Source organism: Deltaproteobacteria bacterium (assembly GCA_020848905.1).
Taxonomy (GTDB): domain Bacteria; phylum Myxococcota_A; class Polyangia.
This window is the reverse complement of the sequence record JADLHG010000051.1, coordinates 1-106592: the sequence shown is the minus strand read 5'-3', so window position 1 is coordinate 106592 and position 106592 is coordinate 1. Positions and strand designations below refer to the sequence as shown.

67 protein-coding genes and 1 tRNA gene are annotated in these 106592 nt (G+C 71.4%); 29 read left to right on the top strand and 39 right to left on the bottom strand.

The window, feature by feature from the left end:
• From IT371_22970 to IT371_22960, 3 genes are all read right to left on the bottom strand, one after another.
• Nucleotides 1-7977: SDR family NAD(P)-dependent oxidoreductase (locus tag IT371_22970; protein ID MCC6750545.1), on the bottom strand; the 7977-nt coding region annotated here is incomplete at its 3' end.
• Nucleotides 7974-14714, bottom strand: coding sequence for a type I polyketide synthase (locus tag IT371_22965; GenBank protein ID MCC6750544.1), 6741 nt, complete (start codon nucleotides 14712-14714; stop codon nucleotides 7974-7976). The genes IT371_22965 and IT371_22970, both read right to left, overlap by 4 nt.
• Nucleotides 14715-14757: 43 nt before the next feature.
• On the bottom strand, nucleotides 14758-20925 hold the full coding sequence (locus IT371_22960; GenBank protein ID MCC6750543.1) for an AMP-binding protein: 6168 nt from the start codon (nucleotides 20923-20925) through the stop codon (nucleotides 14758-14760).
• Between the two features lie 89 nt (nucleotides 20926-21014).
• Here IT371_22960 and IT371_22955 point away from each other — a divergent pair, with 89 nt between their 5' ends.
• The gene (locus IT371_22955) at nucleotides 21015-21890 is read left to right on the top strand and encodes an alpha/beta hydrolase (protein ID MCC6750542.1); all 876 of its coding nucleotides are present in this window, start codon (nucleotides 21015-21017) and stop codon (nucleotides 21888-21890) included.
• Between the two features lie 14 nt (nucleotides 21891-21904).
• Here the strand turns inward: IT371_22955 and IT371_22950 are convergent, their stop codons facing one another.
• The 4 genes from IT371_22950 to IT371_22935 all read right to left on the bottom strand — a co-directional run bounded on the left by IT371_22950 (nucleotide 21905) and on the right by IT371_22935 (nucleotide 26982).
• Nucleotides 21905-22816, bottom strand: coding sequence for a hypothetical protein (locus tag IT371_22950; protein MCC6750541.1), 912 nt, complete (start codon nucleotides 22814-22816; stop codon nucleotides 21905-21907).
• Nucleotides 22809-24569, bottom strand: a complete 1761-nt coding sequence (locus IT371_22945; protein MCC6750540.1) for a hypothetical protein — start codon at nucleotides 24567-24569, stop codon at nucleotides 22809-22811. The genes IT371_22950 and IT371_22945 overlap by 8 nt, the downstream gene beginning before the upstream one ends.
• Nucleotides 24570-24576: 7 nt before the next feature.
• Nucleotides 24577-26319, bottom strand: a complete 1743-nt coding sequence (locus IT371_22940; GenBank protein MCC6750539.1) for a hypothetical protein — start codon at nucleotides 26317-26319, stop codon at nucleotides 24577-24579.
• 177 nt (nucleotides 26320-26496) lie between these two features.
• A complete protein-coding gene (locus IT371_22935) occupies nucleotides 26497-26982 on the bottom strand; it encodes a hypothetical protein (protein ID MCC6750538.1) in 486 nt (161 codons plus the stop codon).
• 264 nt (nucleotides 26983-27246) lie between these two features.
• On the opposite strand from IT371_22935, the gene IT371_22930 reads away from it, so the two are divergent.
• Entirely contained in the window at nucleotides 27247-28512 is a 1266-nt protein-coding gene (locus IT371_22930) for a glycosyltransferase family 1 protein (GenBank protein MCC6750537.1), read from the top strand.
• A gap of 19 nt (nucleotides 28513-28531) precedes the next feature.
• Here IT371_22930 and IT371_22925 read toward each other — a convergent pair whose 3' ends face one another.
• On the bottom strand, nucleotides 28532-29827 hold the full coding sequence (locus tag IT371_22925; protein ID MCC6750536.1) for a B12-binding domain-containing radical SAM protein: 1296 nt from the start codon (nucleotides 29825-29827) through the stop codon (nucleotides 28532-28534).
• Nucleotides 29828-30428: 601 nt separating this feature from the next.
• On the opposite strand from IT371_22925, the gene IT371_22920 reads away from it, so the two are divergent.
• Nucleotides 30429-30647 (top strand): hypothetical protein, encoded by a 219-nt coding sequence (locus tag IT371_22920; protein MCC6750535.1) that lies wholly within the window; start codon nucleotides 30429-30431, stop codon nucleotides 30645-30647.
• A 216-nt stretch (nucleotides 30648-30863) separates the two neighbouring features.
• A complete protein-coding gene (locus IT371_22915) occupies nucleotides 30864-41591 on the top strand; it encodes an SDR family NAD(P)-dependent oxidoreductase (GenBank protein ID MCC6750534.1) in 10728 nt (3575 codons plus the stop codon).
• A 21-nt stretch (nucleotides 41592-41612) separates the two neighbouring features.
• Here IT371_22915 and IT371_22910 read toward each other — a convergent pair whose 3' ends face one another.
• Together IT371_22910 and IT371_22905 are read right to left on the bottom strand one after the other, a co-directional pair.
• A complete protein-coding gene (locus tag IT371_22910) occupies nucleotides 41613-42638 on the bottom strand; it encodes an NAD(P)-dependent alcohol dehydrogenase (protein ID MCC6750533.1) in 1026 nt (341 codons plus the stop codon).
• Nucleotides 42639-42674: 36 nt separating this feature from the next.
• Nucleotides 42675-44504 (bottom strand): B12-binding domain-containing radical SAM protein, encoded by a 1830-nt coding sequence (locus tag IT371_22905; GenBank protein ID MCC6750532.1) that lies wholly within the window; start codon nucleotides 44502-44504, stop codon nucleotides 42675-42677.
• A 332-nt stretch (nucleotides 44505-44836) separates the two neighbouring features.
• Here IT371_22905 and IT371_22900 point away from each other — a divergent pair, with 332 nt between their 5' ends.
• On the top strand, nucleotides 44837-46405 hold the full coding sequence (locus IT371_22900; protein ID MCC6750531.1) for a GMC family oxidoreductase: 1569 nt from the start codon (nucleotides 44837-44839) through the stop codon (nucleotides 46403-46405).
• On the opposite strand, the gene IT371_22895 is transcribed toward IT371_22900, so the two are convergent.
• The 3 genes from IT371_22895 to IT371_22885 are packed head-to-tail and all read right to left on the bottom strand — an operon-like array spanning nucleotide 46402 to nucleotide 52291.
• A complete protein-coding gene (locus tag IT371_22895) occupies nucleotides 46402-48477 on the bottom strand; it encodes a radical SAM protein (protein MCC6750530.1) in 2076 nt (691 codons plus the stop codon). The two genes, IT371_22900 and IT371_22895, sit on opposite strands and share 4 nt — an antisense overlap.
• A gap of 41 nt (nucleotides 48478-48518) precedes the next feature.
• Complete coding sequence (locus IT371_22890; protein ID MCC6750529.1) at nucleotides 48519-50708, bottom strand: sigma 54-interacting transcriptional regulator; 2190 nt, start codon at nucleotides 50706-50708, stop codon at nucleotides 48519-48521.
• Nucleotides 50709-50764: 56 nt separating this feature from the next.
• Nucleotides 50765-52291: an amino acid adenylation domain-containing protein gene (locus IT371_22885; GenBank protein MCC6750528.1), complete on the bottom strand. Its 1527-nt coding sequence runs from the start codon at nucleotides 52289-52291 to the stop codon at nucleotides 50765-50767.
• Between the two features lie 135 nt (nucleotides 52292-52426).
• Here IT371_22885 and IT371_22880 point away from each other — a divergent pair, with 135 nt between their 5' ends.
• A complete protein-coding gene (locus tag IT371_22880; protein ID MCC6750527.1) occupies nucleotides 52427-53581 on the top strand; it encodes a zinc-binding dehydrogenase in 1155 nt (384 codons plus the stop codon).
• A gap of 28 nt (nucleotides 53582-53609) precedes the next feature.
• Nucleotides 53610-54038: a hypothetical protein gene (locus IT371_22875; GenBank protein ID MCC6750526.1), complete on the top strand. Its 429-nt coding sequence runs from the start codon at nucleotides 53610-53612 to the stop codon at nucleotides 54036-54038.
• A 13-nt stretch (nucleotides 54039-54051) separates the two neighbouring features.
• On the opposite strand, the gene IT371_22870 is transcribed toward IT371_22875, so the two are convergent.
• On the bottom strand, nucleotides 54052-54312 hold the full coding sequence (locus tag IT371_22870; protein ID MCC6750525.1) for an acyl carrier protein: 261 nt from the start codon (nucleotides 54310-54312) through the stop codon (nucleotides 54052-54054).
• A gap of 2 nt (nucleotides 54313-54314) precedes the next feature.
• Nucleotides 54315-55460 carry an acyl-CoA dehydrogenase family protein gene (locus IT371_22865; GenBank protein MCC6750524.1) on the bottom strand — a complete coding sequence of 382 codons (1146 nt, stop codon included), beginning with the start codon at nucleotides 55458-55460 and terminating at the stop codon, nucleotides 54315-54317.
• Nucleotides 55461-55628: 168 nt separating this feature from the next.
• Here IT371_22865 and IT371_22860 point away from each other — a divergent pair, with 168 nt between their 5' ends.
• The 4 genes from IT371_22860 (at nucleotide 55629) to IT371_22845 (ending at nucleotide 58379) form a co-directional block, all read left to right on the top strand.
• Complete coding sequence (locus tag IT371_22860) at nucleotides 55629-56477, top strand: metallophosphoesterase (GenBank protein ID MCC6750523.1); 849 nt, start codon at nucleotides 55629-55631, stop codon at nucleotides 56475-56477.
• A 9-nt stretch (nucleotides 56478-56486) separates the two neighbouring features.
• Nucleotides 56487-57236, top strand: a complete 750-nt coding sequence (locus tag IT371_22855) for a 4'-phosphopantetheinyl transferase superfamily protein (protein MCC6750522.1) — start codon at nucleotides 56487-56489, stop codon at nucleotides 57234-57236.
• Between the two features lie 157 nt (nucleotides 57237-57393).
• Nucleotides 57394-57478: transfer RNA gene (locus tag IT371_22850), tRNA-Ser, on the top strand.
• Between the two features lie 244 nt (nucleotides 57479-57722).
• Nucleotides 57723-58379: a hypothetical protein gene (locus IT371_22845; protein ID MCC6750521.1), complete on the top strand. Its 657-nt coding sequence runs from the start codon at nucleotides 57723-57725 to the stop codon at nucleotides 58377-58379.
• 21 nt (nucleotides 58380-58400) lie between these two features.
• On the opposite strand, the gene IT371_22840 is transcribed toward IT371_22845, so the two are convergent.
• The 3 genes from IT371_22840 to fsa form a co-directional block, all read right to left on the bottom strand.
• Complete coding sequence (locus IT371_22840; protein MCC6750520.1) at nucleotides 58401-59456, bottom strand: hypothetical protein; 1056 nt, start codon at nucleotides 59454-59456, stop codon at nucleotides 58401-58403.
• Between the two features lie 284 nt (nucleotides 59457-59740).
• Nucleotides 59741-60409, bottom strand: a complete 669-nt coding sequence (locus IT371_22835; protein MCC6750519.1) for a TetR/AcrR family transcriptional regulator — start codon at nucleotides 60407-60409, stop codon at nucleotides 59741-59743.
• Nucleotides 60410-60436: 27 nt separating this feature from the next.
• A complete protein-coding gene (gene fsa / locus IT371_22830) occupies nucleotides 60437-61081 on the bottom strand; it encodes a fructose-6-phosphate aldolase (protein MCC6750518.1) in 645 nt (214 codons plus the stop codon).
• 174 nt (nucleotides 61082-61255) lie between these two features.
• On the opposite strand from fsa, the gene IT371_22825 reads away from it, so the two are divergent.
• Nucleotides 61256-61996: a DUF72 domain-containing protein gene (locus IT371_22825; protein MCC6750517.1), complete on the top strand. Its 741-nt coding sequence runs from the start codon at nucleotides 61256-61258 to the stop codon at nucleotides 61994-61996.
• Nucleotides 61997-62082: 86 nt separating this feature from the next.
• On the opposite strand, the gene IT371_22820 is transcribed toward IT371_22825, so the two are convergent.
• Nucleotides 62083-62358 carry a hypothetical protein gene (locus tag IT371_22820; protein ID MCC6750516.1) on the bottom strand — a complete coding sequence of 92 codons (276 nt, stop codon included), beginning with the start codon at nucleotides 62356-62358 and terminating at the stop codon, nucleotides 62083-62085.
• Between the two features lie 696 nt (nucleotides 62359-63054).
• Between IT371_22820 and IT371_22815 the strand changes: the two genes are divergently transcribed.
• The gene (locus tag IT371_22815; GenBank protein MCC6750515.1) at nucleotides 63055-64569 is read left to right on the top strand and encodes a leucyl aminopeptidase; all 1515 of its coding nucleotides are present in this window, start codon (nucleotides 63055-63057) and stop codon (nucleotides 64567-64569) included.
• A gap of 74 nt (nucleotides 64570-64643) precedes the next feature.
• Nucleotides 64644-64862, top strand: a complete 219-nt coding sequence (gene infA / locus IT371_22810) for a translation initiation factor IF-1 (protein MCC6750514.1) — start codon at nucleotides 64644-64646, stop codon at nucleotides 64860-64862.
• Nucleotides 64863-65296: 434 nt separating this feature from the next.
• On the opposite strand, the gene gyrB is transcribed toward infA, so the two are convergent.
• The 4 genes from gyrB to dnaA all read right to left on the bottom strand — a co-directional run bounded on the left by gyrB (nucleotide 65297) and on the right by dnaA (nucleotide 71946).
• On the bottom strand, nucleotides 65297-67774 hold the full coding sequence (gene gyrB / locus IT371_22805) for a DNA topoisomerase (ATP-hydrolyzing) subunit B (GenBank protein ID MCC6750513.1): 2478 nt from the start codon (nucleotides 67772-67774) through the stop codon (nucleotides 65297-65299).
• 79 nt (nucleotides 67775-67853) lie between these two features.
• Complete coding sequence (recF, locus tag IT371_22800) at nucleotides 67854-68966, bottom strand: DNA replication and repair protein RecF (protein ID MCC6750512.1); 1113 nt, start codon at nucleotides 68964-68966, stop codon at nucleotides 67854-67856.
• Between the two features lie 22 nt (nucleotides 68967-68988).
• Nucleotides 68989-70092 (bottom strand): DNA polymerase III subunit beta, encoded by a 1104-nt coding sequence (dnaN, locus tag IT371_22795; GenBank protein ID MCC6750511.1) that lies wholly within the window; start codon nucleotides 70090-70092, stop codon nucleotides 68989-68991.
• Between the two features lie 450 nt (nucleotides 70093-70542).
• Nucleotides 70543-71946 (bottom strand): chromosomal replication initiator protein DnaA, encoded by a 1404-nt coding sequence (gene dnaA, locus IT371_22790; GenBank protein MCC6750510.1) that lies wholly within the window; start codon nucleotides 71944-71946, stop codon nucleotides 70543-70545.
• Between the two features lie 493 nt (nucleotides 71947-72439).
• On the opposite strand from dnaA, the gene rpmH reads away from it, so the two are divergent.
• The 6 genes from rpmH (at nucleotide 72440) to mnmE (ending at nucleotide 77485) form a co-directional block, all read left to right on the top strand.
• Nucleotides 72440-72589 (top strand): 50S ribosomal protein L34, encoded by a 150-nt coding sequence (gene rpmH / locus IT371_22785; GenBank protein MCC6750509.1) that lies wholly within the window; start codon nucleotides 72440-72442, stop codon nucleotides 72587-72589.
• A 67-nt stretch (nucleotides 72590-72656) separates the two neighbouring features.
• A complete protein-coding gene (rnpA, locus tag IT371_22780; protein ID MCC6750508.1) occupies nucleotides 72657-73025 on the top strand; it encodes a ribonuclease P protein component in 369 nt (122 codons plus the stop codon).
• Nucleotides 73022-73333, top strand: a complete 312-nt coding sequence (gene yidD, locus IT371_22775) for a membrane protein insertion efficiency factor YidD (protein MCC6750507.1) — start codon at nucleotides 73022-73024, stop codon at nucleotides 73331-73333. The genes rnpA and yidD overlap by 4 nt, the downstream gene beginning before the upstream one ends.
• 34 nt (nucleotides 73334-73367) lie before the next feature.
• The gene (gene yidC / locus IT371_22770; GenBank protein MCC6750506.1) at nucleotides 73368-75251 is read left to right on the top strand and encodes a membrane protein insertase YidC; all 1884 of its coding nucleotides are present in this window, start codon (nucleotides 73368-73370) and stop codon (nucleotides 75249-75251) included.
• A 98-nt stretch (nucleotides 75252-75349) separates the two neighbouring features.
• Complete coding sequence (locus IT371_22765; GenBank protein MCC6750505.1) at nucleotides 75350-75859, top strand: KH domain-containing protein; 510 nt, start codon at nucleotides 75350-75352, stop codon at nucleotides 75857-75859.
• 240 nt (nucleotides 75860-76099) lie between these two features.
• Nucleotides 76100-77485: a tRNA uridine-5-carboxymethylaminomethyl(34) synthesis GTPase MnmE gene (mnmE, locus tag IT371_22760; protein MCC6750504.1), complete on the top strand. Its 1386-nt coding sequence runs from the start codon at nucleotides 76100-76102 to the stop codon at nucleotides 77483-77485.
• 48 nt (nucleotides 77486-77533) lie between these two features.
• Here the strand turns inward: mnmE and bioD are convergent, their stop codons facing one another.
• From bioD to IT371_22745, 3 genes are read right to left on the bottom strand one after another with little or no spacing between them, the layout of a single operon-like run.
• A complete protein-coding gene (gene bioD, locus IT371_22755) occupies nucleotides 77534-78421 on the bottom strand; it encodes a dethiobiotin synthase (GenBank protein MCC6750503.1) in 888 nt (295 codons plus the stop codon).
• Between the two features lie 3 nt (nucleotides 78422-78424).
• Nucleotides 78425-79723, bottom strand: a complete 1299-nt coding sequence (bioA, locus tag IT371_22750) for an adenosylmethionine--8-amino-7-oxononanoate transaminase (GenBank protein ID MCC6750502.1) — start codon at nucleotides 79721-79723, stop codon at nucleotides 78425-78427.
• 47 nt (nucleotides 79724-79770) lie between these two features.
• Complete coding sequence (locus IT371_22745; protein MCC6750501.1) at nucleotides 79771-80946, bottom strand: 8-amino-7-oxononanoate synthase; 1176 nt, start codon at nucleotides 80944-80946, stop codon at nucleotides 79771-79773.
• Between the two features lie 191 nt (nucleotides 80947-81137).
• Between IT371_22745 and IT371_22740 the strand changes: the two genes are divergently transcribed.
• Nucleotides 81138-81725, top strand: coding sequence for a TetR/AcrR family transcriptional regulator (locus IT371_22740; protein ID MCC6750500.1), 588 nt, complete (start codon nucleotides 81138-81140; stop codon nucleotides 81723-81725).
• Nucleotides 81726-81808: 83 nt separating this feature from the next.
• On the opposite strand, the gene IT371_22735 is transcribed toward IT371_22740, so the two are convergent.
• Nucleotides 81809-82885, bottom strand: a complete 1077-nt coding sequence (locus tag IT371_22735) for a phosphotransferase (GenBank protein MCC6750499.1) — start codon at nucleotides 82883-82885, stop codon at nucleotides 81809-81811.
• 134 nt (nucleotides 82886-83019) lie between these two features.
• Here IT371_22735 and IT371_22730 point away from each other — a divergent pair, with 134 nt between their 5' ends.
• Nucleotides 83020-83655 (top strand): class I SAM-dependent methyltransferase, encoded by a 636-nt coding sequence (locus IT371_22730; GenBank protein ID MCC6750498.1) that lies wholly within the window; start codon nucleotides 83020-83022, stop codon nucleotides 83653-83655.
• Between the two features lie 37 nt (nucleotides 83656-83692).
• On the opposite strand, the gene tsaD is transcribed toward IT371_22730, so the two are convergent.
• Complete coding sequence (tsaD, locus tag IT371_22725) at nucleotides 83693-84736, bottom strand: tRNA (adenosine(37)-N6)-threonylcarbamoyltransferase complex transferase subunit TsaD (GenBank protein MCC6750497.1); 1044 nt, start codon at nucleotides 84734-84736, stop codon at nucleotides 83693-83695.
• Between the two features lie 24 nt (nucleotides 84737-84760).
• Nucleotides 84761-87583 (bottom strand): DUF4388 domain-containing protein, encoded by a 2823-nt coding sequence (locus IT371_22720; GenBank protein ID MCC6750496.1) that lies wholly within the window; start codon nucleotides 87581-87583, stop codon nucleotides 84761-84763.
• 701 nt (nucleotides 87584-88284) lie between these two features.
• Between IT371_22720 and IT371_22715 the strand changes: the two genes are divergently transcribed.
• A complete protein-coding gene (locus tag IT371_22715) occupies nucleotides 88285-88965 on the top strand; it encodes a CAP domain-containing protein (GenBank protein MCC6750495.1) in 681 nt (226 codons plus the stop codon).
• A gap of 49 nt (nucleotides 88966-89014) precedes the next feature.
• Here the strand turns inward: IT371_22715 and IT371_22710 are convergent, their stop codons facing one another.
• The 3 genes from IT371_22710 to IT371_22700 all read right to left on the bottom strand — a co-directional run bounded on the left by IT371_22710 (nucleotide 89015) and on the right by IT371_22700 (nucleotide 93912).
• The gene (locus tag IT371_22710; protein MCC6750494.1) at nucleotides 89015-91111 is read right to left on the bottom strand and encodes a hypothetical protein; all 2097 of its coding nucleotides are present in this window, start codon (nucleotides 91109-91111) and stop codon (nucleotides 89015-89017) included.
• 207 nt (nucleotides 91112-91318) lie between these two features.
• Entirely contained in the window at nucleotides 91319-92365 is a 1047-nt protein-coding gene (locus tag IT371_22705) for a ketopantoate reductase family protein (GenBank protein ID MCC6750493.1), read from the bottom strand.
• Nucleotides 92366-92520: 155 nt separating this feature from the next.
• A complete protein-coding gene (locus IT371_22700; GenBank protein MCC6750492.1) occupies nucleotides 92521-93912 on the bottom strand; it encodes a DNA photolyase in 1392 nt (463 codons plus the stop codon).
• 94 nt (nucleotides 93913-94006) lie between these two features.
• Between IT371_22700 and IT371_22695 the strand changes: the two genes are divergently transcribed.
• The gene (locus IT371_22695; protein ID MCC6750491.1) at nucleotides 94007-94786 is read left to right on the top strand and encodes a hypothetical protein; all 780 of its coding nucleotides are present in this window, start codon (nucleotides 94007-94009) and stop codon (nucleotides 94784-94786) included.
• 124 nt (nucleotides 94787-94910) lie between these two features.
• Here IT371_22695 and IT371_22690 read toward each other — a convergent pair whose 3' ends face one another.
• The 4 genes from IT371_22690 to IT371_22675 all read right to left on the bottom strand — a co-directional run bounded on the left by IT371_22690 (nucleotide 94911) and on the right by IT371_22675 (nucleotide 98977).
• Nucleotides 94911-95474, bottom strand: a complete 564-nt coding sequence (locus IT371_22690; GenBank protein MCC6750490.1) for a hypothetical protein — start codon at nucleotides 95472-95474, stop codon at nucleotides 94911-94913.
• 78 nt (nucleotides 95475-95552) lie between these two features.
• Nucleotides 95553-95924 carry a hypothetical protein gene (locus IT371_22685; protein ID MCC6750489.1) on the bottom strand — a complete coding sequence of 124 codons (372 nt, stop codon included), beginning with the start codon at nucleotides 95922-95924 and terminating at the stop codon, nucleotides 95553-95555.
• Nucleotides 95925-96225: 301 nt separating this feature from the next.
• The gene (locus IT371_22680; protein ID MCC6750488.1) at nucleotides 96226-96834 is read right to left on the bottom strand and encodes a hypothetical protein; all 609 of its coding nucleotides are present in this window, start codon (nucleotides 96832-96834) and stop codon (nucleotides 96226-96228) included.
• Nucleotides 96835-96997: 163 nt separating this feature from the next.
• Nucleotides 96998-98977, bottom strand: coding sequence for an oligopeptide transporter, OPT family (locus tag IT371_22675; protein MCC6750487.1), 1980 nt, complete (start codon nucleotides 98975-98977; stop codon nucleotides 96998-97000).
• Nucleotides 98978-99091: 114 nt separating this feature from the next.
• Between IT371_22675 and IT371_22670 the strand changes: the two genes are divergently transcribed.
• The 3 genes from IT371_22670 (at nucleotide 99092) to IT371_22660 (ending at nucleotide 100870) form a co-directional block, all read left to right on the top strand.
• Nucleotides 99092-99340: a hypothetical protein gene (locus IT371_22670; GenBank protein MCC6750486.1), complete on the top strand. Its 249-nt coding sequence runs from the start codon at nucleotides 99092-99094 to the stop codon at nucleotides 99338-99340.
• Nucleotides 99341-99361: 21 nt separating this feature from the next.
• Nucleotides 99362-99664, top strand: coding sequence for a redoxin domain-containing protein (locus IT371_22665; GenBank protein ID MCC6750485.1), 303 nt, complete (start codon nucleotides 99362-99364; stop codon nucleotides 99662-99664).
• A gap of 234 nt (nucleotides 99665-99898) precedes the next feature.
• Entirely contained in the window at nucleotides 99899-100870 is a 972-nt protein-coding gene (locus IT371_22660; GenBank protein MCC6750484.1) for a hypothetical protein, read from the top strand.
• 143 nt (nucleotides 100871-101013) lie between these two features.
• Here the strand turns inward: IT371_22660 and IT371_22655 are convergent, their stop codons facing one another.
• The gene (locus tag IT371_22655) at nucleotides 101014-101283 is read right to left on the bottom strand and encodes a hypothetical protein (GenBank protein MCC6750483.1); all 270 of its coding nucleotides are present in this window, start codon (nucleotides 101281-101283) and stop codon (nucleotides 101014-101016) included.
• 245 nt (nucleotides 101284-101528) lie between these two features.
• On the opposite strand from IT371_22655, the gene IT371_22650 reads away from it, so the two are divergent.
• Nucleotides 101529-102923 carry a hypothetical protein gene (locus tag IT371_22650; protein ID MCC6750482.1) on the top strand — a complete coding sequence of 465 codons (1395 nt, stop codon included), beginning with the start codon at nucleotides 101529-101531 and terminating at the stop codon, nucleotides 102921-102923.
• A 4-nt stretch (nucleotides 102924-102927) separates the two neighbouring features.
• Nucleotides 102928-103662 (top strand): hypothetical protein, encoded by a 735-nt coding sequence (locus tag IT371_22645; GenBank protein ID MCC6750481.1) that lies wholly within the window; start codon nucleotides 102928-102930, stop codon nucleotides 103660-103662.
• A gap of 28 nt (nucleotides 103663-103690) precedes the next feature.
• On the opposite strand, the gene IT371_22640 is transcribed toward IT371_22645, so the two are convergent.
• A complete protein-coding gene (locus IT371_22640; protein ID MCC6750480.1) occupies nucleotides 103691-105352 on the bottom strand; it encodes an acetyl-CoA hydrolase/transferase family protein in 1662 nt (553 codons plus the stop codon).
• Nucleotides 105353-105478: 126 nt separating this feature from the next.
• Complete coding sequence (locus IT371_22635; GenBank protein MCC6750479.1) at nucleotides 105479-106270, bottom strand: DUF4097 family beta strand repeat protein; 792 nt, start codon at nucleotides 106268-106270, stop codon at nucleotides 105479-105481.
• Between the last annotated feature and the right edge of the window lie 322 nt (nucleotides 106271-106592).

Below are 106592 nucleotides of genomic sequence, written 5' to 3'. Positions count from 1 at the left end.
CCGCCGCACCGTCTCGGCGAAACGCACCGGCCGGCGCAGGTTCTCGAACCAGTACTCGGCCTCGAGCGCCGTCCCGGAAAGCGGCCCCGCCCGCACCGTGGAGTAAAACGGTACGGCCGAGGCGCGCGGCTGGACCTCTCCGAGCAGCGCGAGCAGCTCGGAGCGCAGCGGCTCGACCTGCGGCGAATGCGAAGCGACGTTCACTTTGACCGACCAGGCGAAGAGCCCGCGGCGCTCGAGCTCGGCGAGCAGCTCCGCCACGCGCTCGGCGCGCAGGGCCAGCACCAGGTTGCGCGGACCGTTCTCCGCGGCAACGCATAGCTCCTCCTCGGGGGCCGCGAGCAGCTCCCCGAGCTCGGCGCGGCTCGCCTCCACCACCACCATCCCGCCTTCGCCCTGCACCCGGCCGAGGAGCGCGCTCCGCCGCACGATGACCCGCGCCGCGTCCTCGAGGGAGAGCGCCCCCGCGAGGCAGGCCGCCGCCACCTCCCCCATGCTGTGCCCCGCCACGGCGTCGGGAAGCACCCCGAGCTCCGCGAGCTCCGCCGCGAGCCCGAGCTGCATGGCGAAGACCATCGGCTGCACCACCGCCACCCCCTCGAGCGGCCCCGCCGACGGCCCCGCCGCGAGCCGCTCGACCACCGACCAGCCGAGGAGCGGCAGAAGCACCCGGTCGCAGCGTTCGAGCGCCGCGCGGAAGGCCGGCCGCTCGCGCAGCCCGTGCGCCCCCATCCCTGGCCACTGCCCCCCCTGCCCCGAGCAGACGAAGACCAGGCCCGGGGCGAGGGGCTGGCTCGGCGCGCGCGCGGCGTCGAAGCGCTCGCGTTCCTCCGCCACCGCCCGCGCCAGCTCGGCTGGGCTCCGACCCACCGCCGCGAGCCGCCACGGCTGGTGTTCGCGCCGGAGCGCCGCCGTACGGCAGAGCTCGGAGAGCTGCGCCTCGGGGAGCGCCGAGAGCTGCGCCTCCACCTTGCGGCAGAGCGCGAGGAGCGCCCCCGGACTCTTGGCCGAGAGCACGAGGAGCTCGGGGGCCGGGCCGCTTTCAGAACCCACGTTCGCTTTGGCGCTCGGGGCCGCCTCGGAGGTCCGGAGCGCGGGCGCCTCCTCGAGCACCACGTGCGCGTTCGTGCCGCTCAGGCCGAAGGCCGAGACCCCCACCGCGCGCGGACGCTCTCCCCGGGGAAAGGGGGTGGGGGCGGTGGGGACCACCAGCGGGAGCGCCGTCCAGTCGACGTGCGGGGTGAGGCGCTCGAGGTGCAGGTGCCGCGGGAGCTCCTCCCGCTCGAGGCAATAGATGGCCTTGAAGATCCCCGCCAGCCCCGCGGCGGCCTCGAGGTGTCCGACGTTGGTCTTCACCGTGCCGACGGCGAGCGGCGCTCGCCCGGCCCCCTCCTCGACCAGCACCGCCCCGAGCGCCCCGAGCTCGATCGGATCTCCGAGCGCCGTCCCGCTGCCGTGCGTCTCCACGTACCCGAGCGCCGAGGGGGAAAGCTCCGCCTGCGCGAGCGCGCGTCGCACCACCTCGCGCTGCGCGGCGCTCGACGGCGCGGTGAAGCTCGAGCTCCGCCCGTCGTGGTTCACGGCCGAGCCGGCGAGGAGCGCGAGGACGCGGTCCCCGTCGGCCTCGGCGTCGGCGAGGCGCTTGAGGACCAGCACCGCGCACCCCTCGCCGCGCGTGTAGCCGTCGGCCCGCGCGTCGAAGGTCTTGCACCGGCCGTCCTTGGCCAGGACCTCGACCTGCGAGAAGAGGATGTGCGCGTGGGGGGCGAGCATCAGGTTCACCCCGGCCACGAGCGCGAGCTGGCACTCGCCGGTGCGGAGCGCCTGACAGGCGAGGTGCGTGGCCACGAGCCCGCTCGAGCACGCGGTGTCCACGGGGAAGTTCGGCCCGCGCAGCCCGAGCGAGAAGGAGAGGCGACCCGCCGCCGCGCTGAACGAGCTGCCGCTCGCGCCGATGGGATTGGCGAGCCGCGGGTCGGAGAGGACGCCGGAGAGCAGGCTGTAGTCGTAGCTCGCGATGCCGAGGTAGACCCCGGTCGCGCTGTCCGCGAGCGCGCGCACCGGGATCGCCGCGTCCTCGAGCGCCTCCCACGCCACCTCGAGCAGGAGCCGCTGCTGCGGGTCGAGCCACGCGGCCTCCCCGGGGGCGATGCCGAAGAAGGGGGCGTCGAAGCCCGCCACGTCCACGCCCTCGAGGAAGCCCCCCCAGCGGGCGTAGCTCTTGCCGGGAACGCCGGGGCTCGGGTCGTAGTAGGCCTCGACGTCCCACCGCTCGCGCGGCACCTCCACCACCGCATCCGTTCCGCGGCGCAGCAGCTCGAAGAAGGCCTCGGGGTCGTTCGCGCCGCCGGGGAAGCGGCACCCGAGCCCCACGATCGCGATCGGTTCGTGCCGACGCGCCCGCGACGCACGCCGGGAAGGGGTGGCGCGGACGGCGCTCGTCGCGGCGACCCCCGAGAACGGAGGCTCCGCAGCCGACGCAGCCGACGCGGACTCCTCGCGCACGCTCGCCGCGGGCTGCTCACCGAGCGTCTGCGCGAGGTGGGCCGCCATCCGACCGAGGGTCGGATGATCGAAGAGCAAGGTCACGGGAAGCGACCTGCCGACGAGGGCGGCCACGGCGTTCCGGAGCTCGATCGCCAGGAGCGAGTCGAAGCCGAGCTCGGCGAGCGGACGTTCCATTTCGATGGGCTGCGCCGCGTCGAGCCCGAGCACGCGCACGATCTCCTGCCGGAGCGCCTCGGCCACCTGCGCCACGCGGCGGGCCCCGGAGAGCCCCGCCACGCGCGCGGCGAGCGGAGAACCTCCCGCGCCCCCCGGGCCAGCGGACGGCGCACCCCCGAGCTGCTCGGCGAAGAGCGGCGCGGCCCCGGGCGAGAGGCGGCTTCGCGCCACCTCCCAGTTCACCGGACAGACGAGGAGCTGCGCCTCGGGAGCCTCGGAGGCCGCGGGGGCCGCGAAAGCAGCGAGGAGCTCGCCGAGCGCGCCGAGGGCCTCCGCGGTCGAGAGGGCCGAGAGCCCGTGGCTCTCCCAGAAGCGTCGGTGCACCGCCTCGAGCCGGGCGGCCATCCCCACCTCGGCCCAGGCGCCCCAGTCGAGGGAGAGGATCCTGCGGCCCGCCGCCCGCTCCCGCAGCGCGAGCGCGTCGAGACAGGCGTTCGCCGCCGCGTAGCTCCCCTGCCCGGGAGAGCCGGTCAGCCCCACCCCGGAGGAGAAGAGGGCGAAGAAGTCGAGCGCGTGGCCGGTCGTGGCCTCGAGCAGGTGCTCGGCCCCGTCGAGCTTCGGCGCGAGGACGGAGAGAAAGCGCGCGCCGGTCTGGTTGACGAGGAGCCCGTCGTCGAGCACCCCCGCCGCGTGCAGGATCCCTCGCAGGGCGGTCCCCGCGGCGGCCACGACCTCGATTGCGAACGCGCACTCGGAAACGTCGCCGTGGAGGAGCTCGACCTCGGCTCCGAGCGACCGGAGCTCGGCCAGCTTGCGCGCGGCCTCCTCTCCCGGCGCCGAGCGTCCGACGAGGAGCAACCGGCGCGCCCCCTGCTCGACGAGGTAGCGCGCGCAGGCCAGGCCCAGGCCGCCGAGGCCCCCGGTGACGAGGTAGACCCCGTCGGCCGCGAGCGCGAGAGCGCCGCCGCCGCCTCGCCGATGGCGCGCCAGGCGCGGCGCGTAGCTCCGTCCGCCGCGCAAGGCGAGCTCTCGTTCGCTTTGCCTGCCGAGGAGGGCCCCGGCGAGCGCGGTGGCCTCGTCCGGCGCCGCCTCGGGCGCCAGGTCCACGAGAGCCCCGATGCGGTCGGGGAGCTCGAGTGCCGCGCTCCGCCCGAGGCCCCAGAGGGCGGCCCCTTCCACCGCCCCCGTGGGAGCTACCCCGTCCACCTGCCACACGCCGCGGGTCAGCCAGACCAGGCGAGCCGGGGGCTCCCGCTCGGCGAGCGCACGCACGAGCCCCAGGCTCTCGTCGAGGAGCTCGCGCAGCGCCGCGCGCCTCGCCCCGAGCGGAGCGGCGCTGGCCATCGGCAAGGCCAGGCCCCCGAGCAAAACCGCCGTGAGGGGCGCCTCGCCCGTTTGCGTGGCGAGCGCGGGGAGCGCCTCGCCGAGCGTGCTGAACCGAAGCGCCTCTTGCCCCTCTGCCTCGAGGGCCGCGGCGAGCTCGGCGCCGAGCGGGTGCTGGCCGAGGAGGAGCCAGCGCCCCACTGGAGTCGCCCCTTGCGGCTCCTCCTGCGGAAGCGGCCTCCAGGCCACGCGATAGGTGAGCTCGCGCGGCGCCGCGGCCTCCTGGCCCAGCCTCGCGAGCGGCGTCTTGCGGAGCGCCGCCCCGACGAGCGACAGGATCCGCTCGCCCCCTTCGCCCCGGACCTCGAGGGTCCCCGTCACGGCCTCGGGGGCCGCCGTCCCGTCGCCCGCAGGGGGCTCCACCCGCGCGTGCCCCACGACCGGGCCGGTGGGTCTCTCATAGAAGGTGAGGCGCTCGATTCCGATCGGCAGGTACGGCGCCTCGAGCCCGAGCTCCCCGGACCCGAGCTCTCCCGTCGCGCTCGCCTGGGCCAGCGCCACGAGCTGGAGCATGGCGTCGAGCAGCCCCGGGTGCATCCGATAGGCCCCGGCCTCCTCGGCGTACTCCGGCGGCAGGAGCGCCGCGCCGAGCACCTCGCGACGACCGAGGGCGAGCCGCGTGTGGCCCGAGTAGCTCGGCCCGAGCGCCAGCCCGAGGCGCGCGAGCCCCTCGCGGTAGACCTCCCGCGAGAGCTCCCGCGGGCAGCGCTCGACCAGCCCCGAGAGCTCCTCGGGCTCCCCGGCCTCGGTGGGAGCGCGCTCGAGGCGCCCCTCGACGTGCAGGCGCTCGGCCGCCGCCGGCGCGTCGCGGCTCGTGACGGTGAAATAGAATGCGGCGTCTGTTTCCGGCCGGAGCGTCAGCTCGAGCCAGCGCTCGCCCTCGTCGTCCTTCTCGAAGACGAGCGGCGCCCGCAGGCTGACGTCCACCAGGCTCAGCGCCCCCGGCCCGAGGACCCGCTCTCCGGCGGAGAGCGCGAGCTCGAAGAAGCCCGCGGCGGGGAAGATCGTCCGGCCGCCGAGCGCGTGCTCGCCCACGAAGGCCGGCGCGTCCCGGCCCACCCGCCCCCGAAAGACGTGGTGCGCGGGGCTCCCGTGGCTCTCGCGCTCGACGAGCAGCGGGTGCGCCGCCGGCGGACGCGCGCCCGTCGCGGCCCAGGCCGGCGGCCCTTCGACCCAGTACGGCCGGTGCTGCCACGGATAACTCGGCAACGGCCGCACCCGCCCCGTCGGATAGACCGCGCCGAAGTCCACCGGCTGCCCCGCGCAGTAGAGCGCGCCGAGCGCGGGGCGCAGGGTCCCCGTCACCTCGGCCCCGCTCCGGCGGAGCGTGGGGACGACCAGCGCCCGCCGCGCGGACGCGCCGCTCGCGGCCTCGAGACACTCGGTGAGCGGCCGCCCGAGGACCGCCTGCGGCCCGACCTCGAGGAAGGTCTCCACCCCCTCGGCCACGAGCTGCTCCACCGCCTCGCGAAAGCGCACGGTGCCGCGCACGTTCTGCCCCCAGTACGCGCCGTCGAGGGCCTCGCCGGGGAGGCGCCCCCCGGTGACCGTGGAGACGAGCGGGCGCTCGGTCGGCCGGCCCCGCGAGTTTGCGAGCTCACGTTCTATTTTCAGCCGGGCCGCCTCGACCTGCGGCGAGTGGAAGGCGTAGTCCACGCCGAGGTCCTTGGTCTGCACTCCCTCGGCCGTGAGCTCCGCCGCCAGCTCCGCGAGCGCCCCGGCCTCCCCCGCCACCACCAGCGAGCGGGGCCCGTTGTCCGCGGCCAGCGCCAGCCGCTCGGCGTGGCGCCCGAGGCGGGGCTCGAGCTCCGCGCGCCCGAGGGCCACGGCCAGCATGCGTCCCTTCCCCGTGGCCTCCTGCATCAGGCGCCCGCGCACCACGGCGAGGGTCAGCGCCTCCTCGACGGTCAGGGCCCCCGAGGCCGCAGCGGCGGCGAGCTCTCCCACGCTGTGCCCGAGGACGAAGTCGGGGCGAATTCCCTGGCTGCGGAGGAGCTCCACCAACCCGAGCTCGAGCGCCACGAGGCAGGGCTGCGCCACGGCCGTCTCCGAGAGGCGCGAGCCCTCCTCGGGGGCCAAGAGCGCCTCGCGCAGCGACCAGCCCGCGAGGCCCTGCACGTGCGCGTCGGCCCGCGAGATCGCCTCGGCGAAGACCGGCTCCGTCGCGAGGAGCTCGCGCCCCATGCCGGCGAACTGCGCCCCCTGCCCGCTGAAGACGAAGGCCAGCTTGCCCGGCGTCTCGCCCCGCTGCCCGACGGAGAGACCCGCCCGGCCCTCCCCCGCGCCGTAGCGCGCCAGCAGCTCGGCCAGACGCGCGGGGCTGCGACCCGCGACGGCCAGCCGGTGGCGAAGGTGCGAACGCCTGCGCGCCGCCCCGTAGCAGAGGTCGGCGAGAGACTCCACTGCCGGGTCGAGCCGCCTTAGCCGCTCGGCCCACGCGAGGGCCAGCGCAGAGAGCGCCTCTTCGGTGCGCGCCGAAAGCACGAGCAGCTCCACGGGCGCCTCGCCCCCCTCGGCGGACGCGACCGTCGCAGCCCGCGTTTCCGACGGAGGCGCCTCCTCGAGGATCACATGCGCGTTCGTGCCCCCCATGCCGAAGCTGGAGACCGCCCCGCGCCGCGGTCCCTCGCCCGCGGGCCAGGGGCGCGTGCGGCCCGGAATCGCGAAGGGCGTGCGCTCCAGCTCGAGCCGCGGGTTCGGCCGCCGGAAGTGCAGGTGCGCCGGGATCTCGGCCCGCTCGAGCGCGAGCACCACCTTGAGCAGGCCGGTGACCCCCGCCGCCCCCTCGAGGTGACCGAGGTTGGTCTTGGCCGACCCGAGGACGAGCTCGCGCGTGAGCCCCGCGCCGCGGCCGTACACGGCGTTCAGGGCCTCCACCTCGATCGGGTCACCGAGAGGCGTGCCCGTCCCGTGCGCCTCGACGCAGCGCACGCTCTCCGCGCTGACGCCGGCGTTCTCGAGCGCCGCACGCAGGACCGCCTGCTGCGAGAGCACGTTCGGGGCGGTCAGGCCGTTCGTGCGCCCGTCCTGGTTCACGGCCGACCCGCGGATCACGGCCCACACGCGGTCGCCGTCGGCGCGCGCGGCCGAGAGGCGCTTGAGCACCAGCGCCGCGCACCCCTCCCCGCGCACGATCCCATCGGCCCGCGCGTCGAAGGTCTTGCAGCGCCCGTCCGCGGCCAGCACGAAGGCCCGCGACGCGCTGATCATCACGAGCGGCGTGAAGATCGAGTTCACCCCGCCGACGAGCGCGAGGTCGCACTCCCCCGACCGCAGGCTCTGACAGGCCAGGTGCACCGCCACCAGGCTGCTCGAGCAGGCGGTGTCCATGGTGATGGACGGCCCGCGCAGGTCGAACTGGTACGAGACGCGGTTGGAGATGATGCTGTCCGACAGTCCGGTCATCGTATAGGCGTTGAGCTCGCTCGACCGGCCGGCGAAGAGCTGGCCGTAGTCGGCGGAGCAGCACCCCACGAAGACTCCCGTGCGGCTGCCGGCCAGCCGCTCGAGCGAGAGCCCGGCGTCCTCGAAGGCCTCGTAGCCCACCTCGAGGAGCCAGCGCTGCTGGGGGTCCATCTGGCGCGCCTCGCGGGGCGAGATGCCGAAGAAGTCGGCGTCGAACCCCGCCGGCTCGTCGAGAAAGCCCCCCCAGCGCGAGGCGATCTTCCCCGGCACGGCCGGGTCGGGGTCGTAGAAGGCTCGGGCGTCCCAGCGCTCGGCCGGCACCTCGCCGATCCCGTCGCACCCCTCGCGGAGGAGCCGCCAGAAGGCCTCGGGGCTCGTGACCTGGCCGGGGAGCCGGCAGGCGAGCCCCACCACGGCCACGGGCTCTCGCGCGCGCGCCTTCAGCGCCGAGAGCTCGCCCTGCAGCTCCTCGAGGGCGAGGAGCGCACGCTTGACGGGGGAGAGCTCGCCCGGGCGCCCGCTCACGCCGACCCTCGCGGGCCGAGCGCGTCCAGCTTCGCGGCGAGCAGGGCCTCCGCTTCCTCGTCGGAGAGCGCGTCCACCTCCGCGCGACCGAGGCTCGCCGCCGGAGCCGGAGGCGCCTCGGCCTTCTCGGCGCGCGCTGCGGTCGGGACCTCCGCCGCCTCGTCGGCACCCGGCGTCGCGAGGCTCTCGGTGAGCCGTTCGAGCAGGTGTTCGGTGAGCGCCGAGAGCGTCGGGTATTTCCAGACCAGGGTCGCGGGCAGCACGAGCCCGAGACTGGCCTCTATCCGATTGCGCAGGTCCACGGTCATGAGCGAGTCCATGCCGAGCTGCCGCAGCGGGGTCTCGGCCTCCACGCGTTCGAGCGGCACCTGGAGCACGTGCGCGAGCTGTCCGCGGAGGTGCCCGAGGAGCAGCGCGCCCCGCTCGTTCGGCGCGGCCGCGGCGAGGGCGCGCTGCACGTCGCTCTCGCCGCGCGGGCGGGCCTCGGCCGCCGTCTCCTCGGCGAGCGCCTCGAGCGCCGGGAGCTCCGCCGCGGGAAAAGCCTCGAGCAGGTGCCGCGGGCTCATCCAGAGCATGCCCACCTGGGCGAGCGGCGCGCCGGCCTCGAGCAGCCGCCCGAAGGCCGCGACCCCTTCCGCACCGCGGATGAGCTGCAGCCCCATCTGCGCCAGGCGTCGCCCCCGGCTCCCCGATTCGGCGCCGAGGTTCTCGAAGGGGCCCCAGTCGATGCTCAGCGCCGGTCGACCCGCTGCCACGCGATAGCTGGCGAAGGCGTCCAGAAAGGCGTTCGCCGCGGCGTAGCTCGCCTGCCCCGGGGAGCCGAGCAGCCCGCTCGCCGAGGCGTAGAGGACGAAGAAGTCGAGCGGCTCGTCGCGCGTGGCCCGATCGAGGGCGAGCGCGCCGTCCACCTTCGGGCGTAGGACCCGCGCGAGCTGACCCGGGTTCACGTTGGGGAGCACGGCGTCCTCGAGCACCCCCGCGAGGTGCACCACCCCCCGTACCGGCGGAGCGCCGCCCCGCCGCGCCGCGAGGGCGTCCAAGAGCGCCTCCCCGTCGGCCACGTCGAGAGCCAGGACCTCGAGCGTCGCGCCGCGGGCCTCGAGCTTCTGGAGCGTTCCTTCTAGTTCGGGCGTTCGCCCACGCCGGCTCAGCAGGATCAGGTGCCGCGCCCCCTGCTCCACGAGCCACGCGGCGAGCTCGAGCCCGAGATCCCCCGTCCCTCCGCTCAGCAGGTAGGTCGCGTCGGCGCGCACGGCGATGCGCCGCGCCGCGGGCCGCACGGGGAGCCTCGCCTCCGGGTCCTCGGGGAGGACCAGCACGAGCTTGCCCACGTGGCGGGCCTTGGCCATCTTCTGAAAGGCCGCCGCCGCCTCGGTCATGGGAAAGACCTCGCACGGCAGCGGCTCGAGCGTCCCCGCCGCGAGCTCGGCGAGCAGCTCCTCGAGCGCCCGCCGCGCCGCCACCGGGCGCTCGGTCGAGAAGCGCAGCAGGTCGAAGCCGTGATAGGCCAGGTTGCGCTCGAAGGGGCGCAGGCCGAGGCGCGTGTTCTGATAGATGTCCTTGCGGCCGATCTCGAGGAAGCGTCCGTAGGGCGCCACGAGGCCCAGGCTGGCCTCCATGGCCTCTCCGGCCAGGCAGTTCAGCACCAGGTCCACGCCACGCCCGTCCGTCAGCCGGCGCACCTCGTCGGCGAAGGCCAGGCTCCGCGAGTCGAAGACCTGCGCCACGCCGAGGCCGCGCAGGAACGTCCGCTTCTCCTCGGAGCCCGCGGTGCCCCAGACCTCGGCCCCGGCGCGACGCGCGAGCTGCACGGCCGCGAGACCAACCCCCCCGGCCGCCGCGTGGATCAGCACCCGCTCCCCGGCCTGAAGCCGCCCGATCTCGAAGAGCGCGAGCCGCGCGGTGAGCCAGGCCACCGGCACCCCCGCCGCCTCGGTGAAAGAGAGACCGGCGGGCTTATGCACCACGAGGTGCGCCGGCGTGGTGACGTAGCTCCCCATGGCGTGCGGCGCGAGCGCCACCACCCTGTCCCCCGGCGCGAGGCCCGAAACCCCGGGGCCCACGGCGGTCACCACCCCGGCGCATTCGCTCCCCAGCCAGAGGCCGTAGTCCCCGGGGTAGATCCCCATGGCCTTCATCACGTCGTTGAAGTTCAGTCCGGCCGCGCGCACGGCCAGCTCCACCTCGCCAGGGCCGGGAGGCGTGCGCACCTGCTCGACGAGCGCCAGCTCCTCGAGGAGCCCGCTCTTCGGGATGGCCAGGCAGAAGGGGTCAGAGGCCCGCCGCTCGGCCGGGCCCCGAGCTCCCGCGGCCGGCAAGCCCCTCTCGAAGCGCAGCACGTAGGACGCTCCCCCCCGCAGGGCCAGCTGCCCCTCGCGGTCGTCGGTGAGGAGCGCCGAGACCAGGCCCGAGAGCTGCTCCGCGAGAGGCGCCCCGGCGTCCAGGTCCAGACAGGTCGGTCGCAGCTCCGCGGCCTCGAGACCCGCGGTGCGTCCGAGACCCCAGAGGGGAGCCTGGTGGGGCGCGAGCGCTCCCTCGCCCTGCCGCACGGCCTGCGCCCCGCGCGTCACGAGCCAGAGCCGCGGCGCATCCCGGCGCCCCGCCCCGAGCAGGGCCTGCGCGAGCCAAAGCGCCTCGACCGTCGCCCGCCGTCCCGCCTCGCTCCCCTCCGGCGGAAGCCCTGCCGGAACCTCGAGCCCTCCGAGGTAGACCACCGGGGTGGAGCCGCTCGTGGGCAGCGCCTCGGCCACGAGCCGCGCGAGCCCCGCCGCATCGTCGAGCGCGAGCTCGTAGCGGCCGGACGCGGCTCTCGCGAAGCCGGGACTGCGCGCTGCGACGACCACCTCGAGCCCCCGCTCCGACAGCGCGCCGCCGAGCGCCTCCGCCGCCTCCCCGCCCCCCACGAGGAGCACCCGCGGGGGCATATAGAGCGTCGGCTCGCTTTCCGCCTCGCGCCCCCGCCAGACCGGCCGCAAGAAGGCTCGCTCGAGCTTTTCCCCCGCGTCCGCTCCCTCGTCCGCCCGCCGCGCGCGAAACCCTTCGAGCCGCACGAAGGGGCCGCTCTCGTCGAAGAGCGTCAGCTCGCCCCGCGCCTCGCGAGCCCCGGGAGCGACGGGGCCTTCGAGCCGCGCGTGCGCCTTCACCGACCCGGAGGGCGCGCGGAGATAGGTCAGGCGCCCGAAGCCGACCGGCAGAAAGGCCCCCTCGTGCCCCTCGGTGCCGCGCGCCGCCGCCGCCACGACCTGCAGCGCGCCGTCCAGGATCACAGGGTGCAGGCCGTACCGCTCGTTCCCCCGGGCGAGCGCCCGAGGGAGCGCGAGCTCCGCCAGCGCCTCGCCCTCCCCGAGCCAGAGCCGCGAGAGCGGCTGGAAGAGCGGGCCGTACTCGATCCCCGCCTCGCGCAGAGCCCGATAGAACTCTGCCACCGGGACCTGCCGCGCGCAGCGGGCCAAAAGCTCCTCGAGACTGTCCCTCCCGCTCGCGGCCTCCGCCTTCGCGCCGCCCTCGGCCAGGCGCACGCGCCCCGAGGCCACGGCGCGCGCCTCCGCATCGCCCTTGCCCCCCTTCGTCCCCGCGTGGAGGTGGAAGCGCCAGCGACCTGCACCCTCCTCGGCCAGCACCAGCGTGAGGGGGACGAGCTGCTGCTCGAGCAGCACCACCGCTTCGCCGAGCGTGACCTCCTCGAGGGCGAGCGCGCTCCCCTCGCCGAGGCGCAGCGCCGCCGCCGCGCGCACGAGCTCGAGCGTGGCCGCGGCCGGCAAGAGCGCGGTGCCGTGCAGGCGGTGGTCGCGCAGGTACGGCTGGCGCGGAATCCCGACCCGCTGCTCGAAGAGCTCGAGCGCCTCGCCCGGCACGGCGAGCCGCGTCTCCAGGAGAGGGTGGAAGATCGTGCGGGCCTCGCGCCCTCCGCCCCCCGTGCGCGGCAGGTCCTCGGGGAGCCAGTACCGCTCGCGTTGCCACGGATAGGCCGGCAGCGAGACCACGCGCCCCCCCTGCGGGTGCAGGGCGGCCCAACTCGGGGTGCGCCCCTCCACGTAGAGCTGACCGAGCCCCTCGAGCAGCGTGCGGCGCTCGGGCCGACCGCGGCGCAGGCTGGGCACGGTGGCCCCCTTGCGCCCCTTCTGGTGCAGGAGATCCAGGATCGAGGGCAGGAGGATCGGCTCCGGGCTGAGCTCGACGAACAGCTCGAAGCCCTCGTCGATCATGCGCTCGACGGTGGGGGCGAAGAGCACCGGCTCGCGCAGGTTGCGTTCGAGGTACTCGGCCGTCACGTGGGACCCCGCCTCGCGCCCGCCGCTCACGGTGGAATAGATCGGAACGTTCGCCTCGCGCGGCACGAGCGTCCCGAGCGCCGCGCCGAGCCGCCCCTTGAGCGCGTCGAGCTGCGGCGAGTGGCCCGCTCCGTCGGCGTTGATCATGCGGAAGTGCACGCCACGCCCCTCGAGCTGCTCGAGGAAGGTCCCGAGGCTCTCGGGGTCCCCGGCCACCACCGTCGCGCGCCGGCTGTTCACCGCCGCCACCGAGAGCGCGCCGGCGAAGGGGGCGAGCGCCACGCGGGCCTCGGCGAAGGGGAGCTCCACCTGCGCCATCAGCCCCTGACCGCGCACCTCGGCCAGCAGTGCGCTCCGCGCCACGACCGCCGCCATCCCCTCCTCGGGCGAGAGCGCCCCCGCGACCACCGCCGCGGCGAGCTCGCCCAGGCTGTGCCCGACGACGCCGTCCGGGTGGAGGCCGTGCGCACGCCACTCGGCCGCCAGCGCGAGCTGCAGCGCGAAGAGCACGGGCTGCGCCACGTCCACGCGCCGCAGCCGCGAGCGCTCCTCGGGCAGCGCGAGCTCCTCGAGGAGCGACCAGCCGGCGCGGGCCCGCAAGAGGGCGTCGCAAAAAGCGAGCGTCTCGCGAAAGGGACCCTCGCGCCCGAGCAGCTCGCGCCCCATGCCGAAGTACTGCGAGCCCTGCCCCGAGAAGACGAAGGCCAGCCGGCTCTCGCGCCCGACGGCGAGCTCCTGGCGCACGAGACCCGACCGCGCCTCGCCCGACCGCGCGGCGAGCAGCCCGGCGCGCAGCTCCTCGAGATCGGCGGCTACCACCGCGAGGCGGTGCGGCAGGTGGTCCCGACGCGCGCCGGCCGTGTAGCAGAGGTCGGAAAAGGCGCCCGGCTCCTCGTCCGGTGTGGCCTCGGGGTCCTGCCCCGTCGGCTCCGCGAGAAAAGCGACCCATCGTTCTATTTGCGCGGCGAGGGCCGGGGCGCTCGCCGCCGAGAGCGGCAGGAGGCGCGGCTCGCTCGCGGCCGACGCCTCGGGTGCGCGCGGCGTCTCGATCGGTCGCGGCGCCTCTTCCAGCACCACGTGGGCGTTCACCCCGCTCCAGCCGAAGGCGGAGATGGCCGCGCGGCGCGGCTCGTCGCGCGCCGGGAAGGGCTCGGGAGCGGTGGGGAGCACGATCGGCGCTCCTCGCCAGTCGATGTTCGGGTTGAGACGCTCGAAGTGCAGGTTCGGCGGGATGACGCCCCGCTCGAGGCAGCCCACGGCCTTGATCACCGAGGCCACCCCGGCCGCCGCCGCGAGGTGCGCGATCTGCGTCTTGAGCGCCCCCACCACCAGCGCCTCTCCCGGCGGGCGTCCGTCGCCGTAGACGCGCGCCAGCGCCTCGGCCTCGATCGGGTCGCCGAGCACGGTCCCGGTGCCGTGCGCCTCGACGTACCCCACCTGCCGGGGCGAGAGGCGCGCCGCGGCCAGCGCCCGCCGGATCACCTCCATCTGCGCCAGCCCGTTCGGCGCGGTGAGGCTCGAGCTCGCCCCGTCGTGGTTCACCGCCGTTCCCCGCACCAGCGCCCGGATGCGGTCGCCGTCCCGGCGCGCGTCGGCGAGGCGCTTGAGCACCAGCACCCCGCACCCCTCGCCGAGCGCCGTGCCGTCGGCTCCCGCGTCGAAGGTCTTGCAGCGTCCGTCGGCGTTGGCCGCGCCGAACTGGCTCGCCACGACGAGCCCCTCGGGCGCCAGGATCAGGTTGACGCCCCCCACGAGCGCCACCTCGCACTCCCCGGCGCGGAGCGCGCCCACCGCGAGGTGCAGCGCCGCGAGCGAGCTCGAGCAGGCGGTGTTCACGGCGAGGCAGGGGCCCTGCAAGCCGAGCGTGAAGGAGAGGCGCCCCGCGGCCATGCTCACGCAGGTGCCGGAGAGGATGTGCGCCCCGGCCAGCGCGGGGTCGCCGAGCCCTCCGTGAGCGAGGAGCAGATAGTCGCTGTGCATGATGCCGACGTAGGTGCCGACCGGGCGGCCCACCAGGCTCTGCCTCGGCAGCCCCGCGTCGTCGAGCGCCTCGCAGCTCACCTCGAGCAGCAGGCGGTGCATCGGGTCGAGCCCCACCGCCTCGCGCGGCGCCATGTGGAAGAACGCCGCGTCGAAGGCCCGCACGTCCACGCCGTCGAGGAAGCCCCCCCAGCGGCTGGCCATCTTCCCCACCACCTCGGGGTTCGGGTCGTAGTAGGCCTCCACGTCCCAGCGGTCGGCGGGGACCTCGGCCACCGCGTCCTTGCCGGCGCAGAGCTGCCGGAAGAAGCGCTCGGGGTCGTTCGCACCGCCGGGGAACCGGCACCCCCGCCCCACGATCGCCACCGGCTCCTCGAGCCGCTGCTTGAGCCCCGCGAGCTGCCCCTCCGTGCGCTCGAGCGCGTAGAGCGCCTGCTTGAGGGGCGAGAGGTGCGCCAGGCGCTGGTCGTGCGGCGTATCGCTCATCGGGCTCTCTCCGGTACCAGGCGCCGGGCCGCCGCCGAGCTCGTCATCCCTCACCCAGCCGCGCGAGCTTCTCGGCCAAAAGGGCCGCCGTCTCGGCCTCGGAGAGCTCCTCGAGCTCCGCGGCGAGCGACCGCAGCCGCTCCTCTTCCGCCGACGCGACCGCGCTCGCCGTGACCGTCTCGGCCGAGGGCTCGACCTCGGTGGGGAAGAGCCCGTCGAGAACCCGCCGGGCGAGGGCCGCCGCCGTCGGATAGTTGTAGAGCTCGGTCACCGCGAGCCGCTCGCCGAGGAGCGCGGAAAGCCGCCGCGTCAGGTCCACGGCCATCACCGAATCGAGCCCCGCCTGCATGAGCTGCAGACCGGGGTCGAAGGGGGCCTCGGGCCCGAGCAGCATGACCTGCCGCACGAGCCGCACGATCTCGCTCCGCAGCCGCTCCTCGCGCTGCGCGCGTGGCAACGGCTCGAGCTGCCGCCGGAGCTCCGCCCGCTTCGTCTCACCTTGCGCGGCCTCGCCGCGTCCCGCATTACCGAGGAGGCTGGCGCGCGCTACCCCCTGCACCACCAGTCCCTCGAGCGTGGCCACGAGCGCCCCATCCTCGCCGAAGAGGCGCGCCTGGGCCTCGAGCCGCGGCCCCGCCGCGGGCCCGGCCGCGACCTGCAGCCAGGCCTCGAGCACCCGCCCTGCGGGACGCAAGAGCCGCAGCCGCGCGAGCTGCGTCGGCACGTAAATGCGCTCCACGTCGCGAGCCCCGTCGCCGGGGCGGGCCTCCGCCGCGAGCCCGAGGAGCTGGATGCACCCGTCGAGGAGCGCGGGGTGGAGCCCGTAGAGCGCCGCCGACCCCGCGGCCTCGGGGAGCACGAGGCGCGCGAAGGCCTGGCCCGGGCCGCGGAAGAGCTGGTTCACCGACCGGAAGGCGGGTCCGTAGGGCAGCCCCTGCGTCGCGAGCGCCTCGTAATAGACGGACGGCTCTATTTGCTCGGGACAGGCCTGCCGGGCCTCGGCCGCGCTCGGGCCGCTCGACGGTGGCTCCGCCGCGCTCGGCCCCGCCGCGCGCCGGGCCACCGCGTGGAGCGTCCAGCCGGCACCCGTCGCGCCCTCGTCGGCCGCCCGCGCGTGGAGCTCGAGCCGCCCCTCTGCGTCGAGGGCCACCTGCAGGCGCTGCGGCTCCGCGAGCGAGAGCGGCACGCGGAACTCCACCCCTTCGAGCGCCACGGGGCCCGAGCCCCGCTCGCCGCGCGCGATGACGGCAAGCCCCACCTCGAGGTACGCCGCCGCGGCAAAGACCGGGAGCTCCCCGAGCCGGTGGTCCGCGAGATACGGCAGCTCGGCGCAATCGAGGCGCGCCTCGTAGGTCGGGCGCGGCTGCTCGAGGTCGGTGCCGAGGAGCGGATGTCCCGTGGCGTGGCCGCGGGGGCCGCTCGGGCTACGCGCGCTGGAGGCTTCGAGCGGGTACCGCGTCCGCTCGAAGGGGTAGCTCGCGAACGGCACCCGGCGCCGCGCACGCGCGGGATCGAGCCCCGCGAACTCTACCGGGGCTCCCGAGACGAAGAGCTCGGCGAGGCTCGAGAGCACCACGCTCCAGTCCTCGCGCCCCTCCGCCAGCGAGGGGAGAAACGAACCCGCGGAGGTGGTGAGCGCGCCCAGGGTGCTCAGCACCGGGTGCGGCCCGAGCTCGAGCACGTGGGTGCACCCCTGGCGCAGGAGCGTCTCCATCCCGTCGGCGAACCGCACCCGCTCGCGCGCCTGCGTCCGCCAGTAGGCCGCGCCGCCGAAGCCGGGGCCGGCGAGCTGCCCGCTCACGTTCTCCACCAGCGGGACCCTGGCCGGCCGTGGCCGGAGCCTCTCGGCCGCGCGCGCCAGGGGCTCCAGCACCGGCTCCATGAGCGGGGAGTGGAAAGCGTGCGAGACCTCTAAATAGCGGGCGTCCACCCCGTCCTGCGCGAGCTCGCGCACCACCTCCTCGAGCGCCGCGCGCCGCCCCGAGACCACGACCCCGTGGGGTGCGTTGTGCGCCGCGATGGAGAGCGCCGCTGCGCGTCCGCGGAGCGCCGCCTCCACCACTTCGATCGGGGCGCGAAAGGCCGCCATCGCTCCGTCGCCCCCGCCGAGCTCTTGCATCAGCCGCGCGCGTTCGCAGGTGAAGGCCATCGCCTCCTCGAGCGAGAGGACCTCCGCGGCGCAGGCGGCCACGAGCTCCCCCACGCTGTGCCCGAGCACCAGCGCCGGCCGGATGCCGAGGCTCGCCCAGAGGGCGAAGAGCGCGTGCTCGAGCGCGAAGAGGCCTGGCTGCGTGAAGCGCGTCTCGTGCAGGGCCCTCTCCGTGGGGTCGGCCGGAAAGAGCACCTCGAGGAGCGGGCGCGGGAGCCACGGGTCGGCGAGGCCCGCCGCCCGCTCGAGCGCCGCGCGAAAGACCGGCGCGCTCTCGTAGAGGCTCCTCCCCATCCCCACCCGCTGCGACCCCTGCCCCGTGAAGAGAAAGGCTACCCGCGGCGCACCGTCGGCCCGCCCCGCGCTCCCCGCCTCGAGCTCCGCCGTGGCGAGCCACTTCTCGAGCGCCTCGGCCGCCTCGCCGCTGTCGCGCGCGAGCAGGGCCAGCCGTTCGGGGAAGGCCGCCCGCCCCACGCCGGCGGTGTGGGCCAGGTCGGCGAGGGCCCGCTCGGGGTGCGCGCGCAGCTCGGCCGCCACCCGCCCCGCGAGCACCCGCAGCGCCTCCGGGCTCCGCGCGGTGAGCGGCAGGAGCTGCGGGCCGCGTTCGGACGCCGTCACCTCGGGAGCCGCACCGCGCTCGGGCGCCACCCCCTCGAGCACCACGTGTGCGTTCGTGCCGCTGAAGCCGAAGGAGCTCACCCCCGCCACGCGGGGCGCCCCCGGCCTCTCGGGGAAGGCGCGCGCCTCGCGCACCACCGCCACGGGAAGCTCGCCCCACGGAAGGTGCGGGCTCGGCTCCTCGACGTGCAGGGTGCGGGGGAGCGTCCCGTGCCGGAGCGCGAGCACGGTCTTGAGCAGCCCCGCGAGCCCCGCGGCGGCCTCGGTGTGCCCGAGGTTGCTCTTCACCGAACCGATATAGAGCGGTTCATCTAATTTGCGGCCAGCCCCCAGGGCCCGCGCCAGGGCCTGGACCTCGATCGGGTCGCCGAGCTCCGTCCCCGTGCCGTGCGCCTCGACGTAGGCCACCTCGGCCGGCGCGAGCTGGGCCTGGGAGAGCGCGTCCGCCATGACCCGCTCCTGCGCCGCACCGCTCGGGGCGGTGAGCCCGTTGCTCGCGCCGTCCTGATTCACGGCGCTGCCGCGCACCAGCGCGAGGATCGGATCGCCGTCCCGCCGCGCCGCCGAGAGGCGCTTGAGCACCACCACCGCGCACCCCTCGGCGCGCCCGTACCCGTCGGCGCGCGCCGAGAAGGCCTTGCAGCGCCCGTCGGGCGAGAGCGCCCCGAGCTGACACATGGCCACGCTCGCCTCGGGGCCGAGGATGAGGTTCACGCCACCCACGAGCGCCAGGTCGCTCTCTCCCGCCCGCAGCGACTGACAGGCCAGGTGCAGCGCGACGAGCGAGCTCGAGCAGGCGGTGTCCACCACCAGCGCCGGTCCCTCCAGCCCGAACTGATAGGCCAGGCGCCCGGCGGCCACGCTCCCGCTCGTGCCGGTGGCGAAGTGCGCGTCGAGCAGCCCCGGGTTTCCCTGCGCGAGCAGCCGGCCGGCGTAGTCGTGCGTCGAGAGCCCGACGAAGACCCCCGTGCGACTCCCTCTGAGGCGCGGCACGGCGATCCCCGCCTGCTCGAGCGCCTCCCAGGCCACCTCGAGCAGCAGCCGCTGCTGCGGGTCCATGGCCTGCACCTCGCGCGGGGCGAGGTGGAAGAAGGGCGCGTCGAAGCCCTCCACGTCATCGAGAAAGCCCCCCTCGCGCGTGTAGAGCTTGCCGGGCACCCCGCGCTCGGCGCGGTAGTAGCGCTCCACCGGGAAGCGACTCGCCGGCACGTGCGAGATGGCGTCCACCCCTCCCTCGAGGAGGCGCCAGAAGCTCTCGGCGTCGGAGACGCCCCCGGGGAAGCGGCAGCCGAAGCCGAGAAGGGCCACGGGTTCCACCGCGCGGCGCTCCACCGCCTCGGCGACGACGGCCTCGCGCGGCGACTCGCCGAGCTCGACGAGCAGGTGGCGTCCGAGCTCCTCGAGCGTCGGATGGTCGTAGGCCAGGGTGGCCGGCAGCGCGCGGCCCAGGGTGCGCGAGAGGCGGTCCTGCAGCTCCTTGGCCTTGAGCGAGGTGAGCCCGAGCTCCTTGAGCGGCCGGTCGGCGGGGAGCGAGCCCTCCTCGGCCAGACCGAGCAGCTCGGCCACCGTCTGCCGGAGGAAGGCCGCGACCAGCTCTCCCCGCGCCTCGCGTCCCACCGCCGAAAGGAGCTCGCCGAGCTCCGAGGTGGCCGACGCCGCCGCGTCCTTCGCGCCCTTCCGCTCCGCGGCCTCGGTGAAGCGATGGAGCTCCTCGAGCGTGCCCTTCTCGAAGCGGGCCTTGCTCTCGCGCCGCTGGATCTTGCCGCTCGAGGTCTTCGGGATCGTCCCCGGGGCCAGGATCGCGAGCGCGTGCACCGTCACGTCGTGCTCCGCGGCCACCGCCGTGCGCAGCGCGGAGACCACGGCCGCGTGCTCCTCGGGGGGACAGCTCCTTTGCACCTCGCAGACGATGGCCAGCCGCTCGGTGACGGCGCCCTCGAGGCCGAAGGCCGCCACGCACGAGGGCCGCACCGCCGGGTGCGCACGCTCGCAGGTCGCCTCCACGTCGTGAGGGTAGAGGTTGCGGCCGTTGACGATCACCAGGTCCTTCAGCCGCCCGGTGATGTAGAGCTCTCCCTCGCGCAAAAAGGCCAGGTCGCCGGTGCGCAGGTACGGCCCCCGGCCGTCGGCGAGGTAGTTATGGAATATCTGTTCTGTTTCAGCCTCGCGCTGCCAGTAGCCGCGCGTGACCTGCGGGCCCGCGACCCAGAGCTCGCCGATGCGGTCGGCCGGCACCTCGGTGCACGTCTCGGGGTCCACGAGGTGCACGTCCTGCGCGTCCCCCACCGGCAGCCCGCAGCCCACGATCGGTCGCGCCTCCTCCCCGTCGGCGCAGAGCTCCACCCTCCCCTGCTCGAGCGCAGCGGCTCGCAGGCTCACGATGCGCGGCGGCCCGGGGTAGGTCTTCCCCGAGACCATCACCACCGCCTCGGCGAGCCCCCAGCCCGGCACGTAGGCCGACCGATCGAAGCCCACCGGGCCGAAGGTCTCGACGAAGGCGTCGAGCGTGCTCGTGCGAATCGGCTCGGCGGCGCAGGGACAGCCGCGCCAGCTCGAGAGGTCCAGGCCCGCCCGCTCCTCGGGGGTCACCTTGCGCACGCACAGGTCGAAGGCGAAGTTGGGCCCGCCGCTGACCGCCGCCCTGTAGCGCGTGATCGCCTCGAGCCAGCGCGCCGGCCGCTGCACGAAGTGGAGCGGTGACATCACGATGCACGGGCAGTTCGAGTAGAGCGCTCCGAGGGTCTTCAGGATCAGCCCGAAGTCGTGGAAGAGCGGCAGCCAGCTGACGAAGGGCTTTTCCAGGTGGTCCTTAAAGAGCAGCCCGAGCATCTCCAGGTTGGCCATCAGGTTGCGGTGGCTGACCGCCACGCCGCGGGGCTTGCCCGTCGAGCCCGACGTGTACTGGAGGAACGCCAGGTCCTCGGCCGAAAACGAGGGCGCCGCCTCGAGCGCGTGCCCGGCGGACCCCAGGTCGTCGCTCGCCACCCAGGCCAGCGGCGGCAGGTCCACACCCCCCACCTGCCCGGCCTGCACCATGGAGAGGATCCCCGAGGTGGTGAGGCCCACCGTGGGCCGCGCGTTGTCCACGATGGCCAGCAGCCGGCGGAGCGCCTGCTGGATCTTGCGGTACTCGGGGGGCACGGTCGGTACCGGCACGCAGCCGGCGTAGAGCGTGCCGAAGAAGGCCGTGACGAAGTCCAGCCCCGACGGAAAGGCGAGGAGCACGCGATCCCCGGGCTCGGCGTGGTGCCGGACGGCCTGGGCCACGGCGCGCGCCTGCGCCGCGAGCTCGGCGTAGGTCAGCCGCACCTCGTCGCGCTCTCCGTCGCGGAGGAAGACGTACGCCGTGCGGTCGGGCTCGCGCTGCGCGCGCCACTCGAGCACGTCGACGATCGTCGTCTCGGGGCGCTGGAGCGCGCGAGGCAGGTGGGGATGAGCCGTCACGATCGCTCCTCGTGCGCGGTCGCACGACCTACGCCGCCGCGCCGCGCTGGATCATTTCGGCGGCGCATATTACAAAGGAGGGGCCCCGCATGCACCCCGACGACTTCGAACATCGCGCCCTCCGCAGCTTCGACGGCACCACGATCGCGTACCAGGTAGCCGGTCGCGGCCCCACGATCGTCCTCACCAACGGCCTCGGCGGCTCGTACGAGGCCTGGGCGCGGCAGGTCCGGGCCCTCGGTCCCGGCTACCGCTATGTGACCTGGGACTACCGCGGCATGTTCGGCTCGGAGCGACCACGCGACCTGGCGACGCTGGCCTTCGACCACCAGGCGCGGGACCTCGAGCTCGTGCTCGAGGCCGAGGGGATCGAGCGCGCCATCTTCGTCGGGCTCTCGCTCGGCGTGCAGCTCAACTTCGAGTACTACCGGCGCCGCCCCGAGCACTTCGCCGGGCTCGTGGTGCTGAGCGGTCTTCCCGGGCGCATCTTCACCAGCGCGCTCGGCGGCCCGTTCCTCGACCCGCTCCTGCCGTACCTCGCGCGGGGCATCCAGCGGAGCGCCCCGCTCCTGCACGGCATGAACCGCCGCGCGCTGCGGTGGAAGGGCCTCATCCCGTTCGCCAAGCGGGCGCGCATGGTCGCCCCCACCCTCGACGAGCACGTCTTCGCGGGGATCCTCGAGCGCTTCACCTCGCTCGACCTCGAGATCTGGGCCGAGATGGTGCGCCACGTGGGCGCGCACGACGCCTCGGAGGTCCTGCCGCGCATCGACGTGCCGACGCTGGTCATCTCGGGCTCGAAGGACACCATCACGCCCCCCGCGCCGGTCTCGGCGATGGCGAGACGCATCTCGCGCGCAGAGCTCGTGATCATCGAAGGCGGCACGCACTTCGCGCTCTACGAATTCACCGAGCAGGTGAACGGTCACCTCAAACGCTTCGTGGAGCGCGTGACCCGCCCGTAGCCCGTCGTTGCCTCTCACGTCGCCACCGGCCGCCCCGCACGCGCTTTGCCGAACACCCATTCCTCGCCGTGCGGGCTGAAGGTCAGCCCCTCTTCCTCGAACCAGGATCGCAAGGTCGCGGTCCCCCAGCGCGGCCCGACGGGCGGCAGGAGCACCTCTCGCAACCGGCTGCGCGTGGGCTCGGAGAGCAGTCCTTCGAGGACTCCCGAGGCGACGAGACGGCTTGCGGCACCCCAGAGCGACGCCCGACCGACCGACGACCCGGAGCCCTCTTCCCGGCAGCGCCGCACGAAGTCCGCGGCCTCGATCTGCAGGGCGACGGCCCCCTCGGCCGCCACGTGTCGCGCGAGGCCGGAGAACGCCTGCCGCGGCGCGGTCCCGGCGTCGAAACCCTGGTGCGCGACGAGCCACGAGAACCGGCCTGGCGCAAGACCCGCCCCGTGCAGCGACCCGGCGACGAGGTGCAGGTTCTCGAGGGCCCCCGCGGCCCGCGTGACCTCGCCCGAGAAGCTCGACGCGTCGTCCAGCGCCACGACCTCGAGCTCGGGGTGCCGCGTTGCCAGCTCGACAGCGAACTCGCCGGCCGCCTCTCCGGCCTGCATTACCCAAGCGCCGGCGCCGGGGCGGTGTAGCTCGAGGAGCCGCTCTCCCAGCCAATCGACGACCGCCTCGAGCCGCCGCCCGACGCGCCTGGGAACCGCCGCGACCGGGGCAGGGCGGCCCCCGGCGCCTGCCTGCGCTCGAGCTTCACGGCGTCGATCCGTGGCCAACATCGGCACCCCCTCGCCGATGGGAAAGCGCGCCCCGGTGGCGCGCGAGACGAGCCAACCCCCGGCGATCTGCCCACCGACGCGCTGGGCCTCGTGCAGCTCGAAGGGCGAGCCGGTCCGGGGGCAACAGAGCACCTCCAGCAGGCGCTCACGCATCGCGCATCCCTCGCCCCGACCTGGGGTCCTTGACCATCAGATGTCCCTCGATGCAGAGCGCGTCGAGGGCGGTCGTGTAGTACAGACCGAGCGCCTGATCGACCGACGCGATGGCTGGTCGCCCCGACGCGTTCAGGCTCGTCATCAGCAGCAGCCCGACCCCCGTCCGGGAGCGAAAGGCCTGCAAGAGCTCCCAGAGGCGCGGAGCTCCGTCCGGAAAGACCGAGTGCACCGCGCACCGACCGTCCGGGTGCGCGAGCGTCGGCAGCGTCGTCGCCGCTGCCGGCCGGAGACTCAGCGCACTCTCCATGTAGCGCGACGGAAGGTAGGGATCGAAGTACTCCGCGCCGCACGCGTCGAGCACGGCACACGCGAAGGGACGAAAGCTCGGGCGCCCCTTCACCTCCTCGGCGAGCCGCGTCCTGAGCTCCCCGCGCCGTGGGTCGGCCAGGATCACGCGGTGGCCGAGGGGGCGGGCCCCGAGCTCGGCCGCCCCGTGCAGCCAGCCGACGAGCTTACCGTCGGCGAGCAGGTCGGCCAGGCGACGAATCTCCTCGTCGGCGTCGAGGGTGGTGAGGCCGGGCGGCCGCCCGTGGCGCGTCAGGTTGTCGAGCGCTTCTTGCGACACGCACGAGCCGAGTCCCGAAGGCAGCAGTCCGCCGAGTGGTCCCGCGGGGTGATCGTCGCGATAGGCCAGCCAGGCAGCCCCCAGCGCGTTGCCCTCATCGGTGGGGGCGCACCCGACGTGAAGGGCCGAGAACCCTGTCTTCTCGACGATGCGGCCACACAGCACGGCATCCGCCGCGCAGGAACCGGTGAAGACGAGCTGCGAGAGGCCGGTCTCGCGTCGCAGGTTGCCGAGCACGCTGAGGATCAGCTCCTGCGCCACCGTCAGCGCGGTGAACGCCACCGACGCGCCGGCCGTGGGCTCGGCCCCGTCGCCGGGACGAAAGGCTCTCAGTTCGTCCCAGAAGGCGTCGAGCCGACGCAGCGGGAGACGAAGCTGAACGCCGAGTCCGCGCACGACGATCGCCTCGGAGAGGAGCGCGTAGAGCCGCGGCTCGAGCGTGCCGTGCGCGGCGAGGTCGCGCAGCAGCGCCTGCTCGCCTCTCAAAGGATCGAAACCGGCGAGGTGCGTGGCCACGTCGTAGAGCAGGCTGAGGCTCCCCAGCGCCAGGCGCGGAGCGGCGAGTTCGTCGAGCCCTCCGTCGACGTAGCGGTAGTACGCGTTGAAGGTCCCCTCACCGAGCCCGTCGAGGACCGCGCAGGCGGCCTCGCGAAAGGGCGAGCTGTAACAGGCGGCCGCCGCGTGGCAGCGCAGGTGGGAATACGCGCGCCGACGCAGACGGCTGACCTGGCCGCCCCACCCCTCGGACTCGAGGTAGCGGGCCTCGACGTTCCGTCCGGCGGCCTCCATGGAGAGGCGCTGCCAGCGGTAGAACAGCCCGGTCCACGCCGCCGCACGACCCAGCGCCCCCCCGCCGCGGGCCACGAGATCTCCCACCGGCCGGAGCCAGCCGGGCGCCATCGGCTTCTTCCACGAGGTGGCCACCACGAGCTCGATCCCCGCGTCCGCGTACTTGCGAATGAGCGGCGTGATGCGGTGGAGCTGGTCGGGGACGCAGCCGTAAGCCCAAGGCGTCTGGAGGTAACGGTCGGTGGCCTCGGCGAAGCGCACCGCGCCCTGGTGGTCCACGAGGGCCCAGGACGGCTTGTGGTACGAGCAGGATAGCCCGAGGTAGTTGCGTCGCATCCGCGCCTCAGGCACCGGCCTGCTTCTGCACCAGCAGGTCCTCGACGAGGAGCGCGTCGATCCCGGTGGTGAAGAAGGCCCCTAGGGCGTCCTCCACCGTGTGCACGATCGGGCGGCCCATCACGTTGAAGCTGGTGTTGAGCACGATCGGTACGCCGGTCCTCCGATAGAACGCCTCGATCAGCGCGTGATAGCGGGGATTCCATTCGCGCCGTACGGTCTGCAGCCTCCCCGTGCCGTTGACGTGCACCACCCCGGGCACCTGCGCCATGACCTCGGGGCGGAATTTGAGCGTTCGCTCCATATAGGGCGTGGGCTGGTAGTGCTCGAAGTAGGTCGGCCCGTGCTCGTCGAGGATCGACGGCGCGAAGGGACGAAACGCCTCGCGGAACTTCACCCTCGCGTTGATCTCGTCCTTGATGTCGTCGCGCCGCGGGTCGGCCAGGATGGAGCGGTTTCCGAGAGCTCGCGGGCCCCACTCCGCGCGCCCTTGCATCCAGCCGAGGATCTTCCCCTCGGCGAGCAGCTGGGCCGCGCGCTCGGGGACCTCGGCCGGCGAGAGGCGCGTGATCGAGGAGAGCCCGCCGTGGCGCTCGAGTCTCGCGAGCGCCTCGGGAACCGCGGTCGAGCCGAGGTACGGGCTCGCCAGCGTGACCGCGGTGTCGCGACCCGGGTGGTCGGCGCAGAAGGCCCAGAGCGCCGCGCCCACCGCGTTGCCGTCGTCGGCGGGGGCCGAGCCGACGTAGAGCTCGCGGAAGGGCGTGCGGTCGAGGATCTCCCCGTTGAAGGAAGAGTTGAGCGCGCAGCCTCCGCCGAGCACGAGGCGGTCCGAGTGCCCGAGCGCGTGCAGGTTCACGAGCAGCTCGGTCATCCAGTCGGCGAAGGCCTGCTGCAGCGCCGCGGCGAGATCCTTGGCCAGGAGAGGGTCGGCCCCGAGGGGGAGCCGCAGGGCCCACAGCCGGTTCCAGGTCTCGAGGAGCGCGAGGGGCGACGCGCCCGGCTTGAGCGCGAGGCCCTCGACGCGGATCAGCCGGCGGGCGAGCGCGTAGGCCTCGGGGTCGGGGGTCCCGTAGGCCGCGAGCCCCATCACCTTCCAGTGTTCGCCCTTCCAGGGGTCGAAGCCGCAGAGCGTGCAGGCCAGGTCGAAGAACAGGCCGAGGCTCATCGAGCTCGGCGCGCGCTCCGCCAGCTGCGTCACGCGCCCGCCCTCGTAGCGGTAGAAGGCCGTAGAGCTCCCCTCGCCGAGCCCGTCCACCACCGCGCAGACGGCCTGCGCGAAGGGGGCGCCGAGGCAGCCCGCGTAGGCGTGCGCGAGGTGGTGCGGGCACGCGCGCTGCTCGAGGCGTCGCACGCGGCCGCCGAAGCCGCCGCTCGCGAGGTGTCGCACCGCGAGGGAGAGGCCCGCCTGCGCCACGGCGTGGCTCTGGGCTTCGTCGAACAGCCCGGCGATGCGCACGGTGCGGCCGAACGAGCTCTTCACGTCGCCGAGGAGCCGCGCCAGGGGGGCGACGGGCCGAGGGAGCATGGGGCCCGCCCAGCTCGTAGCCACCACCAGTTCCACGTCGGGGTCGCAGTACTCCTGCACCAGCTCGGCTATGCGATGCATCTGGTCGGGGGCGCAGTTCACGCCCTGCTTGAGCTGCAGGTGCCGCTCGGTGGCCTCGGCGAAGACCACGCGCCCGGCAGAGTCCACCACGGCCACGGCGGGATCGTGATAGGTGCACGCGAGTCCGAGGTAGTTGCGCTTCACGCCGAGGCTCCCGTCCACCGCGCCGCCCGTCCCCGGTACCGTCGAGGCGCCGGCGGGCCCGAGTCCGTGACAGCAGGACGACGCTGGAAAGTGGGGACTCTAGCCCCAGTCGCGGTCGGAGTCGATGCCCTCCGTGGTCCGGCAAGGGAGCCACGGGCGAAAGGGGTGAGGGGGGAATCAGGCCGCCGCGCGGAACTCGGACTCGTCCTCCAGGCCGGCGCGGATGCCCTCGCAGAAGTCACGGACCAGGCTGTCGCCGAGCTTCTCGAAGGCCTTGCGCACCTGGCCCACGAGCAGGCGCGGCACCGAGGCGTCGGCCATGGCGTTGAAGGAGACGGCGATGCGGCAGCGTCCACCATCGAGGGGCTGCACGGCGATCTCGCCGGTCAGGTCGCCGCCCTGGATCCCCGCGCCGGAGAAGACCTTGGTGGTCCACTGCACGCGCGTCCCGGGCTCGAAGGCGAAGTGCGCGCACCAGCGGCCGCTCAGCGGGCCAACGCCGGTCTTGCAGTCGAACTCGCCCGCGCCGCGGTCGGTCACGTTCCGGATGAAGCTGCTGCGCGAGAGGACCCCCTGCACGTTCGCGATCGCCTGGTAGGCCTGCTCGCGCGTGGTCGGGGCGTCGAAACTCACCTGGCGCTGCACTTCGAAACGGGTCTGCATCTCGGGGCTCCTCGTGACCTTCGGAGTATCTTAGAAGCAAGAGGCAGGCCATCTCGCGTAGCGTGGCTGATGCACGTTATTTCAGCGTGTTGTGGCGATGACGCGACGCGCGGCAAGAACCTCTCACCGCGCCACGGCAGAAACCGCGCAGCGTCCCGGGCTGGAGGACCGATTCGGCGCACTCCCCGGGCAGGGGCTGCGCAAGAAGGCGCCCGGTGCGCAACTCTTGCCGTTCAACTGGGGGTCGCGTGCTACGATGCGGCGGTGCGCATCGCGCTGCTGACCTCGGGATCCCGTGGAGATGTACAGCCCTACCTGGCCCTCGGCCTCGGGCTGCGTCGGGCCGGCTTTGAGGTGCGCCTGGCCGCCCCTGCGTCCTTTCTGCCGCTGGCCGCGCGCCTGGGCCTGGACACGGCCGCTGTACCCGGGTGGTTCGACGAGCTCGGGGCGGAGCACCCCCTGTTCAACAACGCCGCGGGCACCCGGCAGCGGCTCGGCGCTCTCCTCGCCGCCCCCCGGGGTTTGCGCGACCTCGTAGAGACGCAGGGACCGTCGCTGCGCGCCGCGTGCGAGGGCTCGGACGCGATCGTGTTCACCTTCTCCACCATCGAGGGCTTACACATCGCCGAGGCGCTCGGGGTCCCGGCTCTCTTCGCCTCGTACTTGCCGCTCGCCCCGACCGGCGAGCACCCGGCGATCTTCCTCGGGCTCGGCCGCCCCGCCTGGAGCCCGCGGCTCGCGAACCGCACGAGCCACGCCCTCTTCGGCGCCTTTCTCGACCGCGTCGGGGGCCCGGTCTTCGACGCCTTTCGCCGTCGGGAACTCGGGCTCCCCCCGTACCGCGGCCCGCGCTTCACCGAGCTGCCGACCCTGCTCGCCTTCAGCGAGGTCGTCCTTCCGCGCCCCGCGGACTGGCCCGCGCAGGCGCGCGTGACGGGGTACTGGTTTCTGCCGCGCGAGCCGGGCTGGAGCCCGCCGGCCCAGCTCGCCGACTTCCTGGCCGCGGGCCCGCCGCCGCTCTACCTGGGCCTCGGCAGCCTGAGCGACCGCGACCGCCCGGCGCTGGTGGAGCTCGTGCTCGAAGCGCTGCGTCGCGCGAGGCTCCGCGGGCTGCTCGACCTCGGTCCCCCGGAGCTCGTCGAGGCCGCCCGCCGCCCATCCGACGAGGTGCTCGCGATCCGCGACGTGCCGCACGACTGGCTCTTTCCGCGGACGCGCGCCGTGCTCTGCCACGGCGGCGCGGGCACCACCTCCGCAGCGCTACGCGCGGGCGTCCCGCTCGTCACCGTCCCCCATTTCATCGACCAGCCCTTCTGGGGAACGCGCGCGTTCGAGCTCGGCGCCGCAGCACGACCGATTCCGCGCCCGCAGCTCTCCGCCGAGCGGCTCCTCGAGGCGTTCGCCTACGTCGCCCGCCCGAAGGTCGGGGCACGCGCGCGGGTGCTCGGGGCTGCGCTGCGCGCCGAGGACGGCGTGGGGTGCGGCGTGGTCGCGATCGAAGCCACCCTCGCGAGCCGCGCCTCGCGCTGAGACCTCGCCCGCGGCGCGGTCAGAAGTCCCGCCCCAGCCGCACGTGCGAGCGAATGAGGTAGTTCAGTCCGACGAAGAACCCGAAATGGAACGGAGACTGGGCGTTGGCCTTCGGCTCGAGGGCGCGCCTCCAGATGGACCGATGACCGTAGAACTCGCGGCGGGCCCACGCACAGCCCTCTTCGAGGTCGTCGGGCGACATGGCGGTGGGACGGAACATGGCCTTCCCCTGGCGATAACGCGGATGCAGCCACCAGGTGTCGTGCAACAACCGCCCATCCTTCTTGAACCGATCGTAGAGGTGCGCCCCGGGCATCGGATAGGCAGGCATGAAGTTCGCGAGGAGGAACTTGGAACGGATCGCGAACTCCAAGGTGCGCGAAAAGGCCTCCGTCGTGTCGTGGTCGTAGCCCATCACGAACGATCCGTGGATCAGGATTCCGCGCTCCCGAAAGGCCTGGATCCCCTTCTCGTAGTTCCGCACCGGGTCGTTCCACTTCTTTCGCATCTGGGCCAGATTGCGCGGATCGAGCGATTCGAAGCCCACGAGGGCTCCGACACAGCCGCTCTCGCGCATCAGATCGAGCAGCGCGCCGTTCTTCGCCACGTCCAGGCTGATCTGGCAGCCCCAGCGGCGTTTGAGCGGCTTCAGCGCCCGGAAGAGCTCCTCCGCTTTTTCCACGTTCAAGAACAGGTTGTCGTCGACGAACAGCACCATCTCCGAATCGAGCGCCTCGATCTCCGCCACGACCTCGTTCACGGGACGGTGTCTGACATTCTTCCCGTAAAACGCATAAATAGAGCAAAACTCGCAAACAAAGCGACAACCCCGGCTGAACTGCACCGGCTTGATCGGCGTGTAGCCCTTCCCCTGGAAGATGCGCCGGTCGGGCGTCAGATTGGCCAGGGAGTGCGTCTCGGCCTGTCGATAGACGCGCTCGAGGCGGTCGTGGCGCGCGTCCTCGAGCACGCGCTCCCACACCCCCTCGGCGTCGCCCACCACCACGGCGTCCGCGTACTGCAGCGCCTCGTCGGGGAGAAAGCTCGGATGGTAGCCGCCCATCACGACCTTCACCCCCCGCGCCCGATAGGCGCTCGCGATCTGATAGGCGCGGCGGGCGGCGAAGGTCTCCACCGTCATGGCCACGAGGTCGGTCGGCTCGTCGTAGGGCACCTCGCCCTCCTTGCGATCGTCCACGAGCGACAGCTCGACGTCGGGAGGGGTGAGACGCGCGAGCACCGCGAAGACCAGCGGTTCCATCACGTCGGAGACGTGTCCGTCGGCCGTATTGGGATAGACGAAGGTCACCTTCATCGCCGTCCTGCTTTCTCCCCCTGAGAGACCTCTCAGTATGCCAGAGCTTTGGCCGGCTGTGAGGGCCAGGCTCTTCGGGGCGCAGGGTGATCGAGTTCTCCGGATGGAAGAGCCCGGGGAGGGCATAGGGCGCTCGTGAAGCGGGCCCTGGCGGACGCCGCCCGGGCCTCGCTTCACCTCGCGCCGCCCGGGGCCAGGTGATCGCGGTGGAGGCGTGGCGGGTGGACGGCCGGCGCGGGGTCGAGGGAACCGAGGGCCTTTGGCGCGCTGCTGCGCTCGTGGGCGGCGCTCTTGGCCTCGCGCCTGCGCGCGGAGGGCAAGCACATCGCCATCGACGGCAAGACGAGTCGAGGCAGTACGGACAGCCGGACGGACAAGAAAGCCCTGCACACCGTGCGCGCCTATCTGAGCGAGGCGGGACTTGTGCTTGGGCAGGCCAAGACGGCGGAGACAACCTCCTCGCGGTCAAGGACAACCAGCCCACCTTGCGCATGAACCTCGCCGCGACCTTCGCCGAAGCGGACGATGCGCGGCTGCGCGCCGTAGACGAAGAGCCGCGTCCTACGTCGATAAATGGCCGGGCCTGAGCTGCGTCGTCCGCGTGACCCGCGAGCGCACGGTCCTCGACGTGGCCTTTGGCGAGGACCGGGCCCGGCATCGCGCCAAGAACGCCGCCGCCAACATGACCATCCTGCGCCACTTCGCCCTCAACCTCGTCAAGACCGACCAGGGCCGCAAGGTCGGCGTCGCCAACTCCAGAAAGCGCGCCGGATTCGACCGCTCCTTCCTCCTGCACCTCCTCTTGGGCGCTCAAGCCTAGCTCCTTTCCCCGGCCCACCCGGGGCCCCGACAACGGCAGCGGCGCGGCGGGTCAAAGCCCCTTTACCCCCTCTCCAAGCCGCGCGACGACTGCGGGGCGGTGCGCGAGGGGGCGCTTGCCCGACGCGCTGCCCCCTCGATACCCCAACGTCCGAGAACTTGACCGCCCTGCTTCGGGGCGTCACACCGCTTGGGCAGAGCGCGCTTCGCCTCCTCCGTGGTTCTTGCTAGACTCGTGGTCTTCGCCATCATGACCGCCTCCCCGCCCTCTCCCATCGCCATCGTGGCTCTGTCCTGCCGCTTCCCCGGCGCGAACGACCCGGAGACCTTCTGGCGCCTCCTCGCCGAGGGGAGAGACCTGGTGGGTGGCGTTCCCCCCGAGCGCTGGGACGCGCAGACGCACTTCGATCCCGACCCGTTGACTCCCGGCAAGACCGCCTGCCGCGAAGGGGCCTTCCTCGAGCAGATCGACGGCTTCGACTGGCGCGCCTTCGGGCTCTCGCCGCGCGAGGCGCGCAACATGGACCCCCAGCACCGCTTGCTCCTCGAGCTGGCCTGGGAGTGCTTCGAGCGAGCGGGCTGGCCTCTGCCCGCGCTCGGCGGCAGCCGCACCGCCGTCTTCGTCGGCATCATGTGGAACGAGTATTTCCGCCTGCAGGCGAAGGTGCCGGAGCAGATCGACGCCTTCAGCATCGTCGGGAACGCGCTGGCCTTCGCCGCGAATCGCATCTCGCACTCCTTCGACCTGCGCGGCCCGAGCCTGGTCCTGGACGTCGGCTGCGCCTCGTCGCTCTTCGCCGTGCACCAGGCCTGCCAGAGCCTGTGGAGCGGCGAGGCCGAGCTGGCGCTGGCCGGCGGGGTGAACCTGATCCTGACCCCCGAGCTCTACGTGGCGCACACCAAGGCGGGGATTCTCTCGCCGACCGGCCGCTGCCGCACCTTCGACGCCGACGCCGACGGTTTCGTCCCCGGCGAGGGCGCGGCGCTCGTCCTGCTGAAACCGCTCGCGCGCGCTCTCGCCGACGGAGACCCGATCTACGCCACGATCCTCGGCGGGGCGGTGAACCACAACGGCCGCAACGCCTGGATCATGGGGGTCGAGGAGCGCGCGCAGGTGGAGCTCCTTCGCGCGGCGTACGCGAAGGTCGGCCTCGACCCGGCGCTCGTGGACTACGTCGAGCTGCACGGCACGGGGACGCGCATCGGCGACCCGGTGGAGGCGCGCGCGCTGGGAGCCGTCCTCGGCGCGGGCGCGGGACGACCGGTGGAGCGCCCCCTGCGCGTCGGCTCGGTGAAGACCAACCTCGGCCACCTTGAGGCCGCCGGGAGCATGGCGCACCTCTTCAAGGTGGCGCTCGCGCTGACGCACGGAGAGCTTCCGGCGAGCCTGCACTGCCGCACCCTGAACCCGCAGATCCCGCTCGCCTCGCTCGGCCTGGCCCTGCAGACGCAGCACGGGAGCTGGCCGAGCGGGCCGGGGCCCCGCACGGCGGGGATCACCTCGCTCTCGCTCGGGGGAGCCAACGCGCACCTCGTGCTGACGGAGGGCCCCGCGGCCGCCCGGCCCCTCCACGCGGCGCGGACCACCGAGCACGGAGCGCCCGAGGTGCGGGCCGGCGAGCGGTCGAGCGAGCTCGTCACGCTCTCGGCCAGGACCGACGAGGCGCTGTCGGCGCTGGCCGGCCGGTACGCCGAACACCTGCGCGCGCGCCCCGAGCTCTCGCTGCGCGAGCTGGCCCACGCCAGCCAGACCACGCGCGGACCGCTTCCGCACCGACTGGCCGTCATCGGCGCGAATCGCGAGGCCGTCGCCGCGCGCCTCGAGGCCGCGGGGCGAGGCGAGGCGCTGCCGGGGATCTTTCGCCGCAAGACCCCCGAGGCGGCGCCCCGGCTGGCCTTCCTCTTCACGGGCCAGGGCGCGCAGTACGGCGGCATGGGGCGCGTACTCTACGAGTCGGAGCCACGCTTCCGCGAGGTGATCGATCGCTGCTCGCGGGCCGTCGGGGCGGCGCTGCGGCCGTCGCTCCTCGAGGCGCTCTACTCCCCCGCGCAGACGGCGCTGCTCGAAGAGACGCGCTACACGCAGCCCGCGCTCTACGCGCTCGAGGCGGGCCTCTTCGAGCTCTGGCGCGCGCTCGGCGTCGAGCCCGCGGTGCTGATCGGGCACAGCGTGGGCGAGTACGCGGCGGCCTACGCGGCGGGGGTCTTCTCGCTCGAGGAGGGGGCGCTCCTCGTGGCCGCGCGCGGTCGCCTGATGACCGAGCTCTGCGCGCCGGGGAAGATGGCGGTGCTCCTCGCGGATTCCGAGACCGTGGAGGCCGCGTGCGCGGAGACCGGCGGCGAGGTGGTCGTCGCCACGCTGAACGGCCCGCGAAACGTGGCCGTGGCCGGGCCGGCCGGCGCGGTGGACGGGCTCGTGGCGCGGCTCGCCGAGCGCGGGGTGCGCGCCGTCCCCTTGCCCGTCTCGCACGCCTTTCACTCGCCCATGATGGAGCCGATGCTCGGCCCCTTCGCCGAGGTCGCGCGCGGCCTGACCTACCGCGCGCCGACGCTCCCTCTCGTCTCGAACCTCACCGGAAGGCTCCTCGAGGGGCGGTCGCTCGACGCCGACTACTTCGTCGAGCACATCCGCCGGCCGGTCCGCTTCGCCGAGGGGATGGGCGCGCTCGCCGCGCTGGGAATCGACGCGCTGGTCGAGCTCGGACCGAGTCCGGTGCTGCTCGGCGCGGCCAAACAGCTCCTCCCCGAGGGAGAGCGGCTCGAGCTCCCGTCGCTGCGCAAGGGGCGCGACGACTGGGAGACGCTGCTCGCCGCGATCGCGGAGCTGCACCTGGCCGGCCTGCCCCTGCGCTTCGGCGCGCTCTACGGGCCGACCCCGCCGCGGCGCGTGCCTCTGCCCACCTACGCCTTCCAGCGCAGCCGCCTGTGGTTCGAGCGCGTGGCCCCGGCCTCCGAAGCGAACCCGCGGCTCTCGACGCCGGCCGAGTCGACCCCGACGCTCCTCGGCGAGCGCGTGCGCTCCCCCGCCCTCTCGGCCGAGGTCTTCGAGACGCGCCTTGAGCGCGCGAAGTGGCCCTGGCTCGACGAGCATCGGGTCTTCGGCGCGTGCGTGGCATCGGCCTCGCTCCAGCTCGCGCGCCTCTTTCTCGCGGCGGCCGAGCTCGGCCTGAAGGAGGTCGCCCTGACGGAGCTCCGTCTCAGCCGCGCGCTCCGCCTCGACGACGCGGTCCCCCGGCGGCTGCAGGTCGTCCTTCACCCCGACGGGGAAGGGGGCTTTCGCGCCGAGCTGACGAGCGCGGCCGACGAGCCCTCGGGCGCGCTCGTTTGGCAGGAGCACGGGCGCGCACACCTCGACGTGCGCGGAGCGGGCGAGGCTCGGCCCGTCACCGACGCCCTTCGCAACGCGGATGGCCCACCGGTGGACGGAGCGAGCTTCTACGCCGAGCGCGCGAGGTCGGGCGTTACGCTCTCCGGCCGCTACTGCACGCTCGAGCGGCTCTGGCGCTCCCCCGGCGCCGCGCGCGCGGAGCTCGCGGTGAAGAGCCCGGTGGGAGAAGAACACGCGGCGCTCGGCGCCCTCGCCGACCCCGGAGCGCTGGATGCGGTGCTGCAGGTCGCCGCGGCCGCCACGGCGGAAGGCCGCGCCACCCTGGTCCCCGTCCGGCTCGGCCGCTTCGAGGCCTACGGCCGCTGGCCCCGACGCCTGCGCTGCGAGGCCGAAGCGCTCGACGGCGACGCGTTCCGCGAGCGACTCGTGGCGCGGGTACGCGTGCGCGACGAGGCGGGAAGGCTCCTCGGCGCGCTCGACGAGGTGGAGTTTCGCGCGGTGACCGAGGCGCAGCTTTTCGGCGAAGGCGCCGACCCCGCCGCAAAGTGGCTCTACCGACTGCACTGGACCGCACGGGCCCGAGCCGCCGCGGCCGACCGCACCCTCGAGGTGGCCGCGCGCCGCTGGCTGCTCGTGGCTCCCGAGGGCCCGCTCGACCCCGAGGTCGTAGCGCGCGTCGAGGCTCTCGGCGTGCGCGTCGGCCGGCTCGAACGCAGAGGCGCGACGGAGCCGTTCGCGCTCGACGGCGCCCCCGTGCGCCTCGAGGCGACCGACGAGCTCGCGGCCCGCCTTTCTGCCGTCGGCCCCTTCGAACGCGTGATCTGGCTCGCCCCGCCGACAGGCGATTCGCACCTTCCGCTGCACGACGAGCTGGGCGTGCGCCTCGAGCGCCTCCTCGGGCCGCTCTTGCAGCTCGTGCGAGGATGCCTGCGTCTCGCGGGTCCGGCACCCCGGCTCGTTCTCGTCACCGAGGGGGCGCAGGCCGTGCGCGGCGACGAGCCGCTCGCGGGGGCGGTCGACGCCGCCCTCTGGGGTCTCGGCCGCGTGCTCTCGCGCGAGCACCCGCAGCTCTTCGGCGCGCTCATCGACCTCGACCCGGCCGACCGACCGCGCTCCCTGGACGGTCTCCTCGCCGAGCTCGCGGCCCCCGACGGCGAGGACCAGCTCGCGCTCCGCGGCGAGACGCGCTTCGTTCTCCGCCTGCGCCCGCTCGACCTCGCCGAGCAGCCGCGCCGCCCCCTCCCCGTCGCGGCCGACGGTAGCTACCTCATCACCGGCGGCCTCGGCGGCCTCGGGCTGCTCTTCGCCGAGTGGCTCGCCGCGCAGGGGGCGCGCCAGCTCGTGCTCGTCGGGCGCCGCCCTCCCTCTCCCGAGGCCCGCGCGCTGCTCGAGCGGCTACGCGCGTCGGGGGTCGAGGTCACCACGCTCGCTCTCGACGTCGGCACGGCCGAGGCGCTCTCCGCCCTGCGCGCGCACTTCGCGAGCGCCGGCGCCGCGCCGCTGCGAGGCGTGATCCACGCCGCGATGGTCCTCAAGGACCGGCCGCTCGCCGAGCTGGAGGCCCCGGCCTGCCTCGAGGTGCTCGGCCCCAAGGTGCAGGGAGCCCGCACGCTCCTCGCGCTCGCCGAGGACGCGCCGCTCGACTTCCTCTGGTTCTTCTCGTCGACCGCGTCGGTCGTGGGCACCCCCGGCCAGGCCAGCTACGCTGCGGCGAACGCCGTCCTCGACGCGCTGGCCGAGCTCCTGCGTGCCCGGGGCCTCCCCGCGCTGAGTCTGAACTACGGACCGTGGGCCGAGGTGGGGCGCGCGGCCGGGCTCCTCTCCGCCCTGCGCGAGCGGTGGGGCCTCGAGGCGATCCCCGTGGCCGACGGGCTCCGCCTCACCAGGGCTCTCGCCGAGGCCGGACTCGGTCAGGCCCTGCTCCTGCCGGCCGACTGGGAGACCTTCCTCGCGCGCCTGCGGCCGGGCTTCGCGCCCCCCCCGCTCTACGCCGAGGCCCGAAGCGCCGCGACACCGACGGACGGCACACGGCGCGCGACCGAGAGCGCGACCGAGAGCGCGACCGACGGCGCGACCTTCGCGCCCCCCGCGTCCGAGGCGCTCTTCGCCGCGCTGGTCGAGACGGGTCGCACGGCCGAACGCCAGCTCGACGGGCCGCGCCTCGACGAGGAGGCCCGCCTCGCCGACCTCGTAGACGAGCTGGCCCTCTCGTACGCCGAGCGCGCCCTCGCGGCGCTCGGCACCCGGGCGTCGTCCTTGCCCGACGAGCTCTCGCGTCTCGTCGCCGAGGGGACCGTTCGCCCCGGCTACCGCCAGCTCCTCGGCCGCTGGAGCCGCGCCCTCGCCTCCCGCACGACTCCGCCGCGCGAGCCCGCGCTCCTGCTCGAGCACCTCGCCGACGGCCCCGCCCTCGGCCGCGGCGACCTCGCGCTGCTCCGCGAGACGGGCCCGCGCCTCGCAGAGGTCCTCCGCGGCACCCTGGAGCCCCGCGAGCTCCTCTTCCCCGAGGGGAGCTTCGACCGCGTGAGCCGGATCTACGAGGGCGCGCTCTGGGCCGAGCTCCTCGGCGAGCTCTTGGCCGCGCTCGCTTCCCGCCTCGGCGCCACCATCGGCCGCCGCGGCGAGCTGCGCGTGCTCGAGCTCGGCGCCGGCACCGGAGCCACCACGGCGCGCCTGCTCCCCCTCTTCGACCCCGCGCGCACGCACTACGTCTTCTCCGACGTCTCGGCGCTCTTTCTGCGCCGCGGCCGCGAACGCTTCGGCCGCTACCCCTTCGTCAGCTACGCGCTCCTCGATCTCGAGCGGGACCCGCTCGCGCAAGGCCAGCCCCGCCAGGGCTACGACCTGGTCGTGGCGGCCAACGTGGTCCACGCCACGCGTGACCTCCGGCAGGCGGCGAGGCACCTGCGCGCGCTCCTCGCTCCAGGCGGGCTCCTCGCGCTCCTCGAGGTCACGCGCCCGTATCCCTTCTTCGACGCCACCTTCGGCCTCGTGCTCCCCGAGCTCGCCGACGAGGCCGACCGCGACGCCGGACAGTTCTTGACCACCCGGGGCTGGCGCGCGCTCCTCTCGACGGAAGGCTTCTCGCGCGTGGCCGCCTTCTCCGACGCGGGCGAGGCTCCGTCGCGCCTCGGGCAGCACGTGCTCCTCGCGCAGACCGACGCGGAAGCGGCTCCGGCGCTCGCCCTGCGCCAGTCGCGTCGGGGCGAGCTCGACGCGCTCGCCCTCGCGCCGCTCCCCCGTCGGGCCCCCGGCCCGGGCGAGGTCGAGCTGGTCGTCGACGCGGCGGGGCTGAACTTCCTCGACGTCCTGAGCGCCCTCGGCATGCTCCCCGAGGCGTTACCGCAGGCGCACGCCCCGCTCGGCAACGAGTGCGCCGGCCGCGTCGCGCGCGTGGGAGCGGGCGTCGCGCACCTCTCTCCCGGCGACGCGGTCTTCGGTCACGCCCCCGGTTGCCTCGCCACGCACGTGGTCACCGACGCGCGCTGGGTGGTCCGCCGCCCCGAGCGGCTGAGCCCCGCCGAGGCCGCGACGATGCCCGTCGTCTTCTCCACGGCCTACCAGGGGCTCGTCCGCCTCGCGCGCCTCGGCCCCGGCGAGCGCCTGCTGGTGCACGCCGCCACCGGAGGCGTCGGCCTCGCCGCCCTGCAGCTCGCCGCACACGTCGGCGCCGAGGTCTTCGCCACCGCGGGCTCCGACGAGAAGCGCGCGCGGCTCGCCGAGCTGGGCGTGCGGCACGTCATGAGCTCGCGCACCCCCGAGTTCCGCGACCAGATCCTCGCGGCCACGGGAGGACGCGGCGTGGACGTGGTCTTGAACTGCCTCTCGGGCGAGCTCCTCGCGGCCAGCTTCGCCGCGCTGGCTCGGGGGGGACGCTTCGTCGAGATCGGCGAGATCGACATCTGGAGCGAGGAGCGCGTGGCCCGGGAGCGCCCCGACGCGACCTACTTCCCGGTGGACCTCTTTCGCGACCGCCTGGCACGTCCCGAGCTCGCCCAGGAGCTATTGCACGACGTGCTCGCGCTCCTCGAGCGCGGAGCGCTTCGGCCCCTCCCCCATCGCGTGTTCGCCCTCGGCGAGGCCCAGGAGGCCTTTCGCCTGATGGCCAACGCGCGACACCAGGGCAAGCTCGTGCTGCTCTGTCAGCACGCCGCCGCGCCCACGACGATCGCGCCCACCACCGCGCGCCCCGCCGTGCTCGCCGCCGCGCCCACCGCCGCGCGATCCGAGCTCACCTCCCGGCTCACCGAGGCGCCCGCGGCCAGCCGCCCCGCCCTCCTTCTCGACTGGCTCCGCGCCACGCTCCTGCGACTGCTCGCGCTCGCCCCCGACACCGACGTTCCTCCGCACGCCGCGCTTGCCCCCTTCGGCCTGGACTCGCTCCTGGCCGTCGAGCTCCGCAGCACCGTAGGTCGCGCGCTCGGCCTCACGCTCCCGGCGAGCCTGCTCTTCGACTACCCGACCCTCTCGGGCCTGGCCGACTTCCTCCTCGGCAAGCTCTTCTCCGAGGACGCGCCCGCGCTGACGGTGCTCCCGGCGACTTCCCGGAGCTCGGACTCCCCCTCGGTTCGCGCGCTATCCAACGCCACCGCGGTCGCAGCCGCCGACACCGCCGACGCCGTGGTGATCCTCGGACTCGGCTGCCGCTTCCCGGGCGGGGCGAGCGACCCGGAGGCCTTCTGGCAGCTCTTGCGCGACGGACGCGACGCGATCATCGAGGTCCCGGCCGACCGCTGGCAGAAGGACCGCTACTACGACGCGGACCGCGACGCGCCGGGCAAGATGGTCACCCGCTCCGGGGGCTTCCTCTCCGATCAGCGGCTCGACGAGTTCGAGCCCGAGCGCTTCGACCTGCCCCTGCGCGAGGCCGAACGGCTCGACCCCCAGCAGCGCCTGCTCCTCGAGGTGACCACCGAGGCGCTCGAGCACGCGGGGCTGCCGCTCGACGGCCTGCGCGGCAGCGCCACCGGCGTCTTCGTCGGTATCATCAATCACGACTACGCGACGCTCGTGGATCGCGCCCCCGAGGAGATCGACGCCTACACCGGCATCGGCAGCCGACCCAGCACGGCCGCGGGCCGCCTCTCCTTCTGGCTGGACCTCAAGGGCCCGAACCTGGTGGTCGACACCGCCTGCTCGAGCTCGCTCGTGGCCGTGCACCTGGCCTGCCAGAGCCTCCGCGCCCGCGAGAGCGACCTCGGCCTCGCGGGGGGCGTGGGGCTGCTCCTCTCTCCCGAGCCCTTCGTCCACTTCTCCAAGCTCGGCATGCTGGCCCCCGACGGGCACTGTAAGACCTTCGACGCCCGCGCCGATGGCTACGTGCGCGGCGAGGGCTGCGGGGTGGTGGTGCTCAAGCGGCTCGCCGACGCCGAGCGCGACGGCGACCCGATCCTCGCCGTGCTGCGCGCCACCGCCGTGAACCAGGACGGGCGCTCGAGCTCCCTCACGGCGCCGAGCGGCCCGGCGCAGCAGGCCGTGATCCGCCGCTCCCTCGAGCTCGCGCGGCTCCCCCCCGACGCGGTGGACTTCGTCGAGACACACGGTACCGGTACCCCCCTCGGCGATCCGATCGAGGTCCAGGCGCTCGCCGCCGCCCTCGGCTCCACGCGCCCTCGCGAGCGGGCCCTCGCCCTCGGCGCGGTCAAGGCCAACCTCGGCCACCTCGAGCCCGCGGCCGGAGTCGCCGGGCTCCTCAAGGTCGTGCTCGCGCTGGCGCACGAGGAGCTCCCGCCACACTACGCCGTCCACGCGCTCAATCCGCTCCTCGCCTGGGACGCGCTGCCCGTCACGCTGGCCACGCGCCCGACGCCGTGGGTCGGAGACGGCGCGCCCCCCATCGCGGGGGTGAGCGCCTTCGGCTGGAGCGGCACGAACGCGCACGTGCTCGTGCAAGGAGCGAAGCGGCCGCCCCTCCCCGCGCCCCGGGCAAACAGGCCGCTCTACCTGCTCGCGCTCTCCACCAAGCACCCGCGCGCGCTCGGCCCGCTCGCCGCCCGCTGGGCCCGCTTCCTCGACGAGCACCCCACCCTCGACCCGGACGCCGTCTGCGCCGCGGCGAACCTGGGCCGCACCGCCTACAGGCACCGCCGCGCCGTGCTCGGCACCCACCTCGCCGAGCTCGCCGCCGAGCTCCACCGCCTCGCCGAGGAGCTCGGCGATCGCGCGGTGGCCCCCGTCCCCCCGCCGCCCTCCGACGAGCCGCCGCTCGCCGCCGAGGCCCTCGATCCCTCGCCGACCGACTCCCGCTACCCGGTGCGCCTTCGCGTTCTGGCCGAGCGCTTCGAGGCCGGTGCCGCGGTCGACTTCCGGCCGCTCCACGAGGGGACTCCGCGCACCGTGCACCTCCCCGCCACGCCGTGGATGCGGCGTCGCTGCTTCCGCGAGCCCCCGGCCCTCCTCGCGCAGCGAAGCACCGCACCGGAGTCGAGCCCCGCCCGCGTCGAGCCCCTCCCGCGCCACGACGCGCACCCGCTCCTCGGCCAAAGGATCGATTCCCCCGTCTCGCCCTGGACGATCTACGAGAGCACCGTCTCGTCAGCCCAGCCCGCGTACCTCGCCGAGCACCGCCTGCACGGCGAAGCCGTCCTCCCCGGGGCGTACTTCTGCGCGCTGGCGCTCGCCGCGGCCCGCGAACGTCAGGGCGGCCCCGTCCAGCGCCTGGAACAGGTCGCCTTCCATCGCGCGCTCGCGCTCCCCGAGGGCCACGAGACGCACCTGCAGCTCGCCTTTTCCGACGGAGACGTCGGCACGAACTTCCGGATCTTCAGTCGTCCGCTGGGCCGCGCTGTGAGCACCGCGAGCGACTGGTGCGAGCACGCCACGGGCCGCCTCGTCCGCGCCGAGGTGCTCGACGAAGGACAGGCCGCGCCGCTACCGGGCCCGCACCGCCCCTATCCCGCGGTGCTCGCCCCCTCGGACTTCTACGCCGCCGTCGCGCGACAAGGGCTCACCGTGGGTCCCGCCTTTCAGCCGCTCCAGAGCCTCGCCTGCACCGCCGGCGCCGCGCTCGGCGAGCTCGTCCTCCCCGAGGGGCTCGCGCTCACCCCCGGCCAGGGCCTCCATCCGGTTCTCCTCGACGGCGCGCTCCAGGTCGCCGTGGCCGCCGCGAGCGGTCTGGCTCCCGCGGCGCACCTCGTTCTCGGTCTCGACGCGCTCACCGCTCGGCCGACCGAGGCCCGGCGTCTCACCTGCCGCGCGCTGCTCCGCCCGCGCGAGTCGATCGCCTCCGCCGAGCTCTCCCTGGTGGATTGCAGCCTCTTCGACGAGGCCGGCCGCCTCGTGGCCCTCGCGCAGGGGGTGCGGCTCCAGCGCCTCGCCGCAACGCTGCCTGCCACCTCCGCTCCCCCACTCGAGGAGCATGTCCTCCCGACCCTCGAGGCCCTCGCCCAGACGGTACGCGGCGTCCTCGAATCCGTCGTCGGCGCGACCGCGGCCACGCTCCCCGCCACCGCGCGGATCATCGACCACATCGACTCGCTCCTGGCCGTCGAGCTGACGAAGGCCATCGGCCGGGCGGTCGGGCTCAAGCTCCCCCCGACGCTGCTCTACCAGCACGAGACGATCGACGAGGTGGCGAGGTACCTGGCCGACCAAGCGGCGCGTCAACGGAGTCCCTGACGCCGAAGCCCCTCCCGACCGTCAGCGCGCCTCGGCCCCCCGGCAGACGTCGATGACCAGCTTCCCTCGCGCGCGACGTGACTCGCTGAGCCGGTGCGCCTCCCCGCTCTCCTCGAGCTCGAAGACGCGATGAATGACGGGCCGAAGCTTCCCCGCCCGCCAGAGCTCGACCAGGTGGGCCAGATCCTCCGCGTTGGCCTCCGTGAGGTAGGTGAAGGCCCTCTTCGTGCCGCCGAATGGTCGCGCCATACGGGTTCGAAGCATCTCCGCCACGCCGGCCACCGTCGGGTAGACCGCCACGAACCGGCCACCCGACACGAGATGCCGCTCCATTGCGGCGAAGCTCGTCGCGTCGACCACGTCCACGATCGCCTCGAACCGGTCGCCCGTCGCGAGCGCCTCGCGATCGTAGGCCACGACCCGCTCTGCCCCGAGCGCCCGCACCAGCTCCTCGTTGCGCGAGCTGCACAGGGCCGTTACCCGCACGCCCGCCATCACCGCGAGCTGGACCACCAGAGTCCCGATGCCACCCGACGCACCGACCACCAGCGCCCGATCTCCGGCGCTCAGGGGGCCGGCCCACCGCAACGCCTGCAGCGCGGTGATCCCGGCTCGCGGGAGCGCCGCGGCCTCGTGAAACGACATCTCGGGCGGCTTGACCACGAGGTGTCCCGGCGACATCACCAGGTAGTCCGCACAAGCCCCCGGCCGGTGCGCGTCGAGCATCGCCATCACCGCGGTTCCGATCGGGAAGCCCGCCGCGCCGTCACCGAGCTCCTCCACCTGGCCCGCGACGTCGAACCCGAGCACCCGCGGCGGTCGAAGCGGCAGAATGAAGCGGACCTCTCCCCGCCGGAGACGCCAATCGAGCTGATTGATGCTCGTGGCTCGCACCCGGATCAGGACCTCGCCCGGACCGGGCTTCGGCCGCGGCACCTCGACCACCTGCACCACCTCCGGCCCGCCGTAGCGTTGGATAGCGACCGCCCGCATGGTCAAGCGCCCCTGCAGGAGCCCTTCGCCCCCGAGCTCGCACGCGACCGCCACGCGTTCTGTCCCCGCCCCGGACCGACCCATGCCGCGTTACCCACGCTCGGCCTCCGCGGTGGCCTCGCGAGCGGCCTTGCGTCGCGCCTGAAGCTCGACCTTGCCGTCGGACACGGCGGCCTCACTCTCCTTGAACAGGTCGTCCACCATGGTCTGCATCGCTGCGGCGCTACGAACCTCTGCCTCGGTCTGCGGCACGTGAGACATCGCGGTGTAGGGCTTTCCGCCCGGCGGCACGTAGGCCCCGGTCTTGATCGAGACCACGAGCTCCGGAAGGTCGCGTCCGTCCGCGACCGTCTGCACCGCCAGCAGAGCGCGTGTTATCGGACCCACCTTGCCGGTCTCCCCTTCGACCTCCCACTCGCGCTGAACGCGTCCGATGGCCAGCTTTCCCAGCTGCGTCGCCGCCCGGTACGCGAGGGCCTTCGGCGCCGAGAGCCTTCGATAGGGTCTGAGGATCTCCCCCTTCAGCTCTCGAAGCCGCGCACGGTCGACCGGCACGCCGTGGACCTCATGCTCCAGAAACACCGCGATGCCCTGCTCGATCTTCTTCAGCCAGCGAAAGATGTCGAGCTGCCGCGGATGGCGCATGAGCCCTAGCGCCACGTTCTGCGGCTGCGCGTGGGGCCAGTCCACCAGATCGAACAAGATGGCGAACACGGGCGCCGTGGGCTTCTTCGACGTCGCGAGCGCCGTGTTGAGGACCGCCACGCTCGCCCTCGCCGTGCCGCTGGCGTTCTGCTCGAACGTGGTCGCAAAGGTCGCGTTCTTCTTGCGGGCAATCGACGAGAAATCCATGTAGAGAAACGGATCGATGTTGTACCAGAGCCACGGGAGCTGCTCCTCGAACCCGTCGTTGCCCTTGACGATCATCGCGTGCGTCTCGGCCACCGTCTCGTCGGTCTCCCCTGGGAACCCATAGATGAAGTTCATCCACGCCTTCACCCCGTGACGGGCGAGCCCGGCCAGGGCCGTCGGCACATGGTCGGCACGCGTGCCCTTGTGCATCAGGTTGAGGATCGTCTGGCTCCCGCTCTCCATGCCGACGGTCACGAGCCGAAGTCCGGCCCCGGACATCAGCGCCACGGTTTCATCGTCCAGCAGGTCCGAGACCCGCGCGTGGCACCAGATGGGGTGAGGAGAGCCGCCCCGTGCGATCAGCTCCCGCATCATCGTCGCCCACCTGTCACGCGGAAACGTGGCCGTCGAGTCGATGAGCGCAATCGATCCGTGGGGCACGCTCCGCCCGGCCCTCACGATACGTTCCGCGGCCAGGCTGGCGGTCATCTCTCCGTAGCGCGCGAGGTTCCGAAAGGTACAGAACTCGCACATGAAGAGACATCCCCGCACGGTCTCCAGGCCTACCTGCATGGGCGACGCCTGCAGGTCGATGGGCGGCGTGCATCGCTCGGCCAGGCGGAAGTCGACGGCTGGCACCTCGTTGAGATCGAGGGACGAGATCTTCCCGGTGTAGACGAGCTCGCCGTCCGCTCGGCGCAGGAAGAGGCCCGGGATCTGATCCAGTCGTCCCTCTCCCTGCACGGCTCTCGCGATCTGCGGCAACCGCACTTCCCCCTCTCCGACGCACAGCACGTCGGCGGGCAACGAGAGGAACGCCTTGGTATCGGTGGTGTAGAGATATCCTCCTACGACCAGCGTGCTCTGCGGCAAGATCTGCTTGGCCAGGCGACAGATCGCGGCCAGCCACCGACCATCCATGGTGAAGGTGCTCGAGATGCCGAGTACGCGTGGACGCCTCGCTACGAGGGATTCGAGCTGTTTGCGCCAATAGGAGATGGGACTCGACGGAGGGTCGATGGCCTCCCAGGAAAGCCCCTCCCGCTCCAGCGCAGAGACGAGCGTCAACGCCGTCAACGATCGTGTGTGAAGCCCGACCGTCGGCTCTCCGTCGAACAGCGGGCCCGTATCGCCATAGAGATTGAGGGACCTCCCGACATAAGAGCATACTTCGAGATAGGCTCTCGCATAGGGCGCAGCGAAGGACGCACCACCCGTCCGCCGCGTCAGCGGGTTCGCCAGAAACCCCATGACGTCTTGCCGGACTACGAGAAGCGCAACGTCCAGAGCACTATCGACCATGTGCCACTGTTCCTTTCCGCGTACGGGCCGGCCGGAATCGATTAGCATATCATCACGTGACGGAGGGAACCAGGGTGGGACCGCAAGCATTCCATGACGTGATCGTCGTCGGATCGGGCGCCACAGGCAGCTATGCCGCGATGGAGCTCACGGGCCGAGGCCTTCGCGTGCTCCTCCTCGAGGCCGGACGCTCCGTCGACTTCACGCGCGAGTTTCCGCCCGTGAATCCTGCCTCCGCCGGATCGCCTCACTTGAGCGAGTGGCTGACGGGGCGACAACCGATTCAGGCTCTCTCCTCGCTCTACCTCGCCCACAACCGGCACTTCTTCGTCGACGACGTGGAGGCTCCCTACACCTGCGCCTGGAATCGGCCCTTCCTCTGGATTCGGGGTCGGCAGCTGGGCGGCCGACTGCACACCTGGGCCCGCGTGGGACTACGCCTCTCCGACGACGAACTGCAAGCCCCGGCCCGAGACGGGCTCGGCGAGCCCTGGCCGATTCGCTATGCGGAGCTCGCCCCGTACTACGACCGCGTGGAGTCGTTCTACGGTCTCGAGGGCGAGGTCGACGGCATCGCCGCTCTCCCCGACGGCCGCGTCTCGCGCCCCCGACCGCTCACGGCCGGCGAACGTTGGTTGCGCGAGACACTGGACCGCGGCTGGCCGGACCGGCGCCTGATCGCCGCGCGGACGCTGGGCGCTCCCGTGGGCACGATCCCTCCCCCGCTCGCCGTCGCCCACGGCACGGGGCGACTCACGGCCATCACCGACGCCGTGGTGACCCGCGTCTCTGTCGATCCGAAGCGCAACCTGGCCGACGGCGTGATCTATCGCGATCGGCTCACGGGAGAGGAGCGCGGCGCCCGGGCTCGCGCCGTCATGCTCTGCGCCTCCACGATCGAGACGGTGCGCTTGCTGCTCGCCTCGGCGACGCCTCGGCATCCTGACGGGCTCGGCGCGTCGAGCGGACTTCTCGGGCGGTACCTCACGGAGCACACCCTGGTCAACGTGCTCGCCGTGGCCCCGGGGTTGCGCGACGACGCGGTAGCGCTGCAAGGACCCGGGGGCACGAACCCCTACGACCTCGGCGGGCTGGTGGGCTTCTATGTGCCTCCCTTCTTCAACGTCACCCGGAGAGACCCCGCCTTCGCGCGCCGTTTTGCCCTCGTCGGCTCGGTCGGCCGGCCGACCTGGCTGCGCCCCTCGATTCTCGGGCCTCGCGACGCCGTGGCGGTCCTCGAGGCCTTCGGCGAGGTCCTCCCCCGCCTCGACAACCGGATCACGTTGCACCCGACTCGCACCGATCGCTTCGGCGTCCCCCTCGCGAACCTCGATTTCCGCTACGGGGAGAACGAGCTCGCCATGACCGAACGAGCCGCCACGTGCCTGGCGGAGCTAGCGGACGAGGCTGGCTTCCAGCGCATGGTCGGTCCCGTGCGGGCCCCGGCAGGCAGCTCCATCCACGAGCTCGGGGGGGCGCGGATGGGGTCATCCCGCCGCACCTCGGTGCTCGACCCGCAGAATCGGGTGTGGGACGTACCGAACCTCTTCGTGACGGATGGCGCATCCTTCGTCACGTCGGGCTATCAGAACTGCACGCTCACCATGCTCGCGCTGACAGCCCGGGCCTGCGAGGCGCTGGTGCGCGACGGGCCCGCGGCCGGTTAGTCGGCGACCTCGACCCCCTCGCTCGCCTTCGCTTCGTCCTCCATGACCATCTTGCGCGCACGCGAATAGTCGCGCTTCCCCTCGGTCACGTTCTCCTCGGCCTCCTTGATCATCCCGCGCGACAGCTCGGCGATATCGGACGAGTGACGCATGCCGAACGCGTCACCTCCCGTCTCGACCGGCGACGCGCTGTCCACGCCCGCAGGAGGCACGTAGCGCCCCTCGCGAAGCGACCGCACTGCATCCTGTAGATTCCGTCCATCGTTCAGCGTCAGCGCCGCCAACGCCACGCGGGTGAGAGGTCCGACTCGGTTGGTGGCCTGCTCCTCCTTCCACTCGCCGCGCATGGCCCGCATGCCGAGGGAGAGTCCCTGCGTCCCAACGTAGTTCCTCGCGCGCTTGGCCAGCGACGACTGGGGATAGGGCGCCAGTATCTGACGCTTGAGCTCGCGGAGCTCTTGCATGTCGAGCGGGCGGCCGTTCACGTCCCGTTCGAGGAAGAGCGAGATCCCTCGCTCGATCTTCTTCAGCCAGCGGAAGATCTCCATCCTCTCGCGATAGCGCATGAAGCTGAGCGACACGTTGAGCGCCTGCGCGTTGGGCCAATCCAGCATGTGGAAGAGGATGACGAACACCGGCGCCGAGGGCTTGCTCGACGTCGCGATGACCGTCCGGAGGATGGATTCGCTCGCCTTGATCGTTCCGAGGGCGTTCTGCTCGTAACTATCCGCGTGGTGCGCCTGCTTCTTGCGCGTGATGGACGAGAAATCCTGGTAGAGGAAGGGGTCCACGTTGTACCAGAGCAGCGGCGGGTCGTCCTCGAAGCCGTCGTTGGCCGAGAGGATCAGCCGGTGCGTGTTGGCGTACGTCTCGTCGGTCTCCCCCGGGAAGCCGCAGATGAAGTTGAAGTAGGCCTTGAGCCCGTGCTTGTGGAAGGCCGCGAGCGCGGGCTTCACCTGGTCCGCGCGGGTCCCCTTGCGCATGGCGTTCAGAATGCGCTGGTCTCCGCTCTCCATGCCGACCAGCATCTCGCGCACGCCGGCCCGGTACATCAGCTCCGCGCTCTCCTCGTTGATGTCCGAGACGCGCCCCTGGATCCAGATCGGGTGCGGAGAGCCCCCGGCCTCCGCCAGCCGACGCATGATCTCCAGCCAGCGGTCGCGCGGAAACGTCGCCGTGGCGTCGGTGATCACCACCACGCCGTCCTTCACCGTGCGCGCCGCATCGAGGATGCGCGCCGCCGCCACCTCGGCGTCCATCATGTTGAACTTGGCGAGCATGCGGTAGGTGCAGAACTCGCACATGAAGAGGCACCCGCGCTGCGTCTCGATGCCGACCTGAATCGGGTGCTCGTCCACGAGTGCAGGAGGGCTGCACCGCTCCGCGAGCCGCCAGTCGAGCGGCGCCAGCTCGTTCATATCGAGCGCCTTGGGCTTGCCCGTGTAGTGGAGCTCTCCGTCAGACCGTCGGAGGTAGATCCCCGGGATTTCCTCGAGGGCGCCCCCCTCCTTCACGGCGCGCACGATCTGCGGCAGCCGCACTTCGCCTTCCCCCACCGCCAGCACGTCGGCCGGGAGCGCCAAGAAGCCCTTCGAGTCGGTGACGTAGAAGTAGCCCCCGACGATGATCTTGGCCTCGGGGATCATCCGCCGCGCCAGCACGCAGAGCGCGGCGAGCCAGGCGTAGTTGAAGACGAAGGTGGTCGAGAAGGCCACCACGCGCGGCCGCTTCGGCGCGAGGAGGGCGAGCTGCTCGCGCCAGTACGAGATGGGGCGCGACGGCGGGTCGATGACCTCCCACCTGAGCCCCGCGTTCTCCATCGCGGTAGCGAGCGTCACGGCCGCGAGCGACCGGTTGTGCAGCTCGCTCTGCGGCTTGCCGCGAAAGGAGGGCGGGGCGTCGCCGTAGAGCGTGAGCGGTCGCCCCACGTAGGCGCAGAGGTCGGTGTAGGCCTTCACGTATGGAGCGGCCAGACTCGCTCCCGCGGTTCGGCGCGTGTTGGGGTCGGCCATGAACCCCACGGCCTCCTGTCGCGTAACGAGCACTGCCACGTCGAGGCGTCCGTCGGACATATCGGTTTGCCTTTCCTCCAGCGCGCCCCCGCCGCCAGAACCTATTCGTCGTCGAGGTTGTAGTCCTGGATCTTCACCAGCAGCGTGCGCCGGGGAATGCCGAGCGTACGCGACACCGCGCTGCGATTGCCACCGGCTCGCTCGAGCGCCTCGCGCAAGAGCTTCGCTTCGTACCACGCCACGACGCCAGGAAGCCCTTCGCGTCGCACGGCGGCCGGCACCTGAGCCAGCACCTTGGGCTCCGTGGCCACCGCCTCCTGCGTGTCGAGCCCGAAGGCCTTCATCTTGTGCCGCAGGGTCCGCAGCGGCATCTTGAGCGCCTCGGCCGCGGTGGTGCGGCTCCAGCCCGACGCCGCGAGGGCCTCGACGATCAGCTCTCGCTCGAGCTCGCCCACCAACTGCCAGAAACGCCCCTCCCCCTCCGCCGGTTCCCCCGGCCTGCTCTCGTTGACCAGCGTGCGGTCCTCACCGTCGAGAGGTCGCCGCCCAGCCGTCGGCGGAATCGCCAGCGTCGGCCGGACCTCCCGGCGTGCGGGGGCTGCGAGCCCGGGCAGCCCCTCTGCGGGCCCCCACGGCGGCGCGTCGCTCTTGTCGAGCTCGTCGCCGCGCACGGCCTCCGAGAGCACCCTCCTTCGGGTCGAATCGGCCGCCTGCAGGCCCGACACCCCGCGCGCCAGCGGCCCCAGGCGCACGCGCTCCGAGAGGTCCTCGAGCGCCACCGTGCTCCCTTGCGCGATCAGCACCGCACGGTCGATCACGTTGCGCAGCTCGCGCACGTTCCCCGGCCACCGATAACGCAGGAGCGCCTCCGCCGCGGCCTCCTCGAAGCGCTGCACCGGCCGGCCGTTCTCGCGCGCCGCCTCCGCCATGAAGTACTGCGCGAGCGGCAGGATCTCCTCGGGACGGTGCCGCAGCGCGGGCACCTTGAGGGTCAGCGCGTTCAGCCGGAAGAGCAGGTCGCTCCGGAAGGTCCCTTCCTCGCACATGCGCTCCAGGTCGCGGTGCGTGGCCGCGATGACCCGCGTGTTGACCGCGAGCTCCTTGCTCGACCCCACGCGGGACACGCGTCGCGTCTCGAGCACGCGCAGCAGCGCCGCCTGCGCCTTGGGGGTCAGCTCGCCGATCTCGTCCAGAAAGACCGACCCCCCCTCCGCCGATTCGAAGACCCCTCTGCTCTGCGCGAGCGCCCCCGTGAAGGCCCCCCGCTCGTGGCCGAAGAGCGTGCTCTCGAGCAGCGGCTCGGGGATGGCCCCGCAGTTGACGCAGATGAGCGGCTTCGCGCTCCGCGGGCTCCGGTCGTGCAGCTCGCGCGCCACGACCTCCTTGCCGCTCCCCGTCTCCCCGAGGACGAGCACGGGGAGCGTGGAATCCGCGATGCGCCCGATCATCTCGTAGAGCGCGGTCATCGCGGGGCTGCGCACCACGGGACCCCCGCCGCGCGGCAGGTCGTTCGAGGTCGTCACGTCGCGCGTGACCGTGTCCGGCGCCAGGTGCAGAGGGCTCCGCTCGCTCGCCCGCGTCAGCGCCGCGAGCCCCGCGTCGAGGAGCTGAGCCGCCGAGTCCGCGCTGTCGGGGTGCAAGGCCCCGCCGCAGAGGAGCTTCACCTCGCTCTCCTCGGCCTTGCGCAGGAGCTTGCGCGCCACCTCGAGGAGCCCCTCGCGCCCCGTCTCGGGCACCAGGATCTCGACCGTGTCGCTGGCATAGAGCGCGATCTTGTCCACGGGGCGCAGGAGCTGGCGGAGCGGCGCGCACCAGTCGCTCGGCAAGAGCCGTCCCCGGTCGGCCGGCCGGAGCACCAGCACCCCGAGGCAGCGCCTGAAGGTGCGGGTGCGATCCACCTCGTCCTCGAGCGCCGAGAGAAACTGGTCGTGGCTCGCCAGCCCGTAGAGGTGGCTCTCGTCGGCCCGCACGGCGCTCACCCGCAGCGCCACCGCCCCCACCTGCGCCGTCTCGCCGATGCCGAGCCGCGCGCGCTGGACCCGCTGGCGCCCGACCCAGGTGCCGTTCGTCGACCCCAGGTCCTCGATCCAGATCTCGCCGTCGTAGCTCACGCGGGCGTGCTTGCGGGAGAGGCTGCGGTCGTCGATGCAGATCTCCGCCTCGGCCGAGCGTCCGATGCACAGGCTCGTTCCTCGTTCGAGCTGCGCCACGGCGACGCCGTTACGGTGGTGCAGCAGGAGCGTGACCTGCTCCCTCGCCGGGCTCTCGGCGATGGACTGCAGATCTTCCATGATCGTCGCTTCGGCATTCAGCCCGGACCTCTCGGCTCTGCGTCGCTCGTCGGCGTTCATGGCGGCTCGGGGGTCAGTATAGCATCGGCTCGCGCGGCATCGACGAGCGCCCGCCGGTCCACTTTGCCGTTACCGGTCCTCGGCAGGGCAGCGAGGTGACGCACCCGGTCCACGATCATGTAGCGGGGCAGCCTCCCCGCCAGGTGCTTCTTGAGCTCGAGCAGGCCGGGCCGCCGGTCGTCCGCCGCGACGACGAAGGCCACGAGCTGCGCCTCGAGCCCGCTCCCCAGGACGACCACCGCCGCCTCGCGCACCGCCGCGTGGTCGTGCAGCACGGCTTCGATCTCGCCGAGCTCCACCCGGTAGCCGCGCACCTTGACCAGGTAGTCCTTGCGCCCGACGAAGGTGAAGCCGCCGTCGCCGTCGGCGCGCACCAGGTCTCCCGTGGCGTACGCGCGGCCCTCGTGCGGCGCCTGGCCGTAATAGCCGAGCATCACCGTCGGCCCCTCGACCACGAGCTCGCCCTCCTCTCCGGCTCCGGCGGGCTGGCCGTCCTCGCGGCGGGCCCAGACCCGGTCGCCCGAGCAGGCCCGGCCGATCGGGATGGACGAGACCTCCGCCCCCGGCGGCTCGCGCACCTCGTGAAAGGTGCAGACGTTCGTCTCCGTCGGGCCGTAGAGGTTCAGCATCCGCACGCCCGGCAGGTGCTGCATCAGGCGACGCAGGTGCGGCACGGGGAAGGGCTCCCCCGCGAAGCAGACCGCCCGCAGCGACGGCACGGGGTCGTCGAGCAGCCCCCCTTGGTCCATCATCAACATGAGCGCCGACGGGACGGAGTACCAGATCGTGGGCACCTCCCGCGCGACGAACTCCACCAACGCACGCGGGCTGAAGGCCGCGAGGCTCGGCACCAGCGTCACCGCCGCACCGGCGTGGAAGGCGCCGTAGAGGTCGAGCACCGAGAGGTCGAAATGCAGTGGCGCGTGGTTCGCCAGCCGGTCGGCGGCAGAGAGGTCGAGCTCCTCCACCGCCCACCGCACGAAGGCGAGCGCGTTCTCGTGGCTGATGCAGACCCCTTTCGGGCGGCCCGTGGACCCGGAGGTGTAGAGCACGTACGCCAGCGCGTCGGGACCGCGCGCGGGGACGAGCGGCGCGGTCGAATAGCGCGCGAGCTCGCCCCACGAGAGGTCACACCCCCCGGGCTCGACGGCGACGCGGCGCACCGCGAGCCCTTCGGTCACCTTCGCCCCTTCCTCCACGCTTCGCGTCACGAGCAGCCGCGCGTGGCAGTCCTCGAGGATCTGGCGCGCCCGCGCCGGCGGGGAGAGGGGGTCGATCGGCACGTAGGCCAGGCCCGCCTTCAGCGCCGCCTGCATGGCGACGACCGCGTGCGTGGACTTCTCGAGCCAGAGCGCCACGCGGTCCCCCGGGCGCCCGCCGAGGTCGAGCAGGGCGTGCCCGAGCCGCGTCGCCAGCTCGTCCAGCTCACCATAGTCGAGCGCTCCATCGGGGGCCCGCACGGCGAGCGCCCGCGGATCCCGGCTGGCGTGGGCGGAGAGCAACTGATCGAGCGTCGCGGCCATGCGGTGCATTCTCCCCCAACCTCACCGGGCGGCGGAAGCTCCCGTCGCAACCTGACCCGTGCTAGCGTTGCCCCATCGGAAGGGCCTGTCCCCGCGCCCCCCGAAACGCCTGCGCCGCCCCCCCCGAGAGGAGCGATGAGCATCCACGCCGAAGCCTGGTTCATCCACGCCGCCGCTCCCGGCCAGCCGGGGGGGCGCGCCCGCCTCGTGCGCGAGGCCTTCACCTTCGGCGACGTGGAGCCCGACGAGGTCCTGCTCGAACCGCTCTTCGGCGGGTGGGAAGCCAACATGGACCACGCCCTCTCGCGCAGCCCGGTGGACATCTGTCGCCACCGCCGCGAGGAACGGGTCGTGCTCGGCAACAGCGGCGTAGTGCGCGTCCTCGAGGTGGGCCGCGCGGTCACGACCGCCGAGCCGGGGCAGCTCGCGGTCCTCTGGCCGGCCACGGCGCTCGACCCCTTCGGCTACCCCGAGCTGATGTGGGGCTACGACGCGCCGGGCTCGCTCGGCTGCCTCGCCACGCGCCTCAAATGCAAGGCGCACGAGCTCTGCACGCTCCCCGGCGACACGCGCCACGCGCTCGCGCGCTGGGCCGCCTTCAGCGTGAAATACGGCGCCGCCTGGTCCAACTGGAAGCTGGCCCACGCCGTCCTCCGCGCGCAGATCTCGGCCGAGGAGCTCCCCGCCCCGCACGTCTGGGGCTTCGGCGGCGGCACCACCCTGGCCGAGCTCGAGCTCGCGCGGCACGTGGGGTGCCAGACGGTCATGCTCTCCGGAAACACCGCCCGCCGGCGCACGATCGAGGCCAAGGGGGTCACGCCCCTCGATCGATCCGCTCTCGGAGACCTCTCCTTCGACGACGAGCGCTTCGCGGCCGACGCGGACTTCCGCCGCGCGTACGTCGCCGCCGAGGCCGCCTTCCTCGCCGAGGTCCGCGGGCGCACCGAAGGCCAAGGGGTCCACGTCTTCGTCGACTACATCGGCTCGCCCACCTTCCGCGCGGCCTCGAAGGCCCTCGCGCGCGAAGGCGTGCTCACCACCGCGGGGTGGAAGGAGGGACGCATGATCTCCTATCAGCGCCCCACGAGCTGCATCAAGCGGCACCAGTACATCCACACGCACGGCACCCGGGGGAGCGAAGCGCGCGAGGCCGTGACCTACGCCGAACGCACCGGCTGGCTCCCCCTGCCCGACGAGCGCATCTTCTCCTTCGACGAGATCCCCGAGCTCGCGGACCGCTACGCCGAGGGCCAGCTCGGGCTCTTCCCGATCTACCGCGTGCACGGCTAGGATCGGCCCCGCACAGGAGGTGCGTGAGATGAGCGAGTCAGAGACCCCGAGCTGGACGAGCTGGAGCGCGCTGTCGGAGACGACCCGCCGGGTTCTCCTCGCCCGCGCGACCCTCTGGAGCGAGCTCTCCGCCGACCAGCGCGAGGCCTTGCTCGCGCAGGCGGACTGGCAGGAGCTGCGCCTCGTGCCCCAGGCGCGGGCCGAGAAGCTCGCGCGGCTGGTCTCCGTCGAGGAGACGTGCGCCGACCTGGGCGTTATCCCGACCGAGCTCTTCTGGCTCATGAGCACGCGGCAGCTCGCCGGATGGCTGGTGGAGGGGGTCTGGCGCTTCGACCGGGGACAGGTCGCGCGGTGGGTCGAGGAGCGCGGGGGCCCAGACGAGGTCCGTCGGGACGTGCGGGCTCAGATGGCCGAGCACCGCGCCGCGCAGCTCGCCCCGAGCGGCGCCAAGGGCTGAGGGCCGCGAGCTCTCACCCCTTCCGCGCGGAGAGCTGACACACCAGGCGGGTCAGCGCCGCGAGGCTCGCCAGGTTCGAGACCGTCAGCGCCTCCTCGGGGATCTTGACCGTGAACTCCCTCTGCACGTAGGCCCGCAGCCGCATGAGCGAGATGGAGTTGATGAGCCCCAGCTCGATGAGCGGCGTCTCCGCCTCGAGGCCCTCGTCGTTTCCCTCGAGCATCTCCTTCACGATGAAGGCCTTCAGGCCGGCCAGAATCTGCGTCTCGTGCATGCTCACAATCCCATCAGGCTGGCGATGATGTTGCGCTGGATCTCGGAGGTCCCCGAGACGATGGTGCTCGGGAGCGCGTCGCGAAGCATGCGCTCCACCCCGACGTCGCGGATCACCCCGCTCGCCCCGTGGACCTGCACGGCGTCGAGGCTCGACTGCACGGCGGCCTCGCTGACCGCCAGCTTGGCCATCGCCACCGCCTCGGTCGCGTCCTCCCCCTGGTCGATGAGCCAGCAGGCCCGGTAGAGCAGGAGCCGCGCCGCCTCGAGCCGCACCTTCATCTCGACCAGCCGGTGGGCGATCGCCTGATGCGCGCCGATCGGCTTGCCGCGCTGCGTGCGCTCCTGCGCGTAGCGCGTGGTGCTCTCGAGCTGCCGCTCGAGCATCCCGACGTACCCCGCGAAGAGGCAGGCCCGCTCCCAGCGCATCGAGCCGGCGAAGATCACGCTCCCCTGCCCCTCCTCGCCCAGGCGCTGCGCGGCGGGGACGCGGCACTCGCGCAGGTAGACCGGTCCGAGGGGCGCCGAGACGAGCCCCAGCGTATCGAAGGGCCGCCCCACCTCGAGCCCCTCGGCGCCGCGTTCGACGACGAAGGCCGACAGCCCCAGGTAGCCGTGGCGCGGGTTCGTCGAGGCGTAGACCAGAAAGACGTCCGCCACCGGACCGTTCGTCACGTAGCTCTTCTCGCCGGTGAGCACGTAGTCGTCGCCGACCCGCTCGGCGCGGCAGGCGATGGCGTGGATGTCCGAGCCCGCCTCCGCCTCGGTCGCGGCGTTGGCCCCGATGAGGCGCCCCGAGGCCAGGCCGGGCACGACGCGACGACGGAGGTCCTCCTGCGCGTAGCGGCAGATCGGCTCGGCGCAGGCGAAGAGGTGCGCCGCGAGGCCGAAGACGAGCCCCCCGTCCTCGCACCCTTTGCCGAGCGCCTCGACGAGTCGGGCCGACGAGAGAGCGTCGAGCCCCATCCCCCCGTACGCCTCGGGGATGCACAGCCCCGCCAGCCCCAGCTCCCCGGCGCGGAGCCACGCCGCCCGCGGAAAGACGCGCGCCCGTTCGCGCTCGGCGAGCCCCTCGTTCAGCTCGCGCCGGGCGAAGGTCAGGACGCGTTCGTAGAGCTCTTCCTGCGTGGCGGTGAAGCGGAAGTCCATCGGGTCCCTCGATGCCGAGTCCATACTATCAAGCTTCGTCGCTCGGAGCGCGCACCGCGATACGCGCCCAGTCGAGTCGAGTCGCGCCAGCCGCCCGCCTCGCCGCCGGTCTCCTCGCCGCCGGTCCGGCCCGCGCTCGGCCGTGCTAGGCTCGGAAGCGACGAAGCCATGCGTCTCTTCGCCATCAGCGACCTGCACCTGCACTACGAAGAGAACCGCCGGGCTCTCGTCGAGCTTCCCCCGCACCGCGACGACTGGTTGATCGTGGCGGGGGACGTCGGACACCGGCTCGCCGACCTCGAGCTCGCCTGGCAGGTGCTCGCCGAGCGCTTCGCCCGCGTCGTCTGGGCCCCCGGCAATCACGAGCTCTGGACTGCCTCGAACGGCGCGCGGGAGCTTCGCGGCGAAGAGAAGTACCTCGAGCTCGTGGCGCTCTCGCGGCGCTACGGCGTGCTGACCCCCGAGGACGACTACCCCGCCTTCCCCCACGACGGGCGCGTCTATCGCCTCGCCCCGCTCTTTCTGCTCTACGACTACAGCTTCCGCCCCGAGCACCTCCCGCTCGAGGAGGCGGTCCCCTGGGCCCTCGAGGCCGAGACCCTCTGCACCGACGAGTACTACCTCTCTCCCGAACCGCACGCCTCGCGCGCCGCGTGGTGCGAGCTCCTTTGCCGCCGGGCCGAAGCGCGCCTCGACGCCGTCCCGCGCGAGGAGCCGCTGGTCCTCATCAACCACTTTCCGCTCCGCCGCGACCTGGTGCAGATCGCCATCCCGCGCTTCATCATCTGGTGCGGCACCCGCCGGACCGAGGACTGGCACCGCCGCTACAACGTCGAGGTCGTGGTGAGCGGCCACCTGCACGTGCGCACCACCGACTGGCGCGACGACGTCCGCTTCGAGGAGGTCTCCCTCGGCTATCCCCGTCAGTGGCAGCAAGGAAAGAGCCTCGCCAGCTACCTCCGTCCGATCTTCCCGTCGGACGCCGCACCGGCACGCGGCCGGCTGCGACTCTACTGAGTCGCGTCCGTGAATCCCCCTCTAGCGCTCGCCCCCGACGCGGTTCACCTCTGGTTCGTGCGTCTCCCCGCGACCGACGACCCGCTCCTGCTCTCCCGCTACGCCGCCCTCCTCTCGCCCGAGGAGGAGGAGCGTCGCGCGCGCTTCGCCTTCGAGCACCTCCGACACACCTTCCTCGTGACCCGCGTCCTCGTGCGCTCGATCCTCTCGCGCTACGCACCAGGCGTTCCGCCCGAGGCCTGGACCTTCTCGGCCAACGCGTACGGTCGCCCGGCGATCGCCTCCCCCGACCCCGGCCTCCCGCTGCGCTTCAACCTGAGTCACACGGACGGACTGGTGCTGCTCGGCGTAACCCTCGATCGCGACCTAGGCGTGGACGTGGAGCACACCGGCCGCCCCGGGCAGACCGTCGAGCTCGCCGCCGACGTCTTTTCCCCCGTCGAGAACGCGGAGCTTCTGGCCCTTCCCGCGAGCGCCCATCGCCGCCGCTTCTTCGAGCTCTGGACGCTGAAGGAGGCCTACATCAAGGCGCGGGGCCTCGGCCTAGCCCTGCCGCTCGACGGCTTCTCGTATGCGTTTCGCGAAAGCCACGCCCCGAGCATCGCATTCTCTCCCGCCGTCCCCGACGCGCCCGAGGAGTGGCAGTTCGGCCAGCGCGACCTGACCGGCGCGCACCTCGCCGCGTTCGCCGTGCGGCGGGGCTTCAGCCCGGACCTCGTCCCATCGTGGCACGAGCTGTCGCCGGACCTCCTCGGTTGACCCGAGCGTCACCTGCTACGCCCTCTACGAGGCCAAACGGACCGGACGCGACCGCATCTGCAGCGCCGATTGACGTCGCCCGCCACCTGGATTATCTCGGAGAGGGATAGCCGAGGCGCTGCGCGACATCGCGTCGCGGCCGCGCCGCTCTCCCCCTGGAGGAGTGGCCGAGTGGTTTAAGGCGGCGGTCTTGAAAACCGCTGACCCGCACGGGTCCGGGGGTTCGAATCCCTCCTCCTCCGCTCGACGCGTCGTGCGTGGCGACCGAGCTGCGTCTCGGTTCGTGGTTGCCTGCTCGCCACAGCCGCGCCGGTTCCGGCCTGCCGTCCGCCTCCGCGGGTCCTCGCAGCCCTCCCCGCGGCAACCTCGCGCGTGCGGGCGCCCCGCCGGGTCACGGAAGCCCCCGTAGCCCCCCGGAGCCGCGAGAATGACGGCTCTTTCCAGGGGCACGAGCGTTGCAGCGCCACGCACCGGAGGTGCCGGCCCATGACACGACGCTTTGTACTGGCAGCGGCCTGCCTCGCGCTGCTCCCTCAAGTCGCGCGCGGAGCCGATTTCAAGGCGCAGCCCCATAACGAGGTCATCGCCGCGATCGTGGCCGACCTCCGCGCGGCGGGTCTGAACGCGCGCACGACGGACGTTCGCCTCACGAGCGGCGGGCTTCCCTCCTTCTGGTACACGGAAGCCTCGAACGGGAGCGTGACCTGGAGCGCCTCCGTCGACGGCGCCGTGGTGTCCGGCCGCGTCGAGGTGACGGCCCACGGACTGCACGCCACCGGTGGAAAGGTCACGGCCACGACGAGCATCACGTCGTTCAACGAGAGGGCCCGACAGCTCCTCGCCGCGCATCGCGACAGCACCTCGCGCGTCGCGATCACCCAGGCTGCCGCCGAACAGGCCTACCGCGCGCAGGTAGCGTCAGGGCTCGGGCTTCAAGGCCTCCGCTTCATCCCCGAGGCGCTCCAGGTGAAGGTCGAGGGCTACTCCGTCGAGCCCGACGGCGCGATCCAGCACCGCTTCTCGACCGTCAACCGTCCGCCGGGCCTCTTCGGCCTCTTCCGGCGCGTCCGCACGGCGGGCGCGGTGCGCGTCAGTCCGGGCGGAACTCCGGAGTATGCCGTGACGTGGGGCCGCCGCCGGTAGCGCGCCGCGACGAGGGCTCCTTCACGGAACGCGCTGACCGGTGAAGACGTTCTTGTCCCCCTCGATAGGGGACGTCGTGCGCGCGAAGGTCCACTTCCCGGCCCACACGCCCTCGTCCAGCCGCTCCCCTTCCCCGTCCTGGTTCCCGTCGCGCAGCCGCGCGCGGCCGGAGAGCTCGAGCGCCGTCCCCTGGCCGTCCACGCCGGCGATGCGGCTTTCGAGCTGCGACGCCGCCGCCGACAGGCCGAGCGTGCACGCGGTCGTCCATACGCCCTCGCCTCCCACCCCGGCACGTCGCGCGAGCTCCGCCCCGAGCGAGGCGCAATCGATCTGCGCACGCAAAAGGTCCCCGACACTCTTCGCCCCCTCGCGCAGGCGTGGAATGACGAGCTGGTTCAGCGCCTCGAGCAGAAACGGACCGAGCCTCAGCGACAGCCGATGCTCCCCCAAGACGAGGAGGTCGCTGCTCTCCCGACTCACCGGCACCCCTTGCGCCTCGGGCTCGGGCTTACCCCCGCTCGCCAGCGCGCGTTCGACGCGCTGCCCGTCGAGCGTCCACACCAGGCTCTGCACGCGGTGCTTCGCGGTGGTGGGGTCCGGTCCGCCCGACTCCCCGTCGGGGATGAGCGCCGAGACCAGCTCGAAGCGCCGCACGAGCGCGCGGAAATCCTGCCCCATGCGTTCGAGCGTCCCCGAGAGGCCCGGGGCGTTCTTCGTCAGCCAGCCCTTGAGCGCCTCCACTAGCAGCGGCTTGGCGAGCGAGGCGACCGCGCCGACCGCGCTCGGCAAGCGACCGACCACCGCGTCCACCAGCACCTTGGCCAGCGAGCCGTCGTCCGCACCCAGGTTCTGCAGCACGTTGAAGACCTCGCCGAGCGCTCCACCGCCGATCGCCCCGTCCAGCGAGAACGTGCTCTGCAGCCGATAGGTACCGCCCCACTTGAGCGGTCCCGCTGAGCCCGCCCCCGGGGCGTCGGGACCCGCGGGTCCCTCGCTCGGCCCCGCGCTGCTCCCCGGCTCGGGCCCAGGGGCACTCGGGTCGACCGCTCCCGGGCAGCCGCCTAACACCAGCAGCAACGCCAACCTCATTCCTCGCCCACGCACGAGCCTTTCCATGCGCTTTCCTCCCTCGGCGAGAACCGCCGAGGGCGAGGTTTTGCAGCGCCCGTGCCAGCTGCGCCCATGCTTGAAGATCCACGTCTTCGGCGAGCGGCGGCGATGCGCGCGGCGTGATCCGCCGGGGCCAGGACGTCGCTGTCCCAAGGTCAATCGACCTGACCGCGAGAGAATCCGGCACCAATGTCGGCCCTTTGACGACCCGGCGACTTTGCTGGCGAAGCGCGAGTCCTCCTACGCGCTGCTCAGCGCGCCACGGCGTCCCGCTCCCTCGGTGCCAGCTGCTCCCCCTCCCGCCGACGGACCCCGTCGTACGAGAGGGTGATGAGCTGGTGCACGAGGTCGGAGATCTCGGGGAAGCTGCGGTCGAAGATCGACTGCAGCAGCACGCGCTCCACGATGCCGATATGCGCGTACGCGACGAGCAAGGGATTGAGGTCGTCGCGCAACAGGCCGAGCTCGATGCCGAGACGCACGTTATCCGCCTCGACCGCGGCCATGCGCCGGTAGAAGTCGCGCACCATCGCCTCGAGCTGATCGTCCATGCCCATGGACTCGCGGTAAACCAGCCGCACGAGGTCCCGGTTCTCGCGAAAGAGCTTGGCCAGCGAGCTCGCCGCCTGCTCGACCCGCGCGAAGTACTCGCTCTTGGTCGCGACGTCGCGCGAGACCGACCGCCCGACGTCGGTCACGAGCTCGAAGAACTGCCGGATCAGCTCGTAGAAGGCGGCGCGCTTCTCGCCGAAGTAGAGGTAGAAGGTCCCCTTGGCGACTCCCGCGGCGCGCGTGACGTCGTCCACCGTCGCCGCGTGGTAGCCCTTCTGCGCAAAGACGCGGCGTGCGGCCTCGAGGAGCTGCGTGCACCTCTCGTCGCGTAGAGTCTTCTTCCCGTGCTCCGCGCCCTCGCCGGACATCTTGCCGCGTCCGCCCCTCTCTCTGCTCTACTGCGGGACCTTCTTCCAGTCCTCGAGGAAGCGCTGCAACCCGAGGTCCGTCAGGGGATGCTTCGCGAGCTGCTGGATGACGCCGAACGGCAGCGTCGCGATGTGCGCCCCCATCTGGGCCGCCTGCACCACGTGCGTCGGGTTGCGCACCGACGCCACGATGACTTCCGTCTCGTAGTCGTAGTTTTGGTAGATGGCCAAGATCTGCTCGACGAGCTGCATGCCGTCGCCGCTGATGTCGTCGACGCGCCCGACGAAGGGACTCACGTAGGTCGCCCCCGCCTTGGCCGCCAGCCAGGCCTGCGACGGGCTGAAGCAGAGGGTGACGTTGGTGTGAATCCCCTCCTGCGCCATGACCCGCGTGGCCTTGAGACCCTCGGTGATGAGCGGCACCTTGACCACGATGTTCGGCGCCACCTTCACCAGCTCGCGGGCCTCCTTGAGCATCCCGTCGCAGTCGGTGCTGATCACCTCCGCGCTCACCGGCCCCTTGACCACCTCGCAAATCTCCTCGAGCACCTGCCGAAAGGGCTTGCCGGTCTTGGCCACCAGCGAGGGGTTCGTGGTCACGCCGTCGAGCACGCCGAGCGCGTTCGCCTCGCGAATCTCTCGGATGTCGGCCGTGTCGATGAAGATTTTCATGGATGACTCCTCGGGATGGGTCGCGACCGGGCCCGTGGCACCACCATCGCCCAGTCGCAGGAGGGGACGTGCCGGCCATCCCCTTCGATCGGCACGGAAGGACCCGATTTGCGCGGTCTTCGTGCGGTTCCTGCGGAGAACCTACGAGCTTCCCTCCGGGTCGTCAAGGAGGCTATGCTGCGCCCCATGGCGAGCGCAGAGCACTCATCGACCTGGATGGCCGGATGCTGCGGCTTCGGGCCCAACCGAGGCCACTACCTCCGGCATCTCCCGCTCGTGGAGCTGCAGGACACCTTCTTCATGCCACCGCCCTTGAAGACCCTGGGGCGCTGGCGCCGCGAGGCTCCCGAGGACTTCACCTTCGTCCTCAAGGCGTGGCAGCTCATCACGCATCCGCCGGAAAGCCCAGGCTATAACAGAGTCACAGGGCCCTTCGCCCAGCGCGTCGCCGAGGCAGGCCTCTTCCGGGACACCGAGGTAGTTCGAGAGGCCTACGCCCTGCTCCTCGAGAGCGCGCGGGCCCTGCGCGCCCCCGCCATCCTCTTCGAGACGCCCCAGCGCTTCACCCCCACGGTCCAGAACCGACAGGCGATGACCCGCTTCTTCGAGCAGGCCGACCGCCAGGGCCTGGTCTTCGCCTGGGACCCGCGCGGAGTCTGGTCCGCAAGCGAGGTGGGGCGCATCTGCCGGGACCTTCGGCTGGTGCCGTGCGCGGACGGCCTCGAGCCCCTGCTCCCCTCCGACGCCGATTGCGCCTACGTCAAGGTCGCCGCCCGGCGGACGGAGGACCAGCTCCTGGCCTTGGCCGAGAGCCTGGCCCCGTTTCACCGCGCATTCTGCATCTTTAACACGGTGGACATGTATCGCGAGGCCATCCGGTTCCAGGCCCTGATCGGCACCCTGCGCAGCGAATAGCCTGTTACTCGTCCCCGGGAAAAAAAGAAAGGCGGCCACCGCATGACGGGGCCGCCCTCACTGCCGAGCTATCTCTTCGAATCGAACTAGAACGTGAACGTCGAGGTCGGGGTCGGTACCGCTGCCGGAGCAGCAGACTTTTTCTTTCCACCGGCCTTCTTTGAGCCAGCCGCCTTGGGCGCCTTCTTGGCAGCCTTCTTCTTGCCGGCCTTCTTCTTGGCGGCCTTCTTGGCAGCCTTCTTAGGGGCCTTCTTGGCAGCCTTCTTGGCCGCCTTCTTCGCGGCCTTCTTCGCGGCCTTCTTGGGGGCCTTCTTGGCCGCCTTCTTCGTAGCCTTCTTCTTCGCCTTCTTCGCAGTCGCCATTTGAATGACCCTCCCGATGGGTGAACCTGGGTACAGTTATATGCCTCTGATGAACGAGTGTCAATTAAATTAGATATAATTATGCTAAATTTTACTACTGTTTGTTCAATAGAGTTAATTCTTTGATAACTAAGGGAATCCTGGCCAATACCTAAGAAATTAGGCGAAGTAAGGGGTTGTGGGTGGCCCTCGGTTCCTCTCCCAGGCCAGGAAACCCCTTCCCTACCGCGCGCGGACAGCCTTCCGCGACAAGGCGGGCCCCCAAGCGGGCCCCAGCTCCCGGCTCCCTGGGGGCCGACCGCGGGCCCGTGCCCTTGGAGGACGACGCCTGGATTCCCGGCAATCCTGGTTCGACCAATATGTTCGGGCGCTTCGGGCTCCACATCGGGATACCTGCGGACCAAGATACCCACATGTCGGGTCCAAGCTGTGGACTCGTGCTCCTATTGCGCTGTACTTATTAAGTATTACGGACTCCTTCGGCTGTGGATGAGTCCCTCGCCGGTACTCCGGCGCCTTCTCAGCGCCTTTTCGAGTCCGTCATAGGCCCGCCCGATGGAGCCTAACCGGAGCGTTCGTTCCTGAGCCCGGCGGACTCCGGACCCAGGGCGCTTCCAGACAGCGAGGTCTCGCCCCTTTTGACACGCCCACGCAGTTCGCCATACGCTGCCGAGGGGCTCGGGAGCGCCCCCTTCCATGAAATTCTCATTTTACACAGAAGACCCACTTAATGCGGCCGCCGACCTGCTGGGTTTCGGCATCTTCGAGGGACAGCTCAGCGAGCTGAAATCCTTCAGCCAGCTCGACCTCGCCCTCGACGGGCTGCTCACCTCGCTCGTCGCCGAAGAGGATTTCCAAGGCAAGGAAGATCAGTCGCTGCTGCTGCACACCCACGGGCGGGTGAAGCCCACGCGCCTTCTGCTCCTCGGACTCGGCAAGCGAGAGGATTTCGACCTGCCGAACCTCCGCCAGTACGCCGCCCGACTGGTGGACGCCGCGAACGACCGCGGGTGCAAGGTCCTCGCGGCCATGCTGCCTCCCCTCGACCGCAGCGCGTGGGAACGTGCGGCCGAGTACTTCACCGAGGGGGCCATCCTCGGAACCTACCGCTTCGACCGCTACCAGGCCGAGGACCGACGCCGCAAGCTCAAGGTCGAGAGCGTCCGACTCGTCCTCGGCGCGGCCCCGGAGGATGCGGAAAAGGGGCCCTCCCCGGTTTGCCTGGCTCGCGCCGAGGTCGTGGCGCAGGCCGTCTGCTCCGCCCGCGACCTGGTGAACGAGCCACCGGGGGTCATGACCCCTCGCGCCCTCGGCGAGTTTGCGCGCGAGCTCGCGCTCAAGCAGGGCCTCGAGTGCAAGATACTCGGCCCCAAGGAGTGCGAGAAGCACGGCATGCGCCTGCTGCTCGCCGTCTCGCAGGGGAGCGTCGAAGAGCCCCGCTTCATCCACCTGACCTATCGCCCGAAGGGGAAGGACAAGCCCAAGCGTCGCATCGCGCTCGTCGGCAAGGGTGTCACCTTCGACTCGGGCGGTCTCTCGCTCAAACCCAGCCCCGGCATGTTGGACATGAAGACCGACATGGCCGGAGCAGCCGCCGTACTGGCCACGCTCGGCGCGCTCCCCTCCCTCGGGCTGAAGAGCGAGGTGCATGGCATCGTCGCGGCCACGGAGAACATGATTTCCGGCTCAGCCTACAAGCTCGGCGACGTCGTGACCGGCATGGGCGGCAAGTCGGTCGAGATCGTGAACACCGACGCGGAGGGCCGCCTTACGCTGGCCGACGCGCTGGCCTACGCGGTGAAGCTCTCCCCGGACGAAATCATCGACCTGGCCACGCTCACCGGAGCGTGCATGGTGGCCCTTGGCCCCTACAGCGCCGGCGTGATGGGCAACGACACGGCCATGGTGGAGCGGTTCCTCGGGTCAGCGCGTCGCGTCGGGGAGGAGGCCTGGCAGCTTCCGCTCCCCTCCCGCCTGAAGGAGCAGCTCAAGAGCCCCATCGCGGACCTCAAGAACGCCGGAGAACGCTGGGGCGGCGCGCTCACCGCCGGTCTCTTCTTGAAGGAGTTCGTCGGCACGCTGCCGTGGGTGCACGTGGACATCGCGGGCCCGTCGAACGCGGAGAAGGCGTGGGGGCACGTTCGGCAAGGTGGAACCGGCTACGGGGTCTCCACGCTCATCGACTACCTTCAGTCGCGCGACGGCAGCTAGACCCTTTGGGGGGATTCCCGCAGGGCACCGTATTCCTTGACGCCCGCGACCACCCTGCCTAGACTACGCGCCGCATGAGTCGCGACGACGCGATTGAATTCGAGGGAACGGTCGCCGAGGTGTTGGCAGGCGGCCTTTTCCGCGTTGAGATAGCCGACGGGCACACCGTGCTCGCGCACCTTTCGGGCAAAATGCGGAAGTTTCGCATCCGCATCGTGCTCGGGGACCAGGTGACCGTGGCCGTCTCTCCCTATGATCCGACGCGAGGCCGAATCGTTTATCGGGCCAAGTAGCCTCGCCCTGCGTCCTCGCCGCTGGCTGCAGCGCGAGGAAACGCTAGCTCTTCGGGCAAGCTGCATATGGCCCCCGGCCGAGACGGATCGAGGGGCACCTGCGTAGGGCGAGCACCGCTCGTCCACGTCACGGGAGACGTGCGTTCGCGCGCCTTCTCCCGCGCACTTCAGGTCCCGTCCCCGGGCCTCTCGACGCGGCGACGAAACTCGCGCCGGTCTTCCCGCGCCAGCGGAAGCCGCACCACGCGGGACTCCACGGCGTATTCCACCCCGCCCGCACTCGCCCGCCGCGGTACCAGACAGTGGATTTCAATTTCTTTTTTGCTCATCGAGACATGCCCTCTGCCGGAGGTCTATCCGACATTAGAGCACATCCGTCGCGGGGCACAACTTCCCCGCTCCGCGCAGCCCCGGCCGGGGCATGAGACGCGCGACTACACGTCCAGGTTCCGCACGTTGAGCGCGTTCGACGAGATGAAGTCCCGCCGCGGCTCGACCTGGTCCCCCATGAGCACGGTGAAGATGCCGTCCGCCTCCACCGTGTCGTCCACGCGCACCTGCAGCAACGTGCGCGTCTCCGGGTTCATCGTGGTCTCCCAGAGCTGCTCGGGGTTCATCTCGCCGAGACCCTTGTAGCGTTGAATCTGCAGCCCCTTGCGCCCCACCTTGTCCACCCCGTCCACGAAGCGTTCGAGCAGGGGGACCGGCTCCTCGACGTCCGGGCCCGCCAGCGTGCACGGCGAGGTGAGCCCCGTCGCGTCGAAGGCCTGCCGCAGCGCCCGCAGCTCCGCCATCTCCGGCGCCGCGAGAAACGCACGATCGATCACCGTGAAGACCGGCACGCCGTTCACGCGCGTCTCGCAGACCACGCGCAGGTTGCTCCCCTCCCCCTCGTCCTCGAGGCTGAACTTCAGCGGGAGCACCTCGGGGTAGTAGGTCTTCAGGTACTGCTCCGTGCGACCGAGCTGCTCGGCGAGCCTCTGCTCGTCGGACATCGTCTCGGCCGTGATACCCGGCTGCGCCACCATGGCCTGCACGACGCGCGCGTCGCCCTTGCGTGCGAGCTTCTGGAAGACGCGCCGGAAGCGAAGCGACTTGTGCGCGAGCTCCTTCAGTAGCGCCCCCTCGATCGTCCGCCCCTCCCGGTCCACGAGCTTTCCCTCGTCGAGCGCGGCGTCGATCACGAAGTCGTCGAGCGCTTGCTCGTTCTTCAGGTAGAGCTCCCTCTTGCCGCGCTTGACCTTGTAGAGCGGCGGCTGCGCGATGAACAGGTGTCCCCGCGCCACCACCTCGGGCATCTGCCGGTAGAAGAGCGTGAGCAGCAGCGTGCGAATGTGCGACCCGTCCACGTCCGCGTCCGTCATCAGCACGATGCTGTGGTAGCGCAGCTTGCTGATGTCGAAGTGGTCCTCGCCGACGCCGCAGCCGAGCGCGGTGATGAGGGTCGCTATCTCCTGCGACGAGAGCACCTTGTCGAAGCGCGCCTTCTCGACGTTCAGGATCTTGCCTCGCAGCGGCAGGATGGCCTGATGCCGTCGGTCGCGCCCCTGCTTGGCCGAGCCACCCGCGGAATCTCCCTCGACGATGAAGATCTCGGCGAGCGCCGGGTCGCGCTCCTGGCAGTCGGCCAGCTTGCCAGGCAGCGAGTTCGCGTCGAGCGCCCCCTTGCGCTGCACGAGCTCTCGCGCCTTGCGCGCCGCCTCGCGCGCCCGCGCGGCCATGATCGCCTTGTCGATGATCGCCCGCGCCTGCCGCGGATGCTCCTCGAGGTAGTTCCCCAGCCGCTCGTTTACGACCGCCTCGACGACCCCCTTCACCTCGCTCGAGACCAGCTTCTCCTTCACCTGGCTGTTGAACTTCGGGTCGGGGTGCCGGACGCTGATGATCGCCGTCATCCCCTCGCGCAGGTCGTCGCCGCCGAGGCTGGTCTTCATGTCCTTCGTCTGCTTCGACGAAGCGATGTAGTTGTTCACCGTGCGGGTCAGCGCGGCGCGAAAGCCCGTCAGGTGGGTGCCGCCGTCACGATTCGGGATGTTGTTCGTGAAGCAGTAGACGAGCTCCTGATACGAATCGTTCCACTGCACGGCGATCTCGATCTTGATCTCGTCCCGCTCGTCGAGGATGTGCACCACGTCGGGGTGCACCGGCACCTTGTTGCGGTTCACGTACTCGACGAACGCCGCGAGCCCCCCTTCGGCGGTGAAGTCCTGCTGCCGGCCGTCGCGTTCGTCGGCCAGGGTGATGACCACGCCTCGATTCAGGAAGGCCAGGTCGCGCAGGCGATGCGATAGCACGTCGAAGGAGAACTCGACGGTGGCGAAGATGGTCGGGTCGGGCTTGAAGCGAATCTTGGTGCCCGTGGCGTTCGATTCTCCGACGCATGCCAGGGGCGCCTCGGCGTCCCCTCGGTGATAGCGCTGTTGATAGATGCCCCCCTCGCGACGAATCTCGAGGTTCAGCTCCTCGGACAGCGCGTTCACCACCGAGGCCCCGACGCCGTGCAGCCCCGCCGACACCTTGTACTGCCCGCCGCCGAACTTCCCGCCGGCGTGCAGCACCGTCATGATCACCTCCGCGGCCGAGATGCCCTTGTCGGGGTGGATGCCGACCGGGATGCCGCGTCCATCGTCCTCGACGGTGACCGACCCGTCGGCGTGAATCTTCACGTCGATGCGGTTGCCGAAGCCCGCCACCGCCTCGTCGATCGAGTTGTCCACGAGCTCGTAGACCAGGTGGTGCAGCCCCGTCCCGTCGTCCGTGTCCCCGATGTACATCCCGGGTCGCTTGCGGACGGCCTCGAGGCCTTCGAGAACCTGAATGTCTCCGGCACCGTACTCGCTGGAGGGAGCGGAGGGCACCTGAGGCTCGAGGGGCGCATCCGGGTCGCGAGAAGGGGGGAGCGTGGTTTCCATATGTCTGGATTTTTCTCTTAAGTTACAAGACTATATACGTTCTAGCACACCGATCGCGCAGAGTAAAGGCGAAACGGCCTCAGGACAGGGGGCTGATTCTTCCATCTAACACGTTGAAGTTAAAACGATTATCGCGAATGGGAATCAGCTCGGGACGGGTGGTGGTGATGAGGACCTGACACTCAATTTCATTCAGAATCTTGAAGAGATATTCGTTCCGGAGCGGATCGAGCTCGCTCGACACGTCGTCCAGTAGTAGCAGCGGGTAGTGTTTATACTGCTGATATATATCAATAATCTGAGAAATACGAAACGCCAGGACGAGGGTTCGCACCTGCCCCTGCGAGGCGAAGAGGCGCGCAGGCTCGCCGTCCAGCCGGAACTCCACGTCGTCCAGGTGCGGACCGGCGGAGGCCGTGAGGCGTCGGGCCAGGTCCTGCGCCCGTCCGAGCCGGAGGAGCCGCCCCAGCGCCTCTGCCAGGGCCGGGAGGGCGTCGCCCGCCGCCAGGACCTCCGGATGGGTGGCGTAGCGGAGCTCGGCGTGTCCGCACCCCTGCGCCACGCGCTGGTAGCGGTCCGAGAAGCCCGGCGTCACCTGACGCAGGTAGCGCTGCCGCGTGGCGCAGATCTTCGCCCCTAGTCCCGCCAGCTGGGCGTCGTACACGGTCAAGAGCTCCTCGAGCTCGCGCGGCCGGTCGCGGAGCAGGCGATTCCTGCTCTGCAGCGCCCGGGCGTAGTCCCGAACCAGCACGCGGTAGGCCGGCCAGAGCGCTCCCACCGCCTCGTCGACCAGCCGCCGTCTTCGCGCGGGGCTGCCCCGCGGCACGACCAGGTCCTCGGGAGTGAAGAGAATCGCCGCGAGGCCGCGAAGCTGCTCGCTTGTCTCGTGGGCCACCTTGCCGTCCAACCGAATCCGCCGGCCTTTCGGGCCGAGCGTGATGCGGAGGTGACGTTCGATGCCGTCCTCGTCGAGCCGCGCGTCTACCCAGGCTTCCATCGTACCGTGCCGTAGCAGCTCGCGGGCACGCACCGCGCGAAACGAGGACCGGCAGGCCAGGAGGTACGCCGCCTCGAGGAAGTTGGTCTTCCCCTGGCCGTTGTTGCCGGCGAGCACGTTGAAACGGGGGTGGAGGGTAACGGCCTGTGCGGCCAGGTTCCGGAACTGGAACGTCTCGACGCGTTGGAAGATCAACGCCCGCGTTCCCGGCCGCGGGTCAGATGCGCATGGGCATGATCACGCCCACGTGGTCCCTGCCTGCCTCCGGACGTACGAGCCCCGGGTCCAGCTCGCCGTTCAGCTCGAGCACCACGCGGTCGGCGGTCATCTCTCCGAGGGCGTCGATGAAGTAGCGGGCGTTGAAGCCGATCACGAGCTCCGTCCCGTCGTAGTTCACCTCGAGGTCTTCCTGGGCCTCGCCGAGGTCCGGGTTGTCGCTCGTGATTCGCAAACGCCCCTTCGCCAGGTCCATGCGAATGCCCCAGCTTCGCTCCGACGACATGATCGATACGCGCTTGAGCGATTCGAGAAAACCCGCGCGATCGAGGACCACCTGCTTCTCGCTCTCGGGAGGAATCACCTGCTGATACGGAGGGAACTGAGCGTCCACGAGCGCGACGCTGAGCACCACGTCTGCCGAACGCACGAACACGTTGTTCTGCGCGAAACCCACGTCGCACGTGCCGTGAGCCGCCTCGAGCAGCCGCCGGATTTCGAGCACTCCCTTGCGCGGAATGATGACTCCCCGCTCGAGCGACGGACTGCTGCCGACCTCGCGCTCCACCTTGCTCAGGCGATGGCCATCCGTGGAGACCATGCGAATGACTTTGCCATCGCTTTCGAGATAGATGCCCGAAAGGTGCGGTCGCGTCTCGTCGCTCGATACGGAGATGATGGTCTTCCCGATCATCTCCGCCAGGGTAGCTGCGTCGATCTCCTTGAAGGTCACCTCCCGATGGTCCGGAATGCGGGGAAAATCCTGCCCCGACATCCCCACCAATTTGTAGCGTGCCTTCCCGGCGCGGATCTCCGCCCAGTTGTTGTCCATCTTCTTCAGAGCCACCTCGTCGCCGGGAAGCCCCTTCACGATCTCGTAGAGATGCTTCGCACCGAGGCAGAGACCGCCTTCCTTGACCACCTTGGCGGAGACCTCCGCGACCATGCTGATGCGCAGGTCGGTCGCATCGCAAACGATGGCTTCTTTTCCCTCGCTGCGAAGACGTACGTTGGCTACCGCCGGGTTCGTGCTCCGCCGGTCGGCGATGCCTTGGGCCAGGTAGAGGCCTCTCAGGAACTCGTTCTTGTTGATCTTGAATTCCATCACCAGCTCTCCACAGCGGTCTCTATTAATAGATCCTATACATATATAGAATCAGTCGACGTAGTAGTGCCTGTGAATTAGTGGATAACGACCATATGTAGCTAAGAATGAAGTCATTGATCCTGTGTCCAGACTGCGGATCGTTGTGGGTGCAAACTGGGGAGCGGATAAGAGCCTAGGATGTGCACAGGACTCCCACAGGGGATATCCACACTTCATCAAGGTACGTCGGTCCATCGGGAAGTGGGAGCTCATCATGGGCTGAAAGGGGTGCTCCACGCGGCGAAACGTGGCGTGGGCGTAACATGAAGGGGCTGCAGTTGGCAAGCCGAGGGGTGGGCCGAGGAGAAGTCGTGGCAGGGGACAGGAACCCCCGCGAGGAGCCCCAGAACGTGGCTGCAACGCCCCGCCTGACGAGGTTGCGGTCGAGTGTTCGCGTGTGACAGCAGGCTAGAGCTGGAGCTGTCGCTCGAGCGCTTCGACAGTCGTCCGAATGGAGAGGTCTTTGTCCACGAGCTCCTCGATCTTGCGACAGGCGCTGATCACGGTGGAATGGTCCTTACCACCAAAGCGCTGGCCTATTTCGGGGAAACTCGCGCCGATGAGCTTACGCGCCAGATACATCGCTATTTGGCGAGGGCGAGCAACGGCCTTATGGCGCTTCGGGCTCTTCAGGTCCGCCACCTTCAGATTGAAATAGGAGGCGACCTCCTTCTGGACCGTCTCGATGCTCAAGTTGGCCGTCGCCTGGGAGAGGAAGTTCTTGAGGCTCTCCTGGGCGAACTGCACGGTTATCTCGCTAGCCTGAAGCGAGGCAAAGGCGGCGAGACGAATCAGCGAGCCCTCGAGCTCACGCACGTTGGACTTGATGTGCGTGGCCAGGTAGTGCGCCACCTCGTTCGGCAGGTGGATGCGCTCGACCTCGGCCTTCTTCTTGAGAATGGCGACGCGCGTCTCGAGCTCCGGATGCTGTATGTCGGCGATGAGACCCCACTGAAAGCGGGTCCGAAGGCGATCCTCGAGGTCCGGAATCTCGTGGGGGTACTTGTCCGACGTGACGACGATCTGCCGATGCAGGTCGTAGAGCGCGTTGAAGGTGTGGAAGAACTCGTCCTGCGTGCCTGTCTTGCCGGCGATGAACTGGATGTCGTCGATGAGCAGGACGTCGCAGCGTTCGCGGTACTTGACGCGGAAATCCTCCATGCGCTGCGAACGAAGGTGATTGATGTACTCGTTCACGAAGCGCTCGGAGGAGAGGTAGACGATGCGAGAGTTCGGCTGGCGGGCCCTGATCTCGTGCCCGATGGCGCACAGGAGGTGGGTCTTGCCGAGGCCGACGCCTCCATAGATGAAGAGCGGGTTGTATTTTGCCGCCGGCATCTCGCCGACCGCGCGGGAGGCGGCGTGGGCGAGCTGATTCGACGGCCCGACCACGAAGGACTCGAAGCGGTAGCGCTGGTTCAGATCGGCGTCCCAGCCTCCGCCGGCCGAGACCGGTTCGGCGGCCACCGATTCCGTCTCGGGAAGGTGGACCGGCTCGTGGACCCGTTCGTCGAGCTCGAAGGCGACGTGGAAGTCGAGCTCGCTGTACTGGCGCAGCTCCTGGAGCACAATCGATAGATAGTTGTCCTCGAACCACTCCTTGATGTAGCGGTTCGGCGCGCGGAGGGTGATGGTCTCTCCATCCACGGACTGGCAAGAAATCGGGCGCAGCCACATGTCGAAGTTGTGCGGCTTGATGCGCAGCTGCAGCGAATCGAGAGCGCGCTGCCAGAGGTCGTGTCGCTCACGCGTAGGGGTAGTGGAAGTCACGGGAGCTTCGTCGCTGTGAATAGCCAAATTGTGATTAGCCATCAAAGGGATGCGAGGAGTTGACCAGCACTTATCCACAGGTGGAAAAGCGGGCGCTCGACTGCCTCCTGCGTGAAGACATCCTTCATAGAAGAACCCTGACTGAGTTGTGGGTCGCGCGGTGCCGCGCGAGTTCGTGTGGTAGCAAAGCGCGAAGACTCCGCGCAAGGCAAAACTCGGAGCGACAGACATCCGGCACGAATTGCTCGAAAATAACCTGCGGCGAAATGTGGGCGGCGCGCAGGCCGCGAAGGCGGTATTCTCGACGAGAAGTCAGGGCGTGAGGATCGCAGCACAAACGACGGCGCGTGAAGGGATCATGGATCTCGGGTTGGGGCGATCCTCCTCTGGATCTGGATCTCGGGACGCTTCGATCTCACGGTGAGGAGTGCGAAGAAACGCGCCGACCACCCTGGGATCGCGTTCGAGATGAGCTTCCCTTGACAGGGGAAGGGATCGCTGTTATCTGAGGCAGTCTTTTTATGGAGCGGAAGCGGTGAAACGCACATACCAACCGCACAATAAGCGACGGCGCAGGACCCACGGGTTTCGGCGTCGGATGCTCACCACGGGCGGCCGGAAGGTGCTCAACGCTCGACGTCGGCGAGGCCGGCTGCGGGTGTCGGTAGGCACTCCGCGCAAGTAGCGCAGCCCAAGTGTCCCCGTGAGGGGGACCTCCCCACGTGAGCCGTCCGGACGTCACGCCACAGCCAGTGCCGCAGGCAGGTCAGCGCCTGTTGCGTGCGGACCGGCTCACCCAGCGGCGCGAATACCTGGCGGTCCAGGGCCAGGGGCGAAAGGTGCATCTCGACCACCTGCTGGCCTTCATTCGCCCGAGCTCGGGGCGTCGTCGTCTCGGCATCACGGTGAGCCGGAAGGTGGGAAACGCCGTGATCCGGAATCGGCTGAAGCGGCTGATTCGCGAGGCGTGGCGGCGCTGCAAGGGGCAATTCCCGATGGGCTACGACCTGGTGTTGGTGGCCAAGCGCAGCGGGGCGGAGGCGACGTACGCGGACGTCTTCCGGCAACTGCTGCAGGTCGCCCGCAAGATGGAGCCGAAGCGGCAGCGAGATGGTGCATGACGAGGTCGCGTGACGTCAGCTGGGCAGGGCACGGAGAGCTGGAGCGCTCGAAGCGGTGGGTGCGGACCCTCTGCGCCGTCGGGCTGCTGCCGAGCCGCGCGCTGGTGGCTATTCTGCTCGCGCTCGTCGCTTTCTACCGTAAGGTGGTGTCCCCGGGGCTTTCCCCCCGCTGCCGCTTCTCGCCGTCGTGTTCGGCGTACGCGGCAGAGAGCCTGCAGCGCTACGGCCTGGTTCGCGGGCTCTGCAAGGCGGGCTGGAGGCTGTGCCGCTGCCATCCCTGGGGCGGCGCAGGTTACGACCCACCCTGACCGGGCTCATCACGAGCCCAGCTGAGGAGTCTTCATGAGCAGCACGGTCCGGATCATCCTCACGGTGGTGATCTGCCTCGGACTACTCGTTGCGTATGAGATGCTCTTCAGGCCGCCGGCGCCGCCGCCCGACGCCGGCAGCGCCTCGGGGACGGGGACCGCCTCGGGGACGGGGACCGCCTCCGGCACGGGCGCCGCCTCCGGCACGGGCGCCGCCTCCGGCACGGGGACCGCCTCCGGCACGGGCACGGCCGGGGGCACGGCTGCTGGGGCCGCGAGCAAGCCGACTGTCGTGGAAGGGAAGCCGCCCGCCGGGCCGCGGTCGGCCACGGTGGAAGGCAAGCAGGTCACGCTCTCTCACCCGTCCGGGAAGGTCACCTTCACCGACCGGGGCGCCGCCCTCCGCAGCTGGAGCCTTTCGAACCCGCGCTACCGCGAAACGAAGGAGGGGAGGCTCGTCCCGGTGGACCTAGTCCAGACGGAGGCGGGCAAGGGTCCTTGGCCCCTGCTGACGCTCTTTCCGGGTTCCGAGTTCGAGGTGCCCCCCGACGCGGAGTTCAAGCTGGTCAAGCAAGAGGCCCAGCTTCTGCGGTACGTCTGGCAATCGGACAAGGTGCGGGTGACCAAGCAGTACGACCTCGACGCGCGGTGGCCCGTGATGTGGATGTCGCTGCAGGTCGAGAACCTGACGTCGAAGGCCCTGCGGCAGCGGCTCGAGGTCAAGCTCCACGGTCGCCAGGACCCGCATTCCGCCGCGCCGAGCTTCACGAACCCCTATCCGCGCATTCCCACCGGCCTCTGCTACGTGAACGGCGAGCTGCACCGCCGCAGCCTCGCGGGCATCCTCGGTACGGAGAGCGGTTGCACGGCTGCCGGGTGCGGCTCCGGCGAGCAGGGTCCCGTGAACAAGGTCGGGGAAACGTTGTGGCTGGCGACCGACGACCGGTACTTCCTCACGGCCGTCGTGCCGCAGAGCCCGCAGCGCGAGCGACGCTGCGAGATCAAGCAGCTCGGCGACCAGCTCATCGAGGTGTCGCTCCTCTATTCCGAGGGCTCGCTCGAGCCCGGAAAGCCGCTCAAGGAGAAGTTCGCCGTCTTCGCGGGGGCCAAAGAGCTGCACCAGATGGACGCGGTGAAGGGCCCGCAAGGGAGCGAAGCGCACCTCGGAGAGGCGATCGAGCTCGGCTGGTTCGCCGTGCTCTGCCGGCCGATGCTCTGGCTCATGCACAAGTTCTACGCCCTGTTCGGCAACTGGGGCATCGCGATCATTCTGCTCACGCTGGTGGTGAAGCTGCTCACCCTCTACTGGACGCAGAAGAGCATGCGCTCCATGCGGGCCATGCAGAAGCTGAAGCCCGAAATCGACCGCCTGCGCGAGAAGTACAAGGAGGACAAGCAGCGACTGAACCAGGAGATGATGGGGCTCTACAAGGCGAACAAGGTGAACCCGCTGGGCGGGTGTCTTCCCATGCTGATTCAGATGCCCGTCTGGTTTGCGCTATATCGAACGCTCGGTAACGCGGTCGAACTTTACCACTCGAGCTTCTTCGGCTGGATCACGGACCTCACGGCGCCGGACCCCTACTACGTGCTGCCATTGCTCCTCGGCGCGGCGATGTACGGGCAGCAGGCCATCACGCCGCAGCCGATGGAGGGGCCTCAGGCGAAGATGATGAAGTACTTCATGCCCGGGATGTTCACGGTCATGATGCTCTGGCTCCCCTCCGGCTTGACGCTCTATATCTTCGTGAACACCCTTCTGACCATGCTTCACCAGTGGTACATGAACAAGAGCGACCCCCCCATGGCGCCGGTGAAGGCCAGCCCGGCGACCCGCGAGACGGCGACCAAAGGACCCCAGGGGGGCAACGGGCAGCGCGGCGCGGGACCTCGGGGGCAGAAGAAGAAGAAGGGCTAGGCCGGAACGCGCCGGGTTATGATGGGGCGCGGTCGACGTGACCCGCTCAGCTTGGAGGCGTCGTCGAGGCGCACTCTCGCGCCGACATGGAGTAACCAATGTCCGATGACCTGACGATCGAAAGCGGGGCAGACCCCGCACCTGGCGCTCTGCCGCTCAGCGACGAGGCGAGACTGGCCCTCGAAGCGGTGAAGGGGCTCGTGCAGCACATGGGGCTGGACGTGGAGGCCCGCTGCACCGAGGAAGCGGAGCAGATTCGTGTGACGCTCACCGGTGAGGACGAGAGCCTGCTCATCGGCAAGAAGGGGCAGACGCTCGACGCGTTGCAGTTCATGGCCAACAAGATGCTCGGTCGGGAAGGGCTCGAGCGTCGGCCGGTGATGGTGGATGCCGCGGGGTACCGCGACCGGCGGGCGGACTCGCTGGTGCAGCTCGCGCAGAGGCTGTGCGAGAAGGCGCAGCGCACGGGCAAGACCGTGGCGCTGAATCCAATGAGCCCGCGCGACCGGCGCATCATCCACATGGCGCTGAAGGACACCCCCGGCGTGACCACGCGCAGCGAGGGGGAGGGGCTGCAGCGCCGGCTGCTGATCGTGCCCGAGAACTAAACATGGTCACCTTGGCCGCGATCCATCCCGTCAGGCTGTGTCGCGCCTGCGCTCCGGTGCTCACAGCGCCACCAGGCTGCTCCGCTCCGGTGCTCGGCGCTCCTTGCCTGCCGGGCGCCTCGCGGCCAATGCGACCATGTTTGAGCACGCAACAACGTGCTTCGGTGTAGGAAGAGCAGGGCTCCCCACCGGAGGGGGACTCAGCCCCTCCCGGACCACCCGCCGAGCAGCACACCGTCGATGGTCCAGCGCGTCTTCACCGACACGATCTGCGCGCCCGCCACGCCCCCGGGAGAGGGGGCGGTGGCCCTCGTGCGGCTGAGCGGGCCCGCGGCGCTGGCCATCCTGCAGGCCCTGAGCCGGCGCGACCGTTTCGTACCCCGGAGACTCACGGCGGTGACGCTCCGGCGGGGGGCCGACGACGTCGTTCTAGATCGGGCGCTCGCGTGCTTCATGCCCGGTCCGGCGAGCTACACCGGCGAGGACGTGGTGGAGCTCTTCGCGCACGGTGGAACCATTAATCTCGCGCAGATACAGACGGAGTGCCTGCTCCGGGGGGCCCGCTTGGCCGAGCCGGGCGAGTTCACGCGGCGGGCCTTTCTGAGCGGGAGGCTGGACCTCACCCAGGCGGAGGCCGTGGCGGAGGTGATCGCCGCCAAAAGCGAGCGAGCGCTCCGAAACGCGCAGGGACTCCTCGCGGGGGAGCTCGGGCGGCGGGTGCGAGCCTTGCGACAGGAGGGGGTCGAGCTGGCCGCGGAATTAGAGGCTCGCCTCGATTTCGCGGAGGAGCTCGAGGCGGCGGTCCCCGAGGGGCGCTTGCGGGGCGGGCTGCGCGGGCTCGTGGAGCGGGTCACGGCCCTGGCCGAAAGCTACGAGAGAGGACGGCGACTCGGAGGCGCGGCGGTGGCGCTGGTGGGGCCTGTCAACGCCGGGAAGTCGAGCCTTCTGAACGCACTTCTCGGCACCCGTCGGGCCCTCGTCTCGGAGGAGGAAGGGACGACGAGGGACTATCTCGAGGTGGAGGTCCAGTGGGAGGGGCAGAGGGTGATTCTCGTCGATACCGCGGGTCTGCGCGCGGAGTCGGTGATGTCCCCGCTCGAGCGCGAAGGGCGCGCCCTGGGAGAGGAGCGCGCGAGCGCGTGCGAGCTGCTGCTCGGCGTGGTGGACGGGGCGGCTGCGGCGCGGGATGCCTCCCTCGGGACCGCGTTCGGCGAGGTCGACCTGGTGCTGGTGAACAAGGTGGACCTGCTGGAGGCGGAGAGCCGTCGAGAGGTGCTGTGCAGCATACGTGCACACACTTCCCGGCCGGTTTTAGAGGTCTCGGCACGCACGGGGGAGGGTCTGGCTGATTTAAGATATAGGATTCTAGAGTCGCTTTCGCAAAATGGGGCGGCGGGCGACGCGCCGGAGACGGTGCTCGTGACGCAGGCGCGCCAATTTAGTGCCTTGGAGCGAGCGCGCGTTTCCCTGCTCGACGCGGAAACAGCACGGGAGCAGGGGCTCGGCCCGGAATTCGTGGTGGAGCACGTCCGGCTCGCCCTGGCCGCTCTGGCGGAGCTCACCGGGGAAGGGGCCCCGGAAGAGGTGCTCGACGCGCTTTTTGCGCGCTTTTGCATCGGAAAATAAAGGGGTTACGGCACGCGGGGCGGGAAAGCGAACTAGAAGACTACTTCACTAATGGGGCCCTGCGGGGGGAAATCCGGCCGCCAGGAGCAGCGCGGGGAGGTCCACGTGGACGCGGCAACGCTGCGCCAGGAATTCGAAATCGTCGCGCTGGGCGGGGCTGAAGTAGGGCAAGACGCCGCGAACGACGGGGCCCGCTAGGCGTTCTATTTCGGCCGGGTTGGCCGCCTCCTCGGCGGAGCGGGGCTCTACGAGACGGTTGAGGACCACGCCTGCGAGGGGGAGCTCGCGGGAGCGCAGGGCTTCGACGGTGAGGAGCGTGTGGTTGAGGGTGCCGAGGGTGGAGCGTCCGACCACGACGACGGGAAGGGTGAAGAGGCGGGCGAGGTCGGCGACGAGCAGCTCGTCGGTGAGCGGGACGAGGAGTCCTCCGGCGCCCTCCACGAGGACGAGGTCGGCGTCCCGGGCGAGGGCTAGGAAGCAGGCACGCAGGTGCGCGGGGTCGAGGGGCGTTCCGGCGGCGCGTGCGGCGACAGAGGGGGCCACGGCCGGGGCGAAGCGGTAGGGATTGACGAGCTCGAGGGGGGCGGAGGAGCCGCTCGCGCGAAGGAGGAAGAGGGCGTCCTGGGGCTCGAGCTGGTCGGGGGAGAGCTGGGCGAGCAGTCCCGCGGGGGGAGGTCCTGCGAGGCGAGCGAGGCGCGCGAGGGCGGCGGCCTCCTCGGAGGAGACGTTACCCGCAGGGGGGGCGGCGCGGAGCGGGCAGCCGGTCTCGACGGGCTTCATCACGGCCACGCGGAGGCCGCGGCGGACGAGGGCCGCGGCCAGCGCGCCGGTGAAGAGGGTCTTCCCCACGCCGGTGTCGGTGCCGGTGATGAAGAGGCCGCGGGGGGAGTCGGCGGGGGCGAGGGAGGGCTGGTCCGGCACCGTAATAGAGGACATGATCTATAACCCGCTGAGGACCGCGTCGAGGGCCTGGCGGGCGGCCGAGACCAGGTGGCCGAGCTGGTCGTCGGTGATGGCCAGCGGGGGCATCAGCACCAGCACGTCGCCGAGCGGGCGTAGGAGGACGCCGTGGGCGCGGGCCGCCTGGCAGACTCGCGCGCCGAGGGCCAGGGCAGGGGGATAGGGGCGCCGGGAGGCTCGGTCCGCCACGAGCTCGACGCCGACCATCAGGCCGAGCTGCCGGATCTGGCCCACCGCGGGGTGGGACGCGAGCTGCTCGGCGAGCAGGCGGGAGAGGGTCACGGCGCGCGCCTCCGCCCAGGGGAGGAGCTGCCGGTCGCGCATCCGCTGGAGCGAGGCCAGGGCGGCGACGCAGGCCAGCGGGTTTCCGGTATAGGTGTGCCCGTGAAAGAACGTTCGTTCTTTTTCCCCCAGGAAGGCCTCGTAGATCTCCTCGGTGGCCAGGGTGGCGGCAAGCGGGAGGTAGCCCCCCGTCAGCCCCTTCGCCAGGGCGAGGAGGTCGGGGCGGACGTCCTCGGCCTGGCAGGAAAACATGGGGCCGGTGCGACCGAAGCCGGTCGCGACCTCGTCGCAGATGAGCAGCACCTGGTGCGCGCGACAGAGGCGCGCGACCTCCGCCAGGTAGCCGGGAGGGTGCACGAGCATCCCGGCCGCCCCCTGGACGCGCGGTTCGAGAATGAGGGCCGCTAGGTCCGGTGAGCGGGCCGCGAGCAGCTCGGCGAGCTCGGCGAGGCAGTGGGCGGCACAGGCTTCGGGCCCGTGGCCGGAGGGCTCGGCGGCGCAGCGGTACGCGTGGGGCGCGGCTACCCGCAGCACGTCGAAGAGCAGCGGGTGGAAGATGCGATGGAAGAGCTCGATGCCGCCCACGCTGACCGCTCCGAGCGTGTCGCCATGGTAGGCCTCGCGCAGCGCGATGAAGTGGCGCTTGGCCGGCCGGCCGCGGAGCTGCCAGTACTGGAAGGCCATCTTGAGCGCCACCTCGACCGCCGTGGAGCCGCTGTCGGAGTAGAAGACGCGGGTCAGCCCCTCCGGGGCGAGCGAGGCCAGCTCGGCGGCGAGCTCGATGGCGGGCGGGTGCGACAGCCCGAGCAGGGTGGAGTGCGCCATCCGCCCGAGCTGCGCGCGCACGGCCTCGTCGATCTCGGCGCAGCGGTGGCCGTGAACCGTGACCCAGAGCGACGAGACGCCGTCCAAATAGTGGCGCCCCTCTATATCGATCAGGTAGCAGCCCTCGCCGCGCTCGATGATCAGCGGCGGAGTGCCCCCCCAGCTCTGCATCTGGGTGAAGGGGTGCCAGAGGTGGCGGTGGTCCTTGTCGGCGAGGTTCACGGCAGGTCCTTTCGGGGCGGCGGCAACACCTCGGCGAGGGCGGAGAGGAGGCGCTGGAGCTGCTCGGGTTCGTGGCGTGCGCTGAGCGAGATGCGCAGCCGGCTGGTCCCCGGGGGGACGGTGGGCGGTCGAATGGCCTGGACGAAGAACCCTCGTTCTAATAGGGCGGCGGAGGCGGCGAGGGCTGCCTCGGGGGAGCCGAGGTGCAGGGGGACGATGGGCAGACCCGTGGGGACCCCGTCGCGTCCCAGGCGGGCGAGCCCCGCGTGCAGCAGAGCCAGGTTCCGCTGCACGCGCTCGCGCAGGCGGTCACCTTCGGCGGAGGCCGCGACATCGAGGGCTGCACGGGCCGCGGCGCAGATGGCCGGCGGGAGCGCGGTGGTGAAGACGAAGCTGCGTGCGCGGTTCGTCAGGTAGTCGATGAGCACGCGACTGCCGAGGGCCGCGGCGCCGAAGCAGCCAAGCGCCTTGCCGAAGGTGGCGATCTGCACATCCGGTGCGATGCCCGCCTCGGCCACCGCGCCGCTGCCGTGAGGGCCGCAGACGCCGGTCGCGTGCGCCTCGTCCACGACGAGGATCGCGTCGTGGTGACGGGCCAGGCGAGCCAGGGCGGCGAGCGGCGCGCGGTCACCGTCCATGCCGAAGACCGAATCGGTGACCACCAGGCGGCGGCGATAGCGCGAGCCCTCGGCGAGCAGGCGGCCGAGCGCGTCCGGGTCGGCGTGGGGGAAGACGTGGATGGCGGCGCGGCTCAGCCGGCAGCCGTCGATCAGGCTGGCGTGGTTCAGCGCGTCGGAATAGACCGCATCGCCCGGGGAGAGCAGGGCCGTGAGCACGCCGAGGTTCGCCTGGTAGCCGGTGGAGAAGAGGAGTGCGCGCTCCGTGTTCTTGTACTCGGCCACGCGGTCTTCGAGAGCCCGGTGCTCCGCCAGGTCGCCGCCGATGAGGCGCGCGCTGCCGGCGCCGGTGGTGGTGCGCAGGGCGTGGCAGGCGGCGTCGGAGAGCGCCGGATGGGTGGCGAGCCCGAGGTAGTCGTTGCTGCTGAAGTTGATCGTCTCGGCGGGGAGGGGCCCCGCGAGGGAACGGCGGAGGCCGCGCTCCTCGAGGCGGTGGAGCTCCTCGGCGAGGGCGGCTTCGATGGGGACACGCGTGGGGGTCAGTGGATCGAGCATCGTTCCTTCTCTACGCGGACGTGGCGGCCGACGGGGCGCGGCCTCGGCCCAAAGTACTACGGGAGGGGGAAAGGAAGTCAAATGGCGAGGGAGGATCGCGCTGCGGGGCGAGGCTGCTCGACGGAAAACGAGGCGCAGGAGAGGTCCACGGCGCGCTTGCATTTTATAATAGAATGGCTATTTTCTTTGCCATGCCTAGACCTTCACAGTTCTCGCACGATCAGCTCATCCAGGCCGCTCTGCATCTCGTCGCCGATCACGGGCCGACGGCTGCCACGATCGGCGCCATCGCAGGGCGCGTGGGTGCCCCCGTGGGATCGATCTACCACCGCTTCGCTTCGCGCGACGCCCTGCTGGCCGAGGCGTGGCTCTGGGCGGCGGACATCTTCCGGGCGGGCTTCCTCGAGCTCCTGGCCGGGGAGGACGCGGACGCGGCAGGCCTCGGGGCGGCGCTCTACACGGTGCACTGGGCGCGGCTCTACCCGGTGGAAGCGCGGGTGCTCCTGCTGCATCCGCGAAAGAGCCTGACCGAGGGGGAGTGGCCCGAGGCGCTGGCCGAGCGGGCGGAGCAGGGAGACCGGCAGCTGGCCGAGGGACTGAAGGCGTTCGCCAAGCGGCGCTTCGGAAGGGCCACGGACGACGGGGTGGAGCGGGTGACCCTGGCCGTGCTGGACGTGCCCGCCGCGGCGGTCCGACGCCACCTCGACAACGGCCGCAAGCTCACGCCGGCGGTGGACAAGGTGGTGAGCCAGGCTCACGCCGCTCTCCTCGGCAGGTAGCGCGCCGGCCGGGCGCTGATCCGAACTCTCGGAGTCGGCAAGAACTCCTTCGTCCCCCTCTCAGCTCGACCTTCAGCAGTGTTTCACGTGAAACACTTGGCCCGGGCGGCTGGCTCGGCGAGCTCCGGCAGGTGGGGCGAGAGGAGGGCGCGAAGCGGGACAAGCTCCGGCAGGTGGTCGAAGGCCTCCGCCACGTACTTCAGGCTGCGCGGGATGTGCGGCAGAAAGCCCGCGTTGCCCTTCGCGCGATGGAGGTAGACGAAGCGGCCGGCGTCCTTGAGCTTGCGCTGCACCGTCTGGAGCCAGAAGGCGCGCTCGAAGTCCGCGGCCGGCAGGGCGGGCTCTCCCTGGGCCAGGTAGTAGCGCAGGAGCTCCTCCACCAGGGCTACCCCGAGGTCCACGTACGAGTCCCGCAGGAGTGCCACGAGGTCGTAGGGGCACGGGCCGAGCAGGGCGTCCTGGAAGTCGAGGACGCGCAGCGGGAGAGCCCGGTCGGAGAGCGGCACCATCAAGTTCCGGCTCTGGTAGTCCCGGTGCACGAACACCTGGGGGAGCTCGGCCAGGGCCTGCGCCAGCGCCGCGAAGTGGTGGTCGAGCTCGCGGCGGGGGCCAGATGGGAGGTGGACGCCGCGCTCGACCTCGAGCAGCCACTCGCGGAAGTGGTCGAGCTCGGTCCGCAGGACAGCTGGGCTGAGCTGCCTACGGAAGGCGATGCAGGTGCCCGGTGAGCGGCGGGTGTAGCGCTGGAGCTCGCAGAGCGTCCCGATGGCGGCCTCGTAGTGCGGCTGGCGCGCCCTGCCGGAGAGTGGCAGCACGACCGACTCGAAGGTCTGGTCGCCCAGGTCCTCGAGCAGCAGCAGCCCTGCTTCCGGCAGGTAGCCGTGGAGCGCGGGGACGGGAACGCCTCCCGCGGCCAGGTAGCCGTGGATCTCGAAGAAGGGAAGAACCGTGGGGGCCTCGCCCTCGACGAACTCTTCGCAGCGCAGCGGGTCGGGGCCGAGCTCCATCACGATCAGGGAGGCCGCACCTCCGCGGAGGCGATGGTAGACGCGGCTCGAGGCGTCGCCCCCGAGACGCGCGAGTGACAGGGGGCCATCGCCCAGCCACGGGTGGGCGAGCGGGCGGAGCAGGTCGAGGAGCTGTTCGGGGGTATAGGCCATGTCGCACCGTTGGGGGGGTTAGTCCGGCCTCGCCGGGAGGAGCGCACTCGAGCGTACCGCGCGCGGAACGTCGGGCAAGAAACGTCGCGGGAGAGGGGGATTTGTTTCACGTGAAACAGGACTATAAGGAGAGCATGTCCGAGCCGAGAGAGCGCATCGCACGAGAGGCTGCCCGGGCCCAGGCCGAGCTGGCGCCGCAGCAAGTAGAACAACTGCTCCAATACCTCGGTCTCCTCGAGCGCTGGGGGGCGCGCATCCGGCTGACCGGAAGGGAGGACGCCGGCGCGGTGATCGCGCGGCACCTGCCGGACGCCCTGCAGCTCGCGGCCCTGCTGCCGGAGCGAGGCGCGGTGGCCGACATCGGCGCGGGGGCGGGCCTCCCCGGTTTTCTCGCGGCGCTGCTCCGCCCGCAGCTCGAGGTGACGCTCGTCGAGCCGAATCAGAAGCGGTGCAGCTTCCTGCGCGCGGCGATGCAGGCCACCGGACGCGCGGTCCGACTCGAAGGGCGACGCTTGGAGGAGCTCTCCCTGCCGCTGCAGGAGGTGGTCTGGTCGCGGGCCACCTTCGCCCCGGCGGAGTGGTTGCGGAGAGGAGGCGCGCTCGTGCGGGCGGGGGGCGCGGTGCTGGTGTTCGTCGCCCGAGCCGAAGCCCTGCCCGGCGCGGCCGAGCTGCCCGCCGGAGCAGTATTAGAGTGCAGCGTCCAATACGCGCTCGAGGATGGCACGCCGCGGCTCCTGGCGCGCTATCGCACGGCCGTGCTCGAGGGGTAAGCCCCGGCGGGGCGCTCGCCCGGCACGGCAACCTCTGTCACAGGGGGAGGCGCGCCACCGCGTTGAGTTCCAGGCCGGCCCGCTCGCCGGCCGCGAGGCGGAGCGAGCCCGCCGCGGCGATCATCGCGGCGTTGTCGGTGCAGAGCGCGATGGCAGGGACATGGAGCTGGAAGCCATCCTCGGCCGCGGCCTGAGAGAGCGCGGCGCGCACGGCCTGGTTGGCCAGCACGCCCCCCGCGGCGACGAGGGCGGTGGACTGCGTGCGGGCTACCGCGCGTCGGGCCTTGCGGACCAGCACGTCGCTCACCGCGCGCTGAAAGCTGGCGCAGAGGTCGGCGAGCGCCGGACCCTCGGGCGGCCCGGTCCGCCGCAGGTGATTGGCCACGGAGGTCTTGAGCCCACTGAACGAGAAGTCGAGCTCTTCGCGGCCCGGGAGCGCGCGCGGAAAGGCGACGGCCTCCGGGTCTCCCGTGGCGCCCGTGCGCTCGACCACCGGGCCTCCGGGGTAGCCGAGCCCGAGCAGCTTGGCCACCTTGTCGAAGGCTTCGCCGGCGGCGTCGTCGCGCGACGCTCCGAGCAGTCGATAGCGGCCGAAGCCCTCGACCAGGATGAGGGCGGTGTGGCCGCCCGAGACCAGCAGCGCCACGTGCCGCTCCGGAAGGGGCGTCTCGGAGCGCTGCGGGTCCGGAGAGCTCGCCAGCAGGCGCGCCGAGCAGAGGTGCCCCTCGAGGTGGTTCACGCCGACGAGCGGCAGTCCCGTGGCGTAGGCGAGGCCCTTGGCGGCCTGGACGCCCACGAGCAGGGCCCCGACCAGGCCCGGACCGTACGTGACGGCGAGACCATCCAGCTCGCGGAGGGTCGTCCCGGCGTTGGCGAGCGCCTGTTCTATGACGGGGACAATGGCCCGCAGATGCTGCCGCGCGGCCAGCTCGGGGACCACCCCGCCGAAGGGGCGGTGCACGGCGATCTGGGAGGCCACCACGTTCGACCGGATGGTCCAGGTGTTCTCCACCACCGCCGCCGCGGTCTCGTCGCAGGAGGACTCGAGGCCGAGAATTCTCACGGCGCGGTGCGTCGACATATACTAGAACGATACATCTAGAATCTAGCGCCCCTTGAGGAAAGCCCGAATCTCGCCCGCGTGTCGGCAATCCGGGCAGAGGGAGAGGAAGCGTTCGTAGGCCGTGCGGGCCTCGGCGGGCTTGCCCTGCTCCTGCAGGACCGAGCCGATCACGAGCTGGGCGTAGGGGGCCTCTGGCCGGACAGCCTCGGTCCGTCGGGCCAGCTCGAGTGCGGCCTTGAGCTGCCCACGGTCGAGCGCGAGCAGCGCGAGTTCCTGCAGCGCTTCCCAGCCGCGTGCGTTTTCGGCGACGGCCTGGGAGAGGAGCTTCTGCGCCTGGGTCAACCGGCGCTTCTTCAGGGCGGCCTGGGCCTGCGCGAGGAGCGCGTCGTAGGTCGAGGCTCCGTCGCTGCTGCCCTCCACCGGGGCGGGCCCGGCCTTCCCGGGGTTCGGGACGGCCGCGTCGCGCGTCGCGGGGGCGGCAGCCACGGCCTGCGAGGAGGGCGCAGCGGTGGGGGCCGAGGTCGGAGCTTCGGCAGGGCGCGCGTCGCTCGCGGGCGCGACGGCCAGGGAGCGGGCGTCGCCACCGGCTGGCGAGAGGCCGCGGTCGCTCCGCGCGGAGGCGGAGGCGAGCTTCGGGGAGGAGGTTCGCGGTGCGGCGTCGCGCGCGATGAGAAATGCGCGCGCCGGACCCGGAGGGGGTGCGGGCGTGCGGCTGTTGACGTAATAGACGAGCCCCGCGAAGCCGGCCACGAGCACGGCCCCCACGGCCACCCAGCGGCGGGCGTGGCCAGGCCGGTGAGGCCCGACGTGGTCGTGGTCCTCGGTGAGCCCGTCGACCTGGTACTCCGAGGCGAAGAACTCCTCGTCTCGCACGTCGATGGACGCTTCGCTGCTGCTTCCTTTTCCGGCGCGACGAGAGGACTCGGCGGCGGCGCGTTCCACGGCCGCGTGCGTGGCCTCGACCGGGCGGGCAGGGACCTCGGGAGGGGTAGGGGGCGCGGGAGGAACGGCCGCGGGAGCGGGCACCTCGCGCGGTGGCGGGCTACTGGCTGCCGAGGCTGCCTGCGGAGCGGGGAAGGGGATGACGTGCCCCCCGGTCCACTCCCGTTCCGTGCCCGTCGAAGCGTCCGCCGCCGGCTCCTGTCCCTTGGCCTTCGGGGGCTCGGCGAGCCACGCGTCCAGCTCGGCCTCGGCCCGGCTCGGCTGGGCTTGAGTCTTGGCCTCCTCGGGCGCGGCTTCGCCGGACGCGGCGGCCGGGACGAACTCGAGTTCGGCCTCCGGGGGTTCGGGCTCGTCGACGGCCGCGCTCGGCCGCGGCGGGCCCTGCTCATTCTCGTCGGGCCGCGCGGCGTTCTCGAGGGCCGCGGTGCTCGCCACGGAGAGAGACGAGCGCGACGTTCCGAGGTCCTCGTCGACGAAACGGGAGGCTGCGCCGCCACGCACCACCGTCGTGGAGAGGCTTCCGGTCTCGCCGCTCACGGAGGAACGGTCGTCGTCCCCCGGGAACGGGGAAGCCAACGAGGCCCGGGGCGCATCGTCGCTCGTGGGAAGTGGCGAGACCTGCGAGTGCATCCTCTGCGTGGGCCGCCGCGAGGCCGCGCCCATCGCGACGCTCACGACGGGGACCTTGCCGACCACCGCGCGACCGTTCACGCTGGCCTGCAGGCCCGACCCGCCGTTCGTCTCCTCTCGCGGGCCCGGGGGGCCGGCCGGCTCGAACCCGGGCAGCGTCGTGGCCAGGTCGGTCCCGTCGGGAGACGAGGGGCGGGCGGCCTCGCGCTGCAGCGCGCGCGCGAAGGCATCGGCGCTCCCCTCCTCCGGGGGAAAGCCCTCGTCGTCCTCGTCGTCTCCGTCTCCCGCGGCCGGCGTGGCGACGCGGTACCAGGGCTCGGCCATCGCCACGTCGGGGCGCGTGGGGGCCCCCGCCACGTCGTAGATCAGCCCTTCGAAGTAGAGCTTGCTCACGATGCCGAGCGCCTCGAGGTCACCGAAGGGACTGTCGTCGACCACCTGGAGCAGGCTCCGGCGCCCGTCGAAGAGCCGGATCACGGCGTTCACCTCGTCGGGGATCTCTCCCAGTCGGTCGGCGAGCTGCACGAAATCGACCTCGAAGACCGACTCCAGGCGCGGTAGCTGCTCGAGCAGGCGTCCCCACTCGTCCACGCGCCGCATCCCTTCCATCAGCAGCACCTGGTTCGACTGCTGGATGGCCTCCTTGCGGCGGATGGTCTTGAACTCCACCTGGAACTGGCCGTCGTTCCAGATGAGCAGGCGGTAGACCGCGGCCTCTCCCTGAAGGAGTCCGAGCTCGGCGTCGATCACCTTGCCGCCGCGGAAGTAGATCGCGCCGCGGCGACCGGCTTCGTTGCGGAAGTGGATGATTCCGGACTTGCGCCCGAGCTCGAGCGTCTGGATGAGGTCCACGACCGCCATGTCCGAGAGGTCGCCGCTGAAGGTCGTGCGTCCGTCGCGCGCCGAGATGGTCTCTCGTTGGCGGCGCTGCAGGAGCATCTTGATGCGGATGACGATCTCTTTGATGAAGATCGGCTTGAAGAGGTACTCCTCGACGCCCAGCTCGAGCCCGCGGATCTTGTCCTCTACCGAACGACGGTTGGTCAGGATGAAGAGCGGGATGTGTGCCCAGCGCTTATCCTGCTTGAGCCGCTCGCAGAGGCCGAAGCCGTCCAGCCCGGGCAGGTCGGTATCCGAGATGATGAGGTCGGGCTCCGCGAGCTCGAGCGTCTCGAGCGCTTCCGGGCCGCTTCCCGCCGAGGTGACGAGGAAGCCGGCTTTGCGCAGACTGACCTCGAGCACGCGGCGGTTGCGCGCGTCCCCGTCGACGAGCAGTATGGTGGGTTTGCCCAAGCTCGCGACCTCAACCGTGCGCCGGCCGCCACACGTTGACGAGAGTGGCGCCTAGAGTACCGCGCTGGGCGCGGACAAAATTCCGCAAAAAACGCCAAAAGTTAACCCTGCGGCGCGCGCGGGTCAAGGCGGCCCCTCCTTTCCAGCGTGATCCCGTCGCCTTGAATTCGCAGCCACGCTCCCGAGGAGCAAACCCCGAGGCGCCGCCTCCGCGTTGAACCGTTCGTCGCTTGCACCCGCCGGAAATGAGACAGGCACATCGGATCTCAATGACCGGCCGAGGCCGGAGCGCGTGGTACGGCCAGCGCAACCACCGGGTCTCACAAGAGAGGCGAGGAGTGGCGCCTGTGGCCTCCCCCTTGCTTGGTTCTCGGAGAGCCATTTACCCGGTCGAGGGAACGATGATGCGAAGGGTCGGTTTGCGCGCGAGGCGAATTCTGGGAGGGGGCGCCCCCTGGCTGGGGGGGCTCCTGCTGGTGCTTGGCTCGGCGTGCTCGGAGAACCCGACGCCCGTCCCCGGCGCGGGGAGCCCCGGGGCGCTGCACTGCCCGGCGGAGCTCTCGGCGGACGGCTGCGGTCGCTGTCAGGCCTCGGCGGGGCCGCTGCAGATCTGCTCCACTGGTCGAGGAGACCTGAAGGCCGACGGGGGAGCCTGCCAGGGCGACGTGAACAGCGACGGAAAGGTCACCTTCGGCGACGCGATGGCGGTGGCCGGTGCGTGGGGCCGCACCGAGGGGGCCTCCAACTGGGATTCCCGGCTGGACGTGGTTCCCGACGGGAAGGTCGACCATCGGGACTTCGGGGCGGTGCTCGGGAACCTGGGCTGCAAGGGGACGACGCCCAGCAGCCCGGTGCCGGCGACGGGGTTGACGGGTCCCGCGGGGACTTCCGGCGGAAGCGGCACTCCCGATAGCGGTACCGGCGTGCCGTCGGTGATCCCCCTCGACGTGGCCTCTTCGCCCGGCTGGGCCGAGTTCGAAGATCTGACGATCGTGCTCATCAACCAGCGGCGCGCGGCGGGCGCGAGCTGCGGAGGGACGTGGTACGGGCCCGTCGGGCCGCTCGGCTTCAACGAGTCGATCCGCACCGCGGCGCGCGGCCACTCGTCCGACATGGCCGAGAAGGGCTACTTCGCCCACGAAGGGCTCGACGGGTCGACGCCGATGCAGCGCATGCTCGACGCCGGCTACAACGGCACGGCCTTCGGCGAGAACATCGCCGCCGGGCAGCGGACCCCCGAGGAGGTGGTGACGGCCTGGATGGGGAGCCCGGGGCATTGCCAGAACATCATGCACCCGGCCTTCCGCGTGACGGGGGTGGGCTACATCGCGGCGCCCGCGTCTCCCTACAAGCACTTCTGGACGCAGAACTTCGGCAACTGAGGGTCCGGCGCGCGCTCGAGGGAAAGGCGCGACGCAGCGCGATCGTGCCCTAGCGACGGCGAGAGGCGCGGCGGCGACGCGGCGCGAACGTCACAGCGAAGGCGAGCGACGCGAAGAGCGCGAGGAGCATCCCGGTCTCGAGCGCCGACGACGTGCGGGGAGCCACCGCACAGCCGGAGGCCGGAGCCTGGGCCTCGTCCGACGATGAGCCGGCCGACGGCGATACCGGCTGGCCCGCGACCGCGGGCGCTTGGGCCACCCGTGCCACGGAGCCGACAGGTCCCTCCTCGAGCGTGAAGCTGGCGCGCACCTCGTAGGTCGAGTCGCGACTACCCACGTTGAGTGGCAGAACGTAGTAGACGGCTCCCGGCTGGAGGGGTGCTGTCTCGTCGGAGCGCCTGACCGTGATGGAGGTGACGTCGTTGGCCTTGATGAGGTCGTAGTCGGCCTTCAACCCGGTGTAGCTGACGGGAGAGCCCTTGCGGATGTACGCGCCGATCGGGCTCTTGCCGAGCGGACCGTGGGGACGAACCACGTCGATCTGAAGCTCGTGCGCGTTCGCTGGCACGTCGATGCGGTACTGCAGCCCCGCGGGGACCACGCCCTGCCCGCCGACGATCACGCTGGTGCCGAGCACGTAGCCGCGCCGGGGCGACCCCGGGCGTAGCTCCAGGATGCGGGAGCACGAGAGCAGGCCGCGCTCGCGGTGGATCGTCTCGATGCTCGGCACGAGCGCGGGGTAAAGCTCGCGGGCCAGCTTGAGCAGGAGCGCCGAGGCCTCCTCGAACGTGGCGTGGCGGCCGAGACCCACCATCGTGCGATAGACGAGGTCCAGCACGGCGTGCTTCTGCTCGGTCTGCTGAAAGAGGGCCCAGTGCGCGCGCCCCCAGATCAGGCCGTCCTGGTGCGTCTCGCCGGTCAGCTCGTCGCAGGTGGCGGTCCCCGAGAGGTCGCGGATGCCTCCGCTGCCGCCTCCGGCGTACTCGCCCACCACGCCGTCTCCCGTGTACATCGCGGACATCAGGTCGGCGAAGGCCTCGTTCAGCGCGCCGGGCATCAGATTGAAGCCCAGGCTGTCCACCGTCGCCGAGAGGTCCGAGGTCTCGTCCACCACGGAGTGCGTGAACTCGTGGTAGACGACGTCCGCGTCGTACGCGAAGTCGCGCCCCTGCACCTGGCCGAAGGTCAGGTCGCCCACGCCGTCGCCGTCCAGGTCACCGAAGAAGGCGTTGCCGACGGCGCGCGCCTGCCCCCCCGCGGTCGGCACGTAGTGGTAGTTCACGGACACCATGATTTTCTGATTTTGCCGACTTCGTGCGAACCCAAAGGTTTCCTTGAGCCAGCGGTGGAAGGTGTCCACGTGGTAGTAGGCCTGCACCTCGGCGAACGGGTCCTCGACCCCCGCCTCCGGCTGGTAGGGATAGTTCCCGTCGGCGTCGGCGAGCGCCTTGCGGTCGCACTTGAGATCGTTCCCCTCGTGGAGGCAGCGGCGCGTCTCGACGAATTCTCCGGTGAGCTGGGTGGTCGAGAGGAGGCCGCCGAGGGCGCGCTCGACGGGGTTTCCCTGGCTCGGGCTCGTGGCGTAGACCCAGCCCTTGGCCTCGCGCAGCCGCGATTCGGCCAGGAGGAAGGTTCCCTCCTGCGCGTCGACCAGCGCGCGAAAGAGGCCGAACGGTTCGGTCGTGCGGACGTCGAGCGCCCAGACGAGGCGCGAGACGCCTCGAGCGGCCCAGACGGCGAGCGTGCGTCCCCGCACGACGGCGGTGGAGTTGGCGCGCAGCACGGTCGCAGCCGCTCGGTCGGCGCTGATGCGCGGCGTGACGTCGGGGAGCGCGATGGGCGCGAGCGTCCCGGAGGCCGCGACGACGCGCTGGTCGTGGATCGTCACCGCGACGCCCGCCCCGAGGACGGGCAGGCCGCGATGGGTCTGGACCAGTCGCACGACGGCGCCGCCCCGGAGGGGCAGCACGCGATCCAGGGAGAGCTCGGCGTCGGTCGCACCGAAGGCGGCGCGTTGCGCGCGGGCGAAGGCGAGCGCTCCTTGCCGCGCCTCGCCGACGGGGAAGCTCACGTCGGTCAAGGTCCGCGCCCCTGCTGGAAGGGCCACGCTCATCGACACCAGGAACCAGGGAAGCCGTCGCTGCATCGTGCCTCCTACTGCGTCTGTCCCCCTCGTTGGGCGCGATTGTATTCCACGCGCCCGAAGGGCTGTCGATGTAGGCGAACCGCCGACACGACGAACCGGACGCGCGCCGCGAGCGAAACGGCTGGAATGTAGGAGGCCTAAGGTTTGGCGGAGGAGGAGGTTGCCGCTGCGAGAAAGGTCGCCCCTGGCCCTGAGCCGGGCCCCGACTCAGAGAGCGGGGCTCGAGCCGGCGCCTCGGGATTGCGCGAAGAGCTCGGCCAGCACCGCACGACCGGGGACCAGCTCGCGCCGGGAGATGCGCCAGACCGCGTCGCAGATGGCCGCGTTGAGCGGCACGGGGACCTCGAGCCGCTTCGCGCGCGCCACGATCTCGCCGTTCAGAAAATCGATCGGGGGTGCGCTGCCGCGTTCGATGGCGCGCAGCATGGACGAGCGCAGCCGCCGGTAGCGCATCCCCACGGCCAGCAGCATGGCGTGCTTGCTCGCGAGGGCCAGCGAGCCGCGCTGCCGGCGCTCCTCCTCGGAAAGAGCGATCCACTCCAGGTCGAGCGTGCCGGCCACCTTCTCGAGGCGGACGCGGGCGCGGCGCGCGACCTCCACCACCTCGCTCATCACCTCGAGCGCCAGGCGCCGGATGTAGCGTTCGCGGACCAGCGTGCCGAGCCGCTCGCCGCTCAGCGTGCTCAGCGCCGAGGTAGTGCAGTTCAGGGCTAGCTTGCTCCAGCGCGCGCCCGTGAGGTTGCCCGTCTGCTGCACGGGACCGATGGCTTCGAGCCAGGTGGCGAGCTGCGCCAGCGCCGGGTCGGCCTCTCCGTCGAGGCGCCCGATGGAGAAGCCCCCCGAGGAGGTCCGGTCGAAAACGCCTGGCTCCACCATCGTCGCTCCCCAGGCCACGATGCCGCCGATCACGGGCACCTCGGGTCCGAGGATCTGGGCCACGCGCTCCTCGCACAGGCCGTTCTGAAAGCAGACCACGCGTGCGCGCGGGCTCAGGTAGGGTGCGGCCTGGCGCGCCGCGCTTTCCACGTCGGTTGGCTGCGTGGCCAGCAGCACCCAGTCGAAGGGGCCGGCCTCGGCGGGCACCGTGGCGTGGACCTGCCCGGGCACGTTGCGGCGCCCTCCTTCCCCCACGAGGCGGAAGCCCTGGGACCGGACCGCCTCGACCACCTCGCGATTGCGCGACACCGCGGCCACCGGCAGCCCCAGCTCGGCCAGGTGGGCGGCCACGACGCCCCCGATGCCGCCGCAACCGATCACGAGAATTCTGGGTTCCGCTTGCTGCATCGAGACGACCTCCGGGCCGTGGCGGCCGCGGGGCGGGGAGCAGCAAGGTTTGCACCAGCGCGTGCCGGGGACGGCTTCGGTCTGCTCTTGCGTCGTTGGACGGATCGCGCCCGACGCCGCGCCGGCTATTTTAGGAGGGTGGAGCCAGGGGAGCTGCCAACTTCGGAGGGCGGCGGATTCCGACGCGTCGCGCTAGCGCCCGGCGCGATGGCCGCGGTGAAGCTACCCGGCGGGAGTGCGGGCAATCCAAGCTTTCGTTGAATGCTCGCGTACATGTCGGAGAAGAACGCCTCGGCCGAGGGCGGCGAATCGCCGAAGACGCGGGTCCAGACGGGAGCCTCTTCCATGCACAGGTAGAAGGGCACCTGCCCGTGCCACGCGGACAGGGCGTCGTGGAGCGTGCCGAAGAGGGCCGCCTTGAGGTCCTCGGGGTAGGTCCATTTTCCGAGGGCGTCGGGGACCAGCGGCTGCTCGAGGATCTTGCTCTCTCCTCCCCGGCGGCGGATCTGCTGCACTACGCTGCGCGTCATGGTGAGGCTGCCCATCGAGACGAAGAGCACCTCGTCGGGATGGAAGCGCGTGACGAGTTCCTGGGCCACGGCGCGATACCCCGCGACCCAGCCTTCGTGCTCCAGCATGGGGTGGAAGTGGAAGCCGACCCGGCGACCGCGGTCGCAGAGGGAGCGGGCCGCGTCCAGCCGGCGCGCGACGGAGGCCGTGCGGTGCTCTTCGTGAGCCGCGAGCGCCTCCGTCGAGAGCGACCAGCTCGGCACGACGTTGGGCGGCGCCGCGTGCTCCAGGAAGTAGCGAACGTTGTCTGACTTGGTCTTCAGCTCGAGGAGCACGTTCGGGTGCGTGGTGGCGAAGGCGCAGAGCGCGTCCAGGATGTGGCCGCGATTTCCCCAGGCCAGCGCGTCCGAGGCCTGGCCCGTGCCCAGGTGATAGAAGCGCTGCGGGTCGAGGGGCAAGGCGGCGAGCTTGGCGGCGAGGTCGCGTTCCACCGCGACAGTGCCGTCACCGAAGGTCTGCACCGCGCAGTAGCTGCAGCCCATCGAGCAGCCGGCCACGGCGTCGATGGTGTGCAAGCCGCAGCAGAGGGTGTGCGTGGCGTGGGTCGGGCAGCGGCCGGCGGGCACGCCGGGGCGCGTGTCTTCGACGATGCGCAGGGGAGACAGCGTGGGCCCCGCGAGCGGCGTGGGCGGATAGACGTTCGGCGCCGCGGCGAGCTGGGCCAGGTGCGCGGCGAGCCGCGACAGCAGCGATTGCTTTTCTCGACGGAGATCGTCGCTGGAGGGCGCGGGGTCGAGCTGTTGCGCCCACCAGGCCGGCAGCGAGGCCTCGCGCCACATCTCGAGGTCGCGCGCGGCCTGGGCCACCTCGCGGAGCTCTTGAAAGGTGAAGCGGTAGCGCAGGGCCAGGCGCTCCACGAAGGCGCGGGTCTCGGGCGGCAGCGTCGAGAGGAGCGTGCGCGGCGCCAGCCGGGCGAGCTTGTCGGCGTAGGGCTCGGGGCGGCGCATGCGCGCACCATAGGACAACTCCTCGCCGTGGGCGAGCCGCGTCGGGCCCTTTCCTGGACGCTCGGGTGGGTTTGTGGGAAGGTAATCGGAGAGCATGCAGGCTGGCTGCTTTCCCCCAGAAACGGCACAGGGGCGGTTTCCGAGCCCCCGCCTGAGAGCGTTGACCTTCGGGGCGCTGCTCCTCGCCGGATGTCCGGGGGGGCGTGCGCCGGGCGCGAACCCTACGACCTGCCCGAAGATCCCGACCTGCAACTCGGCCTGCTGCGACGCGCAGCGCTATTGCATGGCGCAGTCCTGCGAGAACGTCGTGTGGTACTGCACGCGAAATACGAGCGGGCAGTATTCCTGGCAGTTGCCGAAGCCCACCTGCCTGGCGGGTCCGCGGGACGGGGGGAGTCTGTTTCCGGACGGGCCGCTCGCGGGAGACGGCGCGGGCCCGGGGGCCGAGGCGGGGCCGCCCTGCAGCGGGACCTCGTGCGGAGCGCACGCCTCGTGCGCGGCGACGGGATGCGTCTGCGAGGCGGGCTTCAAGAACGCCGATGGGAGCTGGGACAACGGCTGCGAGGCCGCGCAGGCTCCCTGCGATCCCATGAGCTGCGGAGGGTGCCCCGCGGGGTATTGCGGCGCGAACGCGGTGTGCAGAGACAACCAGAAGTGCCGGTGCGTGGGGCAGTGGCTCAATAGCGACGGCGATTGGGGGAACGGCTGCGAAGAGAACTCGCCCGCCTGCTCACCGACGAACTGCAACGCGTGCTCGACCGGGTACTGTGGCGCGCACGCGAACTGCAACCAGAACCGCTGCGTGTGCACGACCCCGGGCCAGGCGAACTGCGACGGTGACTGGAACGGGACGGGCTGCGAGTGCAAGCGATAGTTCGCCGGCGGGAAGGGTCAGCCCTGAGGGCTGAGCGCAGGGGCAGGAACTTGTGGCGCTGTGAGCACCGGAGCGCAGGCGCGACGACGCCTGACGGGATGCATCGTGGCCAAGGTGCCCATGTTTACCGGGGTGAAGGGGGGATGCCGTAAAGCGGCGCGATCCCTCCCTCGCGGGCGGGGCGGACGTCCGCCTTGGCGCCGTCGGAGACGCGGCTGTCGCGTATCCCGGCATCCTTGACCGTGGCAGCGTCTTTGGCGCTCGCAGCGTCTTTGGCGCTCGCAGCGTCCTTGGTGCTCGCGCCGTCTTTGGTGCTCGCGCCGTCTTTGGTGCTCGCGCCGTCGGAGCGAGCCGCGTCGCCTCCCTGACCATCGGTGCTTGCGCCATCCGTCGCCGAGGCGCCATCGGTCACGCTGACGCCCTGGTCGCTCGCGCCGACCTTGCGTTCATCGCAACCGCCGAGAGTCGCCAGGCCGAGCAGCGACGCGGCGAGCAGACCGCTGCGGCTCCGTGCGAACCGGCGCGCCGCCACGAGCAGGCCGCTTCCGTCGCTCGCCCCGTCACCGAGCAGGACCGCGCCGCAGCGATTGCAGCGCGCGGTGTCGATCGTCTCCTCGAGGCGCACGTGCTCCTGGCACTCCGGACAGCGCACGAGTCCTTGGCGAGAAAGGTAGAGCTCGCGAATCATCGGTCGATCTCCCGAGAAGCCTCGGCCGGCGTAGGTGCTCGCCGAGGGGGCTGGACCGACTATACACCGAGGCGTGACCTACTTGGTGTCGCTCTTCGTCGCGTCTTTGGCCGCGCCGTCCTTCGCGGCCGCGCCGTCGGCCTTCGCGGCGCCGTCGGCCTTCGCGGCGCCGTCAGCCTTCGCGGCGCCATCGGTCTTCACCGTGCCGTCGGCTCCGGCGCCCTTGTCGCCGGTCGCGCCCGTGTCAGCGGCCACGCCAGTGTCGGTGACCACGCCCGTGTCGCTCTTCGTCGTCCCTTTGTCGTCACAGCCACCTAGGCTCGTGAGCCCGAGGAGGGCGGCCGCCACGAGCGCGAGACCGCCGGTGGTGCAGCGACGCAGCAGCCCTGCACCGCTGCGCGTCCGAGGCTCCGTCGGAGTGTTGAGGTGGTCGTGCTGCGTGTACGTCATCTTGCTCCTCCTCACATTCTTCGTCCGTCGCGGACCAGCGAGAGCTCGAGCAAGGCGTGTGCCACACGAGAGCGCCCTCGATTCGGCAGACATTACGGTGCGTGCTTTCCGACGGGAGCTGGCCGGCTAGGACACGGACGTCGCGTCGCGAGGAGGCAATCTCCCCGACGGGGAAGCGCGATCACGCACCGACGTTCGTAGTTCTCGCTAGATGGATCGGACGAGAGAGGTGCTCGGACATTCGTGACGGCCTGGGGGTGTGACGCGCGTCGCAGCCGTGCGTTCAGAGCCGTCCGGAGAGCTACTGCAGCGGGACGACCTGTCCGCCGATCACGAGGTACGGCTGCGGGCGACCGCCACCGTAGCCCCAGGGCCCACCGGGGTTGCCTTCCATCCGCTCCATACGGCCGGAGGTCATGGTCGGCCCGGCAAGCGACGGCCGCGTTTCCTCGGTCCAGGTGGTGAGCCAGCGCGAGGCGTTGCGGTCCACCGAGCTGACCGACGTCTTGTAGCCGTTCGTGCTCACCGAGAAGCTCTGGTGCGCATCGGTCGCGAGCGGCTGCAGGGTCACGCCGAAGCCCTGCCCCGGCTGAATCACGGCCGAGCCCATCGACTGGCCGCGCCCGAAGAACTCGACGGTGATGGCGATGGCCGGGGTCTCGAGGCCGCCCGGACGCACGAAGGTTCCCTGCTGGACGCGCCGGACCTGCACGCGCTGCGACTCGCGCCGGAGCGCGGCGAAGGCCTGTCGGGCCTCGCGGGCCTCAGTGCGAGCCTGCGGGTTCTGCAGGCGCGTCTCGGCCATCGTCAGGTGCTGTTCGATGACGCGCAGGATGCGCGCTCGCGGCTGGGCCTGGGCCAGGCCGCCGCAAAGCACGACCAGCGCGGCGGCAAAAGATACCGTACGCATAACTCTCCTCCTGTTTCCGCCCTGGAAGAGAGCAGGAGTCGCGCCAGGCCGGAAGCGCCGCTAGCTGGCGAGAAACACGGGTTTCTCGTCGGTCGGCAGATCCCTTGGAGCGCGGGAAAATCGGAGGCGCTCCCCGAAATCACGCGAGCGCGCCGGGGGGAGGTCAGCTTTCTTGCCGCGAGAGGGCCTGCCGCACGAGGAGCACGCAGAGGAGCGCGAAGGCCCCGAGGGCGATGCCGTCTCCCCCGAGGCCCAGCCGCTCGTAGTAGTGGTGACCGAGGTCGAGCGACTTGGCCAGGCTCCCCCCGAAGCCGATGAGGAGCGCGATCGCGATGCCCGCCAGAGAGCCGCCCGCGACGAGGCCGGTGGCGTAGAGCATCCCCGGGCCCACCTCGCCCTCCTCGGGGGCCTTGCGGCGACGATCGGCCACGGCCTTCATCAGGCCGCCGACCCAGATGGGGGCGGTGGTGGAGATGGGCAAATAGGCGCCGACGGCCCAGGAGAGCGCGTGCGCGCCGGCGAGCTGCGCCATGAGCGCGGCGAACATGCCGACGAGGACCGGGCCCCAGGGGAGCTTCTGCGCGAGGAGCGCCTTGATGATCGTGGCCATCAGCGTCCCCTGCGGCGCGGGCATCTTGGCCGAGCCGATGCCGTGGAGCTCGCCGGGGACCGAGCGATCGAGGAGCAGCAAGGTGCCGCCGATCACCGCGACCGAGACGAGCACGCCGATGACGAGACCGATCTGCTGCTTGATCGGCGTGGCCCCGACCAGGTAGCCGGTCTTCAGGTCCTGCGAGGTCGCGCCCGCGTTGGCGGCGGCGATGCAGACGATGGCGCCGACCATCAGCGCGACCGATTGGTGCGCGTCGCTCGTCCACTTCAGCGAAACGAAAATCAGGCAGGTACCCATCAGCGTGGCAATGGTCATCCCGGAGATGGGGTTCGACGAGCTCCCGATGATGCCGACGATGCGGCTCGAGACGGTGACGAAGAAGAAGCCGAAGACCACCACCAGGAGTGCCATCAGGAGCGAGCCCGGGAAGGACCCCGGCAGGCTGGGCAGGAGCGCGAGGATCAAGACCAGCGCGAGCGCTCCGACGATCACGACCGAGATGGGCATGTCGCGCTCGGTGCGCAGACGCGAGGCGCTACCCCCCTGACCGCCACGGAGGTCGCGGATCGAATCGCGAAAGGAGGCCACGATGGTGGGGATGGTCTTGATGAGCGTGATCATCCCCGCGCAGGCCACGGCCCCCGCGCCAATGTAGCGAATGTAGGCCCGATAGATGTGCTCGGCGACGCCGTGGTTCGCGATCCACTTGTCGTCGAAACCGAGCGCGTGCAGGTCGGCGAGGCGCTGCGCCTCGGGGACGAAGAGGGAGATGAGCGGGATCAGCACGAGCCACGAGAGCACGCCCCCCGACACCATCTCGGAGGCGATGCGCGGTCCGATGATGTAGCCCACGCCGAGGTACTCGGGAGTGATCTCCCCCGAGACGGTGGCATTCGGATAGGCGGCGGTGGGCTTGGTCTGGAAGGTCGGCGTCTCCTTCCAGAGGCCGAAGACCCCCATGAGGAGCTTGTAGCCGATGGCGGTGTAGACGCCGGCGAAGACGCGCTTGGCGAGGTTCCCGCCCCGCTCGCCGACGATGAGCACCTCGGCGCAGGCCGTGCCTTCCGGGTAAGGGAGCTTGCCGTGCTCCTTGACGATCAAGCTGCGTCGGAGCGGCACCATGAAGAGCACGCCCAGAATGCCCCCCACGGCGGCCAGGATCATGATCTGGAAGTAGCGGAAGTACTGCTCACCGCCCGAGAGGAAGAGCAGCGCCGGCAGCGTGAAGACCACCCCCGCGGCGATCGATTCGCCGGCCGAGCCGATGGTCTGCACGATGTTGTTCTCGAGGATGGTGCTCTTGCCGAGGCGCTTGAAGACCGCGATGGAGAGGACGGCGATGGGGATCGACGCCGAGACGGTGAGGCCGGCCTTGAGCGCCAGGTACACCGTGGCCGCGCCGAAGATGATGCCGAAGATGGAGCCGAGCACGATGGCCTTGGCGGTGAACTCGGGGACCACCTGATCGGCCGGGATGTAGGGTTTCACCGCCGGCGGGTCGCTGGACCCGGGAGCGTGGGGATCGGACATCGCGCGGCTCCTTCGTCGAAGGCGCGCACAGTAGCACGAAGCGCGAGACAGGGTCGCGCGGGCCGTGCTAGTCCTCGCTCCATGCGTTCGATGCGTGCGCGATGGCTAATCGGAGTGCTGGCGGCGACGGCCGCGTGGACCGCCTGCCGAGGCTCGAGCCCGGGTCCGGCGGCGACGGAACCCGGCGCGAGCGGCGACGCGCAGGTCGAGCGGCATCGCCTGCCGAGCGGGCGCTTCAGTCGCCTTCGCACGCAGGCCCCCACGGGGCTCTTGCGATCGACCGACGGGGTGGGGTCGGTGCAGCTCGACCGGGCCTGGCAGAAAGGGCCCGCGGTGGTGGTCTTCTACAAGGGGCACCTCTGAAAGTCCTGCCAGCGGCAGCTCGTGCAGCTGCAAAGCCTCTACCCCAAGCTCCGCAGCCAGCGCGTCGCGCTCGTGCCGATCAGCACCGACCGCGTCGAGGAGAGCCAGAAGCTGAAGGAGAAGCTCGGGCTCTCGTTCGCGCTCTACAGCGATCCGCGGCGCTTCACGATCGAGCGCTGGGACGTGGCCGACCCCGACTCGAAGCTCGCGCTGCAGGCCACCTTCGTGATCGCCGAAGGGGGGCGCGTGGCGTTCCGGCACTACGGCCCGAGCGACGACGCGCTGCCGGGAAAGATCCTCGGGACGCTCGAGCGGTTGCCGTAGCTCGTGACCCCGAGAGAGGGGGCGGGCGGCTTGGCGCTGGTGCCACCTGGCACCGGATGGGTCGGGCCAATCCGGGGCCCGCGGTCGGGGGTGGGGACGGGAGACCGGCCCACAGAGCCGCCGCCGATCCTCGGGGAGCCACCGTCCTGCACGCTAACCTTACGATCTCGTTGACGCGGCGCGTGGCATGCCCCGTGCACTGACGGCGCGTAGATCGCCGGGAGCGAGGATCGCATGTGCAGGGGAGCTCTTCTGAGTATGGTGTTGCTCGCGCTGGGCGCGGGATGCGGTACCTCGGACGGAACGTCGCGTTGCCTCGGGGGAGACCCCGCCTGCACCGAACCGACGACGCCGCCATCCATCACCGAGCCGCCGACCGGTCCTGCGCCGGCCCGGGCCGTGCTGCAAACGGTGGTGAGCCAGGTCCAGCTCCCGCGCAGCGCGAGCGAGCACGCGCGCGACCTGGACGGTGACGGCCTGCCCGACAACCAGCTCGGCCGCATCCTGGGCGCCCTTTCGGCGGTGATGCCGCAGCTCGACGTGCAGGGCCTGCTCGACGGAGACATCCGCGCGGGGCGCATGCTCGTCCTGCACGAGGTCGTGGCGCCGGGGCTCAGCGACGGGACCCGCGGCGAGCTTCGCACCTACGTGGGCCGGCCGGTGGAAGGGGTGGGCCCGCAGCACATCTTCGACGGTGCCTCGACGCTTCAGCCGCTGCCGAGCATCGACGGCCGCACGAGCCTTCGCCTCGAAGTGCAGGGCGGGCGGCTGAGCGCGGGACCGGGCGATATGGTCGTGCCGTTCGTGCACCTGAACCCCGTCCCCGGCGGAGCGCCGGTGCTGCTGCCCCTCAAGCGGGTCACGGTGGAGGCCGACCTCGGCCCCGGGGTTCTCACGGGGGGCCGGATGACCGGTGCGATCCCCGTGCAGCAGATGGTGGATCGCGTGCTGCCCGTCCTCGCGAAGACGGTGAACGACACCTACCACATGGGCGGTCTGGAGGAGCAGGTGCGGACCGGCATTCGCAAGGCCTTCGACCCGAACGGGGACGGCCGCGTCACCGTCGAGGAGTTCGCCAACAGTCCGGCCGTGCTGCTCACGCTGCGCAACCCGGATGTGGACCTGGACGGCAACGGCGTGAAGGACGCGCTCTCCTTCGGACTGAGCTTCAAGGCGGTGCCCTGCAAGATCGACGCGGGACGCTAAGGGACGAGACATCAACGCGGGGTGGCCGAGTGGGCTGCTCTGGCGAGGAGGTGGACGGCCGTCGCGGCGTCGGGGTTCGCGGCGGCCGTTGTTTTTTTGCCCGATAGCGGCCGCGTCGCGGGTCGATCCAACGCGCGATCGATCTACCCCGAGATCGTGAAGGCCGTGAAGGCGGCGAAGGCGCGGGCCTCTTGCTCGACGCAGTCCCGCCCGAGGACGCCGAGCTCCACGAGCGTGTCGCCGACGCGACGCCCGCTCAAGTACGACGCTTGAAGCGCGCGGTAGAGCTCCCGCCGGCTGATGAGCTCGCGCCGCACCAGCCAGTCCCCGAAGCGGAGCGCTTCGGCGTCGTCGGGGTTCTTCGTTCCCACGTAGAGGCGTAACGGCGTGTGCTGTCGTTCGCGGCTGGTCATCCCGTGACCACGCCTTAGCGATCTTCGTGCCACCGTCCCCGGTACGCCGGCGCGGGCCTGCGGGGCGCGATTTCCGCCGGTTGAGGCGCGCGGCGTCTCTCGGGCCGGGGCCACAACCCCCCAGGATCCGGTCGCCCGAGTGGCGGCTCCGGCGGCCGGCCTCGACCCCGCCTCGGGACGCGTCGTGCGCACCCCGGCATCGGCGAGGTGCGCCGCGCGTCTTCGACCTGGTAGATTCCGCCCCGATGAGCGCACGTCGCGTCGGTCTGCTCCAGCTCCTCGCCGAGTCCACGGGCCTGAAGGTGGCTCTCTTCTTCGCGGCGATCGGGGCCGCGGCCGTCTGGGTCGCGAAGCGCGATCTGCGGCCCGACCTTAGACACCTTCACGCCACGATGCTCTCGGGGAGCCCGCGGGGGCACTACCACGCCCTCGTGGCGCAGGTGGCCGAGCGCGCCGCGAGCAAGCGCGGTCGCCTCACCAACCAGCCGACGCGCGGCTCGATCGAAAACGCGCGGCAGCTCGTCGAGGAGCGTCGCACCTGTCGGGCCCACTTCGCGCTCGTGCAGGACGGCCTCGATTGGCGCGATCACCCGGGGCTCGAGATCGTGGGCGTGCTGCCCAAGTCGGAGTCGGTCTTCTTCCTCGGGCGCGAGGCGGACCGGCTGATTTCGTTTGGCCAGCTCAAGGCCCTGCGCATCGGCGTCGGTCCGTCGGGTGGCGGGACCTCGCGCGTGGCGGAGCAGCTCTTCTCGCTGCGTGGGCTCTCGGGGCTGCGTCCCCGGCTTTCGCACCACGAGCTCGCGGATCAGCTCGCGCTCGTCGAGCGGGGCGCGCTCGACCTGGCGATGATGATCATCGACGAGGACGCGGCGCTCGTCGAGGAGGCGCTCGTTTTGCGCGGGCTCCAGGTGGCGAGCTTCGCGCAGCTCGACGTGGTGGCGAGGCGCCTGCCGTTCGCGCGCGTGGGACGCATCGGCGCCGGCCAGTACGATCCGGTGCACCTCGTCCCGCAGGTGGACAAGCGCGTGCTGCGCATCGACACGCTCGTGCTCGGCAACGGCTGCGCGTCGCGGTCGCAGACCGTGGGCCTGCTGCGCGTCCTCTCCGAGGTCTTCCCGGCCCTCGTGCGCCACAACAAGGAAGGGCCGTCGCACGCGGGTCTCCCCGTGGCGGCGGCGGCGCGCGCCTACTACGAGGGTGGCGGGCCCGACCTGGTGGACGAGTACGTTCCGTGGCTCGTGGACATCATGCCCACCAGCAACTGGGTCTACATCGTGATGGGGCTGTCGGTGCTCTTCAACGTGATGAGTTTCGGCCACCGCTTCCGTCTCTGGCGGATCGACGCGCGCCGGGTGCAGGTGGAGCAGCGGCTGGCGTCGCTCTTCCCCGGGGTGGCGGTGCCGGAGGAATTCGTGCGGCGGGCCGACGAGCTCGTGGTCACGGGTCCCGAGGCGTGCGCGGTGCTGACGGAGACGGGCGAGCGGATCGAGCGCCTGGCCGCGAGGTGCCGGCGACAGTCGCTCTCGATCCTCGTCCCGATGGGACAGGAGATGGCCTACCGCTACCAGGAGCAGCTCATGCAGCAGATGCTCGCCGCGCTGAGGAGCGTGCTTGGCCGCTCGGCGCCCTGCGCGGACTAGCGCGATGGTCGAGGCCTGCTGTCCCTATCCGAGCTGTCGCAGGTCCTTCGCCGTCGACGAGACGCAGCTCGGTCGCGGCGTGACCTGCCCCTGCTGCGGCAGGCCGCTCACCGCGCGGGAGGGCGCGATCTGGGAGGTGCTCGAAGCGCGGCAGGCGGAGGTGCGCGGGGAGGTGCGCGGCAGGCCCGCGCGGACCGAGGCGCGGCTTTCGCGGGCCGTCGCACGCGCGGAAGCAGGGTGGAGCGAGCAGAGCGTCGAGCCGCGCGAGGCTCCGTGCGAAGGGCTCACGGTGGCGCTCGACGGTCTTCGCAGCGCGGCGAACGTGGGGGCGGTCTTTCGCACCGCCGACGGGGCGGGCTTTGCGCGCGTGCACGTGACGGGGATCTCGCCCTTGCCCACGAACCGCCTCGTGCAGCGCGTCTCGCTCGGCGCCGAGCAGTACGTGCCGTGGGACTACCACGCGCGGATCGTCGAGCTCCTCGAGCAACGGATCGCCGAGGGGTTCGAGCCCGTGGCGCTCGAGCAGACCCCCGACGCCGTGCCGCTTCAGGACTTCGCGCTTCCCGCGCGGCTCCTGCTCGTCGTGGGGCACGAGGTCTCGGGCGTTTCGGCCGAAGCGCTCGCGTTCTGCCGGAGGCGGGTGTGCATCCCCATGGCCGGTCGGAAGGTCTCGCTCAACGCGTCGGTCGCGTTCGGAGTGGCGGCCTTCGCGCTCAGGTGGCGCATCCCGTCGGGCTGAGCGCGGGGGTCAGTGCGCCGCGCCGGGCTCAGTGCGCCGCGCGGGTGGCGGCCTTCTCGCGGCTCCGGGCCAGCTGCGCCTCCAGCGAGGCGGTGAGCTCGGCGCGAAAATCGGGGTGCGCGACGGCGATCAGAGCACGGGCGCGCTCGACCGCGCTCTTGCCGTCCAGCGCGGCCACGCCGTGCTCGGTCACCACGTACTTCACGTCGTGCATCGTGCTCGTCACCGCGTCGCCCTCGTTCAGGCTGACGACGATCTTGGACTCGCGCTTCCGGCCGCCCTGGCCGTCTCGCACCATCGCCGTCGAGCGCAGGGCGATGATCCCCATCCCGCCCTTCGAATGTAGCGCGCCGCGCATGAAGTCGAGCTGACCGCCGACGCCGCTGTACCAGGTGCCGTCCACGCGGTGCGCCGAGATCTGCCCGAGGAGGTCCACCTTCAGCGCGCTGTTGATCGCCACCACGTGGTCGATGCGGCTGATGCGGGCCGGGTCGTTCAGCTCGTCCACCGGGCGCGCGTCGAGCTTCTTGTTCTGGTGCACCCAGCGCAGAAAAGCCGCGTCGCCCATGCCGAAGGTGTAGCGCACCTTGCCGCGCACCTTCCCCGACTCGACGAGCTTCTGCGTCCCCGGCCCGATGAGCTCGGTACGAATGCGGCAGGCCTCGAGCCCGGCCGCCTCGGCCGCCATCTGCGCCACGGCGTCGGGGATGGCCCCGATGCCGAACTGGAACGACGGCATGGGTCCGAGGCCGAGCTTGCGCTTGGCGCGCTCCACGAGGCGTCCGAGGGCGGTCTTGGCCGGGGCCGGCTGCTTGCTCAGCACGAGCGAGAAGATGTGCCCGGCGATCTGCCGGTCGAGGCCGGTCATCTCGGCCGCGTGCGGGGCGGGCATCTCCTCGTCGGCCCGCACGAGGTAGTCGAGCTGGCTCACGTGCACGCGCGTCTTGCCGTGGGTCACGGGGAGGTGGCGGTTCACCTGCGCGATGACCAGGCGCGACTTCTCGAGCGCGGCCTGCGTGAAGCCGGCCGTCGGGCCGAGCGTCACGAAGCCGAGGCGGTCGGGGGGGCTGACCTCGAGCACGGCCACGTCGGACGGAATCGTGCCCTCGCGAATCATCCCCGGGATGCGACTGAACATCACGGGGATGAAGTCGCCGAGGCCCTGCGCGAGGGAGGCGCGGCTGTTCGGGCCGATGAAGAGCGAGTAGGGCTGGATGCGCCCTTCGGCGTCGAAGAGGGCGCTCGGGGCGTAGTTGGTCATGCACACGAGCTTCACCGGGCGCTCGGCGGAGAAGCCGCTCCCCGGGGTCGCCGCACGCTCCGCCAGGGCGGAGAGGAGCGCGAGCGGCGTGACCTGGCCCACGGGCACGATCACCCGGTCGCCGGGCTGGATCAACGCGGCGGCGGTCCTCGCGTCCACGTTCTTGGGCCGCACGGTGAGGGCCCGCACCACGCGCGAGACGAGGCCCCTCTTCCCCTCCGCGTGCGCGGCAGGGGCGATGCCCGGGAGGGGGGCGAGGCCGACCAGCGCGCCGAGAGCCAGGGCGGCCAGGGCCACGGCCGCCCGTCGAGAGGACGGCCCTCGTCGAAGTTCGGAGAGCCCCTGACCCCTGCCACCGCCGGAGTTGCCCACGAGAGGCTGACCTCCGAGGCGATGCGCCGTGAGATCCTTCGAGTTTGTGCTGGCCATGCCTGTCGGTCCTTCCGATCCCCGACAGGAGAAGTGCAGCTTGCTTGCCAGAGGTGCGCGCGGGGTGACCACCCGCCGAAGGCGCGGCGCCGCCACGTCGCCGGTCCGTCTATTTGACCGGCCCCTCTACTTCGGATGGAGCTCGATGGCCCCGTTCACGGTCCGCGCGACCAGGTTGGGGCCTCCCGCGCCGAGGCGCCCCTTGAGGTGCCGGCTGGACTTCTCGGCCTGCGACAGGGGCAGCGTGCTCCGGAGCTGGCCGGTGACGGTGGCCGCCTGCACCGTGGCCGAGGCCTTGCCGTCCACGTAGAGCTGCACCTTGCCGTTCACCGTGCTCACCCCCACGGCCTCCTTCAATGGCGCGACGAGCTGCAGCCGCACCGCGCCGTTCACCGTGCGCACGGCGATGCGCCCCGACAGGCCGCTGCCGCTCACCCCGCCGTTGACGGACTGCAGGTCGAGGGTCGCCCGGCCGACCCCGTGCACCTCGATCGGCCCGTTCATGGTGCGCGCGCTCACGGCCGTCAGGCGGCCGGCCACCTTGATCGGGCCGTTCAGCAGGGCGGCCGAGAACGACGCGTCGCTGGGCACGCGGAGCTGCACGAGCACCTTCACCCCGGTGCAGAGCCCCTCGGCCGAGCACTGGGCCTTGAGCCGCACCTGCCGGGCGTCGGCCGTCAGCTCCACCTTCAGCGCGGCGCGGGCGGCAGGGGTCCCCCCTTCTTTGACCACCTTGAGCTCGACGCGGCGCTGCTCGGCGCTGCTGGCGCGGATCTCTCCCGCGGGGCTCTGCACCTCGACGGTGGGTTGCTTGCCCACGTCGAGCGTTCGGCTCAGGCGGTCTCCCTCGAGCGACTCCGCGCCGGCGGGACGGATCAGCGCGGCCAGCAGACCGACGAGCAGGACGGTGCGTGTCACGGGGACTCCTCTGCTGAGGGACAATTGCACGCCCTATACCGCAACCCGCGGGTCCCTGGGAAGCGCCCGGCGGGGGAAGGCAGGGTGGTCGAGTTCTCGGAGATGGGGGTATGGAGGGGGCGGCGCGACGGGCAAGCGCCCCCTCGCGCACCGCCCCGCAGTCGTCGCGCGCCGTGGAGAGGTGGGATGGATGGTGCCGAGGAGGCCGTGGGGAGAGGAGGCAGGGGGACCTGCGAGAGGCGCGACGTGCGGGGCTGCGGACCTCCGGCGACAGCGCCCTGGCGGGCGCTGCTGCCTACGGACGCTGCGCTCGGGGGCCTTG

Excerpts from the sequence above, each read along its gene's own strand:
- IT371_22965 (MCC6750544.1), bottom strand. The coding sequence starts at position 14,714 with ATGAGCGATACGCCGCACGACCAGCGCCTGGCGCACCTCTCGCCCCTC.
- IT371_22955 (MCC6750542.1), top strand. The coding sequence starts at position 21,015 with ATGCACCCCGACGACTTCGAACATCGCGCCCTCCGCAGCTTCGACGGC.
- IT371_22950 (MCC6750541.1), bottom strand. The coding sequence starts at position 22,816 with ATGCGTGAGCGCCTGCTGGAGGTGCTCTGTTGCCCCCGGACCGGCTCG.
- IT371_22945 (MCC6750540.1), bottom strand. The coding sequence starts at position 24,569 with ATGCGACGCAACTACCTCGGGCTATCCTGCTCGTACCACAAGCCGTCC.
- IT371_22935 (MCC6750538.1), bottom strand. The coding sequence starts at position 26,982 with ATGCAGACCCGTTTCGAAGTGCAGCGCCAGGTGAGTTTCGACGCCCCG.
- IT371_22925 (MCC6750536.1), bottom strand. The coding sequence starts at position 29,827 with ATGAAGGTGACCTTCGTCTATCCCAATACGGCCGACGGACACGTCTCC.
- IT371_22895 (MCC6750530.1), bottom strand. The coding sequence starts at position 48,477 with ATGTCCGACGGACGCCTCGACGTGGCAGTGCTCGTTACGCGACAGGAG.
- IT371_22890 (MCC6750529.1), bottom strand. The coding sequence starts at position 50,708 with ATGGAAGATCTGCAGTCCATCGCCGAGAGCCCGGCGAGGGAGCAGGTC.
- IT371_22885 (MCC6750528.1), bottom strand. The coding sequence starts at position 52,291 with ATGGCCGCGACGCTCGATCAGTTGCTCTCCGCCCACGCCAGCCGGGAT.
- IT371_22880 (MCC6750527.1), top strand. The coding sequence starts at position 52,427 with ATGAGCATCCACGCCGAAGCCTGGTTCATCCACGCCGCCGCTCCCGGC.
- IT371_22875 (MCC6750526.1), top strand. The coding sequence starts at position 53,610 with ATGAGCGAGTCAGAGACCCCGAGCTGGACGAGCTGGAGCGCGCTGTCG.
- IT371_22870 (MCC6750525.1), bottom strand. The coding sequence starts at position 54,312 with ATGCACGAGACGCAGATTCTGGCCGGCCTGAAGGCCTTCATCGTGAAG.
- IT371_22865 (MCC6750524.1), bottom strand. The coding sequence starts at position 55,460 with ATGGACTTCCGCTTCACCGCCACGCAGGAAGAGCTCTACGAACGCGTC.
- IT371_22860 (MCC6750523.1), top strand. The coding sequence starts at position 55,629 with ATGCGTCTCTTCGCCATCAGCGACCTGCACCTGCACTACGAAGAGAAC.
- IT371_22845 (MCC6750521.1), top strand. The coding sequence starts at position 57,723 with ATGACACGACGCTTTGTACTGGCAGCGGCCTGCCTCGCGCTGCTCCCT.
- IT371_22835 (MCC6750519.1), bottom strand. The coding sequence starts at position 60,409 with ATGTCCGGCGAGGGCGCGGAGCACGGGAAGAAGACTCTACGCGACGAG.
- fsa (MCC6750518.1), bottom strand. The coding sequence starts at position 61,081 with ATGAAAATCTTCATCGACACGGCCGACATCCGAGAGATTCGCGAGGCG.
- IT371_22825 (MCC6750517.1), top strand. The coding sequence starts at position 61,256 with ATGCTGCGCCCCATGGCGAGCGCAGAGCACTCATCGACCTGGATGGCC.
- IT371_22820 (MCC6750516.1), bottom strand. The coding sequence starts at position 62,358 with ATGGCGACTGCGAAGAAGGCGAAGAAGAAGGCTACGAAGAAGGCGGCC.
- IT371_22815 (MCC6750515.1), top strand. The coding sequence starts at position 63,055 with ATGAAATTCTCATTTTACACAGAAGACCCACTTAATGCGGCCGCCGAC.
- infA (MCC6750514.1), top strand. The coding sequence starts at position 64,644 with ATGAGTCGCGACGACGCGATTGAATTCGAGGGAACGGTCGCCGAGGTG.
- gyrB (MCC6750513.1), bottom strand. The coding sequence starts at position 67,774 with ATGGAAACCACGCTCCCCCCTTCTCGCGACCCGGATGCGCCCCTCGAG.
- dnaN (MCC6750511.1), bottom strand. The coding sequence starts at position 70,092 with ATGGAATTCAAGATCAACAAGAACGAGTTCCTGAGAGGCCTCTACCTG.
- dnaA (MCC6750510.1), bottom strand. The coding sequence starts at position 71,946 with ATGGCTAATCACAATTTGGCTATTCACAGCGACGAAGCTCCCGTGACT.
- yidD (MCC6750507.1), top strand. The coding sequence starts at position 73,022 with ATGACGAGGTCGCGTGACGTCAGCTGGGCAGGGCACGGAGAGCTGGAG.
- yidC (MCC6750506.1), top strand. The coding sequence starts at position 73,368 with ATGAGCAGCACGGTCCGGATCATCCTCACGGTGGTGATCTGCCTCGGA.
- IT371_22765 (MCC6750505.1), top strand. The coding sequence starts at position 75,350 with ATGTCCGATGACCTGACGATCGAAAGCGGGGCAGACCCCGCACCTGGC.
- mnmE (MCC6750504.1), top strand. The coding sequence starts at position 76,100 with ATGGTCCAGCGCGTCTTCACCGACACGATCTGCGCGCCCGCCACGCCC.
- bioD (MCC6750503.1), bottom strand. The coding sequence starts at position 78,421 with ATGTCCTCTATTACGGTGCCGGACCAGCCCTCCCTCGCCCCCGCCGAC.
- bioA (MCC6750502.1), bottom strand. The coding sequence starts at position 79,723 with ATGCAGAGCTGGGGGGGCACTCCGCCGCTGATCATCGAGCGCGGCGAG.
- IT371_22745 (MCC6750501.1), bottom strand. The coding sequence starts at position 80,946 with ATGCTCGATCCACTGACCCCCACGCGTGTCCCCATCGAAGCCGCCCTC.
- IT371_22740 (MCC6750500.1), top strand. The coding sequence starts at position 81,138 with ATGCCTAGACCTTCACAGTTCTCGCACGATCAGCTCATCCAGGCCGCT.
- IT371_22735 (MCC6750499.1), bottom strand. The coding sequence starts at position 82,885 with ATGGCCTATACCCCCGAACAGCTCCTCGACCTGCTCCGCCCGCTCGCC.
- IT371_22730 (MCC6750498.1), top strand. The coding sequence starts at position 83,020 with ATGTCCGAGCCGAGAGAGCGCATCGCACGAGAGGCTGCCCGGGCCCAG.
- tsaD (MCC6750497.1), bottom strand. The coding sequence starts at position 84,736 with ATGTCGACGCACCGCGCCGTGAGAATTCTCGGCCTCGAGTCCTCCTGC.
- IT371_22715 (MCC6750495.1), top strand. The coding sequence starts at position 88,285 with ATGGCGGTGGCCGGTGCGTGGGGCCGCACCGAGGGGGCCTCCAACTGG.
- IT371_22710 (MCC6750494.1), bottom strand. The coding sequence starts at position 91,111 with ATGCAGCGACGGCTTCCCTGGTTCCTGGTGTCGATGAGCGTGGCCCTT.
- IT371_22700 (MCC6750492.1), bottom strand. The coding sequence starts at position 93,912 with ATGCGCCGCCCCGAGCCCTACGCCGACAAGCTCGCCCGGCTGGCGCCG.
- IT371_22695 (MCC6750491.1), top strand. The coding sequence starts at position 94,007 with ATGCAGGCTGGCTGCTTTCCCCCAGAAACGGCACAGGGGCGGTTTCCG.
- IT371_22690 (MCC6750490.1), bottom strand. The coding sequence starts at position 95,474 with ATGATTCGCGAGCTCTACCTTTCTCGCCAAGGACTCGTGCGCTGTCCG.
- IT371_22685 (MCC6750489.1), bottom strand. The coding sequence starts at position 95,924 with ATGACGTACACGCAGCACGACCACCTCAACACTCCGACGGAGCCTCGG.
- IT371_22680 (MCC6750488.1), bottom strand. The coding sequence starts at position 96,834 with ATGCGTACGGTATCTTTTGCCGCCGCGCTGGTCGTGCTTTGCGGCGGC.
- IT371_22675 (MCC6750487.1), bottom strand. The coding sequence starts at position 98,977 with ATGTCCGATCCCCACGCTCCCGGGTCCAGCGACCCGCCGGCGGTGAAA.
- IT371_22660 (MCC6750484.1), top strand. The coding sequence starts at position 99,899 with ATGTGCAGGGGAGCTCTTCTGAGTATGGTGTTGCTCGCGCTGGGCGCG.
- IT371_22655 (MCC6750483.1), bottom strand. The coding sequence starts at position 101,283 with ATGACCAGCCGCGAACGACAGCACACGCCGTTACGCCTCTACGTGGGA.
- IT371_22650 (MCC6750482.1), top strand. The coding sequence starts at position 101,529 with ATGAGCGCACGTCGCGTCGGTCTGCTCCAGCTCCTCGCCGAGTCCACG.
- IT371_22645 (MCC6750481.1), top strand. The coding sequence starts at position 102,928 with ATGGTCGAGGCCTGCTGTCCCTATCCGAGCTGTCGCAGGTCCTTCGCC.
- IT371_22640 (MCC6750480.1), bottom strand. The coding sequence starts at position 105,352 with ATGGCCAGCACAAACTCGAAGGATCTCACGGCGCATCGCCTCGGAGGT.